Origin of the sequence: Massilia sp. Root418, from assembly GCF_001425265.1 — a bacterium.
Classification (GTDB): Bacteria; Pseudomonadota; Gammaproteobacteria; order Burkholderiales; family Burkholderiaceae_D; genus Rugamonas.
Genome location: NZ_LMEC01000001.1, coordinates 346030 through 461372, shown reverse-complemented (window position 1 = coordinate 461372; position 115343 = coordinate 346030). Strand labels below are relative to the sequence as shown.

99 protein-coding genes and 2 pseudogenes (2 of these 101 only partly in view) are annotated in these 115343 nt (G+C 65.8%); 65 read left to right on the top strand and 36 right to left on the bottom strand.

What is annotated here, in order from left to right:
- The 3 genes from ASC94_RS01855 to ASC94_RS01845 all read left to right on the top strand — a co-directional run.
- Window positions 1–949: the 3' portion of a response regulator gene (locus ASC94_RS01855; RefSeq protein ID WP_056389907.1), read on the top strand. 578 nt of this gene lie to the left of the window's left edge; the window shows 949 of its 1527 coding nt (coding positions 579–1527); its start codon lies off the left edge, out of view; it ends in the stop codon at window positions 947–949.
- A complete protein-coding gene (locus ASC94_RS01850) occupies window positions 942–1577 on the top strand; it encodes a response regulator transcription factor (protein WP_056389904.1) in 636 nt (211 codons plus the stop codon). Before ASC94_RS01855 ends, ASC94_RS01850 begins: the two co-directional genes overlap by 8 nt.
- A gap of 115 nt (window positions 1578–1692) precedes the next feature.
- Window positions 1693–3876, top strand: coding sequence for a diguanylate cyclase domain-containing protein (locus tag ASC94_RS01845; protein ID WP_056389901.1), 2184 nt, complete (start codon window positions 1693–1695; stop codon window positions 3874–3876).
- Window positions 3877–3888: 12 nt separating this feature from the next.
- Here the strand turns inward: ASC94_RS01845 and ASC94_RS01840 are convergent, their stop codons facing one another.
- Entirely contained in the window at window positions 3889–4512 is a 624-nt protein-coding gene (locus ASC94_RS01840; protein ID WP_162251380.1) for a Crp/Fnr family transcriptional regulator, read from the bottom strand.
- Between the two features lie 352 nt (window positions 4513–4864).
- On the opposite strand from ASC94_RS01840, the gene ASC94_RS01835 reads away from it, so the two are divergent.
- The gene (locus ASC94_RS01835) at window positions 4865–6946 is read left to right on the top strand and encodes a bifunctional diguanylate cyclase/phosphodiesterase (protein WP_082616021.1); all 2082 of its coding nucleotides are present in this window, start codon (window positions 4865–4867) and stop codon (window positions 6944–6946) included.
- 27 nt (window positions 6947–6973) lie between these two features.
- Here the strand turns inward: ASC94_RS01835 and ASC94_RS01830 are convergent, their stop codons facing one another.
- Window positions 6974–7735: an OBAP family protein gene (locus ASC94_RS01830; RefSeq protein WP_056389895.1), complete on the bottom strand. Its 762-nt coding sequence runs from the start codon at window positions 7733–7735 to the stop codon at window positions 6974–6976.
- Window positions 7736–7941: 206 nt separating this feature from the next.
- Here ASC94_RS01830 and ASC94_RS01825 point away from each other — a divergent pair, with 206 nt between their 5' ends.
- The 5 genes from ASC94_RS01825 to ASC94_RS01805 all read left to right on the top strand — a co-directional run bounded on the left by ASC94_RS01825 (window position 7942) and on the right by ASC94_RS01805 (window position 12232).
- Window positions 7942–8484 (top strand): TRAP transporter small permease subunit, encoded by a 543-nt coding sequence (locus ASC94_RS01825; protein WP_056389893.1) that lies wholly within the window; start codon window positions 7942–7944, stop codon window positions 8482–8484.
- The gene (locus ASC94_RS01820) at window positions 8481–10247 is read left to right on the top strand and encodes a TRAP transporter large permease subunit (protein ID WP_056389890.1); all 1767 of its coding nucleotides are present in this window, start codon (window positions 8481–8483) and stop codon (window positions 10245–10247) included. Before ASC94_RS01825 ends, ASC94_RS01820 begins: the two co-directional genes overlap by 4 nt.
- Before the next feature lie 83 nt (window positions 10248–10330).
- Entirely contained in the window at window positions 10331–10903 is a 573-nt protein-coding gene (locus tag ASC94_RS01815) for a hypothetical protein (protein ID WP_056389887.1), read from the top strand.
- On the top strand, window positions 10900–11424 hold the full coding sequence (locus ASC94_RS01810; RefSeq protein WP_056389883.1) for a DUF4123 domain-containing protein: 525 nt from the start codon (window positions 10900–10902) through the stop codon (window positions 11422–11424). The genes ASC94_RS01815 and ASC94_RS01810 overlap by 4 nt, the downstream gene beginning before the upstream one ends.
- Window positions 11425–11497: 73 nt before the next feature.
- Complete coding sequence (locus ASC94_RS01805; RefSeq protein ID WP_056389879.1) at window positions 11498–12232, top strand: DNA-binding protein; 735 nt, start codon at window positions 11498–11500, stop codon at window positions 12230–12232.
- Here the strand turns inward: ASC94_RS01805 and ASC94_RS01800 are convergent.
- Together ASC94_RS01800 and ASC94_RS01795 are read right to left on the bottom strand one after the other, a co-directional pair.
- Window positions 12229–12915 (bottom strand): hypothetical protein, encoded by a 687-nt coding sequence (locus tag ASC94_RS01800; protein ID WP_056389876.1) that lies wholly within the window; start codon window positions 12913–12915, stop codon window positions 12229–12231. The genes ASC94_RS01805 and ASC94_RS01800 overlap by 4 nt on opposite strands.
- Before the next feature lie 90 nt (window positions 12916–13005).
- Entirely contained in the window at window positions 13006–16116 is a 3111-nt protein-coding gene (locus ASC94_RS01795) for a di-heme oxidoredictase family protein (protein WP_229417133.1), read from the bottom strand.
- A 344-nt stretch (window positions 16117–16460) separates the two neighbouring features.
- Between ASC94_RS01795 and ASC94_RS01790 the strand changes: the two genes are divergently transcribed.
- The 4 genes and pseudogenes from ASC94_RS01790 to cysC all read left to right on the top strand — a co-directional run bounded on the left by ASC94_RS01790 (window position 16461) and on the right by cysC (window position 18530).
- A complete protein-coding gene (locus ASC94_RS01790) occupies window positions 16461–16817 on the top strand; it encodes a helix-turn-helix transcriptional regulator (protein ID WP_056389870.1) in 357 nt (118 codons plus the stop codon).
- Window positions 16804–17229 (top strand): annotated as a pseudogene (locus tag ASC94_RS33425) (SRPBCC domain-containing protein); the annotation flags it as partial. The gene ASC94_RS01790 and the pseudogene ASC94_RS33425, both read left to right, overlap by 14 nt.
- Window positions 17215–17931 (top strand): glutathione S-transferase family protein, encoded by a 717-nt coding sequence (locus tag ASC94_RS33420; RefSeq protein WP_082616204.1) that lies wholly within the window; start codon window positions 17215–17217, stop codon window positions 17929–17931. The pseudogene ASC94_RS33425 and the gene ASC94_RS33420, both read left to right, overlap by 15 nt.
- A gap of 8 nt (window positions 17932–17939) precedes the next feature.
- Window positions 17940–18530, top strand: coding sequence for an adenylyl-sulfate kinase (cysC, locus tag ASC94_RS01780; RefSeq protein ID WP_056389868.1), 591 nt, complete (start codon window positions 17940–17942; stop codon window positions 18528–18530).
- Here the strand turns inward: cysC and ASC94_RS01775 are convergent.
- Genes ASC94_RS01775 through ASC94_RS01765 form a run of 3 tightly spaced genes read right to left on the bottom strand, consistent with a single transcriptional unit; the run spans window position 18527 to window position 21302 of the window.
- Window positions 18527–19348 (bottom strand): arginase family protein, encoded by an 822-nt coding sequence (locus tag ASC94_RS01775; RefSeq protein ID WP_056389865.1) that lies wholly within the window; start codon window positions 19346–19348, stop codon window positions 18527–18529. The two genes, cysC and ASC94_RS01775, sit on opposite strands and share 4 nt — an antisense overlap.
- Complete coding sequence (locus tag ASC94_RS01770) at window positions 19345–20604, bottom strand: sulfotransferase (protein WP_056389862.1); 1260 nt, start codon at window positions 20602–20604, stop codon at window positions 19345–19347. The genes ASC94_RS01775 and ASC94_RS01770 overlap by 4 nt, the downstream gene beginning before the upstream one ends.
- Before the next feature lie 5 nt (window positions 20605–20609).
- Complete coding sequence (locus ASC94_RS01765; protein ID WP_056392012.1) at window positions 20610–21302, bottom strand: methyltransferase; 693 nt, start codon at window positions 21300–21302, stop codon at window positions 20610–20612.
- A gap of 237 nt (window positions 21303–21539) precedes the next feature.
- Between ASC94_RS01765 and ASC94_RS01760 the strand changes: the two genes are divergently transcribed.
- Entirely contained in the window at window positions 21540–23690 is a 2151-nt protein-coding gene (locus ASC94_RS01760; RefSeq protein ID WP_056389860.1) for a hypothetical protein, read from the top strand.
- A gap of 95 nt (window positions 23691–23785) precedes the next feature.
- Here the strand turns inward: ASC94_RS01760 and ASC94_RS01755 are convergent, their stop codons facing one another.
- The 4 genes from ASC94_RS01755 to ASC94_RS01740 are packed head-to-tail and all read right to left on the bottom strand — an operon-like array spanning window position 23786 to window position 27509.
- Window positions 23786–24439, bottom strand: a complete 654-nt coding sequence (locus ASC94_RS01755; protein ID WP_373888097.1) for a FadR/GntR family transcriptional regulator — start codon at window positions 24437–24439, stop codon at window positions 23786–23788.
- Window positions 24440–24480: 41 nt separating this feature from the next.
- The gene (locus ASC94_RS01750; protein ID WP_200955525.1) at window positions 24481–25350 is read right to left on the bottom strand and encodes an amidohydrolase; all 870 of its coding nucleotides are present in this window, start codon (window positions 25348–25350) and stop codon (window positions 24481–24483) included.
- 5 nt (window positions 25351–25355) lie between these two features.
- Window positions 25356–26498, bottom strand: coding sequence for a D-mannonate oxidoreductase (locus tag ASC94_RS01745; protein ID WP_056389849.1), 1143 nt, complete (start codon window positions 26496–26498; stop codon window positions 25356–25358).
- Window positions 26499–27509, bottom strand: coding sequence for a zinc-binding alcohol dehydrogenase family protein (locus ASC94_RS01740; RefSeq protein WP_056392007.1), 1011 nt, complete (start codon window positions 27507–27509; stop codon window positions 26499–26501).
- 184 nt (window positions 27510–27693) lie between these two features.
- Here ASC94_RS01740 and ASC94_RS01735 point away from each other — a divergent pair, with 184 nt between their 5' ends.
- From ASC94_RS01735 to ASC94_RS01710, 6 genes are read left to right on the top strand one after another with little or no spacing between them, the layout of a single operon-like run.
- Window positions 27694–28029, top strand: coding sequence for a UxaA family hydrolase (locus tag ASC94_RS01735; RefSeq protein ID WP_056389847.1), 336 nt, complete (start codon window positions 27694–27696; stop codon window positions 28027–28029).
- The gene (locus ASC94_RS01730) at window positions 28029–29249 is read left to right on the top strand and encodes a UxaA family hydrolase (RefSeq protein WP_056389843.1); all 1221 of its coding nucleotides are present in this window, start codon (window positions 28029–28031) and stop codon (window positions 29247–29249) included. Before ASC94_RS01735 ends, ASC94_RS01730 begins: the two co-directional genes overlap by 1 nt.
- A gap of 1 nt (window position 29250) precedes the next feature.
- Window positions 29251–30267: an aldo/keto reductase gene (locus tag ASC94_RS01725; protein WP_056389840.1), complete on the top strand. Its 1017-nt coding sequence runs from the start codon at window positions 29251–29253 to the stop codon at window positions 30265–30267.
- A gap of 30 nt (window positions 30268–30297) precedes the next feature.
- A complete protein-coding gene (locus tag ASC94_RS01720) occupies window positions 30298–31164 on the top strand; it encodes a fumarylacetoacetate hydrolase family protein (RefSeq protein ID WP_056389837.1) in 867 nt (288 codons plus the stop codon).
- A gap of 52 nt (window positions 31165–31216) precedes the next feature.
- Window positions 31217–32524: an L-fucose:H+ symporter permease gene (gene fucP, locus ASC94_RS01715; RefSeq protein ID WP_082616019.1), complete on the top strand. Its 1308-nt coding sequence runs from the start codon at window positions 31217–31219 to the stop codon at window positions 32522–32524.
- The gene (locus ASC94_RS01710; RefSeq protein ID WP_056389834.1) at window positions 32517–33281 is read left to right on the top strand and encodes an SDR family NAD(P)-dependent oxidoreductase; all 765 of its coding nucleotides are present in this window, start codon (window positions 32517–32519) and stop codon (window positions 33279–33281) included. Before fucP ends, ASC94_RS01710 begins: the two co-directional genes overlap by 8 nt.
- On the opposite strand, the gene ASC94_RS01705 is transcribed toward ASC94_RS01710, so the two are convergent.
- Complete coding sequence (locus ASC94_RS01705; protein WP_056389827.1) at window positions 33242–34177, bottom strand: GntR family transcriptional regulator; 936 nt, start codon at window positions 34175–34177, stop codon at window positions 33242–33244. The two genes, ASC94_RS01710 and ASC94_RS01705, sit on opposite strands and share 40 nt — an antisense overlap.
- Before the next feature lie 121 nt (window positions 34178–34298).
- On the opposite strand from ASC94_RS01705, the gene ASC94_RS01700 reads away from it, so the two are divergent.
- Complete coding sequence (locus tag ASC94_RS01700) at window positions 34299–34628, top strand: L-rhamnose mutarotase (protein ID WP_056389824.1); 330 nt, start codon at window positions 34299–34301, stop codon at window positions 34626–34628.
- 7 nt (window positions 34629–34635) lie between these two features.
- Here the strand turns inward: ASC94_RS01700 and ASC94_RS01695 are convergent, their stop codons facing one another.
- Window positions 34636–35379, bottom strand: a complete 744-nt coding sequence (locus ASC94_RS01695; protein ID WP_056389820.1) for an ABC transporter substrate-binding protein — start codon at window positions 35377–35379, stop codon at window positions 34636–34638.
- Between the two features lie 183 nt (window positions 35380–35562).
- Between ASC94_RS01695 and ASC94_RS01690 the strand changes: the two genes are divergently transcribed.
- The 14 genes from ASC94_RS01690 to ASC94_RS01625 all read left to right on the top strand — a co-directional run bounded on the left by ASC94_RS01690 (window position 35563) and on the right by ASC94_RS01625 (window position 51462).
- Window positions 35563–37200, top strand: coding sequence for a pectate lyase (locus ASC94_RS01690; RefSeq protein WP_200955524.1), 1638 nt, complete (start codon window positions 35563–35565; stop codon window positions 37198–37200).
- A 233-nt stretch (window positions 37201–37433) separates the two neighbouring features.
- Complete coding sequence (locus ASC94_RS01685) at window positions 37434–37724, top strand: hypothetical protein (protein WP_157201239.1); 291 nt, start codon at window positions 37434–37436, stop codon at window positions 37722–37724.
- A 147-nt stretch (window positions 37725–37871) separates the two neighbouring features.
- Entirely contained in the window at window positions 37872–38543 is a 672-nt protein-coding gene (locus tag ASC94_RS01680; protein WP_056389812.1) for a heavy metal response regulator transcription factor, read from the top strand.
- A complete protein-coding gene (locus ASC94_RS01675) occupies window positions 38540–39949 on the top strand; it encodes a heavy metal sensor histidine kinase (RefSeq protein WP_056389808.1) in 1410 nt (469 codons plus the stop codon). The genes ASC94_RS01680 and ASC94_RS01675 overlap by 4 nt, the downstream gene beginning before the upstream one ends.
- Before the next feature lie 123 nt (window positions 39950–40072).
- Window positions 40073–40417, top strand: coding sequence for a CzcE family metal-binding protein (locus ASC94_RS01670; RefSeq protein ID WP_056389806.1), 345 nt, complete (start codon window positions 40073–40075; stop codon window positions 40415–40417).
- Window positions 40418–40485: 68 nt separating this feature from the next.
- Complete coding sequence (locus tag ASC94_RS01665) at window positions 40486–40854, top strand: copper resistance CopC family protein (protein ID WP_056389803.1); 369 nt, start codon at window positions 40486–40488, stop codon at window positions 40852–40854.
- Window positions 40855–41754: a copper resistance D family protein gene (locus ASC94_RS01660; RefSeq protein ID WP_056389801.1), complete on the top strand. Its 900-nt coding sequence runs from the start codon at window positions 40855–40857 to the stop codon at window positions 41752–41754.
- 128 nt (window positions 41755–41882) lie between these two features.
- Complete coding sequence (locus ASC94_RS01655; RefSeq protein ID WP_056389798.1) at window positions 41883–42209, top strand: hypothetical protein; 327 nt, start codon at window positions 41883–41885, stop codon at window positions 42207–42209.
- Window positions 42210–42255: 46 nt separating this feature from the next.
- Window positions 42256–42645, top strand: a complete 390-nt coding sequence (locus ASC94_RS01650) for a hypothetical protein (protein ID WP_056389794.1) — start codon at window positions 42256–42258, stop codon at window positions 42643–42645.
- A 72-nt stretch (window positions 42646–42717) separates the two neighbouring features.
- Entirely contained in the window at window positions 42718–44040 is a 1323-nt protein-coding gene (locus ASC94_RS01645; protein ID WP_082616015.1) for a TolC family protein, read from the top strand.
- Window positions 44037–45530, top strand: a complete 1494-nt coding sequence (locus ASC94_RS01640; protein WP_056389791.1) for an efflux RND transporter periplasmic adaptor subunit — start codon at window positions 44037–44039, stop codon at window positions 45528–45530. Before ASC94_RS01645 ends, ASC94_RS01640 begins: the two co-directional genes overlap by 4 nt.
- Complete coding sequence (locus ASC94_RS01635; RefSeq protein WP_056389787.1) at window positions 45527–48721, top strand: efflux RND transporter permease subunit; 3195 nt, start codon at window positions 45527–45529, stop codon at window positions 48719–48721. The genes ASC94_RS01640 and ASC94_RS01635 overlap by 4 nt, the downstream gene beginning before the upstream one ends.
- Window positions 48722–48847: 126 nt before the next feature.
- Window positions 48848–49252: a hypothetical protein gene (locus ASC94_RS01630; protein WP_056389784.1), complete on the top strand. Its 405-nt coding sequence runs from the start codon at window positions 48848–48850 to the stop codon at window positions 49250–49252.
- A complete protein-coding gene (locus ASC94_RS01625; RefSeq protein WP_157201238.1) occupies window positions 49249–51462 on the top strand; it encodes a hypothetical protein in 2214 nt (737 codons plus the stop codon). Before ASC94_RS01630 ends, ASC94_RS01625 begins: the two co-directional genes overlap by 4 nt.
- Window positions 51463–51482: 20 nt before the next feature.
- Here the strand turns inward: ASC94_RS01625 and ASC94_RS01620 are convergent, their stop codons facing one another.
- The 3 genes from ASC94_RS01620 to ASC94_RS01610 all read right to left on the bottom strand — a co-directional run bounded on the left by ASC94_RS01620 (window position 51483) and on the right by ASC94_RS01610 (window position 57484).
- Window positions 51483–52712 carry a glycoside hydrolase family 27 protein gene (locus ASC94_RS01620; RefSeq protein WP_056389778.1) on the bottom strand — a complete coding sequence of 410 codons (1230 nt, stop codon included), beginning with the start codon at window positions 52710–52712 and terminating at the stop codon, window positions 51483–51485.
- A 190-nt stretch (window positions 52713–52902) separates the two neighbouring features.
- Window positions 52903–54087, bottom strand: a complete 1185-nt coding sequence (locus ASC94_RS01615; protein ID WP_157201237.1) for a hypothetical protein — start codon at window positions 54085–54087, stop codon at window positions 52903–52905.
- A gap of 436 nt (window positions 54088–54523) precedes the next feature.
- Window positions 54524–57484, bottom strand: coding sequence for a sensor histidine kinase (locus ASC94_RS01610; protein WP_056389770.1), 2961 nt, complete (start codon window positions 57482–57484; stop codon window positions 54524–54526).
- Between the two features lie 224 nt (window positions 57485–57708).
- On the opposite strand from ASC94_RS01610, the gene ASC94_RS01605 reads away from it, so the two are divergent.
- Complete coding sequence (locus ASC94_RS01605) at window positions 57709–58536, top strand: nidogen-like domain-containing protein (protein ID WP_056389767.1); 828 nt, start codon at window positions 57709–57711, stop codon at window positions 58534–58536.
- On the opposite strand, the gene ASC94_RS01600 is transcribed toward ASC94_RS01605, so the two are convergent.
- Window positions 58529–59680 (bottom strand): tyrosine-type recombinase/integrase, encoded by a 1152-nt coding sequence (locus ASC94_RS01600; RefSeq protein WP_056389765.1) that lies wholly within the window; start codon window positions 59678–59680, stop codon window positions 58529–58531. The two genes, ASC94_RS01605 and ASC94_RS01600, sit on opposite strands and share 8 nt — an antisense overlap.
- Before the next feature lie 140 nt (window positions 59681–59820).
- Between ASC94_RS01600 and ASC94_RS01595 the strand changes: the two genes are divergently transcribed.
- Window positions 59821–60288: a hypothetical protein gene (locus tag ASC94_RS01595; RefSeq protein ID WP_056389761.1), complete on the top strand. Its 468-nt coding sequence runs from the start codon at window positions 59821–59823 to the stop codon at window positions 60286–60288.
- Here ASC94_RS01595 and ASC94_RS01590 read toward each other — a convergent pair.
- The 9 genes from ASC94_RS01590 to ASC94_RS01550 all read right to left on the bottom strand — a co-directional run bounded on the left by ASC94_RS01590 (window position 60285) and on the right by ASC94_RS01550 (window position 74464).
- On the bottom strand, window positions 60285–61190 hold the full coding sequence (locus ASC94_RS01590; RefSeq protein ID WP_056389758.1) for a LysR family transcriptional regulator: 906 nt from the start codon (window positions 61188–61190) through the stop codon (window positions 60285–60287). The genes ASC94_RS01595 and ASC94_RS01590 overlap by 4 nt on opposite strands.
- 1 nt (window position 61191) lies before the next feature.
- Window positions 61192–63501, bottom strand: a complete 2310-nt coding sequence (locus tag ASC94_RS01585; protein ID WP_056389755.1) for an FdhF/YdeP family oxidoreductase — start codon at window positions 63499–63501, stop codon at window positions 61192–61194.
- 83 nt (window positions 63502–63584) lie between these two features.
- The gene (locus tag ASC94_RS33415; protein ID WP_056389753.1) at window positions 63585–64691 is read right to left on the bottom strand and encodes a DUF3466 family protein; all 1107 of its coding nucleotides are present in this window, start codon (window positions 64689–64691) and stop codon (window positions 63585–63587) included.
- A 177-nt stretch (window positions 64692–64868) separates the two neighbouring features.
- Window positions 64869–66050, bottom strand: a complete 1182-nt coding sequence (gene hmpA, locus ASC94_RS01575) for an NO-inducible flavohemoprotein (RefSeq protein WP_056389748.1) — start codon at window positions 66048–66050, stop codon at window positions 64869–64871.
- 42 nt (window positions 66051–66092) lie between these two features.
- Window positions 66093–66524 (bottom strand): hemerythrin domain-containing protein, encoded by a 432-nt coding sequence (locus ASC94_RS01570; protein ID WP_056389744.1) that lies wholly within the window; start codon window positions 66522–66524, stop codon window positions 66093–66095.
- Between the two features lie 114 nt (window positions 66525–66638).
- Window positions 66639–67307, bottom strand: a complete 669-nt coding sequence (locus ASC94_RS01565; protein WP_229417131.1) for an aquaporin — start codon at window positions 67305–67307, stop codon at window positions 66639–66641.
- Between the two features lie 79 nt (window positions 67308–67386).
- Complete coding sequence (locus tag ASC94_RS01560; protein WP_082616013.1) at window positions 67387–69708, bottom strand: PAS domain S-box protein; 2322 nt, start codon at window positions 69706–69708, stop codon at window positions 67387–67389.
- A 68-nt stretch (window positions 69709–69776) separates the two neighbouring features.
- Window positions 69777–72506, bottom strand: a complete 2730-nt coding sequence (locus tag ASC94_RS01555) for an FAD-dependent oxidoreductase (protein WP_056389743.1) — start codon at window positions 72504–72506, stop codon at window positions 69777–69779.
- A 173-nt stretch (window positions 72507–72679) separates the two neighbouring features.
- Window positions 72680–74464: a glycoside hydrolase family 2 protein gene (locus tag ASC94_RS01550; protein ID WP_056389742.1), complete on the bottom strand. Its 1785-nt coding sequence runs from the start codon at window positions 74462–74464 to the stop codon at window positions 72680–72682.
- Window positions 74465–74718: 254 nt separating this feature from the next.
- On the opposite strand from ASC94_RS01550, the gene ASC94_RS01545 reads away from it, so the two are divergent.
- From ASC94_RS01545 to ASC94_RS01510, 8 genes are all read left to right on the top strand, one after another.
- The gene (locus tag ASC94_RS01545) at window positions 74719–75609 is read left to right on the top strand and encodes a manganese catalase family protein (protein WP_056389739.1); all 891 of its coding nucleotides are present in this window, start codon (window positions 74719–74721) and stop codon (window positions 75607–75609) included.
- Window positions 75610–75616: 7 nt separating this feature from the next.
- On the top strand, window positions 75617–76624 hold the full coding sequence (locus ASC94_RS01540; RefSeq protein WP_056389736.1) for a ZIP family metal transporter: 1008 nt from the start codon (window positions 75617–75619) through the stop codon (window positions 76622–76624).
- Between the two features lie 102 nt (window positions 76625–76726).
- Complete coding sequence (locus tag ASC94_RS01535; RefSeq protein WP_056389732.1) at window positions 76727–77500, top strand: YdcF family protein; 774 nt, start codon at window positions 76727–76729, stop codon at window positions 77498–77500.
- Between the two features lie 35 nt (window positions 77501–77535).
- Entirely contained in the window at window positions 77536–79014 is a 1479-nt protein-coding gene (locus ASC94_RS01530; RefSeq protein ID WP_082616011.1) for a right-handed parallel beta-helix repeat-containing protein, read from the top strand.
- A 146-nt stretch (window positions 79015–79160) separates the two neighbouring features.
- On the top strand, window positions 79161–80588 hold the full coding sequence (locus tag ASC94_RS01525) for a circularly permuted type 2 ATP-grasp protein (protein ID WP_056389729.1): 1428 nt from the start codon (window positions 79161–79163) through the stop codon (window positions 80586–80588).
- Entirely contained in the window at window positions 80582–81526 is a 945-nt protein-coding gene (locus ASC94_RS01520; protein ID WP_056389726.1) for an alpha-E domain-containing protein, read from the top strand. Before ASC94_RS01525 ends, ASC94_RS01520 begins: the two co-directional genes overlap by 7 nt.
- A gap of 9 nt (window positions 81527–81535) precedes the next feature.
- Window positions 81536–82339: a transglutaminase family protein gene (locus tag ASC94_RS01515; RefSeq protein WP_056389723.1), complete on the top strand. Its 804-nt coding sequence runs from the start codon at window positions 81536–81538 to the stop codon at window positions 82337–82339.
- A gap of 62 nt (window positions 82340–82401) precedes the next feature.
- A complete protein-coding gene (locus tag ASC94_RS01510; protein ID WP_056389720.1) occupies window positions 82402–83250 on the top strand; it encodes a proteasome-type protease in 849 nt (282 codons plus the stop codon).
- Window positions 83251–83282: 32 nt separating this feature from the next.
- On the opposite strand, the gene ASC94_RS01505 is transcribed toward ASC94_RS01510, so the two are convergent.
- Complete coding sequence (locus ASC94_RS01505; RefSeq protein WP_229417130.1) at window positions 83283–85538, bottom strand: cation-translocating P-type ATPase; 2256 nt, start codon at window positions 85536–85538, stop codon at window positions 83283–83285.
- A 413-nt stretch (window positions 85539–85951) separates the two neighbouring features.
- Here ASC94_RS01505 and ASC94_RS01500 point away from each other — a divergent pair, with 413 nt between their 5' ends.
- The 6 genes from ASC94_RS01500 to ASC94_RS33410 all read left to right on the top strand — a co-directional run bounded on the left by ASC94_RS01500 (window position 85952) and on the right by ASC94_RS33410 (window position 91289).
- Window positions 85952–86359 (top strand): hypothetical protein, encoded by a 408-nt coding sequence (locus tag ASC94_RS01500; protein WP_056389717.1) that lies wholly within the window; start codon window positions 85952–85954, stop codon window positions 86357–86359.
- Between the two features lie 15 nt (window positions 86360–86374).
- Entirely contained in the window at window positions 86375–87292 is a 918-nt protein-coding gene (locus tag ASC94_RS01495) for a LysR family transcriptional regulator (protein ID WP_056389714.1), read from the top strand.
- Window positions 87293–87362: 70 nt separating this feature from the next.
- Window positions 87363–88052, top strand: coding sequence for a YoaK family protein (locus ASC94_RS01490; RefSeq protein ID WP_056389711.1), 690 nt, complete (start codon window positions 87363–87365; stop codon window positions 88050–88052).
- A 131-nt stretch (window positions 88053–88183) separates the two neighbouring features.
- Window positions 88184–88861: a response regulator transcription factor gene (locus ASC94_RS01485; protein ID WP_229417129.1), complete on the top strand. Its 678-nt coding sequence runs from the start codon at window positions 88184–88186 to the stop codon at window positions 88859–88861.
- A 9-nt stretch (window positions 88862–88870) separates the two neighbouring features.
- Window positions 88871–90313: a catalase gene (locus ASC94_RS01480; RefSeq protein WP_056389708.1), complete on the top strand. Its 1443-nt coding sequence runs from the start codon at window positions 88871–88873 to the stop codon at window positions 90311–90313.
- Window positions 90314–90425: 112 nt separating this feature from the next.
- A complete protein-coding gene (locus tag ASC94_RS33410) occupies window positions 90426–91289 on the top strand; it encodes a hypothetical protein (protein WP_229417128.1) in 864 nt (287 codons plus the stop codon).
- A 23-nt stretch (window positions 91290–91312) separates the two neighbouring features.
- On the opposite strand, the pseudogene ASC94_RS01470 reads toward ASC94_RS33410, so the two are convergent.
- A pseudogene (locus tag ASC94_RS01470) lies at window positions 91313–92488 on the bottom strand (sugar transferase); the annotation flags it as partial.
- Window positions 92489–92602: 114 nt separating this feature from the next.
- On the opposite strand from ASC94_RS01470, the gene ASC94_RS32230 reads away from it, so the two are divergent.
- On the top strand, window positions 92603–92755 hold the full coding sequence (locus tag ASC94_RS32230) for a hypothetical protein (RefSeq protein ID WP_157201236.1): 153 nt from the start codon (window positions 92603–92605) through the stop codon (window positions 92753–92755).
- 10 nt (window positions 92756–92765) lie between these two features.
- Window positions 92766–94379, top strand: coding sequence for an L-aspartate oxidase (nadB, locus tag ASC94_RS01465; RefSeq protein WP_056389703.1), 1614 nt, complete (start codon window positions 92766–92768; stop codon window positions 94377–94379).
- 75 nt (window positions 94380–94454) lie between these two features.
- Here nadB and ASC94_RS01460 read toward each other — a convergent pair whose 3' ends face one another.
- Window positions 94455–95216: an ABC transporter substrate-binding protein gene (locus tag ASC94_RS01460; protein ID WP_082616009.1), complete on the bottom strand. Its 762-nt coding sequence runs from the start codon at window positions 95214–95216 to the stop codon at window positions 94455–94457.
- Window positions 95217–95288: 72 nt separating this feature from the next.
- On the opposite strand from ASC94_RS01460, the gene ASC94_RS01455 reads away from it, so the two are divergent.
- Window positions 95289–95831: a GNAT family N-acetyltransferase gene (locus ASC94_RS01455; protein ID WP_056389700.1), complete on the top strand. Its 543-nt coding sequence runs from the start codon at window positions 95289–95291 to the stop codon at window positions 95829–95831.
- Window positions 95832–95859: 28 nt separating this feature from the next.
- Here the strand turns inward: ASC94_RS01455 and ASC94_RS01450 are convergent, their stop codons facing one another.
- A complete protein-coding gene (locus tag ASC94_RS01450; protein WP_056389696.1) occupies window positions 95860–97947 on the bottom strand; it encodes a 3-hydroxyacyl-CoA dehydrogenase NAD-binding domain-containing protein in 2088 nt (695 codons plus the stop codon).
- Window positions 97948–98306: 359 nt separating this feature from the next.
- On the opposite strand from ASC94_RS01450, the gene ASC94_RS01445 reads away from it, so the two are divergent.
- From ASC94_RS01445 to ASC94_RS01430, 4 genes are read left to right on the top strand one after another with little or no spacing between them, the layout of a single operon-like run.
- A complete protein-coding gene (locus tag ASC94_RS01445) occupies window positions 98307–100007 on the top strand; it encodes a PAS domain-containing methyl-accepting chemotaxis protein (protein WP_056389692.1) in 1701 nt (566 codons plus the stop codon).
- Between the two features lie 3 nt (window positions 100008–100010).
- Window positions 100011–100841: a protein-glutamate O-methyltransferase CheR gene (locus ASC94_RS01440; RefSeq protein WP_056389689.1), complete on the top strand. Its 831-nt coding sequence runs from the start codon at window positions 100011–100013 to the stop codon at window positions 100839–100841.
- Entirely contained in the window at window positions 100838–101404 is a 567-nt protein-coding gene (locus ASC94_RS01435; RefSeq protein WP_056389685.1) for a chemotaxis protein CheD, read from the top strand. Before ASC94_RS01440 ends, ASC94_RS01435 begins: the two co-directional genes overlap by 4 nt.
- Window positions 101391–103022, top strand: a complete 1632-nt coding sequence (locus ASC94_RS01430) for a chemotaxis protein CheW (protein WP_229417126.1) — start codon at window positions 101391–101393, stop codon at window positions 103020–103022. The genes ASC94_RS01435 and ASC94_RS01430 overlap by 14 nt, the downstream gene beginning before the upstream one ends.
- 9 nt (window positions 103023–103031) lie before the next feature.
- On the opposite strand, the gene ASC94_RS01425 is transcribed toward ASC94_RS01430, so the two are convergent.
- From ASC94_RS01425 to ASC94_RS01400, 6 genes are all read right to left on the bottom strand, one after another.
- Window positions 103032–103727: an ABC transporter ATP-binding protein gene (locus ASC94_RS01425; protein WP_056389682.1), complete on the bottom strand. Its 696-nt coding sequence runs from the start codon at window positions 103725–103727 to the stop codon at window positions 103032–103034.
- 11 nt (window positions 103728–103738) lie between these two features.
- Window positions 103739–104494, bottom strand: a complete 756-nt coding sequence (locus ASC94_RS01420; protein WP_056389680.1) for an ABC transporter ATP-binding protein — start codon at window positions 104492–104494, stop codon at window positions 103739–103741.
- A complete protein-coding gene (locus ASC94_RS01415) occupies window positions 104491–105771 on the bottom strand; it encodes a branched-chain amino acid ABC transporter permease (RefSeq protein ID WP_056389677.1) in 1281 nt (426 codons plus the stop codon). Before ASC94_RS01415 ends, ASC94_RS01420 begins: the two co-directional genes overlap by 4 nt.
- The gene (locus ASC94_RS01410; protein WP_056389674.1) at window positions 105768–106712 is read right to left on the bottom strand and encodes a branched-chain amino acid ABC transporter permease; all 945 of its coding nucleotides are present in this window, start codon (window positions 106710–106712) and stop codon (window positions 105768–105770) included. The genes ASC94_RS01415 and ASC94_RS01410 overlap by 4 nt, the downstream gene beginning before the upstream one ends.
- 151 nt (window positions 106713–106863) lie before the next feature.
- Window positions 106864–108096, bottom strand: a complete 1233-nt coding sequence (locus tag ASC94_RS01405) for a branched-chain amino acid ABC transporter substrate-binding protein (RefSeq protein WP_056389671.1) — start codon at window positions 108094–108096, stop codon at window positions 106864–106866.
- 54 nt (window positions 108097–108150) lie between these two features.
- Window positions 108151–109800 carry a 3-(methylthio)propionyl-CoA ligase gene (locus ASC94_RS01400; protein WP_056389668.1) on the bottom strand — a complete coding sequence of 550 codons (1650 nt, stop codon included), beginning with the start codon at window positions 109798–109800 and terminating at the stop codon, window positions 108151–108153.
- A 242-nt stretch (window positions 109801–110042) separates the two neighbouring features.
- Here ASC94_RS01400 and ASC94_RS01395 point away from each other — a divergent pair, with 242 nt between their 5' ends.
- The 7 genes from ASC94_RS01395 to ASC94_RS34115 all read left to right on the top strand — a co-directional run.
- A complete protein-coding gene (locus tag ASC94_RS01395; protein WP_229417171.1) occupies window positions 110043–111491 on the top strand; it encodes a YdiU family protein in 1449 nt (482 codons plus the stop codon).
- 14 nt (window positions 111492–111505) lie between these two features.
- Window positions 111506–111904, top strand: coding sequence for a peptide-methionine (R)-S-oxide reductase MsrB (gene msrB / locus ASC94_RS01390; protein WP_056389666.1), 399 nt, complete (start codon window positions 111506–111508; stop codon window positions 111902–111904).
- Between the two features lie 18 nt (window positions 111905–111922).
- Window positions 111923–112555 (top strand): septation protein A, encoded by a 633-nt coding sequence (locus ASC94_RS01385; RefSeq protein ID WP_056389662.1) that lies wholly within the window; start codon window positions 111923–111925, stop codon window positions 112553–112555.
- Complete coding sequence (locus tag ASC94_RS31475) at window positions 112552–112824, top strand: BolA family transcriptional regulator (protein ID WP_082616005.1); 273 nt, start codon at window positions 112552–112554, stop codon at window positions 112822–112824. Before ASC94_RS01385 ends, ASC94_RS31475 begins: the two co-directional genes overlap by 4 nt.
- Before the next feature lie 94 nt (window positions 112825–112918).
- A complete protein-coding gene (locus tag ASC94_RS01380; RefSeq protein WP_056389659.1) occupies window positions 112919–113698 on the top strand; it encodes a peptidyl-prolyl cis-trans isomerase in 780 nt (259 codons plus the stop codon).
- A gap of 90 nt (window positions 113699–113788) precedes the next feature.
- Window positions 113789–114565, top strand: a complete 777-nt coding sequence (locus ASC94_RS01375; protein ID WP_056389657.1) for a peptidyl-prolyl cis-trans isomerase — start codon at window positions 113789–113791, stop codon at window positions 114563–114565.
- A gap of 110 nt (window positions 114566–114675) precedes the next feature.
- Window positions 114676–115343, top strand: the beginning of a protein-coding gene (locus ASC94_RS34115) for a methyl-accepting chemotaxis protein (protein ID WP_056389654.1). 859 nt of this gene lie beyond the right edge of the window; the window shows 668 of its 1527 coding nt (coding positions 1–668); it begins with the start codon at window positions 114676–114678; its stop codon lies off the right edge, out of view.

The following is a 115343-nucleotide window of genomic DNA, read 5'->3' as shown; positions in this document are numbered from 1 at the left end:
TCTGCCGCGCGAACGCATGCACCCGGACGACCGCGAACGGGCCTGGGCGCAGGTGTGCGCCAGCCGCGCCGGCGCGCAGGCCCTGCGCGTGGAATACCGGCTGCTGCCGCGTTTCGGCGGCGCGCTGTGGGTGCGCGACCAGGCCGATCCCGTGCCCGGCAGCGCCGGCGCGGGGCCGGGCGCGGCCGTGCTGCAGGGTCTGCTGATCGATATCACCGCCAGCAAGGCAGCCGAGCAGGCCTTGCGCCAGTCCCAGGAAGAACTGCGCCGGCTGGGCGCGCACCAGGAACGCATCAAGGAAGAAGAGCGCAAGCGCATCGCGCAGGAGATCCACGACGAGCTGGGCGGCCTGCTGACCGGCATCCGCGCCTACATCCTGGTGGCCCAGGAGCGCGCGGTGGCGGCCGGACGCGCGCCCGAGCCGCTGCTGGCGGACACGGCGGACCTGGTGCAAACCGCCATCGAGACCGTGCGGCGCGTCATCACCGACCTGCGGCCCAGCGTGCTGGACCAGCTGGGGGTGTGGGCGGCGCTGGAATGGTATGCCGGCCAGGTGGCGCTGCGCGCCGGGCTGCGCTGCGTGTGCAGCATCGACGCGCGCGCGGCCGGGCTGGAACTGGACGCCGAGCGCAGCACCATGGTGTTCCGCATCGTGCAGGAAGCGCTGACCAACGTGGTGCGGCACGCCGGCGCCAGCGAGGCGCGCGTGGCGGTGGAGCGCGAGCCGGACGGCTTGCGGCTGACCGTGTCCGACAACGGCAAGGGCATCGGCGCCGAAGGGCTGCTGCGGCGCGAGTCCTGGGGCATCCTGGGCATGCACGAGCGCAGCCGCAGCTTTGGCGGCGAGCTGACCATCAACGGCGGCGCCGGCGGCACGGTGCTGACACTGTATTTGCCACTGGCGCTGCCGGTGGACCAGCCGCCACCCCTGGAGAACAATCATGACTGACGCGATCCGCGTACTGCTGGTGGACGACCACGCCATCGCCCGCAATGGCGTGCGCCTGATGCTGGGCACGGCCAGCGGTATTGAAGTGACGGGCGAGGCGGGCAACGCGGCCGAAGCCATGCAGCGCGTGGCGGAGCAGGAGTTCGACGTGGCCCTGGTGGACATCACCATGCCGGGCAAGAACGGGCTGGAACTGCTGAAGGTGCTGCGCAGCGAACGGCCGCGCATGGCGGTGCTCATGTTGAGCACCTATTCGGAAGAGATTTACGCGGTGCGCGCCTTGAAGTCGGGCGCGGCCGGCTATCTGACCAAGGACGCGCCCACGGCCACGCTGGTGGAGGCGGTGCGCAAGGCGGCTGCGGGCGGCAAGCACGTCAGCCCCGCGCTGGTGGAAAAGCTGGCCATGCTGGTGGGCGGCGGCGGCGCCGGCGACCATGAGGCGCTGTCCGACCGCGAACTGGAAGTGTTCAAGCTGATCGCCGCCGGGGAAGCCCTGGTGCGCATCGGTGAACTGTTGCACCTGAGCCCGAACACGGTTACCACCTACCGCACCCGCATCCTGGACAAGATGGGCATGGCTAGCAACGCGGAACTCACCCGCTATGCCATTGAACACGGTATGATTTAAGGGCCGCAGCGCCTGCGCTTGATCCAGGTCAAGACCCCCTGCAACTTTGGTGCCCGTCTTTGACCAGCGGGCTCGCGCCGCCGCGATAATGGTGGTAGCAAAACGGGAGGTGCAGATGCGGAATACCGGCGCAACAGAGGACGCCAAGCAGGACGGCAAGCTGCCCCCTACGCAGCCCGCTACGCAGCCCCCTACGCAGCCCCCTGGGCAGGCCTCGGATCAGACTCCGGACCAGGCTTTCGATCAGGCCCCGAACCTGGCCCCGGACCTGGCCTTGGATCAGGTCCCGAACAAGGCTTCGGACCATGCCGCGGGACAGTCCGCCGTGCTGACCGGCAAGCCAGCCGGCGCGCTGCCGGCCGCCGGCCACGGCCGCCTGGCTGCGCTGTTCGCCATCGTGCTCCTGCCTGCACTGGCGATCGGCTGCATCTTTGCCGCCACGCTCTACTTCGAACGCGAACGCCAGCTGGAAAACGGCGCCCTGCAAACGGCGCGCGCACTATCCCAGGTGGTCGACGGCTTGCTGGCCAACCGCCAGGCGCGCCTGGAAGTGCTGGCGCTGTCGCCGCAGCTGGCGGCGGGCGACCTGGCAGCGTTCCAGCGCCAGGCAAGCGCGGCGATGGGCCCCGGCGCGGGCGACAGCGCCGTCGCCCTGATCCGGGCCGACGGCCAGCAATTGATGAACACCCTGGCGCCCTGGGGCACGCCGCTGCCAAAGACTGGCGCGCTGGAGCTGGTGGCCAGCGTGGTCGCCTCCGGCCAGCCGGCCGTGTCCGGGCTGTTCACCGGCACCGTGCGCCGCCGCCCGGTGGTTGCGCTGGCCATCCCTGTCCAGCTGCCGGCGCGGCGCCACGGCGAAGGCAGCCGCGCGAACGGAGGCGGGGCCGGCGTGCTGCTGTATGGCCAGCCGGTGGCGGGCTTGCAGGAAGTCCTGGCCCGCCAGCGCCTGCCGTCCGGCTATGGCGCGGTGCTGCTGGACCGTGCCGGCACGGTGCTTGCGCACAGCGGCGCCGGGCCGGAGGCCACTGGCACGCCAGGGGAGCCGCTGATCCTGGCGGCGCTGGCCACCCGTGCCGAAGGCAAGCTGGGCGGCGACGGCCACTTGCTGGCCTACAGCCGTTCGGCCCGCTCCGGCTGGACCGTGGCCCTGCGCATCGAACGCGACGTGCTGCTGCTGGGCCTGCGGCGCGGCCTGGCCGGCGCGGCGGCAGCCGTGCTGGCCGCGCTGTGCGGCGGCGCCGCCATGGCCTGGCGCTTCAACCGCCGCACCCTGCGTTCGCTGGCCCGCTTGCGGGAAGCGGCGGGCCGCGCGGCCCAAGGCCAGCTGGGCGCCAGGGCGCCGCTGGACGGGCCGCGCGAAATTGCCACGCTGGCGCAACAGTTCAACCAGATGCTGGCTGCGCGCGAAGCAGCCGAGCGGCGCCTGCACCTGTCGGCCAGCGTGTTCAGCGCGGCGTCCGAAGGCATCATGCTGGCCAATGCCGAACTGCGCATTATCGACGTCAATCCGGCCTTCCTTGCCATGAGCGGCTATGCCCGCCACGAGCTGCTGGGGCAGTCCACCAGCGTGCTGCAGTCCGGCCGCCACGCGCCGGACTTCTATGATGCCATGTGGCACGCCATCGACACGCAAGGGCATTGGCAGGGGCAGATCTGGGACCGGCGCCGCGACGGCACGCTGTTTGCCGCCTACCTCACCATCACGCGGGTGCTGGACCGGGCCGGCGAGGTCAGCCACTATATCGCGCTGTTCACGGACATCACCGACCAGCGCCTGCAGCAGGAGGAAATCGAACGTGCAGCCCACATCGATCCGCTGACCCAGCTGCCCAACCGGCGCCTGCTGGCGGACCGCCTGCAGCAGGCGCTGGCGCGCGCGCGGCGCCAGGGCGGCCCCCTGGCCGTGTGCGCGCTGGACCTGGACGGATTCAAGGCCGTCAACGACGAGCGCGGCCATGAGGCAGGCGACGCGGTGCTGGTGGAGGTGGCGCAGCGCCTGAAGCGCGTGGTGCGCGCCAACGACACCGTGGCGCGCTTGGGCGGCGACGAATTCCTGTTGCTGCTGGCGGACCTGGACAGTCCCGGCCAGGCCGAGGAAATCGTGTTGCGGGCATTGCAGGCGGTGCGCCAGCCGGTGCCGTTGGGCGAAGGCAGCGCGCAAGTGTCGGCCAGCATCGGCCTGGCGTTCTATCCCGAACACGGACGCGACGCCGAAACGCTGCTGCGCGCCAGCGACGGCGCCATGTACGTGGCCAAGCGGCGCGGGCGCGACCAGTTCAGCCGTGCCCAGCCTGCGTAAAGGGCGCCTGGTTCAAGCCGAGTGCAACACCGGCAGGCTGGACGTGGCCGCAGGCGGCGCCGCGATCGCGCGCAGCCCCGCCGTGTCGAGCAGGGTAATGGCGCGGTTGCTTACCGCCAGCAGCCCGTTCTGCTTGAACATGGACAATAGCCGGCTCACGCTCTCCACCGTCAGCGCCAGGTAGGCGGCTAGGTCCTCGCGCGACATGCAAAGCTGGAAATCGGTCGCCGAGCCGCCGCGCTCGCTGTAGCGCCCACCCAGGTCGAGCAGCAGGCGCGCCAGCCGCTGCGGCGCGCGCGCATTGCCGAGGAAGAGCATCTGGTCCTGGCGCTGCGCCAGGCTGGCGCTCAGCAGCTGCGACAGGCGCCGCGCCAGCGCTGGCTGGTGCGCCATCAGCTGCTCCAGCGAGGCATAGGGAATGGTGCAGATCACGCACTCCGACAAGGCCACCGCGTCGTTGGCGTAGCGGCCTGTGCCGATGGCGTCCAGCCCCAGCAGGTCGCCCGGCATGGCGAAGCCCAGCACCTGCATGCCGCCGTCCGGCGCGGCGCGCTGCAACTTGAACTGGCCGCTCAATACCGCGTGCAGCTGGCCGAACGGCGCGCCGCCGATTTCCACCCGGTCGTGGCGAGCCACAGGCCGCCGCTGCGCCACTGCCCGTTCGAACTCATCCAGCGCGCCGCCAGCCAGCCCCGAGGGCAGGCACAGCGCACGCCACCGACAGTTGGCGCAGCTTGCGCAATTGGCTGCGCTGGCGCGGTTGACAGAAAACGGTGCGGGCGATTGATTCATTCTGGAAAGAAGCCTTTCATACATGAAGCCGGAGAATAGCAAGCACGCGCCGCACCGCCTTTGATCCATATCAAAAACTCAGCATTGGCATTCCTTGCGCGGTGCAGCAAAACACAGGAATTTTTGATCTAGATCAGTCTTTTTGTTTCCCAACGTCAGTATTCTCTCGAACACCCGTAGCAATCAGCGAGCATTCATGAACGACATCCAAACCCCCGTGCACGGCGTGGCGGCCAGCGCGCTGCTCGACGCCTTGCCGGACGAGATAGCCGTACTCAGCCCGGACGGCACCATCCTGGCAGTGAACCGCGCTTGGCGCCGCTTCGCTGCCAGCCACGGCGCCTGCCGGCCGGATGCCGCAGGCGCGGTGGGCAGCAACTATCTGGCGGCCTGCCGCCAGGGCCACGATGGCGCGAAGGCCCATGAAGGCATCGCCGCAGTGCTGGCGGGCCGCAGCGCGCGCTTCCAGATGGAATACGCGCTGGCGACTAGGGAAGGGGAGCGCTGGTTCGGCATGTCCGTCACGCCGCTGGACGCGGGCTGGCGCGGCGCCGTGGTGGCCCATACCGACATCACTGAGCGGCGCCGGGACGAGGCCGGCCTGCGCATTGCCGCCATCGCCTTCGATTCGCCCGAGGGCATGATGGTGACCGACGCCGACGGCATCATCCTGCAGGTGAACGCGTCCTTCACCCGCATCACGGGCTACAGCAGCGCCGAAGCGGTGGGGCGCACGCCGGGCATGCTCAGCTCGGGCCGGCACGACGCCGCCTTCTACCAGGGCATGTGGGCCGCCATCGGCGCCAACGGCCGCTGGCAGGGCGAGGTGTGGAACCGCCGCAAGAACGGAGAGGTGTATCCGGAACTGCTGAATATCGCGGCGGTGCGCGACAGCGGCGGCGCCGTCACGCACTACGTGGCATCGCTGAACGACATCACGCTGAGCAAGGCGGCCAGCGACCAGATCAAGAACCTGGCCTTCTACGATCCGCTCACGCACCTGCCGAACCGCCGCATGCTGCTGGAGCGGCTGGCCCAGGCCCTGCCGGCGGCGCTCACCAGCGGCCACCACGGCGCGCTGATGATCATCGACCTGGACGACTTCAAGACCCTCAACGAAACCCTGGGCCACAGCACCGGCGACCTGCTGCTGCAAAAAGTGGCCACCCGGCTGCACGCCTGCCTGCGCCAGGGCGACACCGTGGCGCGCCTGGGCGGCGACGAATTCGTGGTGCTGGTGGAGGGGCTGAGCGCGCAACCGCGCGAAGCCGCCACGCAGAGCGAGGCGCTGGCCGGCAAGATCCTGGCGGCGCTGAACCGCCCCTACGTGCTGGGCGAGCGCCAGTGCCACAGCACGCCCAGCATCGGCATCACGCTGTTTTGCGCAGGCATGCACTCGCAGGCCGACGAAGTGCTGATGCAGGCCGACATCGCCATGTACCAGGCCAAGCAGGCCGGCCGCAACCGCATGCGCTTCTTCGACCAGAGCATGCAGGACAGCATCAGCGACCGCGCGCGGCTGGAAAACGAGCTGCGCCACGCCATCGACACCCAGCAATTCGAACTGCATTACCAGCTGCAGGTGGATCGCCTGCAGCGCCCGCTCGGCGCCGAAGCGCTGATCCGGTGGCGCCAGCCGGACGGCAGCGCCGTCTCGCCGGCCCGCTTCATCCCGCTGGCGGAAGAGACCGGCATGATATTGCAGCTGGGGCAGTGGGTGCTGGAGAGCGCCTGCGCCCAGCTGCGCGCCTGGCGCAGCGACCCGGCCATGCGCGGCCTCACGCTGGCGGTCAACGTCAGCGCGCGCCAGTTCCACCAGAGCGATTTTTGCGGGCAGGTCAGCTCGGCGGTGCAGCGCTACGGCGTCGATCCGGCGTTGCTCAAGCTGGAACTCACCGAAGGCGTCCTGCTGGACAATATGGACGACACCATCGCCAGCATGCAGGGGCTGCGCGGCCTCGGCGTGCGCTTCTCGCTGGACGACTTCGGCACCGGCTACTCTTCGCTGCAGTACCTGAAGCGCCTGCCGCTGGACCAGCTGAAGATCGACCAGTCCTTCGTGCGCGACCTGGTCAACGACAGCAACGACCAGGCCATCGTGCTCACCATCATCGCCATGGCGCGCAGCCTGAAGCTGGACGTGATCGCCGAGGGCGTGGAAACCGACGCCCAGTGTGCCTTGCTCGGCCAGCTTGGCTGCCAGGCCTACCAGGGCTACCTGTTCGGCAAGCCCATGCCGGCGCCCGCGCTGGCGCGCCTGGTCGGCGGCGGCGTGTAGGGCGGCCCGGCGCGAGGCGGCTGGCCGCTATTTGCCGAGCACGCCCGGGATGTCCTGCACCGGCCGCTTGAACTGGCCCTTCAGCGCGTCCACCCCGGACTGCGGCCGCGCCAGCGCCTTCAGGCCGGCGCGGCTGCCGCGCTTTTTCTCGGTGCTGATCTTCATGCGCTCGTCGCGCGCAGCGACCAGGCCGGGCAGGGCCTCGCCGTCGCGGTTGAAGGACCAGGCCAGCATCGGCTCGCCCAGCGGCAGCGCGTCGTTCGGGTGGCCCTGGTGGCCGGTGTTCCACAGGTGCCAGGTCTTGCCGTAGCTGTTCATCTTGTCCTTCATCAGTGCGGTTTCGGCCGCCTCGGGTATGCCGGGCGCCACCAGCTGCCCGCTGAGGATCTCGCCGTTGTGCGGATGCCAATACTTGCGCTCCGCCTCCGGCAGCGTCTCGAACAGCTTTTCCGAGATGATGTACTCCACGCCGTGCAGGTTGGCGGCCTTGGTGTTGCCGTCGAAGAGCACGCACTGGGCGAAATCCTGGTTGCGCTGGTGGCAGTAGTGGTGGGCCTCGATCTGCTGTTCCGGCTGGTCTTTCATGGGGTGGAAACCGACCAGGTAGATGTCGAATTTGGCGGCGGGAGTGTTATCTTGCAACACTTTTGCGCCGCCTTCCAGCACCCTGGTCTTGGCGGTCTTTTCGGCGCCCGGCGGGGCCGCAGCCGGCGCCACCGGCTGTTGCGCGGCCGCCCCGGCCGCCACGCATGCCGCAGCCAGTGCGGCTCTGGAGAATGCGGTGCCCATCTGCGCCTCCCGTCGGATAGGAATGGAGGCCCAGCGTAGCCCCTCCGGCCCGCTTCCGGCCACACCTTTCCGCAGGCAAAGCCGGGCCCCGGACGGTTACCACGGGGTGAATATTGATGTACTATCCTTGCAACAATCCTTTTATATTCACAACGACCGGCTGGGGCAGCAACCCTGCACCAAAACGGCACAGGAGACATTAGTACATGCAAGGATTACTCCGCCTCTCGCACTGGCTCGACAAGATCGGCTACCGCTGCGGGCAATTGGCCAACCTCATGATTCTGGCGTCATGCGTCATCAGCGCCAGCAATGCCATGATCCGTTACGGTTTCGACTGGAGCAACAACTGGTTGCTGGAACTGCAGTGGTATCTGTTCGGCGCCGCCGTCATGCTGGGCGCCAGCTACACCTTCCAGCGCAACGAGCACGTGCGCGTGGACCTGATCTATGGCCACGTTTCCGAGCGCAAGCAGCTGTGGATCGACGTGTTCGGCATCATCTTCTTCCTGCTTCCGGCTTGCCTGCTGTTCGCCTGGCTGTCCTGGTATTCGCTGTTCATGCCCTCGTGGGACGTGCTGGAGCAGTCCAGCAATTCCGGTGGCCTGCCGCGCTACCCGATCAAGATCATCGTCCCCATCGGCTTCGCGCTGCTGTCGCTGCAAGGCGTGGCCGAACTGATTAAACGCATTGCCGCACTGGCTGGCAAGGTACACCTGGACAGCAAGTACGAAAGGCCGGTGCAATGATTCCGCTCGAAATAATGCCGCCGCTGATGTTCGGCGGCCTGGTTGTGTTTATGCTGGTCGGCTTCCCGGTGGCGTTCTCGCTGCTGGCCGTGGGCCTGTTCTTCGGCCTGATCGCCATGTGGCAGGGCTTTTTCGGCGTGTCCTTCATGCAGGCCGTGCCGCAGCGTATCTTCGGCAGCGTGCTGGCCAACGACCTGCTGCTGGCGATACCATTCTTCACCTTCATGGGCGCGGTGCTGGAAAAATGCCGCCTGGCAGAGGATATGCTGGACTCCATGGGCCAGCTGTTCGGCAAGATGCGCGGCGGCCTGGGCTACTCGGTCATCATCGTCGGCTTCATCCTGGGCGCCATCACCGGCACGGTGGCGGCGCAAGTGATCGCCATGGCCATGATTTCGCTGCCGGTGATGATGCGCTACGGCTACCACATGCGCTACGCCACCGGCGTACTGGCCGCGTCCGGCACCATCACGCAGCTGGTGCCGCCATCGCTGGTCCTGGTGGTGCTGGCAGACCAGCTGAAAACCCAGACCGCCAGCGCCGACGTGGGCAGCATGTACCTCGGCGCATGGGGCCCGTCGCTGGTGCAGATCGGCCTGTTCGCGCTGTACACCTTCGTGCTGTCGCGCGTGCGCCCGGACTGGCTGCCGGCCGCCCCGCGCGACGAGAAAACGCTGGAAGGCTGGGCCCTGTGGCGCCAGTGCCTGCGCGGCATCATCCCGGCCGCGGTGCTGATCTTCATGGTGTTGGGCACCATGATGCTGGGCATCGCCACGCCGACCGAGTCGGGCGCCATGGGCGCGCTGGGCGCGGTGATCCTCGCGGTGATCCGCCACCCTGAATTCACCGGCCGCGACAAGATCGTGTTCCGCGTGGGCATGGCCGCCATGGTGGTGGCCGGCCTGATCGGCGCCTTCTATTATGAAAAGCTGACGGGCCTGGCGCAACCCGCCAAACCCTTCGTGCAAGCCGCGCTGGCGGTGCTGTACGTGGCGGTGGCCTGGCTGATCGTGCGCGCCAGCCGCATCAAGCCGCTGCGCGAACTGATCGTGCTGAGCTACCAGTCCACCATGCGCCTGACCGCCATGGTGGTGTTCATCCTGATCGGCTCCACCTGCTTCTCGGTGGTGTTCCAGGGCGTGGACGGCGGCCTGTGGGTGGAGCATCTGTTCACCGGCATCCCCGGCGGCTGGATCGGCTTCCTGCTGGTGGTGAACCTGTTCGTGTTCTTCCTGGCCTTCTTCCTGGACTTCTTCGAGATCGCCTTCATCGTGGTACCCATGCTGGCGCCGGTGGCGCAGAAGATCCTGGCGCCGGAGCTGGAGACCATGATGGGCAGCCCGGAAGCGGCCGCCTCGGCGGCGCTGGTGTGGTTCGGCGTGATGCTGTGCGTGAACATGCAGACCTCCTTCATGCACCCGCCGTTCGGCTTTGCGCTGTTCTACCTGCGCGGCGTGGCGCCCAAGGAAGTGAAGAGCTCGGACATTTACTGGGGCGCCTTGCCCTGGGTGGGCCTGCAGATGGTGATGGTGCTGCTGGTGGCGGTGTTCCCGCAGACTGTGACCATGTTCCTGGACCGTGGCACGCCCGGCACCACCGGATCGGGTGACCTCATCATCGAACGTCCGGCCGGAGACACCGGCCAGGGCGCCGAGCCGGAGTTCCAGATCCCGCAATTCGAGGACAGCACCCCGGCAGCACCGCCCGCCGCTCCGGCACCGGCACCGGCCACCGAGCCCAAGCCGGAGCAGGACAAAAAGTAGGGCACGGCCCGGAGAGATTTGGAGAGAATTGGCCGCCATGAAAGGTGAAAGAATAGACATCTTCTTCACCTTGCATAACTGCCATGAACGTCTGCCTCTCGGACCACCCGGACCGGCTTGAACTAAGCATCTTCCGCGCGCGCGGCGCTTACGGCAGCGTGGCGCACGGCAGCGCGCAGGAGGTCTACCGCTACATCAAGGCGCGCACCAGCCGCATTGGCGCGGCCGCCGAACTGCGCGAGATGCTGGCCCGCCAGGGCGCACGCAACCTGCGCTCCGACGAAGACGTGCTGCGCGAGGCCGCCTCGCAGGTGATGCTGGGACGGCTGTTCCTGCTGCTGGGCGAGCAGCGGCCCGCCGTCAGTCCCGGCACCGGCGATCCCGATGCGCCGCCCGCGCCGCCGGAACGTCCGAAGCGGCCCGGCGTATCGCCGCCGCCACCATTGCCGCCGCCACGCAAGGCTGCCGCAACCGAGGCGCCCCCACCCGAGCCGGAAATGACAGCCGCCCTGGCGCAGGACGTGCAGGCGGCAGCATTGGAAGAAGCCGCCAGGGACGGCACGCCGTTCTGCGAGGTGTGCGAAAAGGCCAAGGCGGCGAAAGCGGCGAAGGCGGAGGAACACGCTGCTGCGGCGGACACCAGGGCGGCGGCATGAACGGCGCTGCGGATCCAGCGCCCGGTCTCGACGCGGCAATTGCGCAGCTGTGGCCGCAGGGCGACAGTCTCAGCGCGCCGCAGGTGCACATGCTGGCCGATGGCGCGCGCGACCCGGCCATCGCGCCCATGATACGGTTCGGCAAACTCGACTACGACTGCCTGTTCGCGGAACCGCTCACGCCGCGCCTGCGCGCAGCGGCGCCTTATCTCGTACACCTGGCTGCGGCATCCGCGCAATCGCGCGACATGTTGCGCCGCTGCGGCGAGGGGCATTGGGGCATCCTGGTGTCCGCGCCGTCCCACATCACCACACGCCAGTTGCGGCTGCACTTCAAGAAGCTGCTGTGGGTGCAGGACGAGCAGGGCCGCAAGCTGAACTTCCGCTTTTACGACCCGCGCGTGCTGAGCATTTACCTGCCGACCTGTACCCGGGAGGAACGCGACATTTTCTTCGGGCCGGCGGAGGCGCTGTACTGCCTGGAGGGTGAACAGCTGCGCAGGTACACGCGCCGTGCTTGATTCCCCATCCCCGCTGGTGTAATATCGCCCCATTACGTAATACGTATTACATAATACATTACAGGAGAGGTGCGTGGCCAGAACGGGACTCGACAAAGCCGACGTCAAGCGGGCGCGCGACAGCCTGGTCGCACAGTCGCAATATCCCTCCGTTGACGCTGTCCGCATCGCGCTGGGCAATACCGGCTCCAAGTCCACGATACACAAGTATTTAAAGGAACTGGAAGAAGAGCAGGGCGGCGCACCAAGGCCGCATGCCGTCAGCGATGCCTTGCAGGATCTGGTTGCGCGGCTCGCTGCGCGGCTGCACGGGGAGGCCGAAGACCGCATCGCCGCCAAGGCGCTGGAATACGAGGAGAGCCGCGCTCGCCTGGAAAGTGAGCTGGTGCAGGCGCGCGCAGAAGCCGCCGCGCATGCGAAGACCCGGGCCCAACTGCAAAGCGAGACGCTGGCGCGCCACAAGGCCGAGCAGCTGGTGGATCACCTGACCGAACGGCGCGAGCATGTGCAGGCGGAACTGCGCAAGGCGCAGCAGGCACTGGCCCTGAAGCAGGAAGAACTGGCGCGCGCCAATCAGGAAGCGGCCAAGGCGGCGGCGGAACTGGCGCATGCGCGCGTGGCCGCGTACGACGCGCAGCGCCTGGCGCGCGAACAGGAAGCCAGGCTGGCGCAGATGCGGGACATGGAACTGACGCTGGCACGGACGCGCGCGGCGGCGGAAGGCCAGGCGGGCCTGGTGGCGGAACTGCGCAGTATGCTGCAGGGCCAGCAGGCTCCCGCAGCCAAGCGTAGCAGGAAGGCCGGCTAAGGTGGCGGCTTCAGCGCGCCCGTGGACCTGAACTTGCCCTTGATTTCTTCCAGCTGCTCGTCGATGGAGTACGGCAGCGCCTTCGCAAACAGGTCCAACAGCACGAAGGCGTTGATGGCGCCGTCCGCCGTGATGGCCTGCTTGAGCCGTTTGGCCATGCCGGCGTTGACGGTCTGCAGCGCGAGGTAATTGGCCTTCAGCCCGTCCAGTTCCCAGTCGGGTATCCCCCCTTCGCGTTCGATGAAGTACTGGGCCAGCAAGTAGGTCGAGGCGGCGCGGTAAATAGTCTCTTCCTCGGAAGCGAACGGCAGGTGGAAATGCGCCATGGGACGCAGGAAATCCACGCGCGGGCAGGCACTGCTCGCCGATAGCAATCCCATCAAGGCACCTATGCCGCGCTGCACGGTCGTATCCTTGCTCACCGTGCGTTCGGGCGTTTCAACCCGGACTTCCACTGCATCGTGCGAACGCAGCGCACCCACCATGTCCACCAGCGGCACGAAGCGCACCGCCATCGGGCAGTGCGGCGTGCTGCCGGGCTGCAGCGGGCAGTTGGCGCATTGCTGGAATTCCAGCGCGGTCCAGGCGGGCAGGGCAGCGGGATCGGCGCCCGGGTCCGCATCGAGCGCGCATGAGGCGGCGTGGCCGTCGGCAAAGCGGAAGTGGTAAAGCACGTTCTGCATGGCGGTTCCTGGAGGCGCTGGCTAGCCCCCAGTGTAGCCCCCGTGCGCGGCTTTCTCAACCGCGCACGGGACGGACCCGCCGGCGCCGCGTTACAGCGACTTCAGGAATGCCAGCAAGGCGTCGCGGTCGCTCTTGCCGAGCGCTTCAAAGCGCTGGCGGGCGGCGCTGGCTTCGCCGCCGTGCCACATCACCGCTTCGGTCAGGTTGCGTGCGCGGCCGTCATGCAGGTAGCCTACCTTGGCGGCGTTGCCCATCACCTTGTCCGTGTAGCCGATACCCCACAGCGGCGCGGTGCGCCACATATTGCCCTTGGCCTGGCCTTCCACCACCTTGTCCGCCAGCCCTTCGCCCATGTCGTGCAGCAGCAGGTCCGTGTAGGGACGGATCTTCTGGTTGCGCAGTTCCGCAAACAGGTGGCCGCTGCCGGTCTTCATTTCCACCGTGTGGCAGGCGGAGCAGCGCATGGCCTGGAACAGCCTGGAGCCGGTGCTGACCTGCTGCGCGTCCACGCGGTGCTCGTCCAGCGGCGCCACGCCTTTCGGGAAGCCGCTGGGGATGCTGCGCTGCGCGGGCACGGCCACCAGCGCCAGGTAGCGCGCTATCGACTGCAGGTCCGCTTCGGTAATGCCCTTTTGCGGCGCCGCCGTGGCGCAGTTGGCGGGATCGGTGGCGCAGGAGCGGTTGGGGTAGACCGGCGAAGTCACCGCCATGTCCTGCAGCAGCGCGGCGGCCGCCTGGTGGCGCAGCGTGGCCTTGGATGCCTTCCAGCCGAAACGGCCCAGGCGCACCGCGCCGGTTTCCGGATCGTAGACCCAGTTCGGCACGCCCTTCACGCCGTCCGCGTCCGGTGTGCTGCCGGCGCGCGACAGGATGTCCACTTCCGGCACGGCTTCCAGCAGGCCGGCGCCTATCATCGGCTGTGCGGCGCGCAGCGAGTACAGTTCCGGCACCGCGCCTTCAAACGCCAGCGCGGGCTTGCGCAGTTCCACCGCCGTGCCGTCCGCCAGCTTGGCGGTGCGGGTTTCGAAGCCCGCGACACGCACGCCCGTGCCCCAGTTCTGCGGTGCCCCGCTGGCCGAGATGGCGTTCATCTGCACCGCCGCGCCGTACAGCGGATGCGGCACCTGCTGGCCGGCCGCGTTGGTGGCCGCCACGCGCACCGACATGGTGTCGAGCAGCTGGTTGGCGGCGATCGGCGCCGGGCTGCGGCCATTGTTCACGTGGCAGGCGATACACGCCGACTGGTTGAAGCGCTGGCCCTGCAGGCCCACGGCCGGCGTGTAGCGGTCGTTCCCCGGTTCGTTGTGGTCGCCGGTGGTGAAGCTGGTGTGCACCAGGCGGCGGCCTTCCACAAAGCGCTGCACGTTCTGCATGCCGATGTTGTTGTGCGGCTGCTGGAACATGAACAGGCCGTTGTCCGAATAGTTATAGGACACCGAACCGTCGCCGCCGGACAGCGTCTCGGCAGGCAGCGGCACCGAGTTCAGGCGCGGCTGCACGCCGTACCAGGGCCGCAGGCCGGTGCCGACCACGTAGATCCACTCGGCGGAGTAGTAGCGCACGCCGCCGTTGTCGCCCTTGGCCTGCATCGATTCGGCGGTGCTGAACATGGAAGGCGAGACCTCGATAACATCGCCCACCACCAGCGGACGGGCAGGGATGTTCTGGCCGTTGGGGAAACCGTTGGCGTCCAGCGCGGCCATACCCGGGTAGTTCTTCACCTGGATGGTGCAGCCGCCGTTGATGCCGTCGGCATTGGTGAGGCGGTTGTTGGCCGGGTAGGGGACCGGCTTGCAGATGTCGATGTTGTCGTTCACCAGCTGGCCGGGCGCCATCCAGCCATAGCCGGTCACGCCGGGCCGGTCGATGGCACGGAAGAACGCCACGCCGCCTTTCAGGAAGTCCACCGTGGTGTACTGGTTCACGATCAGGGTCGGCTTGGTGACGCCGGCCACGCGGCTGTTGTCGATCACCTCCACGCCCCAGGTGCGGTTCTTGAAGTACTGCGGCACGAAGGTGAGGTAGTTGCCGGGGCCCTTGTCGAGCGGCAGGCCGGTCACCGGGTCCACCGTCTCGTTCGGGCCGTAGCCGATCTCGTTCCATTCCTCGCCGCGCTCGCGGCCGTGGCGGGCCAGGCCGCGCGCGCCGAAGCGCGTGACCAGGCTGCCGTCGGCCAGCGTGAACTGCAGGGTTTCCAGCGGCTCGGCGGCGGATGGCAATGCCTGCCAGCCGGTGCCGCCGGCGGGGAATCTCAGGGCCGAGGTGGCCGAGGTGAACAGCGTGTTGTCGCTGCCCGGCGATTTGAACTCCACTTCAAACAGGGAGTAGCCGTAGTTGGTGGCGCGCGCAATGCCTTGCAGGCGGACGTAGCGCGCGCTGATGCCGAGGTTGAAGAACTCCTCGGTCCCGCCCTGGCCGTTGCCGACATAGCGCGCCTGCGACCAGGTCTGGCCGTCGTCCGACACCTGCAGCGCGTACTGCTTGCCGTACGCGTTCTCCCACACCAGCTTCATGTAGCCGACCCGGGTCTTGGCGCCGAAATCGAACTGGATCCAGGCGGCGTTGTCCGCCTTGCTGGCCCAGCGCGTGTTCGCTTTGCCGTCGATCGCCAGCGGTGCGGCCAGGCCGCCGTTTTCAGGTTCGGAGGAAGTGGCCGCAACCGGTTTGAGGACGACGCCGGGTAAAGACGTGTCGATCGTTCCAGGGTCCGGCTGCGGCTGCGGGTCCGGTTCCGGCTGCACCACGGCGCCGCCGGAAAATGCCTGGATCTCGAAGATGGAATAGCCGTAGTTGGTGGAGCGCTTCACGCCCTGCATGCGCAGGTAGCGGCCCTGGCCGGTGAGGCCGGTCCAGTCTTCCGTTCCGCCGTCGCTGCCGTCGACCGTCTTGATGGTGGTCCAGTTGCTGCCGTCTTCCGAGGTTTGCAGCAAGTATTGCGTGGCGTGCGCGTTTTCCCACTGGATGCGGACGCGATTGATCGGCACGGAGGTGCCGAAGTCCAGCGTCAGGAACTGGTCGTCCGAAAAACCGCTGCCCCAGCGGGTGCTGGCGTTGCGGTCGATGGCAGCCGCCGCGCCCAGGTCGCCGCGCTCCGCCGAGCTGGCGGTCGCGCCGGCCGGCGCCAGCTCCACTTCCGGCGCCGCCGCGCCCGTGGCCAGGCCGCGGAACGATGCGCCGCCGCCTTGCTTGCTGGCTGTCATGCTGGTGCCGGCGGAGTCGCCGCTGCCGCCGCCGCATGCGGCCAGCAGCAAAGTAAGGGCGAGAGGTAGCCCCTGGATGGACAATTTTCTGTGATACGGCGCTTCAGACATGCTACCTCCCCATTAAACATTTTCAAGTATTAATGATAACCATCATATTTACTTACTAATTAAAAGCCGCTGGTGAGGCGGCTTGCATGGTGCTCTTTTCAGTAACTAAAATATTCCCCAACTGCAACTTTTAAAACTTTCGGTAACATAACTTGTGCCTTGGACCGTGTCAAGCGATACACCTTTCAATTGTGCTCATTGACCGGGCATGCCGCCGGTGCTAAATTAACCAAATGGTTAAATACGAAAATCAGCTCGACGCGGTCTTCACCGCCCTGGCGCACCCGGCGCGGCGGGCCATGCTCGCGAGGCTATGCCGGGGCACCGCCTCGGTCGGCGAGTTGGCCGAGCCCTTCGACATGTCGCTGCCTGCCGTCACCAAGCACTTGAAAGTGCTGGAACGCGCGGAACTGATCAGCCGCAGCAAAAGTGCGCAGTGGCGCCTGTGCCGGCTGGAGCCAGCCCCCCTGAATACGGCCTCCGGCTGGATCGACGAACAACGCAAGGTGTGGGTGGCCCGCCTGGACCGGCTGGAAGATTATCTGCACGTACTCCAACAACAGAAAGGAAGAGACGATGGCGACAAGTGAACGCGAACTGGTGCTGCAGCGGCAATTGCCGTTTGCGCGTGAACTGGTATGGAAGGCCATGACGCTGCCCGAGCACGTGAATGTGTGGTGGGGGCCGGACGGCTTCCGCAACGAAAACGTGGCCATGGACTTGCGCGTCGGCGGCGCCTGGACGTTCGACATGGTGGGGCCGGACGGCACGCGCTATCCGAACCATTCGGTATTCAAGGAGATCACGCCGCCATCGCGCCTGGTGTACGACCATGGCGACGGGCAGCGGGTCCGGTTCGAGGCCACCATCACGCTGGAGGAAGCGCACGGCGGCACGCTGCTCACGCTGCGCCAGCTCTACGACAGCCAGGCCGCGCGCGACGAGGTGGTGGAGAAGTATGGCGCCGTCGAGGGGGGCAAACAGCACATGGCGAAGCTGGAACAATACCTCGAAGCGCACCAGGCGGCGCTTGGCGCGGCTGCGCCGCCGCTTGCGCTGTACGGCCATCCGTTTTCCTCCTACACGCAGAAAGTGCTGACCGCGCTGTACGAGAACGGCACGCCGTTCGAATTCCGCTGCCTCGGGCCGGATACGCCGCAGCACGCAGCGGAATGGCAGCGCCGCTGGCCGCTGCACAAGTTCCCGCTGCTGGTGGACGCCGGGCGCGACGTGGCTGAGAGCAGCATCATCATCGAATACCTGCAGATGGCGCATCCGGGGCCTGTGCGCCTGCTGCCGTCCGATGTGCAGGCCGCGCTCGACGTGCGCTTCATGGACCGCTTCTTCGACCTGCACGTCATGACGCCGATGCAGCACGCGGTGGGCGGCGCGCTGAGCGGCAACGCCACGAAGAAGGCGGAGGCCCTGGCGCACGCCAGCGCCAGGCTGGACATCGCCTACGCCTGGCTGGAGCGGCACCTGGCCGGGAAAACGTGGGCCTGCGGAGCCGAGTTCACCCTGGCCGATTGCGCGGCCGCGCCATCCCTGTTCTACGCCGACTGGACCCACAGGATTGCAGAACACTACCCGCTGCTGCGCGCCTACCGCGCGCGCCTGCTGGCACGGCCGTCCTTCGCGCGGGCCGTGGAAGAAGCGCGACAATTCCGTCCCTTGTTCCCACTCGGCGCGCCCGATCGCGACTAGAATAGGGCATGGATACAAGCAAAGGTATCGGCCGGCAGCAACGCGAAACACGGAACGGACACCGCGGCGCGGTGGTCTGGTTCACCGGCCTGTCCGGCGCCGGCAAGACCACGCTGGCCCATGCCGTGCAGGAGCGCCTGTTCGAGGCAGGCTGCCAGAGCTACGTGCTCGATGGCGACAACCTGCGCCAGGGCTTGTGTTCGGACCTGGGTTTCTCGGCGCAGGACCGCAGCGAGAACATTCGCCGCGCCGGCGAAACGGCCGGCCTGCTGGCGGACGCCGGCATCATCGTGCTGGCCGCCTTCATCTCCCCCTTCAATGCTGACCGAGACCGCGTGCGCGCGCGCTTGCCTGCCGGGGACTTCATCGAGGTCCATTGCGATTGCCCGCTGGCGGTGTGCGAACAGCGCGACGTGAAAGGCCTGTACCGCCGCGCGCGGGCCGGTGAAGTGGCGCAGTTCACGGCCATTTCCTCGCCCTACGAGGCGCCCCTGCATCCGGAGCTGTCGCTTGATACGTCCCGGCTCGGCATCGCGGACTGCGTCGAACAGGTGCTGGCCAGGCTGCGCGGGGGTGGCGTGCTTGCCCCGCCGCGCTAGCCGGGCAGCAGCACCTTGAGCAGGTCCAGGCAGGCGCGCGCCGCCGCGCCGCCGGCGTCCTGTTCCCCATGCCAGGACGAGACCGACACGGCAACCACGCGGTAGCCGCGCAGGTGGGTGAACAAGGCCGCCATCTGCTCCAGGTCCGGGCCGCCCGGCACATGGTATTTCAGCGCCGGCATGCGCTGCGACTCGTCCAGCACGTCGGTATCGAAATGCACGTACAGGGTTTCGTTCGGCGACAGGTGCCCCAGCACCTCGTCAAGCCCGCAGTGGACGATGGCCGATGCGCGCAAGGCTTCGTCTTCGCCGGGATCGAGGTCGCGCGCGTCGGACAGCACGATGCGCTGTTCCGGGTAGGGCCGGGCGCCCACGGCGGCGCGCATGGCAGCGATGCTGTCGCGCTGTTCCTGGCGCCGGTCCGGGCGGCCCACCAGCATGGCCAGCGGCATGCCGCCCAGGTACTGCGTCTGGGTGGTGGCCCAGGTGTGGAAGTCGCCGTGCGCGTCCAGCCAGAGCAGGCGCTGCGGCTCGCGGCCGGCCTGCTGCAAGCCGGCCAGCATGCCCATCGAGGACACGCAATCGCCGGAAATACTGAGCGGGATTTCGCCGCCCGCCGCCGCGTCGCGCACCTGCTGCGCCAGCAGGGCGTAAATGCGCCCCATGCTGCGCAGCTGCAAGTTCTTGTCGGCGATGGCCACGGCGTCCGCTTCCGGCGTGCTGATGACGGTCCACGGTTTGTCGTCCAGCGACGCGACGTTGAGCAGGCCGTCGCGCCGCTGCCCCATCAGGTATGGCACCAGCAGGCGCCGTATCATAGCCAGGCCTCCGGTTCGGCGCCGTAGCCCAGCTCCCGCATGGTGCGCGCCACCGCCGGCAGGCGGGCCAGCGGCTCAAGCAGCGCGCGGCGCTTGCGCCAGCGGCCCGGTGCCGGCGCCTCGGTGGCCATGGTGACCGGCAGCGCGCCCGGTCCGTGTGGCTGGTACTGCGGCGGCGGCAAGTCCAGCCAGCCGCACACGCGCTCCAGCGTGGCCGCGGGCGCGGCAAGGAAATCTTCGAAGGCCACGCGGTGCGCGGCCTCGCCGCTTTCCAGGATGTGTCGATGGCACGACAGCCACTGGTTCAGGCACACCAGTTCCAGGCTGGCGTCCGCATAGTCGCCCCAGTTGGGCGGCAGGTCGAACTTCCACCAGCGCCGCCCGAATTCGCACAAGTCGGAATAGCCCGCGATGGCCAGTTCCGCGCCGGCGCGGGCCATGTCATGGGCGAAGAAGCCGGTAGGGGAGAGCCAGCCGTCCATCAGGCCGTTCACGCTCTGCGCGTAGCCGCGCGTGAGGTGGATGTGGCGCACGTCGGCGTTGGGGAACAGCTGCCGGTACAGGCCGGGACGGTAGGCGTCCGACGGCGTCTTGAACAGCAGCAGCCTGGCCCCGGCGTCCGCTTCGGTGAAGCGCCGCCGGCGCAGGTCCGGCAGCACGAAGGGCGGTTCCTCGATCTTGACCGCCTCGTCGAAAGGGCGCCGCTCGCCGGGGCCGATGCCGCCGTCGTAGTAGTCCAGGCGCCAGGAGCCGGCGCCGAATACCCCGCCCAGTACGGCCTGGGCCAGCTCCTGCTGCGTCATGCGCGCGGCGTGTTCGCAGGCGTGCCCCAGGGACGCCGCCAGGCTGCACTGCAGGGCCGCGTAGGCATCCAGCGTGGCGAGCATCGTGGGGAACTGCAGCAGCAGGCGCCTGCTCCAGCGCTGCTGCAGCTCGGCCAGCGGGGCGATGTGCGGCGTGGCGATGGACAGGCCGTCGAAGATGTTGTCGGCCAGCGCATCCGGATTGCGCAGCCGGGCGATGGCGTCGCTGGTGCAGGCCGGGTCCTGGCCGAAACCGTTGCCGCTCAGCGTCAGATAGGGTTCGGCCTCGCCGTCCAGCGCGGCGATATCCGGGTGGCGCGCCAGCGCCGCCTTGAACAGCGTGGAACCGGAGCGTGAACTGGTGAGTATCACCGCCACCCGGCGCACCTTGGCGCGCCAGGGCGCATGGGGCACGGCGCGCAGGGCGCTGACGCTGGCGTGCAGGCTGTCCATTGCCGCTAGGCGGGGCTGGCGCGCTGGAACAGGAAGGCGTAGAACTGGCGCTCCTCGGCCTCGCCGGGCACGCTGCTTGCCAGCAGCTCGACGCTGAACCCCGCTTCCGCCGCCAGGCGCTCGACCACGTCCACGGCGCCGAAATTGGAATGCGAGAAGTAGATGCGGCCGCCCGGCTTGAGGTGCTTGCCAACCTCGCGGAAAAAGCGGGTGTTGGTCTGGAAGTCGGTGTCCCACTGCGAGCGCGCCACCACATCGGGCGCGGTCTTGTTGCGGAAGGGCAGATTGGCGGTGATGACGTCGAACTGCTCGTCGCCCACCGCCTCGAACAGGTCCGAGCGGCGCACTTCCATGATGCCGTCGAAGCCGTGCTCGTGCGCATTGCGGCTGGCGCTGCGCACGGCCGCCGGGTTGATGTCCAGCGCCAGGACGCGCCCCGCCTGGCCGTAGCACGCGAACACGGCGATCACGCCCGAGCCGGTGCCCACGTCGAGCACGCTTTCCCCCGGTACGATGCGGAAGTTGCGCACCAGCGGCTGGCTGTCGAGGAAGGGCCAGAAGGTTTCCGGATACACGTGGAACTTCTTGCCCAGATAGGTGATGGTGCGGCCTTCGTCCGGCACCGCCTTGAACGCTTTCTGCCGGCTGCGCTGCCACCGGTCGACCTTGCTTTCGCTGACAGGCTGTGCGGATTCCATGGCGAACTCCAGCGGTTTGACGTGCACCATACTACCCAGCCCGTTTGGCTGAATCAAGCGTGCACTGCACGCTGTGCGGGAAGCCCAACACTTGCAAGATGCGAGGCGGGGCGGTCGGCGCTTGCGAAAATCACCAGCGCACTGGATGATTTAGCCCAAGGGCGGCCCGGATCCGCCACAGGCGCGCCGCGCTGGTGTATGTTCAGCCTGCATAACAATTCATCCGGAGTCAAAGCAATGAAATGGATCAGCGTGGTGTTGACGAGGCTGGCGCCGTGGGCTGCCGCCATGGGCGTGGCGGCGGCGCTGCAGGCGCCCGCGGCCGCCTACACCTGGGATAACGTGGCCATGGGCGGGGGCGGCTTCGTCTCGGCCGTCATTCCCAGCAAGGCCCAGGGCGTCATCTACGCGCGCACCGACGTCGGCGGCGCATACCGCTGGGACAACGCGAATGGCCGCTGGGTGCCGCTGCTGGACTGGGTCTCGGACGAGCAGACCGGCTACCTGGGCGTGGAATCGCTGGCGGTCGATCCCAAGAACGCGGCCAATGTGTATATGTTGGCGGGCATCAGCTACCACAACGGCGGCAAGACCGCGATCCTGCGCTCGAGCAACTACGGCGCCACGTTCGCCGTGACCGATGTGAGCGGCCAGTTCAAGGCGCACGGCAACGGCATGGGCCGCCAGAACGGCGAGCGCCTGGTGGTCGATCCGGGTTCCAGCAATGTGCTGTACGCCGGCACCCGCTGGAACGGGCTGTTCAAGAGCACCGATTCGGGCGCGAGCTGGTCGCAGCTCACGTCGCTCAATGTGAGCACCACCGCCAACGAGAACGGCATCAGCCTGGTCATGGCCGACCCGGCCAGTGTGTCGGGCGGAGTGGCGCAACGCCTGTTCGTCGGCGTGTCGCGCTATGGTTCCGCCGGTGCCAACCTGTACCGGAGCGACAACGCCGGGGCGTCGTTCAGCGCGGTCCCCGGCAGCCCGCCCGGCCTGATGCCCCAGCGCGCCGCCTTCGACGGCGCCGGCAATATCTACCTCACCTATGCCAATGGCGCCGGCCCGCACGGCAACCAGTCCGGGACCGAGCCGATGAACAGCGGCCAGATCTGGCGCTACACCATCGCCAACGGCAACTGGACCAACGTCACTCCGTCCGGCGTGGCGGCCGCTTTCAGCGGCATCAGCGTGGACCCGGCCAATGCCCAGCGCCTGGTGGCTTCTTCCATCAACCTGTATGCGCCGCAGGGAGGCAATTACGGCGACCGGGTCTACCTTTCCACCAACGGCGGCGCCAGCTGGACCGACGTGGTGGCGCGCGGCTTCGCCAGGGATACCGGCGGCGTGAGCTGGACGGCCAACGCCAGCATCCACTGGGCCGGCACGGCGGTGTTCGATCCCTTCAACAGCAAGTCGGTCTGGCTCACCTCGGGCAACGGCATCTTCAAAACCAGCGATATCGACGCCGCGCCCACCACCTGGACTTTCCAGGCCAAGGGCCTGGAAGAGACGGTGCCGCTGAATATCTACAGCATTCCGGGCGGCCCGCTGCTGTCCGCGCTGGGGGACGTGGACGGCTTCCAGCACTACAACACCGCCACCTACACCAATCCGATGTACGCGCCCGCCATGGGGACCACCACCGGCCTGGCCGTGGCGGACGCCAGCACCAGCACGGTGGCGCGGGTGGGCACCAGGCTCTACACCTCCACCAACGGCGGCACCAGCTGGACGGCCGCCAGCTTGAACGGCGGCAAGGGCCAGCTTGCGCTGTCGGCCAGCGGCAGCGTGCTGCTGCATAGCCCGGAGAATTCCGCCACGAGCTACCGGTCCACCAACCTGGGCACCAGCTGGACGGCGATCAACGGCCTGGGCGTGAACAACGCGCGCCTGCTGGCGGACCCGGTCAACCCCGCCAAGTTCTACGTGCACAACCCGAGCGATGGCAGCTTCATGATCAGCACGGACGGCGGCGCGACGTTCTGGAAGTTCAACACGCTGCCGGCCGGCGGCGGCGACCTGATACGCGCCGCGCCCGGCCGCGAGGGCGATATCTGGGTGCCGCTATACGGCGGCGGGCTGGCCCGCAGCACCAGCTCCGGCTGGCAATTCAGCACCTTCGCCAATGTCAGCTATTGCGCTGCAGTCGGATTCGGCAAGGCAGCGCCGGGCGTCGGCTATCCGACCGTGTTCATCTGGGGCACGGTAGGCGGCGTGCGCGGCCTGTTCCGTTCCACCGATATCGGCCAGTCCTGGACCCGGGTGAACGACAACGCGCACCAGTACGGCGGGCCGGGCAACGGCAAGTTCGTGGCCGGCGACATGAACACCTTTGGTGTGGTCTACATGAGCACGGCGGGCAGGGGCATCGTGGCCGGCAGGCCCTGACCCAGTCGATTCGCCGGGGCAAAGCCGCCGCGCGCGGCGGACGCGCTGCGCGGCAGCGCTGGTCAGGGCGGCGAAACATCCTGTGCTGGGCGGGCTCAGCCGCCACCAGCCATGGTACGGGTCACACGGTCCAGGTGGGCGCGCATGGCCTTGCGGGCGCCGGCGGCGTCACGCCCAGCGATGGCTTCGAGAATCGCGCGGTGGTCCAGCAGCGTGGCCTTGCGCAGCTCCTCCGTGCGGTAGTGCTCCTTCAGCCGCTGCCACAGGCTGCCGCGCTGCCGCCACAGGCAGTCAATCACACCCGCCAGCGCGGTATTGCCGGTGGCGTGCGCGATGGCCAGATGGAAGTTGCGGTCCGCCAGCTCGTTGCTGGACCGGTCCTCGTGGCTGCGCTCCATTTCCAGCACGGCGGCCAGGATGGCGTCCAGCCCCGCGCTGGTGGCGTTCCGCGCGGCCAGCGCCGCCACCTCGGTTTCGATCACGCCGCGCGCGGCCAGCACCTCGAAAGGGCCCGGTCCCGCTTCCGGCACCTCGGCCGTGGCGGCCACGCTGCTGCTCACGTACACGCCGGAGCCGCCGCGCACCTCGACCACGCCGCCGAGCTCCAGCGCGATCAGTCCTTCCCGCAGCGAAGCACGGCTGACCTGCAGCGACGCCGCCAGCTCGCGCTCGGACGGCAGGCGCGCACCCGCTTCCATGCCCTGTTGCCGTATCAGTTCTTGTATGCGCTCGGCCACCACGCGGTACATGCGGGGCTCGGCGGGGCGCGGTGCGAGCGATGGAGATGCGCTCATGCGTCCCCCGCCTGCGCAATGCCGTAGAAGCGCAGCGCGTTCAGGCCGAATACGGCCTCCCGCTGTCCTGCGTCCAGGCCGGCGAGCAGCGCCTCGCTGGCGGCAAGCCACGCCGCGTAGTCGGCAGCCAGGCGCAGCACGGGCCAGTCGCTACCCCACATCACGCGCTGCGGCCCGAACGTATGCAGCACGTGGTGTGCATAGGGCGCCAGCTGCGCCACGGTCCAGCCGGGACCGGCCTCGGTGACCATGCCGGACAGCTTGCATTCCACCTGCGGTTCGGCCGCCAGGCGATCCATGTCGTTGAGCCATTGCGCGTCCGGGGCGCCGTGCATCACAGGTTTGGCCACGTGGTCGATCACGATGGGCAGGGCGGGGTAGCGGCGCGCGAAGGCCAGCAGCGGCTGCAGATGGCGCGGCAGCACCAGCGCGTCGAAGCGCAGGCCGTGGCGCAGCATGGCCTCCACGGACGGCGCCAGCGCTGGGTCGTCTATCCAGCCGTCGTCCAGGTCCTGCAGCATGGGCCGCAGGCCGCACAGCTTGGGGTGGGCGGCCATGGCGGCAATGCGGCCGGGGGCGTCGGGCGCCTTCAGGTCCACCCAGCCCACCACGCCGGCAATGAAGCTGTGGCGGTCAGCCAGGTCCAGCATGAAGCGGGTGTCCTCTTCGTTGGGCATGGATTGCACCAGCACGGTGGCGGCAACGCCGCTCTGCTGCAGCAGGCCTGCCAGGTCGTCCGGACAGAAATCGCGGTAGATGGGGGCCAGCTCGGGCGGCGGCCATGCGCCTTCGCGCGCGGCCAGGCGCCAGAAATGCTGGTGGGCGTCGACACGCATCACGGCATGGCCTCCGGCGGAATGACTCATAGCGCTCATGCCGGTTGCACGGCGCGCGCGGCCGCCAGTTTCAGCGCCGCCCGCAAGCGCGGCTGCGCCAGCGGCAGCTGCATCTCGTTGGCCAAGGCGACCACGGGCAGCATGCGCCGGCGCTTCTTTTCCTCGTGGTTCTGGGCGATGTCGGCCAGCCGGTGCGCCAGGAAGGGGTTGCAGAAGCGGTCGCGCACCTGGGCAAGGTAGGTGCGCGCTGCCTCGGCCTCTCCCAGCGCGTCGAAGACGGGCAACACTTCTTCTTCCCACAGCGCTTCCAGCTCGGCGCGCAACCTGGGGTCGGACATCGCCTGCAGCACCGTCTCGTCCTTCGCGCGGTTGCGCTGCTGCCAGTACTCGGCCAGGAAGCTGTGGCCCAGGTTGAGCAGGAACAGCTTGCGCCGTTCGTAGGGCTCCAGCGCGTCGGTGATAACGATTTGCGGATGGGTGCAGGGCAGCAGCAGCTTCCTTTGCGACTCGATCACCCAGATGGCGTAGGGCTCGGCCACCGCGCCGGCCGGCTCGATGGCCTCCGACACGATGCGGTCCACCAGCGAATTGACCCACACGCAGCCCATGCTCAGGTAGACGATGAAGCCGCCGTCCAGCCGCCACGCCAGCGCCAGCTTCCGTACCACGTCCTTCAGTACGGTGCCGTTGTTGGCCACCAGCTCGCACGGATAGAGCGTGATGGGCGCGCCGCCGCGCAGGTAGCGCCGGTACAGCAGCACCAGCAGCTTGGCGGGGAAGCTGCGCGGCGCCGTGGCCTCGTCCAGCAACGCCGGGCCATCCTGCTCCGACAGTTCATAGCCCCGGTCTCCCGTGTTCGACACGATCACCCGCACCGAGGTGGCGGCCAGTTCGCACACTGCGGACCAGTCCCGGTCCGCGTGCAGCGCCGCTTCGATGGCGGTAACGCGGTGCTCCTGCTCGACCACTGCGCCATCCTCGCGGCCGCGAATGCGCACCGGGTAGCCGCCCGGCGCGTTGAACGCCGCCACCCGCTGCGCGCTCCGGGCGCTGCCTGTGGTCTGCACCACCGTGATGCGGCCCAGCGCCTGCTGCCGCTCCAGCGCCTGGTGGATAAACAGGTCCACGTGCGCCTGCAGGAAACGGCTGGTTCCGAATTGGAGAATGGGGCTGCCCATTTATACCTCGACGATGGCTTTGATGACGCCGGCCGCCGGGTCCATCCACTGCGGCAGCACGTCCACGAATTCCGACAGGGTGGTGCGGTGCGTGTTCATCGGGCCTGTGGGCACCAGGCCAGATTTCATCGCATCCAGCACTGCGCGGAAGTCCTCGGCCGTGGCGTTGCGGCTCCCCAGCAGCGTGGTCTCACGCTTGTGGAACTCGGGATCGGCGAAGGAAATCCGGTCCAGCACAATGGACACCAGCACATAGCTGCCGCCGTGGGCCACGAATTCCAGGCCGCGTTCCATGGCCTTGACGTTGCCGGTGGCGTCGAACACCACGTCGAAGAACTCGCCGTTGGTGAGCTGCGCCAGGCGGGCCTTGTCGTTTTCGTCCACTCGCACGGCCTGCGCGATGCCCAGCGCGGTGCGGCAGAAGGCCAGGCGGTCTTCGCGCGCGTCCAGCACCGTCACGCTGGCGCCTTGCAGCTTCGCGAACAGGGCCGCGGCGATGCCGATCGGGCCGGCGCCGACCACCAGCACGTTCTGCCCGCCGTGCACGCCGCCACGGCGCACGGCATGTGCGCCGATGGCCAGGAATTCCAGCATGGCTGCGTCGTCCAGCGAGATGCCGCCGGTCTTGAACACGAAGCGTTCGGGCAGGGCCAGATATTCGGCCATGCCGCCGTCGCGGTGCACGCCCAGCACCTGGATATTGGTGCAGCAATTGGTCTTGCCCTGGCGGCAGGCGATGCAGCTTCCGCAGGAGAGATAGGGCATCACATACACCTGGTCGCCCGGCGCGAGTTCGCTGCCCTCGGGCGCACTCACCACTTCGCCGGACAGCTCGTGTCCCATGACGCGGGGATACTGCAGGAAAGGCTGGGTGCCCCGGAAAATGTGCATGTCGGTGCCGCACAGGCCGATGCGGCGCACGCGCAGCAGCACTTCGCCGGCTGCGGCCTGGGGCAGCGGACGCCGCTCCAGCCGCAGTTCGCCTGGAGACAGGCATACAACCGTATTCATCATGGAATGTCCCGTCGGAAGACTGAGTTTGCTGCAAGTGTATCCGATATATTGCGAACATCCATATGAAAATTTAGCGATCCAATTATGTTTTTGATTGATTGCTATTTTTCTTCCCAAGCAGGTGGTAGTTTGGTATATATTAAAAACACTCAGCAAATGCAGCAGACTGAAAGGATGCAACATGCCCGATGCCCCGGCGCCCGCAGCGGACCGCCTGCTATTGATGTCGCCCGAAGACAACTGCCTGATCGCCCGCACGCCGCTGGAGGCGGGGGAGGTGCTGGCGATCGATGGCGTGTCCGTCGCGCTGCCCGAGAACGTGCCGCTCGGTTACAAGGTTGCGCGCCGTGCGCTCACGGCCGGCGAAAAGGTGCTGCGCTACGGCGCCATCATCGGCACCGCCACGGCCGACGTGGCGCCCGGCGCCATGCTGCACACGCATAACCTGGTCAGCGACTACATTCCCACCTACACCCTGGCGTCGGACGCCGATTCCTTTATCGGGAGCACCCATTGATGCACACCGCCTCCTTGCCCGCCCTGGCGGGATACCTGCGCGCCGACGGCCGCAAGGGCATCCGCAACGTCGTCGCCGTGGCCTACACGGTCGAGTGCGCGCACCATGTGGCGCGCCTGATCGTGAACGCCTTCCCCGGCCAGGAAGTGCACCTGATCGGCTTCCCGGGCTGCTACCCGAACGACTATGCCGACAAGATGATGAAGCGCCTGGTCACGCACCCCAACGTGGGAGCGGCACTGATCGTTTCGCTGGGCTGCGAGAGCTTCAACCGGCGCGGCCTGGAGGAGGAGGCCGCCGCCAGCGGCCGTCCGGTGCACACCATCACCATCCAGCAGAACAGCGGCACCCGCACCAGCGTGGCGGACGGCATTGAATGGGTGCGCTGGGCGCGCGAATCGCTGGACGAGCAGCAGCGCGTGCCCATGCGACTGGACGAACTGGTGGTGGCTACCATTTGCGGGGGGTCGGACAGCACCAGCGGCATCACCGCCAATCCTGCCGTCGGCGTTGCGTTCGACCAGCTGGTGGCGGCGGGCGCGGCGTGCATTTTCGAGGAAACCGGAGAGCTGGTGGGATGCGAGTTCCACATGAAGCGGCGCGCCGCCACGCCGGAACTGGGCGAAGCCATCGTCGAGTGCGTGAACAAGGCGGCGCGCTATTACACGGTGCTCGGCCACGGCAGCTTCGCCCCCGGCAACGCGGATGGCGGCCTCACGACCCAGGAGGAAAAGTCGCTGGGCGCTTACGCCAAGAGCGGCGCCTCGCCGATCAGCGGCATCCTGAAGCCGGGCGACCAGCCGCCGGGCGGCGGCCTGTATCTGCTCGACGTGGTGCCGGACGGCGAAGTGCGCTTCGGCTTCCCGAACATTTCGGACAACGCCGAGATCGTGGAACTGATCGCCTGCGGCGCCCACGTCACGCTGTTTACCACCGGGCGCGGCTCGGTGGTGGGTTCTGCGATCGCACCGGTGATCAAGGTGTGCGCCAACCCGGCAACCTACCAGCGCCTGTCCGAAGACATGGACGTGAACGCGGGCCGCATCCTGGCCGGCGAAGCGACATTGGAGCAGGTGGGCGCCGAGATCGTCGAACTGGTGGCGCGCGTTGCCAACGGCGAGCAAAGCTGCTCGGAGGCGCTGGGGCACCAGGAATTCATCCTGACCTACAAGCAGTTCGAACCGTCCGGGCCCGGATGCTACCCCCTGAAGGCGGCGTGAGATGCAGGCGAGCGACCTGCGCCCACTGCCTCGCAGCGGGATCTCCCTGAGCTGCCTGGGCTTGGGCTGCGCCCAGCTGGGCGGCTTATACCAGGCGGTGAGCGAAGCCGACGCGCGCGCCATCGTCGATGCAGCATGGGACCTTGGCATCCGCTATTTCGACACGGCGCCGTACTACGGCTACACGCTGTCGGAGCGCCGCCTGGGCGAGGCCCTGCGCGGCCGGCCGCGCGGCAGCTACGCGGTCAGCACCAAGGTGGGCCGCGTGATGCGGGCGGATGCCGGCGTGCAGCCCGGCGAATCCGGCTGGGCCGAGCCGCTGCCGTTCCGGCCGCACTTCGACTACAGCCATGACGGCGTGCTGCGCTCGCACGAGGACAGCCTGCGGCGCCTCGGCATGGACCGCGTGGACATCCTGTACGTGCACGACATCGGCCGCGTCACCCATGGGGCGCTGCACCCGCACTACTGGGAACAGCTGACGCGCGGCGGCGGCTTCCGCGCGCTGGAACGGCTGCGCGGGGAGGGCAGCGTGGGCGCCATCGGGCTGGGCGTGAACGAATGGGAGGTGGCGGCCGACGCGCTGGAAGCCTGCGACCTCGATTGCACGCTGCTGGCCGGCCGCTACACGCTGCTGGAGCAGGCCGCGCTGGCGCCGCTGCTGGACCGCTGCGCGCAGCGCGGCGTCGGCATCGTGATCGGCGGGCCGTTCAATTCCGGCATCCTGGCCGGCACCAGGAAATTCAACTATGAAGACGCGCCGGCGGACATCGTCGCCCGCGTCGAGGCCATCGAAGCGGTGTGCCGGCAGCACGATGCGCCGCTGCAGGCGGCCGCCTTGCAATTCCCCATGGCCCACCCGGCGGTGGTGTCCTGCATTCCGGGCGCCCAAAGCCCGGCGCAGCTGCGCCAGAACGCCGCCTGGTTTGCGCGGCCGCTCCCGGCGGCGCTGTGGCAGGCGCTGGCGCAGCGCGGCCTGGTGGATGCGCGCGCGCCGCTGCCGCATGAATATGTTTAACTGACTCAGCATCTTATTGAAGGGAAGCAGATGAAATTGTTACGCTTTGGCCCTAAGGGCAACGAAAAACCCGGCATGTGCGACGCCAACGGCATGGTGCGCGATCTGTCCGGCGTGCTGCCGGACCTGACCTCGGCCCACCTGGGCCGGGCCAGCCTGGACCGCCTGGCCTCGATCGATCCCGCACAGCTGCCGCTGGTGGCCGAACCGGTGCGCTTCGCACCCATCGTGGCCGATATCGGCAAGCTGATTTGCGTGGGCTTGAACTATTCCGACCACGCTGCCGAATCCGGCATGGACGTGCCGTCCGAGCCGGTGCTGTTCACCAAGGCCACCAGCGCCATCATTGGCTGCAACGACCCGGTGGTGCTGCCGCGCGGTTCCGTGAAAAGCGACTGGGAAGTGGAACTGGGCGTGGTGATCGGCACCCGCGCACGCTACGTGGAGATCGAGGACGCGCTGGACCACGTGGCCGGCTATTGCGTGGTCAACGACTTGTCCGAGCGCGAATACCAGCTGGAACGCGGCGGCCAGTGGGACAAGGGCAAGGGCTGCGATACCTTCGGCCCGGTCGGCCCCTGGCTGGTGACGGCGGACGAAGTGCCGGACCCGCAGAACCTGGGCATGTGGCTGGACGTGAACGGCAAGCGCTACCAGACCGGCAACACGCGCACCATGGTGTTTACCGTGGCGCACCTGGTCAGCTACATCAGCCGCTTCATGACGCTCAACCCGGGCGACGTGATCAGCACCGGCACTCCGCCCGGCGTGGGCCTGGGACAGAAGCCGGAACCCGTGTACCTGCGCCCGGGCGACCGGATGGCGCTGGGCATCGACGGCCTGGGCCAGCAGAACCAGACCGTCCACGCGTGGAATCCGGAGCTGATCGACGGCTGACGACGAAGGCGCAAAAAATATAAATAAGCGCCGTACATGGAGACACCAAGCAATGACCGAGCAGACCACCCGGCAAACCTACAAGTTCGCCTTTGTGATGATCACCTCCCTGTTTTTCATGTGGGGCTTCGTCCATAACCTGGACCCGATACTGATACCGCACCTGCGCAAATCGTTCAGCCTGACCGTGCTGCAGGCGGCGCTGGTGGATTCGGCCGTCTTCATCGCCTACTTCGTGATGGCGCTGCCGGCCGGACTGCTGATCCGCAAGGCAGGCTACAAGAACGCCATGCTGTGCGGCCTGGCGCTGTTTGCCGTCGGCGCACTGCTGTTCATACCGGCCGCCGACACCCAGCGCTACGTGTACTTCCTGGGTGCGCTGTTCATCATCGCCTGCGGGCTGACCGTGCTGGAGACGGCGGCCAATCCCTATATCACGCTGCTGGGCAGGCCCGAGCACGCCACCCGGCGCCTGAACCTGGCGCAGTCCTTCAACGGCCTGGCTGCCACGCTGGCGCCTATCGCCGGGGCCCGCCTGATCCTGGTTGACGGCACCACCGAGGCGCAGCTGCAGTCCATGTCCGAGAACGCGCGCCAGGCCGTGCTGGCGGCGGAAGCGGCCAGCGTCAAGGGGCCATACCTGGCCATTGCGCTGGTAATCATGGCCATTGCGCTGGTGTTTTACTTCCTCAAGCTGCCGGCGGTTTCGGAGTCGCCCTCCCGCGCCGCCCATGCCGCCGCGGCGGCCGGGGCGATCCAGCGGGCGTTGCAACGGGCGCCGATCCGGCGCGCCGTAGTCGCGCAGTTCTTCTATGTGGGCGCGCAAGTGTGCGTGTTCAGCTTCTTCATCCTGTACGCGTCCAGGGCGGCCGGCGTATCGCAGATCGCGGCGGCGGACTACCTTGGCTGGGGCTGCGGCAGCGCGTTCGTGACCGGCCGCTTCGCCGGCACCTGGCTGATGAAATACATTGTGCCTGCGCGCCTGCTGCTGGCCTATGCGCTGGGCAGCGTGGCGCTGTGCGCGGTGGCGATGTTCGCCAGCGGGTTCGCCAGCCTGGCGGCAGTGATCGGCATTGCCTTCTTCATGTCCATCATGTTCCCCACCATATTCTCGCTCGGGATCAGCGGGGCGGGCGGCGATACCGAAATGGGCAGCAGCTTGATCATCATGTCCATCGTCGGCGGCGCGGTGCTGCCGCTGCTGTTCGGGGCCATCAGCGACGCCACCCACAATCTGCAGTACGGCTACGCCGCGCCGCTGCTGTGCTTCCTCGTGATCGCCTGGTTTGCCCGGGCCACGCTGAAGGAAGCGCTGCCGGCAGCGGCGCCGCATCCACAGGGAGCACTGAACCATGTTTGAACTGAAGGGCAAAAAGGCCGTCATCACCGGCGGCGGCAGCGGGATCGGCAGGGCCACGGCCTTGCTGTTTGCGCGCTGCGGCGCGGCCGTGCACATCCTGGACATCGGCGAGGCCGCGTGCGCGGCAGTGGCCGCCGAAATCCGGGAGCAGGGCGGCCAGGCCGCCGCCCATCCCTGCGACGTGACCCGCCAGGAGCTGGTGCATGCCAGCTTCGCTGCCATCGGCCCCATCGACATCTTGATCAACAATGCCGGCGTGGCGCATGTCGGCAAGGCGGACAACACGGCCGAAGAGGACTTCGACCGGGTGATGGCCGTGAACGTGAAGGGGGCCTACAACTGCCTGCACGCGGCCATTCCGCGTTTGCGGCACAACGGCGGCGGCGTGATCCTGAACATGGCCTCGGTGGCGGCGTGGGTGGCGGTGCCCGAGCGCTTTGCCTATTCCGCCGCAAAAGGCGCCATCATGGCCATGACCCTGTCGGTGGCGAAGGACTATCTGGAGGACCGGATACGCTGCAACTCCATCTCGCCCGGCCGCGTGCACACGCCGTTCGTGGACGGCTTCCTGGCCCGGAACTATCCGGGCCGGGAAGCGGAGATGTTCGAGCGCCTGTCGAAGACGCAGCCGATAGGCCGCATGGCGCGGCCCGAGGAGGTGGCCGCGCTTGCCTTGTACCTGTGCAGCGACGAAGCGTCCTTCATCACGGGTAGCGACTATCCGATTGACGGCGGCTTCATCACGTTGAACGCCTGATTTTCCCGCAGCCGCAGCGCGCTGAGCATGGTGGAACGGGAGGAACGCAAATGAGTGCGCATGGCTGCCAGCGCGGCCGCAATATCGCCCTTGGCCAGCGGCCGCAGGATGGCCAGGTGCTCCTGCACCGCGTACTGGTTGCGCGGAATTTCGTCGCGCTTGTCCCACTGGTAGTGGTAGTGGTAGACCATGGAGACCACGTCGTTCAGGCCTTCCGCGAAGCGGTTGTCCAGCAGCCCGATCAGGAAAGTGTGGAACTCGCGGTCCAGGGCCGGAAATTCAGCGTGGCTCTCGGCCGGCTCCCTGCCCAGCGCCTCATGGCGCGCCAGCAGGTCGCGCAGGCGGCTGAACACCGGGTCGTCCGGCGCCAGCGTGGCGATGCGTTCAATGGCTTTCAGCTCGAACATTTCGCGCACCTCGCCCAGCTCCTCGGCATATTTGGTGTCGAAGGCGCACAGGCGCCAGCCGCCGCGCGGATTTTTTTCGATCAGGCCGTTGCGCGAAAAGCCGATCAGGAATTCGCGCACGGCAATGGTGCTCACCCCGGCCGCGCGCGACAGTTCCACTTCGGTGAATTCCGCGCCCGGCGGCAGGTCGCGCTCGTAGATGCGCTCCATCAGCACCTGTTGCAGCTTTTCCGTGGCGCTGTGCAGTTCGGACACGTCGAAGTAGTCGTCCGGCCTGGGCTTGCGCAGCAGATGGCGCTCCTTCATGCCCGCGATCAGTCCGTGCTCTGCCAGGTAGGCGAGGGCGCTGCGCACGGCGGTGCGGCTGCTCTCCACGATCTCGGCCATCCGCATTTCGGTGGGCAGGGCGTCGCCAACTTGCATGTTCCTGGCGGCGTGATCCAGCAGCAGGTTGATGCTGCGCCGTGTCGTGATGGGGAGTTTGGCCATGTGTTGGTAGCGGGCCGCCGTGGCGGCAAGTTGCGGAATGGCTACAATATATCACATACATTTCGGCGGCCGCCCGCACTGGGCCGCAGCGCATTTTTTATAGACAGGAGAAGGACGGAATATGGAACGCATGGGCATGGTAATCGGCATCGAACCCGCCAGGATCGAAGAATACAAGGCCTTGCACGCCGCGGTATGGCCGCAGGTGCTGGCCACGCTGGCCGCGGCCAAGGTGCGCAACTACACCATCTTCCTGCGCGAGCCGGAGAACCTGCTGTTCGGATATTGGGAATACCACGGCAGCGACTTCGACGCGGACATGCGCAAGGTGGCGGCCGACCCGGAAACCCGGCGCTGGTGGACCTTCTGCGCGCCTTGCCAGGTCCCGCTCACCAGCCGGGCCGACGGCGAACACTGGGCCATGATGCAGCCGGTGTTCCATATGGACTGAAGCTCTTCTAGAACCACTTCTTCTGCAAGGCAGCAAAGGTTCCGTTGGCCTTGACCGCCTCCAGCCCCTTGCGGAAGCGCTCGACCAGGTGGTCGTCGGTTTTCGGGCCGAACGCCATATAGCTGCCGCCGCTGCCCAATTCGGTAAGCTGGAGCGCGCGCACCAGCACCTGGGCCGGATCGGCTCCCTCGCGCCGCACGATGTCCAGCGCCACCATCTCGCTCATGGCCCACAGGTCGATGCGGCCCAGCTTCAGCTTCTCATAAGTGGTTTTCGGCACCGCGTTGCCGTGCAGCTGAAGCCCCTTCACGAAGCCTTTCGACTCGAGGTACTGCTCGCGCGCGTCGCCATTGATGGTGCCGATCTTGTAATGGCGCGCGTCGTCCAGGTCGCCCAGTTTCAACTTGCGGTGGCGCAGGGCGAACAGATAGGAGCTGTCCGGCGGCGAGACCACGCCCACCCATTTGAACAGGTGTTCGCGCTCGGCCGTGCGCATGATGGAAAAGATCAGCACGTTTTCCGTATGCAGGGTGGTCGCGTAGGCGCGCGCCCAAGGCATGATCTGGAAGGTGGCCTGCACGTCGATTTCCTTGAGGACGGCTTCCACGACTTCGGTACTGAAGCCGGTGACCTTGCCGTTGTCCCAAAAATTGACCGGCCGGTTTTCCTCCGTGACGCAGGTGACCGTGGTGGCGGCGCTTGTGGTGGCAGCCAGGCACGCCAGCACAACGCCCAACAGCAGGCGAAGCATGTTCACTCCCCAAACCGGGCTGTATTGCCCTATACATCCCAGTGTACGAGCACAAGCGTACCGATGCAATGCCGGCGGCCGGGCACTTCCGTTTGGCTTGACCAATTATAGTTTTGGCCGGACCAGCGTGCTAGTATCGTGCCGGCACATCGAGGCCACCAACACTGAAAACAGGAGACGTTCATGCACCCGAAATTGGCGAGTCTGATCACAGGCGCGGCGCTGGCCGCGATGGTTTCTCCCGGCGCCTGCGCCGGCCCCTTCCTGCCCGATAATGGGGAAACCGCCGCCTACAGCGACACGCGCCTGCAGATCACGTTCGACGGCGCGCCATCCCTCGGCACTGCGGGCAGGATCAGGGTGTACAAGACGGACGGCACCCTGGTCGACACGGTAGACGTCAGCGACGCCGTCTCCAAGGCGGGCGGCGAGACCCAGACCCTGTACCAGGCCAGGAACACCGAGATCGACAAGCTAGGCGCTGGCGTACCCTCGCTCAACCTGTGGCGCTTCGTGTACTACCGGCCGGTGGTCATCAGCGGCAACACCGCCAGCATCAAGCTGCACGATGGCGTGCTGCAGCCGAATACCGACTACGCAGTGAACATCGACAACGGGGTCTTGAACGGCAGCGTGGGCGGCAGTGCCTTTGCGGGCGTGACCGGCACCAATGCGTGGACCTTCAGGACCAAGGCGGCGCCTGCCTCGGCCACCTCGGTAACCGTGGACGACGACGGGCCGGCCGACTTCCGCTCCGTCCAGGGTGCGCTGAACTGGATCATGCGCAACGGCTGCACCGCCTGCGCCAGCGCCGGCGCGGCCAAGTCGATCACGATCAAGAACGGCAACTACCGGGAGCTGCTATTCCTGCGCAACGTAAACAACCTCACCATCACGGGCGAGAGCCGCAGCGGCGTCATCGTCTCCTACGACAATTCGGACTCCTTCAACCCCGGCACCGGCGGCGCCACCGCGTCGGCCGGCACCAGCTTGCTGGGCGCAGGCCCGAACGCGGGCACCCGCCGCTATCTGGGCGGCGGCCGCAACGTGTTCCTGGCGGAGAGCACCGACCAGCTCAAGCTGAGCAACTTCACCTTGTCCAATGCCCATCCAAAGAAGAGCGGCTGGAACAACCAGGCGGAAGCCATGTACTTCAACAGCGCCTCGCTGAACGGCAGCCGCCTGAGCGCCACCGCGATGAACTTCACGAGCGCGCAGGACACCCTGCTGCTCAAGGGCTGGTCGTGGTTCTACAATTCCTACATCGCCGGCGACGTGGACTTCATCTGGGGTTCGCCGTACGCCGCCCTGTTCGAGCAAAGCGAGCTGCGCACCATCGCGGACGCCACCAACGCCAGCTCGGGCGGCTACATCTTCCAGTCGCGCGCGGCCTACGGCTACCCGGGCTTCGTGATCTTGAACAGTAAGCTGACGGCCGACGCCGCCGTGCCGGCGGGCAGCACATGGCTGGCCCGTTTCGGCGGCCTGGCGCCGCCCACCTACTGCACCACGAAAACCACCACGGGCAGCCTGGGCAACGCCAATGTCGGCTGCGACAATATCGCCTACATCAATACGAAGATGGGCACGCACATCCGCGCCGCCGGCTGGCAGGCCACGCCAGCGCCCACGCCATCCACTCCCTCGGCTATTTCGGGCTGGCGCGAGCGCGGCAGCATGGATATCAGTGGGGCCGCGCTGAACCTGGGCGGGCGCGACACCACCGTCTCCTCGACCGGGATCAGCCTCTCGGGCTTGGACACCCGCGCCGAGGTGTTCCAAGCCTGGAACAACGGAGCAGGGTGGAACCCGGTCCCTTGACGGCGCCACGTGGCAGGCAGTCGCGTGCTGTGTATGCCTTAGGCTTGGGGGCATTCAAAAATAGCGGGGTTACTAAGCTCTGCTACTTCCTGCTAAAACCTGCTAGAGCGCGCTAGTACTTACTAAAATTGTGATACCGCACACTGGGCGTTCCCAGAACTTTGCCGCCTTTGTTCGCTTGCGGCGTTCAGCAACGTTTAGTTCCGCTTAGCGCAAAAACCTGGGAACTATCGATGATTGCTACGTCGAGGATCGCAAACAAAAAAGGGGGGTCAAGCTTGTGTGCCATCAAACCGCTTGGCCTGAAGGGGCGGATGATCGATACGTGTTTTGCATGCCACACTACCAAGCTGCATGCGGATCCCGACTCCAATATTCCTGTGAGGTTTGTAATGCGAAAAATCCTGGTTGCGGTCATCGCCATTTTGCTGGCTGCCGTCGTAGGCTACCTGGCGCTTGATCGCCACGACAAGAATGCGTCCGCCGAACGCGCTCGGGCGTTCGACGAGAAGTTTGCAAAATAGGGGATGCAAGCAGCCGCATCTGACGGGCCGGCAGCAGATTTCTGACAAAGCTGTAATCTTTGCGCCATTCTCGCGTCACTTTGCTGCGGTACACTGACCACCGCGACGGCGGTGAGCCGCCCGGATGGGTGATTGCAAAGGAATGGTATGCGTTTGCTGGTGGTAGAGGATGAATTGAAGGCCGGGGAGTACATCCGGAAAGGCTTGACGGAGTCAGGTTTTGTTGTCGATTGGACCACGACCGGCGTGGAGGGGCTGCACGCTGCTACCAGCAACCAGTACGATCTTATCGTTCTCGACGTGATGTTGCCCGGCATGGATGGCTGGCAGCTGGTGACCGAACTTCGCAAGACGGTCGGCGTGCCCGTGCTATTCCTGACCGCACGCGACGCACTGAACGACCGCATCAAGGGACTGGAACTGGGCGCCGACGACTATCTGGTCAAGCCCTTCGCATTCGCAGAGCTGCTCATCCGGATTCGAACCTTGCTGCGCCGTGGCCCCATCAAGGAGCCGGAAATGCTGCAGATCGCCGACCTGGAGATCGACGTGCCCAAGCGCCGCGTGACCCGCGCCGGCCAGCGCATCGACCTGACGGCCAAAGAATTCGCGCTGCTACATTTGCTGTCCAGGCGTGTTGGGCAAGTGCTGTCCCGGCAGCTGATCGCATCCCAGGTCTGGGACATGAATTTCGACAGCGATACCAATGTGGTCGACGTGGCGGTGCGCCGGCTGCGCGCAAAAATCGACGATCCCTATACCGCCAAGCTGATCCACACCATCCGCAGCATGGGCTACGTGCTGGAAGACCGGGGATGACCCGGCGCAGCCACTCTCTGACCGCGCAACTGGGTGCCTTGTTCGCCGCAGTGGCCGTGATTGTGTTCTCTGCGGTCGGCCTCTATCTCTACCAGGCGCTGGCTTCCCAGCTGCAGGACCGGGACGACGCAGACCTGGTCGACCGGCTGATGCAGATCAGGCATCTGCTGGCCGAAACGCCAGACGCGGAATCGGTTCGCCGCGATCCGCACCGTTTTCTCGACGCCGTCGACATCAGCCGTGGACTGCTGCTGGTGATACAGGGCAGGGATGGTACTGTGCTGGTCCAGAATACCGCCCAGCGCACGTTCGTCCGCCCCGCCGGCGGCGCTATCCACGCCGACGCCGCCCCCAGGATCGCAGACACAGTCCCCGCCACTCTGGCAGATGGCGCCAGGCTACGTGAGCTAAGCGCCTGGGGGCGGATCGGCACCGGCAAAGAGACAGTGCACATTTCCCTGGCAAGCACCGCGCACGAGCGGTTCCAGGTACTGCAAGCCTACGGGATCAAGGTCTGGGCGGCGGTGCTTGCCGGCGCCATGCTGACTGCCGCGCTGGGCTACCTGCTCGCGCGCCAAGGCCTGTCCCGCGTGAGGGCGCTTGCCGGGCAAGCCCAGCAGGTGAGCGCGCACAACCTGGAACTGCGCCTGGGCGCCGAGGCCGCGCCGGCCGAGCTGCGGCTGTTGGCCGACTCCTTCAATGCCGTGCTGGACCGTTTGCAAAGCAGCTTCAACAATCTGTCGCAGTTCGCAGATGACCTTGCGCACGACTTGCGCACGCCGCTGAACAATTTAATGGTGCAAACCGAGGTGGCGCTTTCCCAACCGCGCGAAAGTGAGGAGTACCAGAGCTTGTTGGCCTCCAATTATGAGGAGTTCGGTCGCCTGGCCAGGATGGTCGAGAGCATGTTGTTCCTCGCACGGGCCGAGCATGACCAGATCGCCCTGAGCGCGGAGCGGCTTGATGCCCAAAGGGCGCTGGAGATGGTCTCGGAGTATTTTGAGGGTTTGGCGTCTGACGCGCAGATCGCGCTGGAGATCGACGCATCAGGCGAGGTATGGGCGGATGCCCACCTGCTGCGCCGCGCCGTCAGCAACCTGGTCGCCAACGCGGTGCGCTACACGGCCGCCGGCGGCGTGATCTTGCTGGCCGCCACGCCGGGAGACGGCGGCATGACGATATCGGTGACCAATCCGGGGCCCGGGATCGAACCGGCACATCTGCCACGCCTGTTTGACCGCTTCTACCGCTCGGACACGGCACGTTCGTCGACGTCGAGCTCGGCCGGCCTGGGACTGGCCATCGTCAAGTCCATCATGGCGCTGCACGGCGGCCACGCGAGCGTGGCCAGCGAACGGCCGGGACTAACCCGCTTTGCGCTGTTTTTCCCCGCCAGGCGGGCTTAGTTCAGGCTGAAGGCTTGTAATGTAAACGTCATTTTTCGGTCATTCGGGTGTCCGTGTTGCCTCAGTAGAATGGCTTCATCGACTTCACCCCGCGTTAAAACGCACACTCAAAAGGACCGAAATATGCGCACCATCAAGTACCAATTCGCGACAATCATCGTGACTGCAGCCATGGCGCCCTTCGCCGCCATGGCGCACCAGGCGGACACGCAGTTCAATGCCGCGCTGGGCAGCGCGGCGCCCGCGTCGGCGGCCACGCGTAAGATTGTTGTCTCGCCGTCTACCAAAGCCATCAATGTCGATAAAGGGGACGTCGTCACCATCGAGGCGGACGGCAAATCCTTTACTTGGCAGTTTGGCACACTGCGCGACGGCGAGCGCTTTGAACTGGCGGCGATTGCCCCGGCCGGCCTCGCTGCCCACGGTGTGCGGGTCTACGTGGCGCCGAGTCCGCTGTACACGAACTAACTGGTAAAGTTGGCGGGGCGCTGGCGGCCCGCCATGAGCTACCCCCATAGCAACAAGGAGAATCTGGAATGAAGCCCATGCACACCATGATAGTCGCGGCCGTTATGGCGGGAGCCACCCTGGCCAGCCCGATCGCGTCGGCGCACGCCACCCTGAAGAGCTCCACTCCGGAGGCAGGCGCAGTCCTCGAAGCGCCACCGAAGGAAGTTGCGCTGACCTTTAATGAAAAGGTGGAGCAGGCCTTCAGCTCCATTGCGGTGGCCGATAGCCAGGGGAGGGCAGTATCGGCCGGGCCGGCGCAGGTCGATGCGGCCAATCCGGCGATCCTCCGGCTGGCGGTGCCTGCGCTGGTGGCCGGCACCTACACCGTCACCTGGGCGGTTGCCGGGCGCGACGGGCACCGGCGCAAAGGCGAGTTCAAGTTCACGGTGAAATAGGTGGATGCGGTCTCGTTGCTGCAGACAGCGTCGGCCTTCTTGCTCAACGTCGGCTTCGCCTGGCTGGCCGGCTCGTGGATTGCACGCCACTGGCTACGCTCCAATGGCGCCAACGCCGGCGGCGTTGAACCCCAGCTGCGCCGCACGGACTTGGCGGCTGCCGGCATGAGCACGCTGGGCAGCGTCACCGCATTACTGGCCGCAACCGCAGTGATGGGCGATGTCGGCTTGCGCGAGGCGTGTCCGATATTCTGGATGATGTTGACCAGCACGGACTATGGACACGCCGGCAGCGTGACCATCGCCGCCATGCTGGCAATGCTCCTTATCCGAGGCCTTGGCGGCACCGGCCGCGCGACCACGATCTGCGCATCCCTGGCACTTCTGCTGTTCGTCGTCACCCGCGCGTCGATGGGACATGCCGGCGAAGAAGGCTTGCTGTCCGGCGCCCTGGCGGCCGAGGCACTTCATTATGCCGCGATCGGGCTCTGGACCGGCGCGGTGCTGGTCTCCGGATGGTTCGCCTTGCACGACGCGCGCATCGGCACCTCAGCCACCGGCGCGCACGACCGCTACCTGGAGCTGATGTCGAAAGCGGCGATGGCGGCGGTAATCGCGATCATCGCCACCGGGGCATACAGCGCCTGGCACAGAGTAGGATCGGCCGAGCATCTGCAGCACACTTTTTACGGCAAGACCTTGCTACTGAAAGTTGCGCTGGTAATGCTTGCCGTTGCGCTGGGCGGCTACAACAAGTTTATCGGGCTGCCCGCTGCGCGCCGTTCCAACCAAGGTCTGCGCCAGGTGCGCACCGCGCTGCGCCTCGAAAGCGCCGTACTTCTGGGCGCCATGCTGGCCGCCTCGGTGCTTAGCACGCAACAGCCGCCAGCCGCGATGTAGCTACTGCTTGGGAACGGTTCGCGCGGGTACTACTTCGCGGTTTTTTGATCTCGGTCAATCACTTGTTTTGACCAATCTCATAAGATAAATCGCCAATTGTGGCGTCACACTCAGGATAGGAGCACCCCATGAAAACGACTAACCAGCGTCTGTTTTCCCTTGCCGCTACCGCCATGCTTGTTTCTTTCGGCGCGTCGGCTGTCGAACAGCCGGCCGCAGCGGGTGCGGAAACGGCATCGGCCTCCACGAAGCCCCACGCTAAGCCGCACAACCACATGCGCGACGCGAAGGTCATAGGCACGGGCGAGACGCATACCGGCGCCACCGCAAAAGGCTCCGGCGCCGAACCGGCGAAGGATGCATCCGATAAGCCAGCGCAGGCTGGAAAGCAGGAAGCGCACGAGAAAAAGGGAGTCAAGCCGCACAGCCATCCACGAGACGCCAAGGGTGCGTAGCGGCCGGCGTTGATGATGACATCGAGCATGATATGATGCGCGAACAATGAAACGGTTCCGTACCCAGCGCGTCCTTGCGGCGCTCATCACTGCGCTCAGCCTGTTGTTCACCCAACTCGCTGTCGCTGCGTACGCATGTCCGGAGCTGGTGGTGCAGGCGATGGCTGCCAAAGCCATGCAGGACGCCATGCCGGGCTGCACCGGGACCGATATGCAGAAGCCGGGCCTGTGCCAGGCGCATTGTGCCAACAGCCATCAATCGCTGGATGCGCCGGCCACGCCCCATATCGGGGCGTTTATCGCTACCGGCCTGGTGGCGGTGCTGCCGGTTCGATTCGTCGCCGATGCCGAGTTGCCCACGCGTGTCAGCGCCACGCTGCTCGCGCGCTCGACCGCGCCTCCCTTGGCGATACGCCACTGCTGTTTCCGCATTTAACACCCGGACTGCCAAAGGTCATCATCGCGCCCCTGCGTGGCGCGCTGTTTCATTTCGCATTCTGGAGTTCTCATGTCCGCAATTGTTTTAATACCGGCGCCTCTGCGCGCGCCGGCGGCGCGGCGCCGCGCCCGGATCGGCCGCCTGATCGCTGCCGGCTTCTCGCTGGCCGCCTCCATCTGTGCCGCCGGCACGCCGCTGACGCTGCCCGAGGCGCAGCAACTTGCCCTGCAGCGCACACGCCAGCTGGCCGCGCTTGACCTTTCCGCCGATGCCGCACGCCAGATGGCGGTGGCAGCCGGCCAGTTGCCCGATCCTGTTTTGAAGGCGGGCATAGACAACCTCCCGGTGAGCGGTGGCGACCGCTTCAGCCTGGGCGCGGACTTTATGACCATGCGCCGCATCGGCATTTCCCAGGAACTGACCAGCGCCGACAAGCGGCGCCGCCGCGCCGAGCTGTATGGTGAGGAGGCCGGCAAGGCGCTGGTGGCGAGGCAGGCCGCAGTGGCGCGGATCGAACGGGAAACCGCACTGGCCTGGCTTGAATCCCACTTCGCCCGCAAGACGGAACAGCTGGCCGCCGGGCAGGTGGCCCAGGCCCGCAACGAGGTCGAGGCCGCGGAAGCCGCTTACCGTGGCGGGCGCGGCAGTCTCGCCGATATCGCCGCCGCGCGCGGTACGCTGGCTTCCATCCAGGATAGGGCGAGCGAGGCCGCGCAGCGCAGCCGCAGCGCGGCACTTCTGCTGGCACGCTGGACCGGTGCGGATTCCGCAGATCAGCTTGCCGAGCCGCCCGCCATGGACACTGTGCGGATCGATCCCGCGTCGCTGGAAACGGCATTGCCCCACCATCCGGACATCGCGCTGCTTACCCAGCAGGAGCGCATTGCGAAGGCCGAAGCCAACCTGGCGGAAGCGGGCAGGAAACCCGACTGGAGCGTGGAGCTGGCTTTCCAGCAGCGCGGCGGCGGCTACTCGAACATGGTGTCGGTCGGCGTTTCCGTGCCGCTCCAGTGGGACCGCGCCCGCCGCCAGGACAGGGAACTGGCCGCCAAACTGGCGCTGGCCGAATCTGCGAAGGCGGAACGCGAGGAGACCCAGCGCGGCCACCTGGCTGAAGTGCTCAGCATGCTGTCGGATTGGGAGAGCGGCCGCGAGCGCAATCGGCGCTATGCCGAGCAACTGCTGCCCCTGGCCCGGCAGCGGACGGACGCAACGCTTGCCGCCTATCGCGGAGGCAAGGCGACACTGTCGGACTTGCTGGCGTCGCGGCGCGCGGAAACCGACACGGGTGTGCAGGCCTTACAGCTGCAGGCGCAGACGGCCCGGCTTTGGGCGCAGCTCACTTACCTGTTCCCGTCGGGCGCAGGCAATTCCACGCAGGAGACCAAATGAATCGCCAACGCATCATCGCGGCGGCGGCGGCCGGCACCTTGCTCGCCGCAGCGGGAGCTTATGGCCTGTACCGCCTGGGCGTCCAGCATGGCGCGGCACCCGCACCGGCGCCCGCTGCCGCCGAAAAGAAGCCCCTGTACTGGCATGACCCGATGTATCCGGCCCAGAAATTCGACAAGCCCGGCAAGTCGCCCTTCATGGACATGCAGCTGGTCCCCGTGTTTGGTAGCGACGGCAACAGCGACGCCGGTGTGGCGGTCAGCCCCCGCATGCAGCAAAGCCTGGGCGTGCGCACGGCGGAGGTCACGCAAGGCAAACTGGCGTCCGTGCTGCGCGCCGTGGGCAGCGTCGCCTATAACGACCGCGATGTGCACCTGGTGCAGGCACGCAGCGCCGGCTTCATCGAACGCCAGTACGTGCGCGCGCCTTTGGACCCTGTTCGCCAGGGCCAGCCGCTGCTTGAACTCTACGTTCCTGACTGGATCGCGGCGCAGGAAGAGTTCCTGGCGGCGAAGCGCATGCAGGGCGAGGGGATGGCAGGCGTGGCCGATGCCGCGCGCCAGCGCATGCGCCTGGCCGGCATGTCGGAGGCGCAAGTGAAGCAGGTGGAAGCGACGGGCAAGGTCCACGCCCGCCTGACGCTCACTGCTCCCGCAAGCGGCGTGGTCGCCGAACTGGCAGCGCGCGAAGGCATGACGGTGTCGCCCGGCACCCCTCTGTACCGCATCAATGGCGTGGCGACGGTGTGGGTGCTGGCGGACATCCCCGAGGCGGCGGCCGCGCAGATCCGGCCGGGCGTTGCGGTGGAAGCCAACACGCCGGCGCTGCCCGGTTCGGTGTTCAAAGGCAAAGTCGGCGCGGTGCTGCCCCAGGTGGACGCGGACACCCGCACCCTCAAGGCACGCATCGAGCTGGCCAATCCGGCCGGGCAGCTGGTGCCGGGCATGTTCGCGACACTGGCGTTCGCGGCAGCGCCCGGCGCCGACGTGCTGCTGGTGCCGGCCGAAGCGGTGATCCGTACCGGCACGCGCAACGTAGTGATGGTCGCGCAAGCCGGCGGCAACTTCGCGGCCACCGACGTCGACATTGGTGGCGCGGCGAACGGCATGGCCGAGATCCGCAAGGGCCTGCGGCTGGGGCAGAAGGTCGTTGTCTCCGGCCAGTTCCTGATCGACTCGGAAGCGAGCCTGAAAGGCACCGCGACCCACATGGGCGACAGCCCCGCTGCGGCCCCGGCGCACCACGCTGAAGGCAGGGTAGAGCGCATCGCTGGCGGAAAGATCACCATTTCACACGGCCCGGTCGTGTCCCTGGACTGGGGGCCGATGACCATGGACTTCGACCTGCCCGCAGCCGGCTTGCCGCGCAACGTGGCCACCGGCGATACCGTGACCTTCGACTTCGTCCAGGGCAGCGGCGGCGGCTTCCGGATTTCCGCCATAGCACCCATTAGCGCAGGTCCAGGCACCAGGCAGGAGGTGAAGCAATGATCGCCCGGCTGATCCGCTGGTCGATCGTGAACCGCTTCCTCGTGCTGCTGGCAACGGTGATGCTGACCGGCTGGGGTGTCTGGTCGCTGCTGCGCACGCCGGTGGACGCGATTCCCGACCTGTCCGACGTCCAGGTCATCATCCGCACCAGCTATCCTGCCCAGGCGCCGCAGATCGTCGAGAACCAGGTCACCTATCCGCTCACCACCACCATGCTGTCGGTGCCGGGCGCGAAAACGGTGCGCGGCTACTCCTTCTTCGGCGATTCCTTCGTCTATGTGCTGTTCGACGACGGCACCGATCCGTACTGGGCGCGCTCGCGGGTGCTCGAATACCTGAACCAGGTGCAGTCGCGCCTGCCGGCGCAAGCCAAGCCCGCGCTCGGGCCGGACGCGACCGGCGTCGGCTGGATCTACGAGTACGCGCTGGTTGACCGCAGCGGCAAGATGGACTTGTCCCAGCTGCGCGCGCTGCAGGACTGGTTTCTCAAGTACGAACTGAAGGCCGTGCCCAATGTGTCCGAAGTGGCCAGCGTGGGCGGCATGGTGCGGCAGTACCAGATCGTGCTGAACCCGGACCAGCTGCGCGCCTACCGCATCCCGCACGGGAAGGTCATCGAGGCCGTCCAGCGGGCCAATCAGGAGGCCGGCGGATCGGTGCTGGAGCTGGGCGAAGCCGAGTACATGGTGCGCGCCTCCGGCTATCTGCAGTCGCTGGAGGACTTCAGGCAAATCCCGCTGACGGCCAGTAGCGCCGGCGTGCCCGTGCGGCTGGGCGATGTGGCGGACATCCAGCTCGGCCCGGAAATGCGGCGTGGCATCGCGGAACTCAACGGCGAAGGCGAAGTGGCCGGCGGCGTGATCGTGATGCGCTCCGGGAAGAACGCCCTGGAAACCATCGCGGCCGTCACGGCCAAGCTGGATGTGCTCAAGCGCAGCCTGCCCGCCGGTGTGGAGGTGGTGCCGGTGTACGACCGTTCGCACCTGATCCGCCGCGCGGTGGACAACCTGCAGCACAAGCTGATCGAAGAATTCATCGTGGTGGCCGTGGTGTGCGCGGTCTTCCTGTTCCACATCCGCTCCGCGCTGGTAGCCATCGTGTCGCTGCCGCTGGGTATCCTCGCCGCCTACATCGTCATGCATTACCAGGGCGTGAACGCCAACATCATGTCGCTGGGAGGCATTGCGATCGCGGTCGGCGCGATGGTCGACGCGGCGGTGGTGATGATTGAGAACGCGCACAAGCACATCGAGGCCTGGCACCACGCGCACCCCGGGCGCAAGCTGGAGGGCGAGGAACACTGGCGCGTGATCGGCGACGCGGCTGCGGAAGTAGGCCCGGCCCTGTTTTTCTCCCTGCTGATCATCGTGCTGTCCTTCGTTCCCGTATTTACGCTGCAAGCGCAGGAAGGGCGGCTGTTTGCGCCGCTGGCCTTTACCAAGACCTACGCAATGGCCGCCGCCGCCGGCCTGGCGGTGACGCTGATCCCGGTGCTGATGGGCTATCTGATACGCGGCCGCATTCCCGAGGAACACCGCAATCCGCTCAACCGCGCGCTGATCGCGCTGTACCGCCCGCTGCTGGAAATGGTCCTGCGCCGTCCGAAGGGCACGCTGGTGGTGGCCGCCATCGTCGCCCTGGCCACGGCCTGGCCGGTTTCGCGCCTGGGCGGCGAGTTCATGCCGCCGCTCGATGAGGGCGACCTGCTGTACATGCCGTCGGCCTTGCCCGGCATCGGCGCCGGCAAGGTGGCCCAGCTGCTGCAGCAGACCGACCGGCTGATCAAGACGGTGCCGGAGGTGCAGAGCGTGTTCGGCAAAGCAGGGCGCGCGGAATCGGCCACCGATCCGGCGCCGCTGGAGATGTTCGAGACCACCATCCAATTCAAACCGCGCGACCAATGGCGGGCCGGCATGACGCCCGACAAGCTGATCGAAGAGCTGGACCGCGTCGTCAAAGTGCCTGGCCTGTCCAATATCTGGGTGCCGCCGATACGCAACCGCATCGATATGCTGGCGACCGGCATCAAAAGCCCGGTGGGCGTTAAGGTGGCCGGAAACAATCTGCAGGAGATCGACCGCGTCACCGGCGAGATCGAGCGCGCCGTCAAGAAGGTGGCCGGCGTGTCCTCCGCGCTGGCGGAGCGCCTGAACGGTGGACGCTACATCGACGTGCAGATCGACCGCCAGGCTGCGGCCCGCTATGGCCTGAACGTGGCCGACGTGCAGAGTGTGGTGTCCAGCGCGATCGGCGGGGACAACATCGGTGAAACGGTGGAGGGCCTGCAGCGCTTCCCGATCAACGTGCGTTACCCGCGCGAGGTGCGCGATTCGGTGGAAAAGCTGCGCGAGCTGCCGGTGCAGACCGAACGCGGCGCGCAGATCCGGCTGGGCGACGTCGCCGCGATCCGCATCCAGGACGGCCCCCCCATGCTCAAGAGCGAAAACGCTCGGCTGTCGGGCTGGGTCTATGTCGACATCCGCGACCGGGACCTGAGTTCGGCGGTGCGCGACATGCAGCAGGTGGTCGCGAAGCAGGTCGTGCTGCCAGCGGGCTACTCGGTGTCCTGGTCTGGCCAGTTCGAGTACCTGGAGCGCGCCAGCGCCAGGCTCAAGGTCGTGGTGCCGGCCACGCTGCTGATCATTTTCGTCCTGCTGTACATGACCTTCAAGCGCTTCGACGAGGCGCTGCTGATCATGGGCACGCTGCCATTTGCGCTGGCGGGCGGGTTTTGGCTTCTGTGGCTGCTGGGACACCACCTGTCGGTCGCCAGCGGCGTAGGCTTCGTCGCGCTCGCCGGCGTATCGGCCGAGTTCGGCGTCATCATGCTGCTGTACCTGAAGCACGCGTGGCAGGCGCGGCAGGAAGCAGGAAAAGTCACGGAAGCGGATCTGCTAGATGCCATCCGCGACGGCGCCGTGCTGCGCGTGCGGCCCAAGGCCATGACGGTGGCGGTCATCATCGCCGGCCTTGTACCAGTGATGATAGGCGCAGGCACGGGCTCCGAAGTGATGCAGCGGATCGCCGCGCCCATGGTCGGCGGCATGATCACGGCGCCGCTGCTGTCGATGTTCGTAGTGCCGGCCGTGTACCTGCTGCTGCGCCGGCGGGAGCAACGAACGCTGGACCAAGGAAGGGCTACTGGCTACGCCAATGCAACGGACCCGGGCCACCCCGCGCTGGATTGCTGAAGCGGCGGACCCTATAGTATAGTTGCCGCGCGCCCTCGCGTTGCCTGCGTTTCCGCCTGCGCTGCCTCCTCCGCAACTGCCGCTGGCAAGAAGGCGGCGAGGCCCGAAGATGTCACTGGATTTTTTATGCTCATCATCCGAACCGACCAAATGAAGGTATTCGACGAGCAGCGGGACGTACGGCTCGCCGATCTGCTGCACGCCCATCTCGAACAGCGCTATCCGGACTGGATTGCGCCGCTATCGGAGGAGGAAATCCGGGACCGCGTGCGGCGCGCGATCCGCGTGGCGCGCCAGTATGGCCTCGATAACGTCCGTACCATCGGTGAATTCGTCGCCAGGACGTTCACAGCGGGGCCATTATTTTTCAAACAGCCGAACATCGCCGCCGCGCTGGCATCCGTCTCGTCCGATCCTGACCCGGATACCCGATTCGCCCTGCTCGATCTGATGCTCACCGCACGCGACTGGAACGAGGCCCGCCAATCCGCCGGCCCGTTTGCGGCGCCACATAAGGAGGAATTACCGTGATGGACTGCAGCGCATGCGACCTGCCGAACCAGTCCGCTTCTTCCGTGACGCACTGCCAGCTGGCAGGCCCCCTGGTGTTCAAGGATACCGGCGTCTCCAATCTTGGCACCAGGCAGATTCCGTTGCTGCATTTGGTTTATGAAATCTGCACGCAACAATATGGGCCGGAGGCGCGCGAGGGCCGGAAGACCTGGCTGGCGCAGAAGTATTCCGAGAAGACGCACAAGGCGCTTGCGCGTCCCAAGTATCAGGTGAGCGTGGCCAATGCCAAACAAGAGGTGCACCATCTGATCGGCATGCTGTTGGCACAGCGGGCGCATTTTCTGCCAATCTGGGCGCAATTAAGCAGGGCGGGGCAGATGGAGGTGGCCGGCGCGATCGCCTCGCTGCTCAAAGGGGGGGCGCTGACGACTGATCTCCTGTCGCGTGGTCAAGCCGAGATGTTCAAGGGATCGGCGCATCTGGCCATGGAAGGTGCTGCCGCGGACCTGAAACGCGGCCTGGAGAGGGCTGGCGCCCGCATCGAGAAGCTGGGGCAGGAGATCAACGTCACCCTGTCGCGCCTGGAAAAGGCCGTGCAGGCGCTGGGCGAATTCGAAGAGATGCTGCAGAAGTGCGATACCGAAATCGATTCTGTAGCCGAACAGGGCAGAACGATGGAGAACGAACAGGATCGCATTCGCCAGTTCATTCCGGACGCATTCAACACCGAGCGGACGCTCTACGGTGAGCTGGCGATCGAATTCCTGATCGACAGCTCGGAGAACGGCGACAAATGGGAGGCCGACGCCAGGGCCGCAATTGCCCGATTCCGCCAACTGGACGTGCTGAAGGCGGAGCTCGGCCTCAGACTGTCCTCGCTGCGGCAGGAACGCCAGTTCGTCGCGGAGCGGCATGACAACATCCTGAAACTGGTCCGCCCGATCGAATCGCTCTACGACAGTCTGGAACAAGCGTGGCTCGACTTCCTGATGATGCAGTTCGAGTGGTCCGGGATGAGCGCCTTCGCGGCGCACACCCGGAACGACGCGCAACGGACTTTACAAGCGGCGGCGCTGGATAACGATTATGCCCTGCAGCCGGGAAATTACATGGACCCGAAGGAGTGCGAGCAACTGACGAACGTGCTGAAAGCGCACGGTGCCGCGCGCGAAATGTTCCTGTTCATGGATCCGCGTTTGAAGTACCAGAACAGCAGCAAGGTGGCCTGCCGTATCCGCAAATTCCTCGGCGCGCCGCAGGCGCTGGAGGCTTTCCAGGCCCTCGATGACGCCAACCTGATCCAGCCGGGGCCGTACGCCAAGCTCGGCGTGTTCGTCATTAATGCGCTGACACCGGGATCGTACGACCAGCGCCACCGCGTGCTGGTGCAGCGGGAACTGGAAATGATCGTCCAGGGCATGGCGGAACACGGCATGGACCCGACCATAAGCTGTCACAGCTGCGGGAGCACCCATGCCAGCGGCAAACCGCCCACCAACGCCGCCACCGACTGGATTCGTGACCATAATCCGCCGACGGCGCTGTATCGCCTGGGGCGCACCGTCTACCACGACAAGCTCGGACTGCCCGATTACACGGGCAACGGCACGGCCAACGGCCAGATCTTGCTGCCCCAGTGCCGGGAGTGCTCGAAACGGCAGGGCGCGATCACGGCCAAGGCGGTCGGCATCCTGGAACTGCTGCCTCCCTGGCAGCTCACCAGCACCACGTTCGATTTGAGCCGGCACCTGAAGGACACGCTGGAAGCCGACGACCCGCAGGATTGGGTGGATTTCCAGCGGCTGGTCTGCAATCCCAAGGCGGGCTGGCGCACTCCCAACGACCTGTCGGGCGCGCTAACCGCCTTTAACCTCGATAACCTTGTCGTTAGAGGAGGCGCCGGCAGCTTTACCGGCATTGACGAGGCGATGCTGAAGAATCTGGGCGTCGCCGTCGGTTGCCATACCTGTACGGATGTCCCGGTCCAGAACAACCCGTATCGGAACATCTCATGGATCGCGGACCACCAGCCACCGACCGCGCTGGTCGCACGCGGCCTGATGGAATTGCCGCAGATCGTGTATCCGCACTGCTGGGATTGCAGCGAGACGCAGGCGCAGATGGTGGCCAAGCTCTGCCGGCTTTTCGAGCAATGCTTCGGCAAAGAGCATAAGAAGGAGTGGGTGGCCTTCATCAAGGACCAGGCGTGGAGCAACCTCCTGGTCTGAGCTGCGTTACCGGGCGCGCCCTAAGGTTTCGCAGGGCCGCTCAGCAGCAGCATTAGCACGCTGTGCGGCGCCAGCCGCGCTTCCAGTTTGCCGCTGGTGTCGCCCGTCTTCTTGCTCCACAGGTCGGACCAGCGATACACGGTTTGCTTGAAATCGACCGACCGCTTGCTCAGGTCATCGATCAGGACTTGCTTCTTCCAGTCGTGGCGAACGTCGGCAGGCTGGTTGGAGCGGTTCAGGAACATCAGTGCCCACTGGCCGCCGTCGAGTGGCTTGGCATACATCTCCAGCGGACCATCGGCCAGGACCCGCAGCGCCTGCACACCCAGCTTGTCCTGGTTCACCGCGATCACGCCGGGGTTGGTCAGGATGCGGCGGGTCGACTCCGACATGGAACGCAAGTCGTTGCCCAGGATGAGGGGCGAAGCCATCATGGCCCAGATCGACAGATGGGCGCGGTCTTCATCCTCGCTCATGCCGTTGCCCACTTCGAGCATGTCCATATCGTTCCAGCGGCCGGGCCCTGCGAACTTGCGCAGGCCCGCCTGCTTGTCGAGCACGCGCAGCACGCCCAGGCCTGTCGAGAAACCGGGACTGAATTCGCAGTCGAAGCAATTGTAGATATCGGGCGTGGTGCGCCACGAATGGCCGACCTGGCCGGCCCACTCCCACGGCTTGCTCATGCCCCATTCGCATATGCTGAACACCATCGGACGGCCCGCCTTGGCGATTGCGTCGCGCATCGTGGTGTAGGCGGCTTCGGCGTTCATGCCCGGGGTGTCGCACCAGTCGTACTTGACGTAATCGATGCCCCAGCTCGCGTAGGTCCGCGCATCCTGGTATTCGTGGCCGCGGCTGCCGGGACGGCCGCCGCAGGTGGTCGCCCCGGCGTCCGAGTAGATGCCCAGCTTGAGTCCCTTGCCATGCACATAGTCCGCCAGCGCCTTCATGCCGGACGGGAAGCGCGTGGGGTCGGGCTGGATGCTGCCGTTGGCGTCGCGCTGGCCTTGCCAGCAATCGTCAATGTTCACGTACTGGTAGCCGGCGTCCTTCAAGCCATGCTTGACCATGGCATCGGCGGTCTCGCGAATGAGGCGCTCGTCGATTTCGCAGGCAAATTTGTTCCAGCTGTTCCAGCCCATTTGCGGAGTGCTGGCCAGGCCCTCAACCTTTTGAGCCCAGCTATTGCCGCAGGCGGCGGCAGCCAGCAAGCCGCCTGACAGGAGCTGCGCAATGCGTTTGGTGTTCATCTTGAATCCTCTACCTTGTCAATGTCATAAAGCTTGCGTTCGTGTGGCAGGCAAGCGTACTTCATTCCAAGTCCGCGATTCAATGGTGAAAATTGTCAATGGCGGCAATGTTTTTTGAGATTCACGCACGCTGGAGCCGGGCAGGGGACTGCACCTGATGCGCCGCATTCGTTCTCGCGCGCCGTCGCGGCTACTTCGCAGAAACGATAGCGTCGATCATTTGCTGGGAATAGACGGCGCCCGTTGTTTCTGTCGCCTCCATCATGGCGCGCCAAAGCGGGACGATGCCCACGCCCAGCTTGTCGAAGCGCATCAGGCCGCAGGCATAGATGCCGTCATAGCTATCGACGGCGCCGCCGAGTTTCTCGCAGGTCGCGGCTCGCTTCGCACGGTAGGCCTTCACTGCTTCTTCGCTGAACAGGCCCGTCTGGGCCAGGGCGTCGAGGGCCATGGCCTCCGCGCCGCCCTCGTGGATCCACGGCCCCTGGTCGTCGCCTAAGCCGCCGCGGGAAACCGCCAACTGCCAGATGTGTGCCATCTCGTGCGCGACGGTTTTGGAGGTGTACTCACGCAATTTCGGATGGTCGAGCTGCACTTGCTTGCCCTCAAACAGGTAAGAAACCTGGCCCGCGCCATTGATGGCGCCGCCTTTCATCGAAAAACCCGACGATTCAACGTTGCCAATCGAGATCATGATCAGCAGCTCGTCCTTTAACTGACGCTGGTAGGCCTTTTCGTAGTACGCGGACGTTTTTGCACCGACATCAAGTATGGTTTCGCGCAGCCACTGCGGGGTCGCCGGATCGATCACGACTCTGACCGTACCAGCAAGGACAGCCTGCGCCGGTCCGAAGTAGGCATAGCCGCGCGCGCCACCGGGATTCAGCCGGTTGGCTGGCGGCGCGATGACGTTTTCCTGCGCCAGCCCAGACAGATTGAAATCGGTGCGCATGGAGACAGTCCTATTGCCTTGTTGGACGTCGCCTTGCAGGTGGCCGAGGTAGACCGACGTCCCGCCATCACTGAAACGGTTGAATGAGACATATTCCTTGGGCGACCAGCCGTCGAAAGTCCTGATCTCCACGCTGGCCGCGCTGAACGGCTTTCCCTTCGACGCAATGACATCGAAGTCCGGTCCGGATGTCATGTCCATTCCAGGCGTGAGCACCTTCCATTCCTGTTTGCGAAACGCGCCGATGGAATGCAGCTTGACCGCTGTCACGGCTTGCGCGAAACGGTAATCCACGCGCCACAGGTCTTTCGCCACATGGCGCACATCCACTGCGACGGCAAGCCCGGGCTGTTCTTCCGCATGTACGAACGGAACAGCAGACAACATCAGAAAGGCGGCGCACAGACCAAGGAATCGATGCATGGAGAGGTCCTTCAATGATTAGGAAGGGAGCTATTCTACTTATTAAATTGCAAACAACGCAATTTTCCGTGGGCGACGCCGACGTCGAATCTTAATGCTTCGGCCAGCCAGCGCAGCCTGGTAGGCAGCGCTCTGGCAATTAGGGAATAGCGAATGCAGCACCCGGGGCTCAAGTACAGGCCACGGGTGCGAGCGGTGCCCGAATCACATGAACGCGCTGACGCGCCAAATCACACACGGAGGGACAGCGTTCCTGATGGCGATCGAAAAACGTACATGGTAGGGCGGATTCCCTGGAAGCCATGCGCACGCCGCGAGCATTCAAGTCCGGCCAGAACGCCACAAATCTGCCAGCGGGGCGTACCGTGAAAAGACGGGGAATCCCGTCCAACTTCGGACTGACACGGCATTTGACATAATATAGATTATGCGAAGTTCAGCAGTAGGCTTTCTTGGCGGGCACGGTGACGGTGATTACCGTTCCGGCGCCTGGTTTGCTGTCGATTGCCAGGCTGGCGCCGATGCCGTTGGCGCGTTCGCGCATGCCGACCAAGCCCCAGTGGCCCGGCCTGTGGCCTGCCGCGCTGACGGCATCGTCCAGGCCCCGGCCGTTGTCCTGGATGCGGATAACGAACGCGCTGCGGCCGTACGCCAACTCCAGTTCGATCCTGCTGGCGTCCGCGTAGCGCGACGCATTGAACAACGCCTCCCGCGCGATGGCGTAAATCTGTTCGTGCACCTCCGCGCGCAGCTGCCGCGTGACGCCGTCCACCTTTAGCGCGAACGCATGCGGCCGGTGTTCAGCCAGGCCTTTGCCAAACTGTTCCAGCGTGAGCTCCAGTGCTTCAGGCGAGCCTGAGGCGCGCAGATCCATGATCTGGTCGCGTCCTTCCACCAGCAACTGCTCCGCCAGATTCAGCGTCTGGTCCAGGCGCAGCCGTTCTTCGGTGCCATCCTTTAGCTGCCGGCTGTGCACGTCGAACGTCATCAGCAAGGACTGCATGCTTTGCAGCATGGTGTCGTGCAAGGTCCGTGCGATGCGCGTGCGTTCAGCCAGCCGCTCCTGCAGCCGTTCCTGCATCCTGCGCGTCAGCCAGCGTATCCGCAGCGTATATGCCACATAAAACAGCGCCAGCATCAGCGCCGCCAGCAACAGCTTGAACCAGACGCTTTGCACGAACGTGGGCGGAATCTCCAGCTCCAGCGCCGCGCCTGCCGTGTTCCATACGCCGTCCTCGTTGGACGCCGTCACCTCAAAGCGATATTTCCCCGGGGAAAGATTGGTGTAGTAGGCCTGGCGCCGTCCCACTGGCTCCTGCCAGGCCTGGTCCAGCCCGGCCAGCCTGTAGCGCATGCGCATCCGCTCGGGAAGCGACAGGCTCAGCGCGGTGAAGTCGATCTGCAGGTTGCGCGTGCCTTGCGGGAGCCCGAGCACGCTGCCTTGCGGCACCGCGTAGCCCACGCCGTCCGAGGAAACGCCGGTGATTTCCACTGGCGGCGCCAGCTGGTTGCGCGGGATGTTGTCCGGGTCGATGCTGCCGACCGAGCTCGTGGTGGCGTACCACAGCACGCCGTTGCGCGCGCGCCGGAGCGACGGCACCGGCCGCAACTGCGGCGCCCGGCCCTGCATGCCATCCTGAGCGTTGAAACGCTCGAAGGCGACCGTGCCGCCGGATTTCATCCAGCCTTCCAGCGCGGCCGCGTCGATGCGGTACAGGCCGTCCGCCCCGTGCAGCCACAGTTCGCCGCTGGGCAACCGCACAATGCCGGACACGCCCCGGAAGCTTTCGTTGCGCTCGCCGCGCAGTACCGTAACCCGCCCGGTGCGCAGCAGTGCCACGCCGTTTTCGCCGCCGGCCCACATGGCATTCCCATCCGCGTACAGATGCATGATGGTCCCCAACTGCAGGCCTTGCTCCGGGCCGAGTTGGCGCACCGCGCTGCCGTCGACCACGGCAATCACGCTGCGCAAATGCCCCATCCATAGTTTTCCCTGGCTGTCCCGGGCCATGGTCGTGCTCAGCAGGCCGGGCAAGCCTTGCAGGCCCCCGGACTTGGTCCAGCGCCCATCCGCGAGCCGGTACACGCCTTTGCCGGAGGAAAACGAGACCCATAGGGCGCCGTCGCGGTCCTGCTGCATGGCGTGGACACGCAGGGTCTGCACCTCATCCGGATAGCGTATCAAGGTTTGGCGCCCGTCGGGATCGCGGCGCTGCACGCCTTCCATTCCGCCCACCCAGACCACGCCGTCCTCGCCGGTATAACTGGCGGTCAGCTGCCCCTGGACCTCGCGCGCGATACGCCCGCCGGGGCCGTAACTCCACAGGTCGCCGGAATAGTCGCCCACCCAGATCTCGCCGGATGGCCCGGCCACCAGTGCAGGGAACGCCAGTTGCTTGTCGACCGGCAGGATGCGCAGCCGGTTGGGACGCAGCCTGTCGATGCCGCGCGAGGAACCGACCCACAGATTGCCTTCGCGGTCCTGGAACATGGCGCCGAGCATGGGGCCGCTGATGCCGTTCAGGCTGGACAGGCGCTGGTCCGGTGCGCTGGGCGCCTGCGGATCGAGTTTGCGCTCCAGGCTGTCGGCATGCATCATCCACATGGTGCCGTCGCGGTCGAACCGCATGGCGGAGCCTTCCATGTCTCGCTTGGCCGGCTGGCTCCCGGCTGGCGCCGCGGGGCGGATCTTGTAATAGCTGCCCGCGAAATCGTTGCCCCAGACGGTGCCGTCCGGTGCTTCGCAGAGCGCCACCAGGGCCGTATGCGGCCAGGCCTTGCGGAATCCGGTTTCGCCCGGCCTGCGGTAATAGGCGCCGATATTGGTGCCGATCCAGGTGCTGCCGTCGCGCGTGAACAGGATCTGAAACACGCCCAAGGCTGGCAATCCGGCCTGCGGTCCCAGATAGCGAAAGCGCTTGCTCCCCGGCTCCAGCACGGCCACGCCGTCGCGCATCGCCACCCATACCGCGCCGTCCGGTGCCACCTCGATATGCATGGCGCCCACGGGCTGCAAGCCGTCGGCTTCCGTGTAGGTGTGGCCGCCATCCTTCCTGAACACTGAGACGCCGCCCACGCGGTAACCCACCCACACCGCGCCGTCGGGTGCGGTAGCCAGGCCCATGATGTTGCTGGAGTGAAGCGCTTGGCCGTACACCTTGTCGACCCGTTCGAAATGCACGCCGTCGAAGCGGTACAGGCCTGCCGGCGTGGCGATCCATAGCCAGCCGTCCGGGCCTTGCGCGAACTTGGTCACGCCTGCCGGCGCGCCGTCCACTTCGGTCCAGGCCGTATGGGTGTAGTCAGCCAGCAGCGGCCGCGCGGCGGCGGCCTGGGCGCCGGCAGGCCCGATGACCAAAAACAGAACAATCAGGGCTTTGAAAATCCGTTGGGTCATCGTTTGAGGCTGGCTTCAGGGGAAGTGTCGTAAGGCACGAAATATAGCGGATCCGGCCCGGCAGCGGGTAAATTCCTATTGGAAATGTGACATTTATTGTGTCGGAAATCTTTACAGTAAAACAATTCTAGAGCCGCCTGGTTGTTTAAAAACAAAGACTTATAAAAATGGCATGATCCTTGCTGCATGGGCTACACCTCAACTATTTAAAGTGAACCAAGCGAATGAAAATCTTGCCTAAACTTATTGCCAGCGTTGTCTTCGCTGCCACCAGCCTGGCTGCCAACGCGGCGGTCATCAATGTCTCCCAAAACGCCCTGAAAGCTTCCACCGGCTATTACACCGACGTCATCGGCGGCGGCATCGGCGATATCGTCGTGACCACCGGCGGCGGCAACGGCGCCAATATCGGCCAGGTTGACGGCCGCAATGATGACGGCTTCGCCGGCGCCATCAACCTGGGCTTCAACGTCAGCCTGTTCGGCAATACCTACAGCTCGCTGTACATCAACAACAACGGCAACGTGACGTTTGGCGACGGCCTGGCGGCCTACAACCCGGTAGGTCCGGTCAGCACGCCGGTGCCCATCATTGCGCCGTTCTTCTCGGACGTCGATACGCGCGATCCCGCCAGCGGCGTGGTGCACGTGCGCACCGACATCGCCAACCAGATCATCGTTACCTGGGACAACGTGGGCTACTACAACAGCCACGGCGACCTGACCAACAGCTTCCAGCTGATCCTGCGCGGCACCAACTATCTGACGCCTGTCGGCGAGGGCTCGATCGGCTTCTACTACGGCAATATGGCTTGGGAACGCACGCCGGACAGCGGCACCGGCCCGGCTGTGGTGGGCTTCGGCGACGGCAACACCAACGGCGTTATCCTGGACGGCTCCTTCCAGGACGGCCTGGCTGCCAACGTGGCGAACCGCCACGTCTGGTTCAACGAACGCCTGGAACCGACCACCGTGCCTGAACCAGGCTCGATCGCCTTGTTCGCATTGGGCATGGGCGCGCTGGCTTACGCGCGCCGCCGCAACGTCAAGTAATGCTTTTCCCGTTCACCGAGGCCATGATTTCGTCATGGCGCTGGTGATCGGTCTTGTGCAGATAGGCGGCCGTGGTGGCGATGCTGGCATGGCCCGCCGTATCCTGCAGCGTCTTCAGTTGCACGCCGTTGTTGGCGTGGTTGGTCAGCATGCTGTGGCGCAGCCAGTGCGCCGAGGCCTGCCGCAGGGTGGCCGCCATGTCGGCGTCGCCCCGGGCAGCCGCTTCGCCGGCAGCAGCAGCGAACACGGCTTTCAGGGCGTTCGACGCCGCTTCATCCGTCAGGCGTGCCGGCTGCCGGCTGCGGCTGGACAGCACCAGCGGCGTAGCGTCTGCGCGGCCGGTCTGCGGCAACAGGCCGTATGCCTGGCGGTAGGCGCGGTAGGCGTCCAGCAAATCGGGCGGCACCGGCACGCGGCGCGGCTTGTTTCCCTTGCCTAGCAGGTCCAGCCACCAGCGGCCGCCGCCTTCGGTGTACAGGTCGCCCATGTTGGCGCTGACGATTTCATTCAGCCGTGCGCCGGTGTGCGCATAGGCCAGCAGCAAGAACAGGTCGCGCGCGCGGCGCCGCAGTTCGGCCGGCAAGTCGGCCGGGCGGCTGGCCACGGTGGCCAGCGCCAGGCCGATCGCATCCTGGTTCAAGTAGCGCGTAATGCGGCTGGCGCCACGGGTTTTCACGTGCTTGACCAGGGCCCCGGGATCGCGCCGCAGGTAGCCGGTTTGTTCCGCAAACGCCATCAATCCCTTCACGGCAATCATGGCCTGGCGCCGGCTCGGGTCCGACAACGGCCCCGTAAATGGCCTGTAGCGCGGGTCCGTGCGCGGCCACTTGGTGGCCGATATCCAGTCCGGCGGCGGCGCGCGCAGGAATTCCTTGTAGGCGTTCAGGTCGGCCACCTGCAGCTGGCGCAGCGACTTGCCGGCTTCTTCGCGGCACCAGGTCAGGAAGCGGAACAGCTCCTTTTGTGTATTCGCGCGCGACTTGACGCTCAGTTCGCCATGGCCGATGAACTCACGCGCAATCTCGCTGTCCGTGCGGGCATCGGTCAGCACGTCTTCGGGCATCTCACGGTAGGGGTTCAGCTCGGCGCGCCTGGCCTGCCCGGTCAACGGTTCCAGGTTAATCAGGGAAAATTTACTGTTCATAAACACAGTATAACATACAGTATTTCATCCAGTATTCGTACTCGACAATATAAACAGTAATGTCGAGTTAAATCTGCTGCGCGAAAACGGCGGATTTTATGGCTATACTCAACCAGGATGGTCCGCTACCGGAGAGTTCCATGGACGTGCGCCCCGTGCCCCGTTTGTTTGCAGTCTCGTCCGAGCCGCAGGTGCTGGGATCCTGCCCGCAAGTGATCACCCTGCGCTTCCTCGCTTCCGCTCACCACCCGCCTCCCAGCCGCTTGCCCAAACTGAGCCTGGTTGGCGGCCCCTTGGCCGACGCGCCTTACCAGGCCGTGTTCCTCAACTTCGAGGACATGCTGGGCCGCGGCTTGCCGCCCGTGTTCGACATCTATCTGGGTGTTCCGCCCTGCACTTTGCCCAGTGACGGCAACCATGCCGGCGCACTGCCCTGCTCCACCTTGCACGCGGCGCTGGACATCACCGAGGTGTTCACCCGCCTGCGCACCAAGCCGGAATGGGACCAGAAGCATTTGCAGGTCCTGCTCCACCCACGCCACGCCATGCGCGCCGGCGCCGCCCTCTCGATCGGCAGGGTCAGCCTCTACACCGGGCAGCGCGGCTAGTTGGGCGCGGATTCCGCCATCAGCTCACCTATCCAGTCGATAAAGGCGCGCACGGTGGGCGACAGGTGGCGGTTTTGCGGGTACATGACCGACACCGGCACGCGCGGCGATTTGTAATCCGGCAACAGCTGCACCAGCGCGCCGGACTGCACGTGCGGGCGCACCAGGTAGGCGGCGGTGCAGATCAGGCCCAGTCCCTGCAAGCCGGCCTGCACATAGGTGCTGGTGTCGTTCGAGGACAGGCGGCTCTTCATCGGCACGCTAATGGTGGTGTTGCCGTCGTTGAAGATCCAGTCCATCGCCCTGCCCGTGCGGCCCAGCAGATAGCCCACCGCCACATGGTGCTGCAGGTCTTCCAGCGTCTGCGGCGCGCCGTGCTGCTCCAGGTAGGACGGCGCCGCGCACACCATCCAGCCGAAACTGGCGATCTGGCGCGCCACCAGCGAGGTCGAGTCTTCCGGCTGGCCGGCGCGGATCACGCAGTCTATGCCCTCCTGCACCAGGTCCACCGGCCGGTCGCTGACGGTGACGGCCATCTGCACCTCCGGATAGCGGTCCAGGAACTGGCGCACCGAGGGAATGACGAAGTTGCGCGCGAATGAAGGCGTCATGTCCACCCGCAGCTTGCCGCGCGGCTGGCCGGAGTTGCCGGGGAAGCTGGCCTCAACTTCGTCCAGCTCGTCGAGCAGGCGGCGGCAGTGGCCATAGTAGATGGTGCCGTCGGGCGTGAGGCTGAGTCGGCGCGTGGTCCGCTGCAGCAGGCGCACGCCGATGTGCGCCTCCAGCTCCTTCACCGCGCGCGTGACGGTGGACGGCGGCAGCGACATTCCTTCCGCCGCCTTGTTGAAGCTGTTCACCTCCACTACGCGCACAAACATCCGCATGGCGTCGAGGCGGTCCATATCAGGCCTTTTCGATCAGGATGGGCACTTCCTTGAACGCGGGCGTATTCGAGCCGCGCGCCGTCAGGTCCGGCGAGGACAGTGGCGTCAGCTCCGGGAAGTAGCCGAACACGTCGTCGCCCGGGATAGGATACTCCACCAGCCGGTAGCCCTGCACCACGCGCTCGATGCCGTCCAGCGAGGCAGCGCGCAGGTTGGCGGTGTCGCCGTCCTTGAAGCCCAGGCGCGCCAGCGTGGCCGGGCCCACGAACAGCACCTTGCGTGTGTGATGTACGCCGCGGTAGCGGTCCACTTCTCCTTTCGGGTCGAAATACACCGTGGTGTTGTACTGGCGGTGCGCGCGCACCGTGGCCAGGCACACCACGCGCTCGCCGTGCACGGCGCGGGCGCGCTTCATGATGCTGTCCTGCGGCAGCGCGTGTGCGGCGAAGTTGGCCTTGCCGCTGTCGGTCTTCCATACACGCTGCGCGGCGGTATTCGGCAGGTGGAAGCCGCGCTTGCGGCGGATGTTGGCGTTGTACTGCTCAAAGCCGGCCACGGCGCCCTGCGCCGCCCTTTCGATCAGGTCGCGCGTGGCGTCGTAGTCGCGGCCCATGAGGGTCCAGTCGATTTTGGAATCGGGCAGCGCGTGGCGCGCCAGTTCCGTCACGATAAAGGGCTCCGAGCGCAGCTTGCCGCTGGCCGGGCGGTTGCGGCCGGTGGATGCGTGCACCATGCTGGCGGTGTCCTCCACGCTGACGAACTGCTGGCCGCCGGCCTGCTCGTCGTGCTCGGTGCGCCCCAGGCATGGCAGCAGCAAGCCGGTTTCGCCGGGGTACAGGTGGGTGCGATTGAGCTTGGTGGCGATGTGCACCGTGAGCTTGCAGCGCGACAGCGCGTCCAGCACGCGCGGGCTGTCCGGGCCGGCCACGGCAAAGTTGCCGCCCAGGCCGACGAAAGCGTGCACCGAGCCGTCCAGCAAGCCATTGATGGCGGCCACCGCGTCCAGCCCCGGCTGCGTGGGCGGCGTGAAGCCGAACACCCGCTCCAGGCCTTGCAGCCACTCGGTCCTGGGCCGGTTGGTGATGCCTACCGTACGGTCGCCCTGCACATTGGAGTGGCCGCGCACCGGCATCAGCCCGGCGCCGGGCTTGCCCACATTGCCGCGCAAGAGCATCAGGTTGGTCAGCATCTGGATGGTCTCTATGGCGTATTCGTGCTGGGTCAGGCCCATGCACCAGGTGCTGATGGTGGCATTCGACTGCGCGTAGATCTGCGTCACGTGTTCGATCTGGGCGCGTGCCAGGCCGCTGTCCCGTTCAATGTCGGCCCAGCTCTGGCTGCGCACCACCGACTGCAGCGCCTCGAAGCCCTGCGTGTGTTCGGCGATGAAGGCGCGGTCCAGCAGGCTGCCCTGCCCTGCGGCCGCGTCGTCCGCTTCCAGCAGCGCCTTGATCATGCCGGTGATGGCGGCCATGTCGCCACCCACGCGCACCTGGCAGTACTCGTCCGCGATCGGCGTGCTGGCTCCGGTCAGCAGTTCGCCGGCTGCCTGCGGGTCGGTGAACTTTTGCAGGCCGCGCTCCAGCAGCGGATTGAAGACCACGATCTTGCAGCCGCGCAGTTTGGCATGGCGCAGGTCGCCCAGCATGCGCGGATGGTTGGTGGCCGGGTTCTGGCCGAATACGAAAATGGCCTCCGCGTGCTCGAAGTCCTCGCGCGTGACGGTGGACTTGCCGACGCCGATGGACAGCCGCAGCGCATCGCCGGACGACTCGTGGCAATAGTTGGACGAGTCGGGCAGATTATTGGTGCCGAAGGCGCGCGCAAACAGCTGGTACGGGAACGCTGCTTCATTGCTGCTGCGGCCGGAGGCGTAGAACACCGCGCGGTTGGGGTTGTCCAGCGCACGCAGGGCCGCGCCGGCCAGCTGGAACGCCTGCTCCCAGGCGATTTCGCGGTAGCAGTCGCTGGCGCGGTCGTACAGCATGGGCGCTGTCAGGCGGCCAATGGCTTCCAGTTGCCATTCCTCGCTGCGGCGCAGGGCCGTCACGGTGTGCCTGGCAAAATGTTCGGGCGTGGCGCGCTTGGGCGTGGCCTCGTGCGAAATGGCCCAGGCGCCCTGCTCGCAGAAATCGACCGCCTTGTCGGTGGGGGAATCCGGATAGGCGCAGCCGGGGCAATCGATGCCCTGGGGCTGGTTCACGCGCGGCAGGGTGTTCAGGGCGGGAAAGGCGCCGTTGCCGGTCAGCGCGCTGGCTGTGCCGCGCAGGGAACCGAAACCGCCCGCAGGCTTGTCATAGGCTTGGATAGGAATGAATTTGTCGGACAAAACAGAAAACTCCAGTGACACGGCAAGCCGCGCACTTTACCACAGGGCCGCGCAGGCACAAATGCCGGCACGGCCCCATCCTGCTATTGCGCTGTGGCGCTGGCTTTGCGGCGGCGCGCCGCGTAGCCGACCAGGCCCAGGCCGGCCAGCATCATGCCGTAGGTCACCGGTTCGGGCACAGGCGAGAGCAGCACGCCGGTGCAATCGCCGAACGTATCGCAGGCCGTGCCGACGATCTGGCCGAGGTCATTGATGTCCCTGACGTCCTGGATCGTCAATCCGGAGGCTGGGTCGATCAGCGTATCCAGGTCGTGCATCGCGCCGCCGCTGTACAGCCAGCCGCCGCCGCCAGATTGCCCCACCACCGCCTGTCCGTGCTCGTTGACGGCGCGCGCGTAGCTGTTCGAACCAAGCCAGCCCAGGTCGGTCATCACCCCGTTCTGGTAGATGAACGCGTTCTGCCGGCCGCTCGCATTCACCGAACTGCCGACGATCTGGCCCGCGTTGTTGATGGCGTAGGCCGCGCTGTACGAGCCCCCCAGCGTGCCCAGGTCGGTCATCTGCCCGTTCACATAGAGGAAGGCGTGGTCGCTGCCGCTGCCGGCGGTCTCGCTCTTGCCGACGATGGCGCCTGCGTCATTCACCGATTCGGCCACGCTGTTCCTGCCGCCCAGCGTGCCGAGGTCGGTGAGGATGCCGTCCTGGTAGTGGGTGGCGTGGCGCGGCGCATCGCTGGTCCAGGTGTCGGCCTCCAGGCCGGAATCGCCCACGATGGCGCCGTTGTTGTTCAGGCCCAGCGCGCGTGCGGACGCGTAGGGTTTCAGCCTGCCCAGCGGGGTCAGCTCGCCGTTCTGGTAGCGGTAGGCGTTGCCCCAGGCGATGTCAAGGTCGCCGCGCACCATGGTGGCGGTGCCGTGCTGGTTGATCTCGGTGAAGTACTCGCCCTGCACGCCGGTCGCGGGCAGCAGGGTGAAATTGCCCTTCGACCAGATAAAGGCGCGATTGCCCATGTCCGCGTAGGAATAATAGCCGCCCACGACCGTCCCTGAATTGTTAATCGATACGGCCGAGCCGCCGTCGCCCGGCAGCGTCAGGCGCGTGACGGCGTACTGCACGTCGGCCTGGGCCAGCGCCGGCAGGGCCGCGGCCAGCGCGAGGAGAAGAGGTTGTATCTTCCTGATTAATAGCATTTTTAGTCCTTGAACGTCATTGATGGGATGCGCGCGCGAGCGCCATCCTACCGGTGCGCAAGGCGCGCACAATTGACGTTTGGACTATATTTTTAATTTATCATGATTGTGACATTGTGTGAGCCGCGCGTCCTCTGGCCCAGCTATACTGGTCGCGCGGCTCTGTGCCGGCTTAGCTTACTGCAGCGCCTCGGCCGGGCCGAAGAACTCGTAGTAGGTCTGCGCTTCCGGCACGCCCAGCTCGCGCAGGTGCGTCTTCATGGCCTTCATGAACGGCGTCGGGCCGAGGAAGTAGGCTTCCACGTCGCGCGAAGCCGGCAGCCAGTCGGCCAGGTGGCCCTTGCCGATGTAGCCAGTGGCATCGGCCTTGGCGGCGCCCGCCTGCTCCTGCTCATACACGTAGTAGCGCGACAGCTGCGGGTGCTGCTCGGCCAGCTGGTCGATATGGCTGCGGAAAGCGTGCACGCCGGCGTGGCGCGCGGCGTGGATGAAGTGCACCGGGCGGCGCGTGCGCAGCGCGGCGCTCAGCATGGCCAGGGTCGGGGTGATGCCGACGCCGCCGCTGATGAGCACCAGCGGCTTGTCGCTGTCCGCCAGCGTGAAGGCGCCCGCAGGCGGGAACAGGGTGATGCTGTCGCCCGGGTTCAGCTTGTCGTGCAGGTGATTGGACACTTTGCCGTCCGGCTCGCGCTTGACGCTGATGCGGTAGGTGGCGCCGTTGCTCTCGGCCGACAGCGAATACTGGCGCCGCATTTCCTGGCCATTGACTGTGACCAGCACGGTGATGTACTGGCCGGGCAGGAAGGCCACCACTTTGCCGCCGTCCGCCGGCACGAACACGAAGGACGTGATCTCGTCGCTCTCCACGGTCTTGGCGGCCACCTTGAACTCGCGCGCGCCGCGCCAGCCGCCTTCGGCTTCTTCATTGGCCTGATAGATCTGCTCTTCGGCGCCGGCCAGGATGTCGGCCAGCTGGCCGTAGGCCGAGGCCCAGGCTTCGATCACCGCGTCCGTCGCCACGTCGGCGCCCAGCACCTCGCGGATCGCGCCCAGCAGCGCGGCGCCCACTTTGGGATAGTGCTCCGGCAGGATCTGCAGCGCAGCGTGCTTGTTGATGATGGTCTTGACCAGCGGGCCCAGTTCCTCCAGCCGCTCGATGTTGGACGCGTACATCAGGATGGAATTGGCCAGGGCCCGCTGCTGGGTGCCGCCGTGCTGGTGAGTTTGATTGAAGAATGGCTTCACTTCCGGGAAGTCATTGAACAGCTTAAGGTAAAAGTGGCGCGTCAGCGTTTCGCCGCCCTCTTTCAGGATAGGCACGGTTGCGGTGATGATGGCGCGGTGTTCCGGGGTCAGCATGATGTGTCAGCCTTTTTTGGTAGTGGATTGATGTGAGGAGAATCAGGCGGCCAGGCGCTCTGCGGCGAGCGCTTCGGCGGCGGGATAGAATTCGTGGTCTTCCTTCTTGATGCGCTCGTACACCCTGCGCAGCACGCCGTTGGCTTCGGCGCGGAATTTCTCGGGTGCTGCCAACAGGCGGGCGGCGGAATTCCAGGCGGTGGCGAACGCCATGTAGGCCGCCACGATGCCGTTCATTTCAAGCTGGTACAGATGGCTCATGCGCGCCAGGGCGGTGTCGCCGCAGCCGGCCAGCGTGGGATAGAGCACTTTGTCTTCCACCGCCAGGTGCAGCTTGATGTTGCCGCTCATGCCGACAATGCGGGCAGCGATGCGCTCTGCGTTGGACTCGGTACCGCTGTGCACCAGCTCGCGCAGCGCGGTGATGTCCGCGAGGATGTCTTCATGCTGGTGCTTGAATTTGTCGATGTTCATGACTTCGTTCCCTGTCTTCGCTATCAATGTGGCTCAACTATAGCGGATTTTTCGTAAACATGCAAAGCATCTACATGTTTAAAGGCAGGGTGTGCCGCGGGGCGGCTCGGTGTCCTAGGCGGTCTTGCGGGCGGCGCCGCCGTGCAGCCAGATGAACAAGGCGGTGGCTGCCGCGGCGCCGGCCAGTTGTGAAAGGATGTAGGCCGGCGCGTCGGCCAGGCGGATGCCGCCGCTGCCGAACACACGCGCCAGCGTCATGGCGGGGTTCATGAAGGCGGCCGAGGGACTGAAGCAGCAGGCCGCCATCACATACGCCGCCACGGCGAACGGCGCCGCTACCGGGCGGCTGCGCCCGCAGCCGATGAAGACCGCCAGCAGGCCGAAGCTGCAGACGAATTCGCCCAGCCAGTGCGCGGCGCCGATGCGGACCTGGGTGGACGCCACCAGCCAGGGCACGTCGAACATGGCGTGCGCCGCAGCCGCGCCAATGAAGGCGCCCGCCATCTGCGCTGCCGCGTAAGGCAGGGCCGCCTCCAGCGGCAGGCTGCCGCGCCAGGCCTGGCACAGGGTCAGCAGCGGATTGAACAAGCCGCCAGACACCGGGCCGAAGGCCAGTATCAGCACCGCCAGGCCGACGCTGGACACGCCGGCGCCCAGCATCAGCGCCAGCGCCGCGTCCCCGCCCGCCAGCCGCGCGGCGGCGAAACCGGCGCCGCACGCTATCGCCAGCAGCAAGGCCGTCCCCACGCATTCCGCCGCCACGCGTTTCCCGATATTCTCCACCGCACTCCCCCATCATGCCGAACGACCCTCCACTGTAGGGAGTGCCGGCGGCGGCGGGATCAGCGCGCGGCTATATCTGCTATGGCACCTGCGCCTTGCCGTTGCTGCGCGCCAGGGCGAGTGCGGCGTCCAGCGCGTCGTTCAGGGCGGCCACGTCGATGGGCTTGGTGATGTAGCGGAAGAAGCCGGCGTCCAGCGCGGCGTCGATATCGTTGCGCATGGCGTTGGCGGAAATGGCCAGCACCGGCACGGCGGCCATGTCCGGCTGCTCGCGCAGCCGCCGCTGGATTTCGCGCCCGTTCAGGCCGGGCAGGTTCATGTCCAGCAAAATGATGTCGGGCCGGTGCTTGCGCGCCAGTGCCAGGCCAGCCAGGCCGTCGGTGGCGGTGATCAGGGTCAGGTCGGTGCGGAAGCCCAGCACTTCCTGCACCAGCCGCAGATTGGTGGGGTTGTCTTCCACGTAGAGCAGCAAGGGCAGGCCGCCGCGCGCGGGCAGCGCTACCGGCGCCGCGGCGGGCGAGGCCGAGGCCGCGGCGATGACAGCGCGCGCGCTTTCCGGCGCGGCGGTCAACGGCAATTCGATCCAGAACACGCTGCCCGTGCCCGCCGTGCTGTGCACGCCGATGGCGCCGCCCATCAGCTCGACCAGCCGCTTGGTCACCACCAGGCCTATGCCGCTGCCCTCCTCGCTGCCGCCTTCCTGCCCCAGGCGGTTGAACGGCTGGAACAGCGCGTCCACCTGGTCGGGCTTGAGGCCGGGGCCGGTGTCCTGGACCGATACCCGCACCTTGTCCGCGCCGGACACGGCGCAGTCCACCACCACCACGCCCGTTTCCCGGTTGTACTTGATGGCGTTGGACAGCAGATTGAGCACGATCTGTTTCAGGCGCGTGCGGTCGGCCTGCACGTGCAGTTCACCCACCGGCGACATGATGATGCGGATACCGCGCTTGTTGGCCGCCACCTCCACCATGCGGTTGGCTTCCTGCAGCAGCTCGTCCAGGCCCACCGGCTCCATCGAGAACATGACCGTGCCCGATTCGATCTTGGCCAGGTCGAGGATTTCGTTGATCAGCGTGAGCAGGTGTTCGCCCGCCTTCAGGATGTGGCTCATGAAGGTCTTGCGTTGCTCGCCCGTGATGGGCAGCGTGTCGTTGTTGAGCAGCTGAGTAAATCCAAGGATGGCGTTGAGCGGGGTGCGCAGTTCGTGCGACATGCTGGCCAGGAACAGGTCCTTGGCCTTGCCGGCCCGCTCCAGCTCCAGCTTCTGCTCGTGCAGCGTGCGTTCAATGCGCTTGCGCTCGCTGATGTCGCGGATGGCGCTCGACACCAGCACTTCGCCTTCCGTTTCGAGCGGACTCAGGCTGATCTCGACGGGGAATTCGGTGCCGTCGCGGCGCAGGCCGTACAGCTCCAGCCCGGCGCCCATGGAACGCGGGCGCGGCGCGTCGAAAAAGCTGTTGCGCAGCTGCGGGTGGCCGGCGGCGTAGCGCTGCGGGATCAGCACTTCCATGCGCTTGCCCAGCAGCTCGCGCCTGTCGTAGCCGAACAGCTGCTCGGTCTGCGAATTGACCAGCACGATCTCGCCCTGCCGGTTGACGATGACGATGGCGTCCGGCGCCGATTCCAGCAGCCCGCGGAACTTCTGTTCGGCGGTGCGCCGCTCGCTGATGTCGCGCACCGCGCTCATCACCAGCGTGCCTTCCTCGGTGCTGATGGGGCTCAGGCTGATCTCGACCGGGAATTCCACCTGGTCCTTGCGCAGCCCGTACAGCTCCAGGCCGGCGCCCATGGTGCGCGGGCGCGGCTGGACGAAATAATTGGCGCGGTGCGCCACGTGGCCGCCGCGGTAGCGCGCCGGCAGCAGCACCTCCACCGGCAGGCCGCGCAGCTCGCCCGGCTGGTAGCCGAACAGGCGTTCGGCCTGGGTATTGGCCAGCACGATGAGGCCGGTGGAATTGGCCATGATGATGCCGTCCGGCGTAGACTCCAGCACGTCGCGGAACTTGGCCTCCACGTGCTTGGCGTCGCGCAGCGCCTTCTGGCGGGTGATGTCCTTCTTCGAGCACAGGATGTACTCGACGCGGTCGCCGGCCGGCGTCACCTCGTGCACGATCTTGCTGGCCACGTCCACGAACAGCGGCGAACCGTCCTTGCGCCGCCGCAGGCACTCATAGCCGTAGATGCCGCCGCTGCGGCCCAGTTCATCGAGGAAGCCGGTCCACTCCTGGCCCGGCAAGCCGATCAGCTCGTACAGCGGGCGGCCCACGGCTTCCCGCGCGGCATAGCCGAAAATCTGCTCCGCGCCCGCAGTCCAATGCACTACCTGGCCCATGCGGTTGGCCACCACCACACCGCCTGGAGTCTGCTCCAGCACCAGCCGGTCGAAATCCGTCGTCATCCTGTCGCCTCGCGCAGCACGTGATGTGCTTTGCGAGTATAGGTCCGGTAGCGCTGGGAAACAAGCACTCAGCCTTCGCCGCCGGAACTACCAGCTTGCAAGCCGCCCGCCCTTGCCGCCTTGGCCTGCACCGGCGCCTCCAGCGCCGCAGCCGCCAGCTCGGCGGCGCGCTTGCCGGCCATGAAGGCGTGGTCCGAGTTGTAGTACTCCCACTCGCTGTAGCGGCCAGCCAGCAGGATGCCCTGCGATTCCATCCAGGTGCGCACCGTGGCCACGTTGGCGGCGCGGGCATGGTCGTACACCACGTAGGCGTACGGCATGTCGACCAGGCTGGCGGTCAGCACCTGGTCGCCCGGCTGCATGATGCCGACCTTGACGCAGTCGGCGATGCAGCGCGCCACCAGCGCGTCGCCATCGACCGGTAGCGGCTTGGTCGGCGAGTACGTGATCTCGCAGGTGAAGCCGAAGCCGCCGGGCGGATTGCATTCGGGGCTGGCGTTGCCCTGAACAAAGATGCGGTGGAAGATGGTGTCTTCCGGGTAGTAGATCCAGTGCTTGTCGGTGACATCGGTACGGGCGATGCCGATGTTCACGCAGCGCACCGACACGTGGCGCAGCCCGCGCGCGGCGGCGCGTACTTCCGGCGGCGCCTCGGCGCCCACCAGCCGCACCAGCTCCGGCAGCGGCATGGTGCTGATCAGGCGCTGATACTGGAAGCGGCGGCCATCGGCCAGCGCCACGGTGCGCTCGCTCGGCAGCAGCTGCACCACGTCCGCGTTCAGCTCAATCTTGCCACGGATGTGCGGCAGGAAGCCGTCCATCAGGGCCTGGAAGCCGCCCCGGCGCGGGTAGCCGAAGCGCGCGTTCGGTCCCATCGGCCGCGCCACGGGCTTGAGTGCGCCGTCGATGATTTCGCCCAGGTCGGGCAGCGGCACGCGCCCGCCCAGCCACGAGGTTTCCATCTCGCTCAGGGGCACGGTCCACAGCTTGCGGTTGTAGGGAATGGCGAAGTGGCGCGCGATGCCGGCGCCCCACACCTGGTGGATGAACTCTTCGAAACTGCGGCCGCGCGGCGGCGCGGCGTCCTGCTTCTGCTGGCCGCCATCCTGCGCCGCGCTGCCGTTGAAGGCGTCCGCCGTGCCGTCCGCGCAGCAGTCTTCCACGGCCTCGGTCTTGCAGGCTGGTGCGGCGCTGGCTTCGCCCTCGCCGGCGGCCTTGCCGTAGCGCGCCTCGATGGCGCCCATGATGCATTCCTTGATCACGTCCGGCGGCAGGCCGTGCAGTGCGCCCTGGAAGGGGTAGCGCGTAAACACCTGCTTGCTGTAGATCCACGCCTCGCGCATCTGCCAGTGCTGGTTGTCGCCCAGCAGCGTGTCGTACAGTTTCAGCACGTAGGGGTCATTGGAAAACATGATGTGGCCGGCATGGTCGAAGGTGAAGCCGTTTTGCCGAATCGAGCGGCACCATCCGCCCACCGTGGCGCCGCGCTCGAGCAGTAAAGCGTCCGCGTCCAGGTGATAGGCAGCCGACAGCCCGGTGGGCCCGGCACCGATGATGACGGTGCCGAATTGTTGCGCCGGCGTTTGCGCGCGCAGCGGGTTGACCTTGGCCGGCTCCTGCGCGGCGGCTGCGGGGGCTTGCGCATCCCGGGCGGCGCCCGCATCGGCGGGGCCCGCCGCGTCCGCGTCCGCCGCCGCAGCTGTACCGGGCGGGGCCGAGCCGATCAGCGCGCGCATGGCATCCGCCGTGGCGTCCCACGAAGTGCGCTCAACAATCGCGCGCATATTCGCCGCCATGGCGCTGCGCTGCTGCGGCGTCTGCGCCAGGGCCGCCTCGCAGTGGGTGATGAATTCGGCGTGGCTGTAGCCGATGGCCACCGTGCCGCCATAGGGCTTGACCACGTCGGCGATGGCGGTGCTGACGATGGGCAGCTCGGCGGCCATGTACTCCAGCACCTTGGTCGGGCTGATGTAACGCGTGGCCTCGTTCAGCGCGAACGGCATCAGGCACACATCCCAGCCGGCCAGGAACTGCGGCAGCGCCTCGTAAGACTGCTGGCCCAGGTAATGCACGTTCGGACGCTGCGGCAGCGTCTCGGGCGCAATCTTGACGACCGGCCCCACCAGCACGATCTGCCATTCGGGATGCGCGTCGGCCAGCGCGCCGATCAGCTCCGTGTCCAGGCGCTCATCGAGCACGCCGTAGAAACCCAGCCGGGGCCGGGCAATCTGCTGCTGCAGCGGATGGCTGTTGCCGCGGTCCAGCGCATGCTCGAAATGCACCACGTCCACGCTGCTGGGCAGGCAGTGCACGTTCGGATGGCGGGTGCGCTTGGCTTCGTAGAGGCTGGGGCCGCCGGTGAACACCACGTCGGCCCGGTTCAGCAGCGCGGTCTCGCGCTGCAGCAGCTGGCGCGGCGGATTCTTGAAGGCCGACAGTTCGTCCATGCAGTCGTACACCACGCGCGACGGGTGCAGCTTGGCCAGCAGCGGCAAGGCCATCGGGGTATAGAACCACACGATGGGCTGCTCGCCGTCCGGCACCAATCCTTCGAGCAGCGGCTGCAGCAGCGGAATCTGGTCGTCGTGGAAGCCGGCGGCGCGCGACGGCGTGTGCGGCTGGCACACGGTGACATTGGACGCTGGCTGGTAGGTCGTCATCCGGGCCTGACCGTCATCGTGCAGCGGCTCCTCCACGAACAGCACCTTGAAGTGCTGCGCGAGCCGGGTCAGCAGTTGCTGGGGGCGTTGATAGACGAAGTCCCAGCGCAGATGACTAAAGACGATGATGGTTTCCATGGTGTTCTCCTTGGTTGATGTAGTGGTTGATGGCAGGCGCGTGGCCTGTTCCAGCGCGGCCGTGTACCCCGGCACGGGCGCGCGGTCCGGCGGGCCGGGGTCCTTCCGGTCCCGGTTCTCCTGCCGGCTGTGGCGCCGATGCGCCTTGTTTTCCAGGTCCGGAGCGAGCGCCGCTACGTGTCGCTGTCATCTTGGCCTCGCAGCGGAACGTTGCGGGTGGCCGCATCGATCAGTTCAATCGGGATCTTGGGACTGCGGTCTGCGTTCAGCAGGCCGTTGGTTTCCTGGAAGGTGTCGGCGAACTGCGTGTAGCAGAAGCCGCTAAACATGGGTAATTCGTTGACCACCTTCAGCAGCTCGCGGTAGGCCTCCTCGAAAGCCTCGGGCGTATTGGCGCGCGAGTAGCCCCAGGTGTGGTGGGCCGGCGCGCGCGGATCGAAGGCAATGCCGCCGAACTCGGTGAGGATGATGGGCTGGCCGCGGTGCGGAAAGCCGTCCAGCGTGAGGATGCGGCCGCCGGGGCGGCGCCGGTCGAACAAGGTGGCGACCGGGTCGGTCAGCTCGTAGCGCGCGGCAATGCGCTGCGGGTCGGCGTCGTAGTCGTGGATGCCCAGCAGGTCGGTGGCGGACGCTTCCCAGCCGTCGTTGCCGATCACGGGGCGGGTGGCATCCAGCACGCGCGTCATGTGGTACAGCGCTTCGACCGCGTTGCGGTGGGCCTGCATGGCGGTCAGGTTGGGCACGCCCCACGACTCGTTGAACGCCACCCAGACGATGATGCAGGGATGGCTGTAATCGCGTTCGATAGCTTCGGTCCATTCGCGCACCATGCGCGTGACCGCCAGCGGACTGAAGGCGTAGCAGGACGGCATCTCTTCCCATACCAGCAGGCCGAGCTTGTCGGCCCAGTACAGGTAGCGCGGATTTTCGATCTTCTGGTGCTTGCGCACGCCGTTGAAGCCCATGGCCTTGGCCAGTTCCACGTCGCGCCGCAACGCATCGTCGGACGGCGCGGCCAGCATGGTGTCCGGCCAGTAGCCCTGGTCCAGCACCAGCCGCAGGTGGTAGGGCCGGCCGTTGAGCATGAAGCGGTCGCGGTTAACCGACACCGAGCGCAGCGCCGTGTAGGAGCGTACCCGGTCCAGCTCCACGTCGCCGCAGCGCAAAGTCAGTTCCGCGTCCAGCAGGATGGGCCGCTCGGGGCTCCACAGCAGCTCGTTGCGCGAATCGTCGATGCCGGGGTCGGACAGGGCGATCTTGCGGTTGGCTTCCTGGCCCACCAGCAGGTAGACGTCGTCGGCCAGCAGCTTCCCGCCGTGCAGCAGCTTGACCTCCACCGTCAGGCCCGAGGTCTGGTCGCCGGCCGCCAGGATCTGGCAGCCGATCTCGAAGCCCTCGAAGATCGGCGTCCAGCGCAAGGACTTGATGTAGGTGGCGCCCACCGGTTCCAGCCACACCGTCTGCCAGATGCCGGTGGTGCGCGGATACCAGATCGAGTGCGGCTCCAGCTGCCAGTCCTGCTTGCCGCGCGGCTTGGCCAGGTCGGCCGGGTCGTCCTCGGCGCGCACCACGATCACCTGTTCCTCGCCGGGCAGCAGCGCCGAGGTGATATCGGCGTAGAACGGCGTGTGCCCGCCCTCGTGCTGGGCCACCAGTTCGCCGTTCACCCACACCTTGGCCGCGTAGTCCACCGCGCCGAAATGCAGCAGGGTGCGCGGCCCGCGCGTGGACAGGCTGATGACCTTGCGGTACCAGCATACGGGATGAAAGCCGGTGTCGCCGATGCCGCTCGCGACCGACTCCGGCGGGAACGGCACGTTGATAGCAGCATGCCAGTCGATCTCGTCCTGGGGGCCCCGAAGGCGCCGTTCGTCGTCGTAGGAAAAGTCCCAACGTCCGTTCAGGCAGATCCAGTCTGGGCGCACCAGCTGCGGCCTGGGGTAGGCAAAGTCGTCCATTTCATCTCCACCGGTTTGTTCAATCCGGAGAAAATCTTAACAACGTTCTCCGCCTTGCGCCGCGCCAATTCCGCTCTGAAATTTTTTTCGTGAAAGCGCGTGGCGGCTTTAGCTGCGGTATCTCAGCCGTATCGGCCACGGCTGAGCGGCGCGGGAACGACTCCTACAAATCGTTGCGCCGGCTTCCTATCGCGATGTCCTTCGCCAGCGCAGAAGATGGGCAGTGCGAACACCACGACAACGAAGGAGGAATCATGTTTGCACACAACAAACGGCTGCAATACACGGTGCGCGTCAGCGAATCGAATCCCGGTCTGGCCAACCTGATGCTGGAACAGTTCGGCGGTCCGCAAGGCGAGCTGGCCGCCGCAATTCGCTACTTCACGCAGGCGCTGGCCGAAGATGATCCGGGCCGCAAGGACATGCTGCTCGATATCGCCACCGAGGAGCTGAGCCACCTGGAAGTGATCGGCAACATCGTGGCCATGCTGAACAAGGGCGCCAAGGGCCGCCTTGCGGAAGGCGTGGACCAGGAGGCGGAGATCTACCGTTCGATTACCGGCGCCGGCAACGACAGCCACCTGACGCAGGTGCTGTATGGCGGCGGCACGCCGCTGACCAATTCAGCCGGCGTGCCCTGGACTGCGGCCTACATCGACACCATCGGCGAGCCGACCGCTGACCTGCGCTCCAATATTGCCGCCGAGGCGCGCGCCAAGATCGTCTACGAGCGCCTGATCAACCTCACCACGGACCCCGGCGTGAAGGAAGCGCTGGGCTTCCTGATGACGCGCGAGATCGCGCACCAGATGTCGTTCGAGAAGGCGCTGTACGCCATCCAGCCCAACTTCCCTCCGGGGAAACTGGCCGGGCGGCCGGAATTCACCCACGTCTACTACGATATGTCGCACGGAGGCCCCGTAGTCCGCGGCCCGTGGAACACCGACAGCAAGTGGCAGGTGGTCAGCGACCGTGCCCAGCAGCAAGGCGTGGACGGCGGCGACGGCAGCGCTTCGGTGGTGGTGAGCAGCGAGGAGGAAGCGCTGCTGAACCAGATGGCGGCACGCACCATGTCCGATCCCGCTGCCGACCCGCTGACCGGCGCCGAGCTGGGCATGGGAGCGGCGGACGGCGCCGCGCGCTGACCGCGCCATGGGCACCGTGCGTTCCGGCGCCGCCGCCGGCGCCAGCCTCAGGCACTGGCTGAAAACCGCGCTGGGCGCGCTGGTGTGTGCCGTCGGCCTGCTGTTGCTGACGCGCGACCTGATGGACGCGCTGGCGGCGGCATCGCCCGCCGTGCGGGGCGCGCTGGGCGGCGGCATGATGGCCGCGCTCGCCACGGCGGCGGGCACGTTGCCGGTGCTGCTGGCGCAAGGCGTTTCACAGCGCCTGTATGACGCCGCCCTGGGCTTGGGCGCCGGCATCATGCTGGCCGCCACCGCGTTCTCGCTGGTGTTGCCCGCCATCGCCGCCAGCAAGGCAGCCGGCGCGACGGCCTTTGGCGCCAGCGCCGTCGTCGGCGGCGGCATCGCCATCGGCATGGCGGCCGTGCTGCTGCTGGAGCGCATCGCCGACCACCGTCTGCCCGACGCCGGACCGGCTGCCGGCCTCGCCACCGGCCCCTCAGCCGGCACGGGCAACTTAGCGGGCCACTCAGCGAGCCACTCAGCCGCCCTATCAGCCGAGCAATCAGCCGGGCCGGCTTCTGCGAGGCTGCCCATGCGGCACGCCTGGCTGTTCGTGGCTGCTGTTGTTCTGCACAACATACCGGAAGGGCTGGCAATCGGCGTGGCCTACGCCGGCGTGGACGCGCTGAAGGCCCACAGCCTGGCCACCGGTATTGCCCTCCAGGACATCCCGGAGGGCCTGGTGGTGGCAATGGCCTTGCGCGCGGTGGGCTACGGCCGGGGCTTCAGCACCCTGCTGGGCGTGCTGTCCGGTGTGCCGGAACCGTGCGCTGCGGTGCTGGGCGCACTCCTGATCGGCTATTCCGCCGCGCTGTTGCCATGGGGCCTGGCTGCGGCGGCCGGCGCAATGCTGTTCGTGATCTGCCACGAGGTGGTCCCGGCCGCGCACCGCAACGGCCCGCGCGCCGGCGCCTCCTGCGCCCTGGTGGCCGGCTTCATCGTGATGATGGTGCTCGACACTGCGCTGGCCTAGCCGGCCCGGTCCGCAACCGCCCACAGCCGCCCGCTTACCCAAGCGGGCGGCAAACCTTGACCAGACCTTGACATTCGGCAGCGTAATTGCTCCAATGCCAAGATGTTTGCCTCTTACCTCTCCCAACTGGCCCACGCAGTCCTGCTGCCGCCGACGTGTCTGTTCCTCGCGATGCTGGTGGGCTTGCTGCTGCGGCGCCGCTGGCCGCGTGTTGGAACGGGCCTGGCAGGCGCAGGCCTGGCAGCGCTGGTTGCGCTGAGCACCGACGCCGGCGCGCACCTGCTGGTGCGGCCGCTGGAGGACATGACGGCGCCGCTTGCCGCCGGTGCGCCGTCCGCCGCACAAGCCATCGTGGTGCTCGCCGCTGGAAATATGGAACACGCCCCCGAATACGGCGGCAACAGCCCTGACAGCATTGCCCTTGCCCGCCTGCGTTACGGCGCAAGACTGCAGCATCAGACCGCCCTGCCGCTGCTGGTCACGGGCGGCAACGCCGATCCCGCGCGCGGCATTCCGGCCAAAGCCGTCGCCATGGCAAGCGTGCTGCGCGAGGACTTCCGCACCGAAGTGCGCTGGGTGGAGCCCAAGTCTGCAACCACGGGGGAAAATGCCCGGCTCTCAGCGCGGCTGCTCAAGACGGACGGCATCCAGACCGTGCTGCTGGTGACCGACGCCATGCACATGCCGCGCGCGCAACGCGCGTTCGAGCGCGCCGGCCTGCGCGTGGTGGCCGCGCCGACCATGTTCCGCGCGTGGGGGCCGGTCTCCGCATCGTCCTTCCTGCCGCGCGCAGACGCGCTTGCTTCTTCCTATTATGCCGCCTATGAATGGCTAGGTCTCGCCTGGTACCGCCTCCAGGAATACACTGCGGCCTAATCCGCAGCACCATCCAATCAACCTACGGACAAGCCATGCGCCGCTCGCCTTCCATCGCCCATTTCCGCGCTCCGCGCACCTGTTCCGGCAAGCTGCTGCCGCTCGCCCTTCTTGCCCTGCTGTTGCTGGGCGGCGGCGTGGCAGCCGCGCTCTATGCGGTCGCCCATGTCGGCATGGCGCCGCGCCAGGTTGGCCCCTACCTGGCGCAGCGCAGCGCGGGTCACAACGGCATGATCGAAGGCGCGGGCCGCAAGCTGGCGACCACATTGGCCGCGCTGGACGGCGGTGCCGCTGCTGCGCCCACGCTGCCAGCATGGAACGTGGGCGCGCAAGACAGCGCCCGCCCCATGGTGGCCGGCCACCCGGTATCGGTCGCCAGCGCCGGCGGGCTGATGCAAGCGCTGGCGGGCGCCCGTCCCGGCGACGTGATCACACTCCAGCCCGGCAACTACCGCTTCAGCGGGCTGCCCTTCATCGCCGCCAGCGCAGCCGGAAGCAAGGAACGGCCCATTACGGTGCGCGCCGAGCGGCCCGGCACGGCCACCATCGAGTTCAACCTCAGCGAAGGTTTTCTCGTCACCGGCCCCTACTGGACGTTCGAAAACCTGGCCATACGCGGGGCCTGCGCCGAACAGGCCGCCTGTGAGCACGCTTTCCACGTCGCTGGCCGTGCCAGCGGCTTCGTGGCGCGCAACAACACCATCACCGACTTCAATGCGCACTTCAAGATCAACGCCCAAGCCGGCAGCGCGCCGGACGACGGCCTCATCGAAGGCAACACCCTCAGCAACGGCGCAGTGCGCCAGACCAGCCAGCCTGTCACGCCCATTGACCTGGTGGCAGGCAGCCGCTGGACCATACGCGGCAACCTGATTTCGGACTTCATCAAGGCAGGCGGCGACGGCGTCAGCTACGGCGCCTACGCCAAGGGTGCGGGTTCGGCCAACCTGTTCGAGCGCAACGTGGTGCTGTGCGAGCACAAGCTGCGCGGGCACGCCGGCCAGCGGGTGGGCCTGTCGCTGGGCGGCGGCGGCACCGGTGTCGCCTACTGCCGCGACCAGCGCTGCATCACGGAGCAGGACGGCGGCACCATCCAGTCCAACCTGATCGCCTCCTGCTCGGACGAAGGCATTTACCTGAACCGGGCCGCCACCAGCAAGGTACTGCACAACACGCTGATCGACACGGCCGGCATCATGGTGCGCTACCCGGAAAGCGGCGCGCTGGTGGACGGCAATATCGTGGACGGCCGCCTGCGCGCCGAGCACGGCGCCACCGTGCAGGCGGGCGACAACCTGGACACCAGCCTCGGCCGCCTGTTCATGGGTTCGCACCCGCAGCGCGCCCTGTTCCGCGATGCGCTGGGCCTGGACCTGGCCTGGGCCGGCGCCGTTGCGCGCCGCAGCGGCTCCTCGTCCGCCGCTGCGCCCGGCACCGACCTGTGCGGCGCCAGCCGCCCGGCACAACCCGCCTATGGCGCGGTGGAAGACTTCGCGGCCTGCCTGCGGCGCTAGGCGTGGCATTACGCGTGGCACCACCTGTGGCATCACCCGCGGCGGATGCTCGCGCCAACCGTTCGCCCTGAACTGGTGCATTTCTTTGTTGCCAAGCTGGCACGCTTCTTGATACAACAAGCGTATCGCAGCCACGGAACAAGCAGATGCCTACCTTCTTCAACGAAATGCATGCGGACGGCGGAACCGAAGTGCGGGAACACTACCGCGAGTTCTGCCGCTGGCTGGCCCAGCAGCCGCCGGAAACCCTGGAGCGCAAGCGCGCCGAAGCCGACCTGATGTTCCGCCGCGTCGGCATCACCTTTGCCGTCTACGGCGACGACGCCGGCACCGAACGCCTGATCCCCTTCGACATTGTGCCGCGCATTATCCCGGCCGGCGAGTGGAGCCAGCTGCAAACCGGCCTGGTACAGCGCGTAAAAGCGCTGAACATGTTCATCCACGACATCTACCACGACCAGAACATCATCAAGGCCGGCATCATTCCAGCCGAACAGATCTACCGCAACGCCCAGTACCGCCCGGAGATGCAGGGCATCTCGGTGGCGTCCGACATCTACGCCCACATTGCCGGGGTCGATATCGTGCGCGCCGGCCAGGGCGAGTTCTATGTGCTGGAAGACAACCTGCGGGTGCCCTCCGGTGTCTCCTACATGCTGGAAGACCGCAAGATGATGATGCGGCTGTTCCCCGACCTGTTCGCCCGCAACAAGATCGCGCCGGTGGACCACTACCCCGACCTGCTGCTCGACAACCTGCGCTCGGTGGCGCCCATGGGCGTGGACGACCCCACCATCGTGGTCATGACGCCCGGCATGTACAACTCTGCCTACTTCGAGCACGCTTTCCTGGCACAGCAGATGGGCGTGGAACTGGTGGAAGGCAAAGACCTGTTCGTGGCCGACAATGCCGTGTACATGCGCACCACGCACGGCCCCAAGCGGGTGGACGTGATCTACCGCCGCCTGGACGACGACTTCCTCGACCCGCTGGCCTTCCGGCCCGACTCTTCGCTGGGCGTTCCCGGCCTGTTGTCGGTGTACCGCGCCGGGCGCGTGACGCTGGCCAACGCCATCGGCACTGGCGTGGCCGACGACAAGTCGATCTACCCCTACGTGCCGGACATGATCCGCTTCTACCTGTCCGAAGAGCCGGTGCTGAACAACGTGCCCACCTACCAGTGCAGGAAAAAGGAAGATCTCCAGTACACGCTGGCCCACCTGTCCGACCTGGTGGTGAAGGAGGTGCACGGGGCAGGCGGCTACGGCATGCTGGTGGGGCCGGCCTCCACGCGCGAGCAGATCGAGGACTTCCGGCGCCGCCTGATCGCCAGGCCGGACGGCTACATCGCCCAGCCCACCCTGGCGCTGTCGAACTGCCCCACCTTCGTGGAAAGCGGCATCGCGCCGCGCCACATCGACCTGCGGCCGTTCGTGCTGTCCGGGAAGACCATCTCCATGGTGCCGGGCGGCCTGACCCGCGTAGCCCTGCAGGAAGGCTCGCTGGTGGTGAACTCCTCGCAGGGCGGCGGCACCAAAGACACCTGGATACTGGAAAAGGATCAACCATGCTGAGCCGCACCGCCGACCACCTGTTCTGGATGGCGCGCTACACCGAGCGCGCTGAAAACACCGCCCGCATGCTGGACGTGAACGTGCAGACCTCGATGCTGCCGCAGTCCGAGCAGGACGCCGCCCAGGGCTGGCGCGCCATGCTGGGCATCTCCGAGCTGCAGCAGGCCTACGACCGCAAGCACGGCACGGTGGAGGCGCGCGCCGTGATCGACTTCATGGTGCGCGACCCGTCCAACCCCTCTTCCATCGCGGCCTGCCTGAAGGAAGCGCGCGAAAACGCCCGCGCCGTGCGCGGCACGCTGACCACCGAAGTGTGGGAAATCCAGAACCAGACCTGGCTGGACCTACAGAAGCGCCTCGATAACGGCGTACTGGAGCACGACCCCAGCCAGTTCTTCGAGTGGGTGAAGTACCGCTCCCACCTGTCGCGCGGGGTGACCCTGGGCACCATGCTGCGCGACGACGCAGTGCATTTCATCCGCCTGGGGACGTTTTTGGAGCGGGCCGACAACACGGCGCGCATCCTGGACGTGAAATTCCACGGCGCGCGCGGTGCCAGCGAAGAACAGGCCCAGCGCGACTTCTATTACTGGGCTGCGCTGCTGCGTTCCGTGTCCGGCTTTGAAATCTACCGCAAGGTCTACCGCGACATCATCACGCCGGCCCGCGTGGCCGAGCTGCTGATGCTGCGCGCCGATATGCCGCGCTCGCTGCTGGCCTGCATGGACGAGGTGGTGCAAAACCTGCAGCAGGTGCGCAACGACCTGTCGCGCGATACCGAGCGGCTGGCGGGCATGCTGCACGCCGAGCTGCAGTTCGGCCGCATCGAGGACATCCTGCAAGCCGGGCTGCACGACACGCTGACCGAGTTCTTGCAGCGGATTTACGAACTGGGCAATCGCATCAGCCGCGATTTCCTGGTGCCGCTGGCGGCTTAGGAGAATACTGTGCAACTATCGATCCGTCACGAAACCAGCTACAGCTACACCGCGCCGCAGGCCTATTCCATCCAGCAGCTGCACCTGACGCCGCGCGCCGAGGCGCACCAGCACGTGCTGAACTGGCACCTGGGCACAGTAGGCCAGATCCACGGCTACACGGACGCCTACGGCAACCTGTCGCACATGCTCACCATTAATGCCCCGCACACCGGGCTTTCCATCGTGGCCAACGGGCTGGTGGAAACTACCACGCCGGACCAGGGCCGCATCGCCAATGGCGACACGCTCTCGCCGCTGATCTACACCGTGCCGACCCGGCTGACGGCGGCCACGCCGGGCATCCTGGAGCTGGCCGCCGCCTGCCTGCCCGACGGAACGGCGCAGACGCGGCACCTGATGCGCCTGGCCGAGCACATCTTTGGTGCGGTGAAGTATCAAAGCGGTGCGACCGAAGTGACCACCACGGCCAGCGCCGCGCTGCAACTGGGCATTGGCGTGTGCCAGGACCACGCCCACATCTTCCTGGCCTGCTGCCACGCGCACGGCATCCCCGCGCGCTACGTTTCCGGCTACATCGACCCGGGCGGCAGCAGCCACGCCGCCAGCCACGCCTGGGTAGACGCCTGGGCGGAGGACCGCGGTTACAGCGGCTGGGTCAGCATCGACGTCACCCACGCGCGGCTGATGACGGACGCCTACTGCCGCCTCGCCATCGGCCGCGACTACGCCGCCGCCGCCCCGGTGCGCGGCGTACGGCGCGGCGGCGGCGAGGAAGCCATGTCTGTCCACGTCCAGATCGTGCCCCAGTGAAGGCCGGCTGGGCCGGTATGGGGTGTTAGAATTGATGCATTGAACCAATAAACTGTTATCAAATGACTTATTGTGTAGGGATGCGCCTGGACGCGGGCCTGGTATTTCTGTCGGACTCGCGCACCAATGCGGGTGTGGATCAGGTCAGCACAGCGCGCAAGCTGAACGTGTTCGAGAATCCCGGCGAGCGCATGATGGTGCTGATGACGGCGGGGAACCTGTCGATTTCGCAGTCGGTGCGGCAGCTGCTGTCCGAGCACATTGGCGCGGCCGGCTTCGGGATCTGGAATGCGCCCAATATGTACGAGGCGGCGCGCCTGGTGGGCGAAGTCGTGCGCCTGGTGCACGAGCGCGATGCCAAGTCGCTGGCCGAGTTTGGCATTGATTTCAACGTCAGCCTGATTTTCGGCGGCCAGATCAAGGGCGAGCGCTGCCGCCTGTTCCAGGTCTACTCGGCGGGCAATTTCATCGAGTCGCACAACGAGAATACCTATTTCCAGATCGGCGAGGCCAAGTACGGCAAGCCCATCATCGACCGCGTGGTCACGCCGGCCACCGCGCTGGACGAGGCCGCCAAATGCGCGCTGATCTCGATGGATTCGACGCTGCGTTCGAACGTGTCGGTGGGCCTGCCGCTGGATTTGCTGGTGTACGAGAACAACACGCTGGCCGTCACGCGCTTCACCACCATCGACGAGAAGAACCAGTACTTCCAGATGATACGCACCACCTGGGGCCAGCAGCTGAAGACCATCTTCGAAGGCATCGCGGCGCCGGTGTGGGACGCGGCGCCGGAGGTGGCGGTGAGCAAACCGGTGCGCATGCCGCTGCCGGACAACGTTGCCCCGGCCGTGCAGCCGCCAGGCCCGCTGCAGTCGTTCGCGCAGCAGTTTGGCAGCAAGCAGCAGTAAACAGCAGAGAACAGCAGAAAACAGCAGTCTGGTTAAGGCCGCCAGCGCTTGAGCAGGAGCGCGTTGCTGATCACGCTGACCGAGCTGAACGCCATGGCGGCGCCCGCCACCACGGGATTGAGCAGCCCGGCCGCCGCCAGCGGTATGCCCACCAGGTTGTAAATGAAGGCCCAGAACAGGTTCTGGCGGAGTTTGTTATAAGTGCGGCGCGAAATGTCGATGGCGTCCGCCACCAGCGCCGGCTCGCCGCGCATCAGCGTAATGCCGGCCGCGTGCATGGCGACGTCGGTGCCGGTGGACATGGCGATGCCGACGTCCGCCGCCGTGAGCGCAGGCGCGTCGTTGATGCCGTCCCCGACCATGGCCAGGGTTTCGCCAGCCGTCTTCAGGCGCTTCACTTCCTCGGCCTTGGCCTCGGGCAGCACCTCGGCGATCACATGCTGGATGCCGAGTGCGCTGCCCACGGCTTGCGCGCTGCCCTTGTTGTCCCCCGTTAGCAGCACGGTCTTGATGCCGAGCGCGTGCAGCTTGTCCACCGCTGCGCGGGCGCCGGGCTTGACCTGGTCGCCGAAGGCAATCAGCCCGAGCAAGCGCCCCGCGCCGCCCGCCGCGCCCTCTGCGACCCAGGACACCGTGTTGCCCGCCGCCTCCAGCGCCGCCGCCCGTCCTTGCAGCGGCGCCAGGTCCACGCCGGACTCGCGCATCAATCGCGTGCTGCCGAGCAGCAGCGCCCTGCCGCCGACGCTGCCGGACAAGCCTCGTCCCGGCAAGGCCTGCAGGCCGCTGGCCGGCGCAGCAGCCGCGCCGCGCTCCTGCGCCAGGGCCTGGACCGCGCTGGCCAGCGGATGCTCGCTGCCATGCTGCAGCGAGGAGGCCAGGGCCAGCAATCCCGCCTCATCGCTGCCGTCTGCGGCAACCAGCCCGGTTACCACCGGCTTGCCCACCGTGAGCGTGCCGGTCTTGTCGAACACCACGGTACTGACCCGGTGCGCAAGCTCCAGCGCCTCCGCGTCCTTGATGAGGATGCCGTGCCGCGCGCCGACGCCGGTGCCGGCCATGATGGCGGCCGGTGTGGCAAGGCCGAGCGCGCAGGGGCAGGCGATTACCAGCACCGCCACCGCGTTGATGATGGCCGTTTCAGGCGCCGCGCCCGCCAGCCACCAGCCGGCGAACGTGAGCAGCGCAATCACCAGCACCACCGGCACGAAGACGGCGCTCACCTGGTCCACCAGGCGCTGTACCGGGGCCTTTTCGGCCTGCGCGTTTTCCACCAGCCGGATGATGCGCGCCAACGTGGTCTCCGCGCCCACCGCGCCGGTGCGCACCAGCAGCAGGCCCTCGGCGTTGATGGCGCCGCCGGTTACCTTGGCGCCGGCGTGCTTGGCCACCGGCATGCTCTCGCCGGTCAGCATGGATTCGTTCACGTGGCTGGCGCCTTCGGTGACGATGCCGTCGACCGGAATGCGCTCGCCGGGCCGCACCACGACGATGTCGCCGACCCGCACGGCTGCCAGGCGCACGTCCACGTCCTGGCTGCCGCGCCGCACGCGCGCCACGTCCGGCCGCAAGGCCTGGAGCGCGCGGATCGCGTCCGCCGTTTGGCGCTTGGCGCGCGCTTCGAGCCATTTGCCCAGCAATACCAAGGTGATGACAACCGAGGCGGCCTCGAAGTAGAGGTGCGGCATGGGGCCGTGCGCCGCGAGCAGCTGGTAGGTGCTCAGGCCGAAGGCCGCGCTGGTGCCGATGGCCACCAGCAGGTCCATATTGCCGGCGCCGGCGCGCGCCGCTTTCCAGCCCGCCACGTAGAAGCGCGCGCCCAGCCAGAATTGCACCGGCGCGGCAAGGGCAAGCTGCAGCCAGCCGGGCAGCATCCAGTGCCAGCCAAACAGCTCGGCCACCATGGGCACTACCAGGGGGATGGAGAGCAGCGCGGCGAGGCCGACGCGCACGCCCTGCTGGTGCACGTTGCGCGTCTGGGGCGCGGGGGCGCTGGACGGGTCCGTGACCGCTGGCGCGCCAGCCGCTAGGTCAATGGCCTCCTCCGCCTCGGGCCTGGCCTGGTAGCCGGCCGCCTCCACCGCGTGCACCAGCTGCTGCACGTCCACGCCGCGGCCGGCCAGCACCCTGGCACGCTCAGTGGCCAGGTTGACGCTGACGCTGCCCACCCCCTCCACTTTCTTAATAGCCTTCTCCACCCGCCCCACGCAGGAAGCGCAACTCATGCCCTCGATATCGAGCGAGAATTCCTGCTGTGCGGGGTCGTTTTCCGCTATCGCCGTGTTTGTCATGACGCTGTCCTCAGTGCTTTTAGCTGATCAGGACTGCAGTGTATTCCTTCCCATGATGGGAAGGTCAAGCTCATCAGCAATCATGCACCAACCTTATTGGGGTGCCAAGAGGCAATTCATAAGGTGTATATTTCGTTCATAAATCGCTAACGATGTAGGTCTATTCCTACCGTGCGTTGACGAATCTCACAAGTAGTTACAATTGTTACCCTGTCTGGTGGGAATGTGTGCTTTTTGCGCAAAATGAGCATGCTAATATCGCTTCGCTTTGCAAGCCGCGTGCAAAGGGTGCATGATGTAATGCACTGCACCAAATAGCAAAAGCATAAAAAATTTGTTGTATTTTGGAAAGAAGTGGTATCATCCGCATCCACGTCGTCCGAAACGCGACTTGCATAGGGGCAAACTGAAAGATGGAATTATTCAACAAATCCGGCGTTTTGGTAGCAACGGTACTGGTTTCCGTTGGCGTACTGATCGGCGTACAGGCAAAGGACGATATGGTCCCGCCCGCACCGGTTATCGAAGCGACGGCCTTGCAAATGAATAAAGGCAACAATTTTGCTGCAGAGCGGCGACTGCGCGAGTGGGCCGAGCAAGGTTCTGCTGTAGCGCGCCGCGAACTGGCCCGCCAGTACCAGGCCGACAGCAACCGCCGCGACGAAGCCATCAAACTGTTTGAAGACGCTGCCCGCGCAGGCGACGCCCAAGCCGCCATTCAATTATCTGAAATGGAACGCGAGGCGCGCAACGCCGAGCTGAGCAACATCAAGGAAGCGGCCGCCACCCGCACTGCCGCCAATACCTGGAACCGCTACTAAGCGGCGCCCCGGCCGATGGATAGGCTGCGTGCGCTGGAAGTGTTCGTCGAAGTCGTCCGCAAGGAAGGCTTTGCCCGCGCTGCCGAAGCCCTGGACACCTCCCCCGCCAACGTTACCCGCTACATCAGCGACCTCGAAGCACACCTGCACACACGCCTGCTGAACCGCAGCTCGCGCCGCATGTCGCTCACCTCCAGCGGCGAAGCCCTGTTCGAGCGCGCCAAATCCATACTTGACGAAGTGGCCGAGGCCGAAGCCATCGTGTCGTCCGCCACCATGCAGCCACGCGGCCTGCTGCGCATCAACGCGCCGCTCAGTTTCGGCGTGCTGCACCTGGCGCCGCTGTGGCCGCGCTTCATGGAACGCTATCCGGAGGTGCAGCTGGAGGTGGCGCTGATCGACCGGGTGGTGGACATCGTCGAGGAAGGCTACGACATGGCGATCCGCATCTCGCGTTCCGGCTCGGCCTCGCACGTGGCGCGCAAGCTGGCCAGCTCGGTGAACGTGCTGTGCGCCGCCCCCGCTTACCTGGCCAAACACGGCGCGCCGGCTGTCCCGGCCGACCTGCTCAAGCACAGCTGCATCGGCTACAGCTATGCCGCCAGCGACGAGTGGCAGCTGCTGGATGCCGAGGGCAAGCTGCACACTGTCAAGATTCCCTTCATGATGCGCACCAATAACGGCGATACCGCGCGCGCCGTGGCGCTGGGCGGCCAGGGCCTGATCTGGCAGCCCACCTTCCTGATTGGCGCAGACCTGCGGGCGGGACGCCTGGTGCAGGTGCTGCCGGACTACCGCATGCCAGACATCGACATCCAGGCCGTCTATCCCAGCCGCCGCCACCTGAGCGCCAAGGTGCGCGTGATGATCGATTTCCTGGTCGAGCAGTTCAAGGACACGCCGCCCTGGGACCGCGCCGACGCCACCGCATAGGGCAAATGGGAGAGCGCGCCCGGGCGCGCGCTGCGTTACAGTGCCTCCATTGACACAATGGAGAGAATTCATGGCTGAAGGCAACAACGAAGTACAGGCATCCCGGCAAGCGGCGGTGCTGGGGTTTATCGGCGGTTACGTGGACACCCTGGGCTTTGTCGCCCTGTTCGGCCTGTTCACGGCCCACGTCACCGGCAACTTCGTGCTGATCGGCAGCGAGCTGGCGCGGCCCAGCGGCAATAGCGTACTGATCAAATTCCTGGCCTTCGGCGCCTTCGTGGCCGCGATTGCCTTCACCCGTCTGTACATCCTGTGGCTGGAGCGGCGCGGCGCGCCCCCGCTGCGCTCCGTGTTCGGCTTGCAATTGCTGCTGCTGACAGGCTTCATGCTGGCCGGGCTGGCCGCCGTGCCGCTGGCCTCGTCGGATACCCCGCTGGCGCTGCTGGCCGGCGCCCTGGGCGCTGCCGCCATGGGGGTGCAGAACGCGGCCGCCAAGCTGCTGCTGTCCAGCCTCACACCCACCACCGTAATGACCGGCAACGTGACGCAGCTCGTGATCGATCTGGTGGACATCGCGCGCGGCGGTGCCGACGCCGCCATCCACCGCCGCTGCGCGAAGTTCCTGTGGCCCATCCTGGCCTTCGGCGTGGGCGCCATCGGAGGCGCTTTTGCATACATTTTCGCCGGATTTTACGGCTTGCTGCCCGCTATCGCGCTGCTGGCCTGGCTCATCCATGGGGCCCGCCCGCAGCCAGCTTGAAGCAGGTAACGCATGCAAAATCCGCGTTAACCCCGATTAACATCTCTTAACTTGATCTGCCTACCTTGCCCAGCCATCATGAATGCATGAGAAGCAACAGCGTTCGCTGCTGCAGTACGTAGGAGATCACCATGCAGCTCAACACCGTCAACCTCCACATCATGCATGAAGACCCCGTCATGACGGCGGGACTGCGCGCCATCCTCGGCGAGCATGCCGATTTCACCGTGTCCACCCACGCCCTGTGTCCGCATGCGCTGAGCATGGCGCAGGTGATCGTGGCCGATTACCAGAGCGGCATTGCGGCCGCGCGCCAGATGCCGCAGGACCGCTACAGCCACGCGCCGCGGGTGCTGATCGTGACCCAGTTCGACAAGGAATGGGAAGTGCGCATGGCCATGGACAGCGGCGTGCACGGCTACCTGCTGCAAGGCTGCAGCGCCGACGAGCTGGTGAAAGCGGCGCGCCTGCTCAGCCAGGGCCTGCGCTATCTGAGCGAGTCGGTAACGCGCTGCGTGGCGGACAGCCTGAGCCGCGAATCGCTGACCGGCCGGGAAACCGACGTGCTGCGCCTACTGGCGCAAGGCTGCTGCAACAAGTCCATTGCCCGCGAGCTGGGCATCGGCGTGGGCACGGTCAAGACGCACGTGAAGGGCCTGATGAGTAAGCTGGACGCTACCGCGCGCACCCACGCCGTGGTGGTGGCCACGCAGCGCGGCCTGATCGGACCGAGCCAGCGCGCCAGCGTACCCAAGACGCTGATGCCCCGCCCGCAAACCAACGGTTTTCACAACGCAGCACTACAGTAAGGACTCTACATGAACAAGCTGACCACCGCCTTCGGTGCGCCCGTCCCCGACAACCAGAATATCCAGACCGCAGGCCCGCGCGGCCCTGCCCTGCTGCAGGATGTGTGGTTCCTGGAAAAGCTGGCCCACTTCGACCGTGAAGTGATCCCCGAGCGCCGCATGCACGCCAAGGGCGCGGGTGCCTACGGCACCTTCACGGTGACGCACGACATTACCCAATACACCAAGGCATCGCTGTTCTCGCAAATCGGCAAGCAGACCGAGCTGTTCGTGCGCTTCTCCACGGTGGCCGGCGAACGCGGCGCGGCGGACGCCGAGCGCGACATCCGCGGCTTTGCCATCAAGTTCTACACCGAGCAAGGCAACTGGGACCTGGTGGGCAACAACACGCCGGTGTTCTTCCTGCGCGACCCGCTCAAGTTTCCCGACCTGAACCACGCCATCAAGCGCGACCCGCGCAGCGGCCTGCGCAGCGCCAACAGCAACTGGGACTTCTGGACCCTGCTGCCGGAAGCGCTGCACCAGGTGACGGTGGTGATGAGCGACCGCGGCATTCCGCGCAGCTATCGCCACATGCACGGCTTCGGCAGCCACACCTTCAGCTTCATCAACGCGCAGAACGAGCGCCACTGGGTGAAGTTCACGCTCAAGACCCAGCAGGGCATCGAGAACTTCAGCGACGAGGAAGCTACCGCCCGCATCGGCGGCGACCGCGAGACCCATCTGCGCGACCTGTACGACAGCATCGAAGGCAAGGACTTCCCGAAATGGACGCTGTACGTACAAGTGATGCCTGAGAAGGAAGCGGCCACTTGCCCGTACAACCCCTTCGACCTGACCAAGGTATGGCTGCACAAGGACTACCCGCTGATCGAAGTGGGCGTGCTGGAACTGAACCGCAACCCGGAAAACCATTTCGCGGAAGTGGAACAGGCGGCCTTCAATCCCGCCAACATCGTGCCTGGCATCAGCTTCTCGCCGGACAAGATGCTGCAGGGCCGCTTGTTCTCCTACGGCGACGCGCAGCGCTACCGCCTGGGCGTGAACCACGCGTCCATCCCCGTGAATGCGCCCAAGTGCCCGTTCCACAGTTACCACCGCGACGGCCAGATGCGGGTGGACGGCAACAAGGGCGGCGCCACGCCGTACGAGCCGAACAGCTACCAGGAATGGGTGGAGCAGCCCGACTTCCGCGAGCCGCCGCTGGCGCTTGATGGCGCGGCCGACCATTGGAACCAGCGCACGGACGACGACTACTTCAGCCAGCCGCGCCTGCTGTTCCAGCTGATGACGCCCGAGAAGCAGGCACTGCTGTTCGACAACACGGCGCGCGCCATCCTGGGCGCCTCGCAGCAGGTGATCGACCGCCACATCGAAAACTGCACGCGCTGCGATCCTGCCTACGGCGCAGGCGTCGCTGCCGCTATCGCGCGCATCCACAACGCCGCGTAAGGGCACCACGCCCGAACCTGCCGCGCGCAAAAAGTTCCCCTCCTCCGCTTGACCTCCCTCAGCCCGCTGTCCGCAGCGTGGCGGATACTGGAGCCAACCGGAGGAGAGCGCCGTGGCACACCATCAGCAATTCCTGGACAGCCTGCACGCCTACACGCGGCGCCACCGCGCAGAGCCGTGGCGTGGCACCTTCAGCCAGTTCATTGAACACGTCGTGACCCGGGACGCCGGGGCCCCTGCCCTGGTGGCGCGCAACTCCCACCAGTACATCTGGGACATGCTGCGCTGGAGCCGGGCCCGCAACGATGCGGACGGCGGCCAGGACGGCGGCCGCGATTTGTTCAGCGGGGAGCTGTTCGGCCTGGACGAGGCACTGGCCCGCGTCAGCGCCTACTTCCAGGCGGCAGCTGCCGGCTCGGAGGTCGGGCGCCGCCTGCTGCTCCTGCTGGGACCGCCTTCCGGCGGCAAATCCACCCTCGTCATTCTGCTCAAGCGCGGCCTGGAAGAATACAGCCAGACAGCCGAGGGCGCGCTGTACGCCGTGGCCGGCTGCCCCGTGCACGAATCGCCGCTGCACCTGCTGCCGCACAGCATGCGTCCCGCGTTCCGCGACACCTATGGCGCCGTGGCGGAAGGCGAGCTGTGCCCTTATTGCCGGTCCTGCCTGGAGCGGCAGCACGGCGGCGACTTCCTGCAAATGCCTGTCGAACGCGTGTTCCTGTCGGAGGCGGACCGCTGCGGCGTGGGCACGTACGCGCCGCACGACCCGGCCACCGCCGACATGGCCGACCTGGTGGGCTCGGTCGACCTGGCCAAGGTCGCCGAAGTGGGCGACGAAGGCGATCCGCGCGCCTGGTCCTGGTCCGGCGCCGTGTACGCCGCCAGCCGCGGCTTGCTGGAAATGATAGAAATCCTGAAGGCCAAGCGCGAGTTCCTGCAGCGCACCGCGTCGTCCACCGAGGCGCCGTACTGGTAGCGCACCTGTGCCAGCCCCGTAATGCCCGGCTTGATGCTGTGCCGCACGTTGTAGTACGGCACCTCGTTGCCGAGCTGCTCGACAAAATACGCCCGCTCCGGGCGCGGCCCGACAAAGCTCATCTCGCCGCGGAACACATTGAGCATTTGCGGCAGTTCATCGATGCGCAGCTTGCGTATCCAGTGCCCCACCCGCGTCACGCGCGGATCGTCCTGGGCGGCCCAGCGCGGCGTGCCGTCGCCCTCGGCATCGCAGCGCATGCTGCGGAATTTCAGCACCCTGAACAAGCGCCCGTCCCGGCCCACCCGCTCCTGCTGGTAAAACACCGGCCCGCCATCCTGGGCCACGATGCACAGCGCGGTCAGCAGCATGACCGGCAGGGCCGCCAGGCAGATCGCGCCGCTGGCGGCCAGGTCGAACGTCCGTTTCACGCTTGCACGCAGAAAACTCTGGTCAAACCCGCCGCCGAAGATCAGATAGCTCGGCTGCAGCGAATCGATGCGGATCTGGCACGCCTCGCGCTCAAAGAAGGCGGCCGCGTCCACCACCCGCACCCCGCCCAGCACGCATTCCAGCAGCTGCCTCAGCGGATAGGCGCCGCCGCGCCGGTCGCCAAGCGACACCACCACCTCGCCCGCGCCGTGGGCGCGCGCCAGTTCCAGCAGCGACGGCCCGGCCGGCAGCAAACAGGACACCGCCACCCGGCGCTCCTCGCCCGGCACCGGCACGCAGCCCACCACCTGGAAACGCTGGAAGCCGTGCTTGCTTGCGGCCAGCTCCATGCATTCCTGCGCCAGCGCGCCGTCTCCCAGCAGGATCAGCCGGTGCGCCATGCGGTCCGCGCGCACGGTGGAAAACAGCAGCAAACGTGTCAGCAGCACGGCGCAGCCGCCCAGCAGGAAGGCGGCCGTGCCCAACTGGGCCGCGCGCAGGCCCGGCAGCATGCGGGACAGCGCGCTCAGCAGGCCAAACGCCAGCAGCAGCGCCGGCACGATGCGCAGCAGCGTCTGGCGCACCGCGTCGCCCGGATGCAGGCGGAAGTCGGACTGGTACATGCCCAGCGTGCCCATGCTCAGTACGATCAGCAACGCGAACAGCAGCGCGCTCCAATACACGCTGCCCGGGCGCACGGCGCGCTGCGCCTCGGCCAGCCACGCCAGCGCCAGCCCGGCCGTGGCCAACAGCAGCAGCACCTCCATCAGCAGCAGGATGAAGGCCATGCGCGGCACATAATGGTTGAAAATACGGATCACGGCTCGCTCCCGCGCCCCTCGGATGGGCGCCCGCGCCACCGCGCCTGCAGTGGTTCCGCCATGATGCCGCGCACATTTGGCAAGCGTCTTGAGCCGCAACAAGCCCGGCGCGCCGCAAACCCGCGCCAGATCAACATCTTGCGCAAAAATGACCAGCGCATGACAGCCCTGCGGCAAATCGTCTATAGTCTTGCTTCCTACTCAGCAATTTGAACAGAGAACCATGAAATTTGATGTTGCGATTGTCGGCAGCGGCCTGGCCGGCCTGTCGGTGGCCCTGCACCTCGCCGAAACGCGCAAGGTGGCCATTATTTCCAAACGCGAGCTGCTTGACGGCGCCAGCAACTGGGCCCAGGGCGGCATCGCCGCCGTGCTCGACTCGGGCGACAGCCACGACCAGCACATCGCCGACACCCTGGTGGCCGGCGGCGGCCTGTGCGACACGGACGCCACCCGCTTCATCGTGGAAAACGGCCGCGCCGCCATCGAATGGCTGATCGACCAGGGCGTGCCCTTCACGCGCGACGACAGCGCCGAGCTGGGCTTCCACCTGACACGGGAAGGCGGCCACAGCCAGCGCCGCATCATCCACGCCGCTGACGCCACCGGCCACGCCGTGCAAGTCACGCTGGAACAGAAGGTGCGCGCGCACCCCAACATCAGCCTGTTCGAGCACCACTGCGCCATCGACCTGATCACCTCCGACAAGCTGGACGGCAAGGAACAGCGCCGCAACCTGCAGCCCAAGTGCCACGGCCTGTACGTGCAGGACGTGCGCAGCGGCGAAGTGCACACGGTAGCCGCCGAGCATACCGTGCTGGCCACCGGCGGCGCCGGCAAGGTCTACTTGTATACCACCAACCCGGACACGGCCAGCGGCGACGGCATCGCCATGGCCTGGCGCGCCGGCTGCCGCGTTTCCAACATGGAATTCATCCAGTTCCATCCCACCTGCCTGTACCACCCCTACGCCAAGTCCTTCCTGATCACCGAAGCGATCCGGGGCGAAGGCGGCCTGCTCAAGCTGCCGCCCGAAGCGGGCCCGGCCGCCGGCATGCGCTTCATGCTGGCGCACGACGAGCGCGCCGAACTGGCCCCGCGCGACGTGGTGGCGCGCGCCATCGACTTTGAAATCAAGAAACGCGGCCTGGACTACGTGCACCTGGACATCAGCCACAAGCCCGCAGCCTGGCTGATCGAACACTTCCCGACCATTTACGCGCGCTGCCTGGAGCTGGGCATCGACATCACCAAGGAGCCGATCCCGATCGTACCGGCCGCGCACTACACCTGCGGCGGCGTGGTGACCGACCTGCAAGGCCGCACCGACCTGCCGGGCCTGTACGCGGTAGGCGAGACCGCCTGCACCGGCCTGCATGGCGCCAACCGGCTGGCCTCGAACTCCTTGCTCGAATGTGTGGTGATCGGCCGCGCCTGCGCGCAAGACATTGAAAGCAAGGAGCGCCTGGGAACGCCCTACCTGCCGGACTGGGACGAAAGCCGCGTGACCGACGCCGACGAAGAAGTGGTCATTGCCCACAACTGGGACGAACTGCGCCGCTTCATGTGGAATTACGTCGGCATCGTGCGCACCACCAAGCGCCTGGAGCGGGCCCAGCACCGCATCGCCCTGCTCAAGGAAGAGATCGACGAGTACTACCAGAACTTCCGCATCACCAGCGACCTGCTGGAGCTGCGCAACCTGGTGGACGTGGCCGGCCTGATCGTCAACAGCGCGCTGCAGCGGCGCGAAAGCCGGGGCCTGCACTTCAGCCGCGACTACCCCGAAACGCTGCCCAAGGCCCTGCCCAGCATCCTCACCCCCACGCGCCGCTAGCCAAGCAGCCTGAGCCGCATTCTGCCTGATTTAGGGGTCTGACCCCCAAATTAGGCAAAATGCGGCTCAGCTCGCTTATGGGATGTCGACGTCGTAGCGCAGGCTAAGTCGCTTGAGCTCGCCGCTTTCGATCAGGGCGTCGAGGGCACTGTCGAAGCCGGCGCGGATGGCGTCGTGGCTGGCGCGCCTGGGGAAGGCGAAGTAGCCGTCCTGGACTTCGATCACTTGCGGCAGCGCCACCACCTGGCGGCCCAGTTTGAGCGCCGCCAGCACCGGCTCGGTATTGCGGCGGTTGCTGGCGAACAGGGCCACATGCTTGTAGGTCAGCATCAGCAGCCCGTTTTCAACGTTGTTGGCCACGCTCACGCGCAAGCGCGGGCGCGCCGCGTCGAAACCGGCGCCGTAGGCCCAGCCGTTCATCACCACGATGGACTTGCCTTCCAGGGCCGCGTAATCGCCCTGCCAGGCCTGCCCAGCCCCGGCCAGGGCGTAGAACACCATGTCGTCGCGGTAGAAGGCCGAGCGCGAAAAAGCCATCCGTTCCAGCCGTTCGGCAGACTTGTACGGGCCTACCAGGATGTCGGCCATGCCCTGAGCCACCATGGCTTGCGCGCGGGCCCAGGGGTAGAGTTCGAACCGCACCGTGTCCTTGTTGCGGCGCGCCACCAGGCGCACGAGGTCCGGTCCCATGCCGGTGAACTCGCCGTCCGCGCGGCGCTCGAACACGCGCTCGAAATGCGCCCCGACCACCAGCAGTTCGCGCGCCCCCGCAGCTGTTCCCGCCAGCGCCGCGGCCAGCATGGCCACGCCCGCAGCAACTTTCGGTAGTCTGTGCATTGCTTCTCCTAATGCACACATCATACCCAACGGCATGGACTAGTCAAAAGAATTGCATTACCGTATGGTCTTATGACGACACCACCCATCCTCCGCCCCGCCCGCATGGAAGACGTGCCGCGCATGGAAGCGCTGATCGCCGAGTCCGGCATTGCCTTGAGCGCCGGCTTTTATACCCCGGAACAGGCGCAGGCGGTGACGCGCCACGTGTTCGGTGTCGATACTCAGCTGGTCGAGGACGGGACTTACTTCATTATTGAACGCGCCGGCCAGGCGCTGGCGTGCGGCGGCTGGAGCAAGCGCGCCACGCTGTTCGGCGCCGACCGCACCAAGGCCGGCCCGGACCGCTTGCTGGACCCGGCAACCGAACCTGGCCGCATCCGCGCCTTTTTTGTCGCGCCGTCGGCTGCACGGCAAGGGCTGGGACGCATGCTGATGGAGCACTGCCAGCGCGAGGCCGCCGCGCAGGGCTACCTGACACTGGAACTGGCAGCCACCATGCCTGGCGTGCCGCTGTACCTGGCCAGCGGTTTCGAGGTGGTCGAACCGTTCGAAATTGCCCTGCCCGGCCCGGTCAGCGTGCCGCTGGCGCGCATGCGCAAGCGGATCGGCTGACCCCGGGCCGGCGCCCGGGCCCGGCTTATCAGCCGTTAAAGCCCTTGCCCTCGGCGGCCAACTTCACCAGCAGCGGCGCCGGCGCCCATGCTTCGCCGTGGCGTCCGCGCGACAGGCGCTCGATGGTGCCCAGCACGTTGGGCAAGCCCACCGTGTCGGCATAGAACATCGGGCCGCCGCGGTGCAGCGGGAAGCCGTAGCCGGTCAGGTAGACCATGTCGATGTCGGACGCGCGCATGGCGATGCCTTCTTCCAGGATACGCGCGCCTTCGTTCACAAGCGCGTACACCAGCCGCTCGACGATTTCCTGGTCGCTGATCTTGCGGCGCACCACGCCGATGTCCTCGGAATGCTTGACGATCATGGCGTTGACCTGCTCGTTCGGGTAAGCTTTGCGGTCGCCGGCCTTGTAGTCATACCAGCCGCCGCCCGTCTTCTGGCCATAGCGGCCCATTTCGCACAGCAGGTCGGCGGTCTTCGAGTAGGTGATTTCCGGCGATTCCACGTAGCGGCGCTTGCGGATGTACCAGCCGATGTCGTTGCCGGCCAGGTCGCCCATGCGGAACGGCCCCATGGCGAAGCCGAACTTCTCCACCGCCTTGTCCACCTGTTCCGGCAGGCAGCCTTCTTCCAGCAGGAAGCCGGCCTGGCGGCTGTACTGCTCGATCATGCGGTTGCCGATAAAGCCGTCGCACACGCCCGACACCACGCCGGTCTTCTTCAGTTTCTTCGACAGCGCCAGCGTGGTGGCCAGCACGTCCTTGCCGGTTTCCTTGCCGCGCACGATTTCCAGCAGCTTCATCACGTTCGCCGGGCTGAAGAAGTGGGTACCGATCACGTCCTGCGGACGCTTGGTGAAGGAGGCGATCTTGTCCACGTCCAGGGTGGACGTGTTGGAGGCCAGGATGGCGCCCTGCTTCATCACCTCGTCCAGCTTGCGGAATACGGTTTCCTTCACGCCCATGTCTTCGAACACGGCTTCCACCACGATGTCGGCGTCGCCGATTTCCTCGTAGTTCATGGTGCCGGTGATCAGGCCCACGCGCTGGTCGAACTTTTCCTGGGTCAGCTTGCCCTTCTTCAGGGTGTTCTCATAGTTCTTGCGGATGGTGGCCAGGCCTTTTTCCAGCGCCTCGGGCTTCATTTCCAGGATGGTGACCGGGATGCCCGCGTTGGCGAAGTTCATCGCAATGCCGCCGCCCATAGTGCCGGCACCGATCACGGCTGCCTTTTTGATGGCGCGGGTCGGCGTGTCGGACGGCACGTCCGGCACCTTGCTGGCCTGGCGCTCGCTGAAGAAGGCGTGGCGCAGCGATTTCGATTCGGTGGTCTGGATCAGCGACAGGAAGCGCTCGCGCTCGAACTTCAGGCCGTCTTCGAACTTCATGGTCACCGAGGCGGCCACGCATTCCACGCATTCCAGGGGCGCCGGGAATGGGCCGGACATCGCTTTCACGGTGTTGCGGGAGAACTGCAGGAAGGCTTCGTGGTTCGGGTAGTCTACCTTGCGGTCGCGCACTTTGGGCAGCGGACGCGCATCGGCTACTTTGCCGGCGAAAGCGATCGCCGATTCCAGCAAATCGGCGTTGGCAGCGAACACTTCGTCGAAGATCGCGGTCTTGGCCAGTTTTTCGGAGAGCACCGGGGTGCCGGACACGATCATGTTCAGGGCCATTTCCAGGCCCAGCACGCGCGGCAGGCGCTGCGTGCCGCCGGCGCCGGGCAGCAAGCCCAGTTTCACTTCCGGCAAGGCGATTTGCGCGCCCGGCATGGCCACGCGGTAGTTGCAGCCCAGCGCCAGTTCCAGGCCGCCGCCCATGCAGACGGTATGGATCGCGGCCACCACCGGCTTGGTCGATTCTTCCACCGTCCGGATCAGCGAATGCAGGCTCGGTTCGGCCAGGGCCTTGGGCGAATTGAATTCCTTGATGTCAGCGCCGCCGGAGAAGGCTTTGCCGGCGCCGGTAATGACGATGGCTTTCACCGCATCGTCCGCCAGCGCCTGCTGCATGCCCTGCACCGCAGCACTGCGGGTTGCATGGCCCAGGCCGTTGACGGGCGGGTTGTTCAGCGTGATGACCGCTACGGAACCGTGAACTTGGTATTCGGCACTCATGTCTCTTCCTTCTTGTAAGTGTAAATGTCAGTGAATGTCAGTGAGGACGGGCTGCACAAACCTCACTATACCTCAAAAAAACGCACGGTCGTGTTATTTCTTGCCAAGTGCGCCAGAGCGGGCGCCGAGGTCGTGCCACCTTGCAAATCGTTTCGCATGAAACAGACACCTAACTTGATAAAACTCAATCCTTCGCTTGCGTTTATGTGATAGCGGGAAAATAATGACGAGAATCAATTTCTTGATTTCCCAGCATACGTAATTCTCACCAATTCTCACCGACTCTCGCAAATATCACATTAACCGCCGCAGTTTCTCCGCCGGCCTTTAACAAGCGAATTAACATTTAAGGAAATGCCATGGATATGCATGCCCCCAGCCAAATCCAAACGCAGGAGATGGATCTGCAAGCTATCAATACCGCGCTTAACCGTGTACAAGCCGTGATCGAATTTGATCTGGCTGGCAACATCCTGAGCGCGAACGATAACTTCCTGCGCACGCTAGGGTATACGCTGGAGGAAGTGCAAGGCAAGCATCACGCGATGTTCTGCGAACCGGAGTACGTGAAGACGGCCGAGTACCGCGACTTCTGGCTGCGCCTGGCCAAGGGTGAATTCGAGCAGGCCGACTACAAGCGCCTGGGCAAAGGCGGCAAGGAGATCTGGATCAGCGCCTCCTACAACCCCATCCTCGACGAGAGCGGCAAGCCGTACAAAGTAATCAAGTTCGCCACCGACATCACCGCCGCCCGCCAGCGCAGCGCCGAGTACGAGAGCAAGGTGACCGCCATCGGCAAGGCCCAGGCGGTGATTGAATTCGACATCCATGGCTGCGTATTGGTAGCCAATGAAAACTTCCTGGAAGTAATGGGCTATACCCTGGAAGATATTCAGGGAGAGCATCACCGCATGTTTTGCGAGCCTGACTACACCAATAGCCTGGAATACAAGAAATTCTGGCAAAAGTTAAATCGGGGTGAATTCGATTGCGGCCGATACAAACGGATCGGCAACAATGGCAAAGTAATATGGATACAGGCCACGTATAATCCCATCCTTGATTTGAACGGCAAGCCCTATAAGATTGTGAAGTTCGCCAGCGACGTCACCGAGCAGGTGGAGCTGGAGCACAGCACCAAGGTGAAGGCCGAATCCGACAGCCGCAAGGTGGACTCCCTGCTCGCCTCGGTGGCCAAGGCAGCCCAGGGCGACCTGAGCTGCAACATCGTGTCGGAAGGCGATGAGCCGCTGGACGAACTGGGCCGCGGCATCGGCAAGATGATCGCCGACCTGCGCGGCGTGATCGCCAACGTGGTGACCTCGGCCAGCGGCTTCGCGCAAGCCTCGCTGGCCATCGCCGAGCGGTCCAGCGGCGTGGCCACGGGCACCCAGGCGCTGGGCGCCACCGTGGAGGAAATGAACGCCTCCATCGACGGCCTGACCAACTCCATCAATTCGATCGCAGAAAACACCAGCAGCGCGGACAGCCTGGCCAAGGCCACCCAGCAGGAAGCCGAGGCCGGCGCCAAGGCAGTGGCCAAGTCCATCGAAGCCATGGAATTGATCAACCGTTCATCGGAAGACATAGGCGAAATCGTCAAGGTCATCAGCGAGATCGCCAACCAGACCAATATGCTGGCCTTCAACGCCGCCATCGAGGCGGCGCGCGCGGGCGAGCACGGCCTGGGCTTCTCGGTGGTGGCCGACGAGGTGCGCAAGCTGGCCGAGCGCTCGTCGCAGGCCACCAAGGAAATTTCCAAGCTGATCAACGAGTCCGTCAAGCGCGTCACGGCGGGCAGCGAGATCTCGCGCCAGGCTAGCGATGCCTTCGACAAGATCGTCAGCGGCGTATCGCGCACCACGTTGGCCATTTCCGACATTGCCAAATCGGCCAATGAGCAGCTGCTCACGGCCAAGGAAGTGAGCACGGCGATCCAGTACATTGCCGAGGAAACCGAGAAGTCGGCCGCCAACTGCGACAGCATCGCCCGTTCCACGGACAGCCTGAACCAGAGCGCCACCGGCCTCAACAAGATCGTCTCGGGCTTCGTGGTCTAAGCCATGGGCAGCGTGGCAGAACTCAGCCCCGCGACGCTGACGGCGCTCATCGCCCTGGTGCGCAAGCACACCGGCATCGCCATGAACGAGCGCAAAAGCGTGCTGCTGGAACGCCGCCTGCGCCCGCGCATGGCGGCGCTGGCGCTGGCCAGCTACCAGGCGTATATGGACCGGGTGGAGAGCGACCGCAGCGAAGTGCCCCATTTTATCGACCTGGTCACCACCAACGACACGCAGTTTTTCCGCACCCCGCAGATCTGGGATTACGTGGCAAGGCAATTCCTGCCCCGCTGGCAGCGCAGCCATCCCGGCCAGTGCCTGGAGATCTGGTCGGCTGCCGCCGCCAGTGGCGAGGAATTGTATTCGGCCGCCATGCTGTGCGAGGAGTTCAAGCTGCAGCATGGTCCGCTGTGCTACCGCATCCTCGCCAGCGATATTTCGCAACAGATGCTGGATCTGGCCGCCGCCGGCCGCTACAGCGGGCGCTCGGTGGAACGGCTGCGCGCCGCCTATCCTGCGCTGTACGCGCGCTATCTCACGGCCGACGGCGCTGATGCCCGGGTACGGGATGAGTTGAAGCGCAACATCAGCTTCACGCGCCACAATCTGCTGCAGCCGCTGCGCCCGGCCCGGCAGTTCGACCTGATCCTGCTGCGCAATGTGCTGATTTACTTCGACGCCGAGCACCAGCAGGCCGTGATCGACTGTGCCCGCCCCAGCATGAAGCCCGAAGCGCGCCTGATCCTGGGCGAGTCGGAAAGCATCCAGCGCCTGGCCTCCGGCTTCAGTTTCGAAGCGCCGATGATTTACGCACTGCGCGGGAGCCAGCCATGAGCCGCCAGCCCCTTCCCGAGTCCCTGGCCCAGGCGCAAGCGGACACGCCGGAACGGCCCAGCAGCGAGGCGCTGCAAGTCGGCATCGGCCAACTGAAGGTGGCGGGACGCGCCGGCCAGCTGCAAGCCGTGCTGGGCTCGTGCATCGGCATCGCCTTCCTGTGGGAAAAAGGCGGCCGCTGCGGCCTGGCGCACTGCCTGCTTCCCGAGCCGCCCGGCGGCTGCCCCACCGCTTCCGGTGCCTTGCATGACGCGGGCGCACGCTACGTCAGCCAGGCAGTGCCCGCATTGCTGCGCCAGATGGGTGCGCGCGAGGCCGACTATCCGGACATCACCGTCATCCTGGCCGGGGGCGCCAGCATGCTGCACTCCACGCGGCTGTGCGTGGGCAGGGAAAACGCCGCAGCCGCGCGCAAATACCTCGACCAGTGCGGCCTGCAGGTGGGTTACTGCGAACTGGGCGGCAAACACGGCCGCCAGCTGCTGATCGACTGCGCGCGGCAGAGCTACACCATCAAGGACATCACGCCATTTGGCCAGGAAGCCCGCTATGAACACCATTGAAAATTTGAGCATCCCCCTGCCCCCTCCCGGCCAGCCCAGCGGCCAGGACATGAGCCAGCTCGCCAGCGCGGCCGCCAGCGCCGCCGCCGTGGCGGCGTCCGCCGTCAAGGCGGCCTCCGCCTCGGCCGCCGCCACCGAACTGTATGGTTCCTTCTTCCTCGGGCCGGACGAATTCGCCCTGCCGGCGGTGTGCATCCGCGAAGTGGTGAACCTGCCCGCCAAGATCACCGCCCTGCCCCTGTCGCCGCCCTACCTGGAAGGCATGTTCACGCTGCGCGGCGCTGTCATTCCCATCGTCAATCTGGGGCGCGTGTTCAATCCCGCCGCCGGGCCCGCCGCGCCGGGCCATAAGGTCGCCATTATCGACCACCAGGACGTGCTGGTCGGCATGCTGTTCGACGACACCGGGGAAATCCTGCGCGTGCGCCCCGAGCAGCGCAGCGTGCTGCAGTACGCGCCGGGCGCCACGCCCGGTGTCATCGCCGGCACCATCCTGCTGGAACAGGGCAACCGGCTGCTGCAAGTGCTGGACGCCAACCAGCTGATCCGCATTGAAAACGTGCCGCAGGTGCTCTCGCTGCGGGCCAGCGGCCAACAGCGCCTGCAGCGCGCCCAGGCCCAGGGCGAACGCCGCCGCTGCGTAAGCTTCCGCTCGGCCGGCACCTGCTTTGCCTTCGAAATGGCAGCCATCCAGGAAATCGTGCGCGTGCCGGAACTGCAGCCGTCCGTACTGGCCGGCAAACTGTGCCTGGGACGCATGAACTTTCGCGGCAACCCGGTGGCCGTGGTCGACTTCGCCGCCCTGCTGAGTGCCGGCGCCGCCACTCGCAGCACGGATGCCGCCGACCCGGACCAGCGCATCATGGTGACCCGCATTGGCGAAGCCAGCATAGCCTTCCTGGTGGACTCGGTCGACAGCATTATCCACTTCTACAACGACGAACTGCTGCCCATCCCGCTGCTGAGCAAGGCGCGCGCCGGCATGTTCGGCGGCTGCCTCACGCGCCCCGAGCAAAGCGACGTCGTCCTGCTCGACCACGCCGGCATATTCTCCCACAGTGAAATAGCCGAGATGCGCCAGGGCCATGCCAACCTCTACCCACTCGACGGCCAGCACGCGGCGGCCGGCAAGGACAAGCGCCAGGGCGCGCGCCAGGTCTATCTCACCTTCCGCATGGAGCAGGCCTTCGCGGTGGAGATCAAGCAGGTGCGCGAGATCATCAATTTCTCCAACGACATTACCCGCCCGCCCGGCACGCCCGATTACCTGCGCGGCGTGCTCAAGCTGCGGCAACAGATGGTCAGCGTGATCGACCTGCGCAGCCTGTACGGCATGGCAACGCAGGAAGCGGGCGAGCAGTCGCGCATCCTGATCGTGGAACGCGGCGACGAGCGCTACGGATTACTGGTGGACGGCGTGGAAGACATCATCACCGTTGCCGACAGCCAGCGCTACGCGGCGCCGCGCCTGATGCGCAACCAGGCTGCCGGCGCCAGCCTGCAAAGCGAAGCGGCCGAAGTGATCGACATGGAAAAGGACGATGGCAGCCGCCTTTCCTTCAGCGTGTTCGACTGCGGCAGCCTGATCGACAAGCTGGCGCGCTTGCTGCCGCCCTGACAGGCGGCGTCACACCTCCAGCCACTCCTTGCGCACGGCCGCGTCCGCGCGCAAGGCGGCCGGCGTGCCTTCGAACACGATGGAACCGTGCCCCATCACGTAGACGCGCTGCGAAATCTCCATGGCTATGGCCAGTTTCTGCTCCACCAGCAGCACCGAGATGCCGCGCTCCTTCAGCGCCAGCAGATACTCCGCCACCAGCGCTACGATCTTGGGCGCCAGCCCTTCGGTCGGCTCGTCGATCATGATCAGGTCCGGATCGCCCATCAGCGTACGGCACAGCGTGAGCATCTGTTGCTCGCCGCCCGACAGCACGCCGGCCGCCACCGCGCGCCGCTCCTGCAGACGCGGGAACATGCGGTACATATCGTCCAGGCTCCAGCGGCCGGTCTTGCCGTTCTTCTTCTGTCCCAGCACCAGGTTCTGCTCCACGGTCAGGGTCGGGAACACATCGCGGTTTTCCGGCACATAGCCCAGGCCTTGGTGTGCGATCTGGTAAGCCTTCAGGCCCAGCATCTCCTGCCCCTTCAGCCTGACCGTGCCGGTGGCGCTGACCTGCCCCATGGCCGCCTTCACCAGCGTCGAACGCCCCGCGCCGTTGCGCCCCAGCAGGCTGACGATCTCGCCCGGCTTTACGTGCAGGTCCACGCCGTGCAGCACGTGGCTCTTGCCGTAGTAAGCGTGCAGATTGCGGATGTCCAGCATCGTTTCCCCTGTCATGCCGCCTCCTCCTCGTGGCCGCCCAGGTAGGCGGCCTGCACTGCGGCGTTGCCGCGTATCCGCTCCGGCGTGTCGCAGGCGATCACCTCGCCGTACACCAGCACGGCAATCTTGTCGGCCAGCCCGAACACCACGCTCATGTCATGTTCCACCATCAGCAGGGTCTTGCCGACCGTAACCTTGCGGATCAGCTCCACCGCCGCGTCCGACTCGGAACGGCTCATGCCGGCAGTCGGCTCGTCCAGCAGGATCACGTCCGCGCCGCCGGCGATGGTGATGCCAATTTCCAGCGCGCGCTGCTCGGCATAGGTCAGCACGCCGGCCAGCACATGGCGCTGGCGCTGCAAGCCGATCTGCTCCAGTACCTGCTCGGCCCGCTCGTGCGCATCGCGCAGCTTGCCCAGCCGGTGCCAGAACGAATACTTGTAGCCCAGCGACCACAGCACCGCGCAGCGCAGGTTCTCGTACACCGACAAGTTGACGAACAGATTGCTGATCTGAAAACTGCGCGACAGGCCCAGCCGGTTGATCTGGTAGGGCTTGAGCCCGCTGACGCGGCGGCCGTTCAGCCGGATTTCGCCGCTGCTCAGCGGGAAACGGCCGGAAATCAGGTTGAACAGCGTGGACTTGCCGGCGCCGTTCGGGCCGATCACCGCGCAGCGCTCGCCCTGCTCTATGCTCAGGTTGGCGCCGCGTATGATCTCCGACTTGCCGAAGCTCTTGCGCACGTCCAGTAATTCCAGTGCCTTCATCGCGCGCTCCTCGTCTGCAATGCAATCGCCGCGCAGGATTCCCCCCACGCGTCCGCAAACACCGGCTGGACCTTGCGCCAGGCCAGGATGCTGGCCAGCAGCAAGCCGGCCACCACCACCCAGGGCAGCGCGGCCTTGGTGTCCACCGCCATGCCGAACAGCTGCTTTACGCTGCCGTTGGCCGACTCCAGCGTCAGGTGGTACAGCATCTCCACACCGGCAACGAAACCGATCAGTCCGGGCAGCACCGCCAGGCAGACCCAGCCCAGCGGGCCTGCGATGCGGCCGAACTGGCCGAACTTGGCAGCGCGCAGCAGCAGCATGATCAGGCTGCCCAGTCCACCCGGCGCATAACGCACCAGCAGCACGAAAAACAGGCCCAGGTACAGCTGCCAGGCCGGCGTGAAATCCGACAGCAGCACCGAGAACAGGATGCCGACGATGGCGCCCAGCAGCGGTCCGAAGAAAAAGCCGATGCCGCCGATGAAGGTGAACAGCAGGATGCTGCCCGAACGGATGGCGCTGACGTTCTCCGCGCTGACGATCTCGAAGTTGATGGCCGACAGCCCGCCCGATATCCCGGCGAAGAAGGACGACAGGATCACCACCAGGTATCGCACCCACTGCGTGTCGTAGCCGATGAACTCCACCCGCTCCGGGTTGTCGCGCACGGCGTTGATGATGCGGCCAAGCGGCGTGTGCGTGTAGGCGTAGACCGCGGCGGTGCAGACGAACAGCCAGAACGCGATCAGGTAATACACCTGGATCTGCGGTCCGTAGGTGATGCCCAGCACGGCCCCGCCGATCACGCGGTTGGTGGTCACGCCGCCCTCGCCGCCGAAAAAGCCGGGGAACATCAGGGAGCTGGCGAACACCAGTTCCACCAGCCCCAGCGTGATCATGGCGAAGGTGGTGCCTGCCTTGCGCGTGGTGACGTAGCCGAACAGCAGGCCGAAACCCACGCCCGCCAGGCCGCCCACCAGCGGAATCAGGCTGGTGGGAACCGGCAGCTGGCCAGCGCCAGCCATATTCATGGCGTGGATGGCGAAAAAGGCGCCCAGGCCGGAATACACGGCATGGCCGAAGGACAGCATGCCCCCCTGCCCCAACAGCATATTGTAGGACAGGCCGAAAATCATCACCGTGCCCATCTGCGACAGCAGGGTCAGCCCGCCGCCCTTGCTGAACACCAGCGGCGCGGCCAGCAGGATCAGGGCATAGCCGCACCAGATCAGCCAGCGGCCCAGGTTCAGCGGCGTGTAGCGCAATTCTTTCATTCGCGGGTCCCCATCAAGCCCTTCGGGCGGAAGATCAAGATCAGCACCAGCAGCAGATACGGCAGGATGGCCGCGCTCTGTGCAACGGTGACGTTCAGCAGCGCATGGGCCGGCGTGGCGGGCGTGACAGCCACGCCGACCTTGCCCAGCAGGTGAGCCAGCGAGTAGTCCAGGGCGACGGCCGTAGTCTGCATGATGCCGATCAGCAGCGACGCCACGAAGGCGCCCGCCAGCGAGCCCATGCCGCCCACCACCACCACCACGAAAATGATGCTGCCCACCGTGGCCGCCATGGCCGGTTCGGTGACAAAGGCGTTTCCGCCGATCACGCCGGCCAGCCCCGCCAGTGCGCTGCCGCCGCCAAATACCCACATGAAGATGCGCGGCACGTTGTGGCCCAGCGCCTCGGCCGCGTCCGGGTGCGTCAGCGCAGCCTGGATCACCAGGCCGACCCGGGTGCGTGTGAGCACCAGCCAGATCGCGCCCAGCATGGCCAGCGCCACCAGCATCATGAAGGCGCGGTAGATCGGGAAGCTGGTGGAGAACAGCGTGAACAGCGGGCCGTCCAGTTCCTTGGGAATGCCATACTGCACCGCCGCGCGGCCCCAGATCAGCTGCACCAGCTCCACGATCAGGAAAGACAGGCCGAAGGTGAACAGCAGCTCGGGGATATGGCCGAACTTGTGCAGCGGCCGCAGGCCGTAGCGCTCCACCAGCGCCCCCAGCAAGCCCACCGCGACCGGCGCCAGCAGCAATGCCGGCCAGAAGCCGACCAGGCTGCTGATGGTATAGGCGATGTAGGCGCCCAGCATGTAAAAGCTGGCATGGGCGAAGTTCAGCACGCCCATCATGCTGAAAATCAGCGTCAGCCCGGACGACAGCATGAACAGCAGCAGTCCATAACTGATGCCGTTAAGCATAGTAAAGAGGGTAAATTCCATGGGGTTTCCGTGTAGTTCGTGGCGGATCGTGGCGGGTTACGCTTCGCTAACCCGCCCTCCGGGTCCAAAACAACTGCCCGTAGGGCGGGTCAGGCGCGGCGCGCCGTAACCCGCCAGGCGTTGCCGCGGCTCGCCGTGCTGTACGCGCTCTTTACGCGCCCGGCCGTTTCATCTGGCAGGAGGTCGGCTGGCCGGCCACGTAGGCGTCGATCTTCTTGTCCATCTTCCAGCCGTAGCCGGTGTTTTCCTGGTCATACTTGACGTCCTTGCCGTTGACCTTGGTCCAGGTGCCGATGTAGAGCGGCTGCTGCAGCTGGTGGTCCTGCTTCTGCATCATCACGCCCCCGTTCAGCGACTGCGCCTTCATGCCTTCCAGCGCGAACGCCACTTTCACCGGATCGGCCGTCTTCGCCGCCTTGATGGCCTGCGACAGCATGGTGATGATGACGTGGGTCTGCGCGGCGTAGTAGTCGTCGTTGTACTTGGCCTTGAACGCTTCCACCACTTCCTTGCCGTTGAAGGTTTCGTTGTTGATCATCCAGTTGCCGATGATCTTGGTGCGCTCGGCGCCGGCCGCGCCCATGGCGGTCGGCACGCCGGTGGTGATGCCGTAGTAGGTGTAGAAGTTGGCCTTCAGGTCCGCGTCCTTGGCGGCACGCACCAGCAGGGCCAGGTCGGCGCCCCAGTTGCCGGTGATGACGGAGTCCGCGCCGGAAGCCTTGATCTTGGCGATATAGGGCGAGAAGTCCTTCACCTGCCCGATCGGGTGCAGGTCGTCGCCGGCGATCTTGATGTCGGGACGCTTGCGCGCCAGGTATTCCTTGGCGGCCCGGCTGACCGCCTGCCCGAAGGCATAGTTCTGGCCGATGATGTAGACCGACTTGATGTTCTTGTCCGGCGCCATGTAGCTGGTGAGCGCCTCCATCTTCATGTCGGAGTTGGCATCGAAGCGGAAGTGCCAGAAGCTGCACTTGCTATTGGTCATGTCCGGGTCGATGGCCGCGTAATTCAGGTAGACGATTTCCTTGCCCGGATTGCGCTCGTTGTGCTTGTTCACCGCGTCCAGCAGCGCCAGGCCCACGCCGGAACCATTGCCCTGCGTGATATAGCGGTAGCCCTGGTCGATCACGGCCTTCAGCTGGGTCAGCGATTCCTGCGGGCTGCCCTTGTTGTCGAAGCCGTTCACTTCAATCTTGTTCTCGCCCGCCCACTTGCCCTTGGTGGCCATGTCGGCTATCAGCTGGAAGCTCTTGAGCTGGTTTTGCCCGACCGGCGCAAAGGGGCCGGAGAGCGGGTCGATGAAGGCGATTTTCACGGTCTCGGCCAGCGCGGCCGAGGACAACAGGGTAAGGCTGACAGCAACAGCGAGCGTACGGTAAGTCATAGTCTCCATCCTTTTTTAGTTGTGATTGCCCATCTTACAACTCTTGCCTAGAGTTCACGCCGTCGGCAGCTTGTACTCCTTATACTGCTCGCGCAATTTGTTCTTCTGCACCTTACCGGTGCCGCCCAGCGGCAGCGCGTCGGTGAAGACCACGTCGTCCGGCAGCCACCATTTGGCGATCTTGCCTTCGTAGAAGGCCAGCAGCTCTTCGCGGCTCACGTCCATGCCGGGCCGGCGCACGATCACCAGCAGCGGCCGCTCGTCCCATTTCGGGTGGGCGATGCCGATGCAGGCGGCCTGCATCACGGCCGGGTGCGACACGGCGATGTTCTCCAGGTCGATGGTGCCGATCCACTCGCCGCCGGACTTGATCACGTCCTTGCTGCGGTCGGTAATCTGCATATAGCCGTCCGGGTCGATGGTGGCCACGTCGCCGGTCGGGAACCAGCCGCCTTGCAGCGGGTCGCCGCCCTCGTCCTTGTAGTAGGCCGAAATCACCCACGGCCCCTTCACCAGCAGGTGGCCATAGCTGCTGCCGTCCCACGGCAGCTCCTTGCCGTCGTCGTCGACTATCTTCATGTCCACCCCGTACACGGCATGGCCCTGCTTGAGCAGGATCTTGCGCTGCTCGTCCTGCGGCAGGTCGCGGTGCTTGCTCAGCAACACGCCGGCCGTGCCCAGCGGCGACATTTCCGTCATGCCCCAGGCGTGGATCACTTCCACGCCGAACTGGTCGATGAGCGTATTCATCATGGCTGGCGAGCAGGCCGAGCCGCCTATCACCGTGCGCCGGAAGCTGCTGAACTTGAGCTGGTTCTGCAGCATGAAATTGATCAGGCCCAGCCAGACTGTCGGCACGCCCGCCGAGAACGTCACTTGCTCGGCTTCAAACAGCTCGTACAGCGATTTGCCGTCCAGCGCGGCGCCCGGGAAGACCATCTTGGCGCCGCTGAGCGGCACCGAGTACGGCAAGCCCCAGGCGTTCACGTGGAACATGGGCACCACGGGCAGCACCACGTCGCGCGAGGTGACGTTGAGCGCGTTCGGCAGCGCCGAGCCGTAGGCGTGCAGCACGGTGGAGCGGTGCGAATACAGCGCGCCCTTGGGATTGCCGGTCGTGCCAGAGGTATAGCACAGGGTGCAGGCCGAGTTCTCGTCGAACTGCGGCCAGGTGTAGTCGTCCGAATGGGTGGCGATCAAGTCCTCGTAGCACACCAGGTTGGGGATCCTGGTCTCGGCCGGCATGCGGTCGCGGTCGGCCATCAGCACGTAATGCTTGACCTGCTTGCACATCTGCGCCATGGCTTCCACGGCGGGCAGGAAGGTCAGGTCGAACAACAGCACCTGGTCTTCCGCATGGTTGATGATGTAGGCGATCTGCTCCGGGTGGAGGCGCGGATTGATGGTGTGCAGCACGGCGCCCGAGCCGGACACGGCGTAATACGCCTCCAGGTGGCGGTAGCCATTCCAGGCCAGCGTGGCCACGCGGTCGCCCAGCGCCACGCCCATGCCGTGCAGCGCATTGGCCAGCCGGCGCGCGCGCTGGTGGGAGTCGCGGTAAGTGTAGCGGTGGATATCGCCCTCAACACGGCGCGACACGATCATGCTGTCGCCGAAGTGGCGGGCGGCAAATTCTAGGATGCCGGATACAAGCAGGGGCTGGTTCATCATCTGCCCCATCAGCGGGCTCTGCGGAAGCGACATTCGGTCTCCTGTAACTTTGTTTTTTATATCACTGAACCCATATTCGTACGCGCGTGCTATTTTCGTCAAACTGTTTCCATGCTGCGATGCAGCAAACACCACACAAGGGCAGCGTAACGGGCCCCCGAACGCGCGTTACCAAGTGTAACGGCAATGGTAATGCCCAGGCTACCGCCTAGAATCCCCTCTGTGCGTTAAAATTTGGACTTGACCCTATCGCCACTGGAACTGCCATCAATAAGCTGCCCTTGGAGAACTCGTTCGCGAGCCTCCCGCCCTCGTTCTACACCCGCCTGATGCCGACGCCGCTGCCTGCCCCCTACATGGTGGCGGTAAGCCCGCCGGCAGCGGCGCTGATCGGCCTGGACGCCGCGGCGCTGGCGGAACAGCAAGCCATCGACATCCTGGCCGGCAATGCCGTGCCCGAGCGCGCCCAACCGCTGTCGGCCGTGTACTCGGGCCACCAGTTCGGCGTCTGGGCCGGCCAACTGGGCGACGGCCGCGCCATCCTGCTGGGCGACGTGGCCACGGCCAATGGGCCCACGGAACTCCAGCTGAAAGGGGCCGGCCTCACGCCCTACTCCCGCATGGGCGACGGCCGCGCGGTGCTGCGCTCGTCCATCCGCGAATTCCTGTGCTCCGAAGCCATGGCCGCCCTGGGCATTCCCACTTCCCGTGCGCTGTCGGTCACCGGTTCGGATCAGGGCGTCGTGCGCGAAACCGTAGAAACCTCGGCGGTCGTGCTGCGTATGGCGCCCACCTTCATCCGTTTCGGCTCCTTCGAGCACTGGTCCAGCCGCCAGAAGCCGGGCGAGCTGAAAATACTGGCAGATTACGTCATCGACCGTTTTTATCCGCAATTACGGGCCGAAGAGAACGTGTACGCCGCTTTCCTGGCCGAAGTCACACGCCGTACGGCCGAACTGATGGCGCAGTGGCAGGCGGTCGGCTTCATGCATGGCGTGATGAATACCGACAATATGTCCATCCTGGGCGAAACCCTGGATTATGGGCCCTTCGGCTTCATGGAGGCCTTCGACAGCAACCACATCTGCAATCACAGCGATCACCAGGGCCGCTACGCCTACGGCATGCAGCCGCAGATCGGCCATTGGAACTGTTACGCGCTGGGCCAGGCGCTGCTGCCGCTGATAAACGAGGTGCCCGCCGCCCAGGCCGCGCTGGATGTCTACCAGCCAGCCTTCGCGGCCAGGATGGACGCGCTGCTGCGCGCCAAGCTGGGCCTGCGCACCGCGCAGGACGGCGACCGCGAGCTGATGGACGCCATGTTCGCGCTCCTGCAGGAAAATCACGCCGATTTCACGCAGTTCTTCCGCACGCTGAGCGATCTCAAGACCGATACGGACGAGGCGGATCATGATCTGCGGGATGCCTTCATCCAGCGCGAAGCCTTCGACGCCTGGGCCGGCCGCTACCGCGCGCGCCTGCGCGCGGAAAGCAGCGACGATGCGGCGCGAAAAGTTGCCATGGACGCGGTGAACCCCAAATACGTGCTGCGCAATTATCTGGCGCAGATAGCAATTGAAAAGGCGCAAAATAAAGACTTTACTGAAGTGGAGCGTTTACTGTCAGTTTTGCTGCGCCCATTCGACGAACAGCCAGAGAATGAAAAATACGCGGCTTTGCCACCGGACTGGGCCAGCCATTTGGAAGTCAGCTGTTCTTCTTAAGAGAGATTTAAATCATGAACGATAAGGTACTGAAATCCGACGCGGAATGGCGCGCTCAGCTGGACCCGATGGAATACCAGGTAACGCGCCACGCGGCCACCGAGCGCGCTTTCACCGGCAAGTTCTGGGACCACCACGAGCACGGCATTTACACCTGCGTGTGCTGCAACACGCCGCTGTTCGCGTCCGACACCAAGTTCGATTCCGGCTGCGGCTGGCCCAGCTATTTTGAGCCGCTCAACCCGGCCAACGTAACCGAGGTGGCGGACCGCTCCCATGGTATGCTGCGTACGGAGATTATTTGCGCTGTCTGCGACGCCCACCTGGGCCACGTCTTCCCGGACGGCCCGCCACCCACCGGTTTGCGCTACTGCATCAATTCCGCCTCCTTGCGCTTCGATCCACAAGACTAAAAACAAAACGGCCTCACCATGAAAATCCTGTTCGACTTCCTCCCGCTGCTGGTCTTCTTCGCCTGCTACAAGCTGGGCGGCATGCACGCGGAGGCGGCGCAAGCCTTCGTCAACTCCTATATGAGCGGCATGCTGTCGGGCGGCTCCGTCACGGCCGACCAGGCGCCCATGGTGATTGCCACGCTGGCCGGCATCCTGGCCAACGCGGCCCAAATCGTCTACCTGAAGGCGCGCGGCCGCAAGGTCGACTTCATGCTGTGGCTCTCGCTGTTCCTGTTCGTGGTGTTCGGCGGCCTGACGATCTACTTCCACGACGAGATCTTCATCAAGTGGAAGCCAACCATGATCTATTGGTGCTTCGCGATAGGCCTGCTGGCGGCGCGCTACTGGTTCAAGAACAACCTGATCCGCAAAGCCATGGGCTCGCAGCTGACCCTGCCGGACGACGTCTGGGAGAAACTGAACCTGTCGTGGACCGCCTTCTTCGCCGCGCTCGGCTTTATCAACCTGTTCGTGGCCTTCGTGCTGTTCAAGTCCGATACCGCTTCCTGGGTCAGCTTCAAAGCCTTTGGCACCACAGGTTTGACTTTCGCCTTCATTATCGTCCAGACTATTTACCTCGCTAAATACCTGAAGGACGAAGAAGTATGACGGACCCGCGCATTGCCAAGATAGAAGAGCGCCTGCGCGCCGCCCTTCAGCCCGCTGAACTGGTGCTGGAAGACGAATCGGCGCTGCATGCCGGACATGCTGGCGCTGCCTCCGGCGGCGGCCATTACCAGCTACGGATCGTTTCGGATAAATTCGAAGGTCTTAAACTCGTCACAAGACATCGACTCGTGTATGATTCCGTGCACGATATGATGCGTGGGGAGATACACGCATTGGCCATTACCGCACTGGCACCGTCTGAAGTATGATATGCGCGGAGATTTGGAAACAATGAGAGACAAAGCGGTCACACAAAATCCGGCTCTCCGCAATTAAGAACTTTACCCCTTAGGATTTGAAATAATGAATTTGAAGCCAGCCCGTCTGCTGATCGCACTTATCGCTGTTGTCGCGGCACCCGCTATTGCCCAGAACCTGGCCGTCGTCAACGGCAAGGCTATCCCGTCGTCGCGCGTGGATGCAGTCGTCAAGCAAGTTGTTGCCCAAGGTCAGCAACCGGATTCCCCTCAACTGCGTGAAGCCATCAAGAAAGAAATGATCGGCCGCGAAGTGCTGATGCAGGAAGCCGAGAAGCAAGGTTACTCCAAGAATGCCGACGTCAAGGCGCAGCTGGAAAACGCGCGCCAGGCCATCTTCATCAACGCCCTGGTTGGCGAATACGTGAAGAAAAACCCGGTCAAGGACGACGAGATCAAGGCTGAGTACGACAAATTCGTTGCGCAAACCGGCAACAAGGAATACCACGTGCGCCACATCCTGGTGGAAACCGAAGCTGAAGCGAACGCTGTGATCGCCAAGCTGAAGGGCGGCGCCAAGTTTGAAGAACTGGCCAAGACCTCGAAAGACACCGGCTCCGCAGCCAACGGCGGCGACCTGGACTGGGCCACCCCATCGTCTTTCCCTAAAGTATTCTCGGACGCCTTCGTGGCCCTGCAAAAAGGCCAGGTTACCGAGAAAGCCGTGCAGACCCCGAACGGCTTCCACGTGATCAAAGTGGACGACGTCCGCGAAGCCAAGCTGCCGACCCTGGACGAAGTGAAGCCGCAAATCGCGGACGCGCTGACCCAGAAGAAGCTGCAGGCTTACCAGGAAGAACTGGTAAAGAAAGCGAAAGTACAGTAATTAGTCAGCAGTAAGGAACGGCGCCCTTGTGGCGCCGCTATTATTTGGGCTATGCGCACTGCGCTCCCGTGTTTTTTATAGGATGTGATAATGATTTTGAAGCCAGCCCGCCTGTTGTTAGCCCTGACCGCTGTCGTCGCCGTACCGGCCTTCGCGCAAAACGTTGCTACCGTGAATGGCAAAGCCATTCCAGCATCGAAAGTCGAAGCCATCGTCAAGCAAGTCGTCGCCCAAGGCAAACAAGCTGATTCGCCGCAACTGCGCGAAGCCATCAAGAAAGACCTGATCGGCCGCGAAGTGCTGATCCAGGAAGCCGACAAGCAAGGCGTGGGCACCCGCGCCGAAGTCAAAGCGGCTCTGGAAAACACCCGTCAAAGCATCATCATCAACGCCATGCTGGCAGACTACGTGAAGAAGAACCCTGTCACCGACGCTGAAATCAAGGCTGAGTACGACAAATACAAGTCGCAAGTGGGCGACAAGGAATACCACGCGCGCCACATCCTGGTGGAAACCGAGCAGCAAGCCAAGGACATCATCGCCAAGCTGAAAGCCGGCGGCAAGTTCGAAGAGCTGGCCAAGCAGTCGAAAGACGGCTCCGCCAACAACGGTGGCGACCTGGACTGGGCAGCCCCATCGTCCTACGTCAAGCCATTCTCGGACGCCATGGTGGCCCTGAAGGACGGCCAGATCACCGAGACCCCGGTGAAGTCGCAGTTCGGCTACCACGTCATCAAGCTGGAAGGCTCGCGCGCCGCCAAGCTCCCGTCGCTGGACGAAGTCAAAGGCCAGGTTGCAGAAGCCCTGACCCAGAAAAAGGTTGCCGCCTTCCGCGAAGACCTGATCAAAAAAGCAAAGATCCAGTAAGTTTCGCTTAAAAGCTGTATCGAAAATGGCACTTGCACCAAAGTGCCATTTTTTATTGGGGCGCCCGGGTTTAGTATTGATGGATAGCAATACTAACCTGGGGAGACTCCGTGAATCTGAAATCCAAAATGACGCTGTGCATGGGCCTGGTGTGCCTGTTTTTCGTCTGCGCGCTCGGCGTCGCCCTGCAAGGCATGCAGGCCGCAAAAAACCAGTTCCAAGGCTTCCTGGAGCAAGACCAGGCGCTGCTGATGACCGCCACCAATATGTACGCCCAAGGCCTGCAGATGGGCCAGGCGCTGCGCAACGTGGTGCTCGACCCGGCCAACAAGACCGGCCACAAGAACCTGGAAGACGCGGGCACGGCCTTCAAGGAGCACAGCACCGCCGCGCTTGAGCTGGCGCGCGGCAATCCCGCCATCCTGCCCATGTTCGAAAAAGTGGCCGAGCTGCGCAACAAGCAAGCCACACTGCAAGCCAAAGTCGCCACCCTGGCCAAGGAAGACCAGGCCGCCGCCATCACCACGCTCAACAAGGAAGAAACGCCGGTATGGCGCGAGATGCGCACTCCGCTGCTGGAGTTCATCAAGCAAAAGAACGCCGAGGTCAAGGAAACCAAGGTGGCGGTGGTCGAATCCACGCACCGCATGCTGCTGATCAGCATTTCGCTGGGCGTGTTCGCGGTCCTGGTCGGCGGCGGCATCGCCATCTGGCTGGCACGCAACGTCATGCACCAGCTTGGCGGCGAACCCGACTACGCGGCCAAGACTGCGCACCG

Excerpts from the sequence above, each read along its gene's own strand:
- ASC94_RS01610 (WP_056389770.1), bottom strand. The coding sequence starts at position 57,484 with ATGACCCAACGGATTTTCAAAGCCCTGATTGTTCTGTTTTTGGTCATC.
- ASC94_RS01755 (WP_373888097.1), bottom strand. The coding sequence starts at position 24,439 with ATGTACCGCGTGGTGGCCGAGCGCATACAAGAACTGATACGGCAACAG.
- ASC94_RS31475 (WP_082616005.1), top strand. The coding sequence starts at position 112,552 with ATGACGGACCCGCGCATTGCCAAGATAGAAGAGCGCCTGCGCGCCGCC.
- ASC94_RS01730 (WP_056389843.1), top strand. The coding sequence starts at position 28,029 with ATGCACACCGCCTCCTTGCCCGCCCTGGCGGGATACCTGCGCGCCGAC.
- ASC94_RS01815 (WP_056389887.1), top strand. The coding sequence starts at position 10,331 with ATGAACGTCTGCCTCTCGGACCACCCGGACCGGCTTGAACTAAGCATC.
- ASC94_RS01440 (WP_056389689.1), top strand. The coding sequence starts at position 100,011 with ATGGGCAGCGTGGCAGAACTCAGCCCCGCGACGCTGACGGCGCTCATC.
- ASC94_RS01595 (WP_056389761.1), top strand. The coding sequence starts at position 59,821 with ATGGACGTGCGCCCCGTGCCCCGTTTGTTTGCAGTCTCGTCCGAGCCG.
- ASC94_RS01545 (WP_056389739.1), top strand. The coding sequence starts at position 74,719 with ATGTTTGCACACAACAAACGGCTGCAATACACGGTGCGCGTCAGCGAA.
- ASC94_RS01605 (WP_056389767.1), top strand. The coding sequence starts at position 57,709 with ATGAAAATCTTGCCTAAACTTATTGCCAGCGTTGTCTTCGCTGCCACC.
- ASC94_RS01740 (WP_056392007.1), bottom strand. The coding sequence starts at position 27,509 with ATGAATACGGTTGTATGCCTGTCTCCAGGCGAACTGCGGCTGGAGCGG.
- ASC94_RS01505 (WP_229417130.1), bottom strand. The coding sequence starts at position 85,538 with ATGACAAACACGGCGATAGCGGAAAACGACCCCGCACAGCAGGAATTC.
- ASC94_RS01800 (WP_056389876.1), bottom strand. The coding sequence starts at position 12,915 with ATGCAGAACGTGCTTTACCACTTCCGCTTTGCCGACGGCCACGCCGCC.
- ASC94_RS01745 (WP_056389849.1), bottom strand. The coding sequence starts at position 26,498 with ATGGGCAGCCCCATTCTCCAATTCGGAACCAGCCGTTTCCTGCAGGCG.
- ASC94_RS01400 (WP_056389668.1), bottom strand. The coding sequence starts at position 109,800 with ATGTCGCTTCCGCAGAGCCCGCTGATGGGGCAGATGATGAACCAGCCC.
- cysC (WP_056389868.1), top strand. The coding sequence starts at position 17,940 with ATGGATACAAGCAAAGGTATCGGCCGGCAGCAACGCGAAACACGGAAC.
- ASC94_RS01420 (WP_056389680.1), bottom strand. The coding sequence starts at position 104,494 with ATGAAGGCACTGGAATTACTGGACGTGCGCAAGAGCTTCGGCAAGTCG.
- ASC94_RS01720 (WP_056389837.1), top strand. The coding sequence starts at position 30,298 with ATGAAATTGTTACGCTTTGGCCCTAAGGGCAACGAAAAACCCGGCATG.
- ASC94_RS33420 (WP_082616204.1), top strand. The coding sequence starts at position 17,215 with ATGGCGAAGCTGGAACAATACCTCGAAGCGCACCAGGCGGCGCTTGGC.
- ASC94_RS01690 (WP_200955524.1), top strand. The coding sequence starts at position 35,563 with ATGCACCCGAAATTGGCGAGTCTGATCACAGGCGCGGCGCTGGCCGCG.
- msrB (WP_056389666.1), top strand. The coding sequence starts at position 111,506 with ATGAACGATAAGGTACTGAAATCCGACGCGGAATGGCGCGCTCAGCTG.
- fucP (WP_082616019.1), top strand. The coding sequence starts at position 31,217 with ATGACCGAGCAGACCACCCGGCAAACCTACAAGTTCGCCTTTGTGATG.
- ASC94_RS01380 (WP_056389659.1), top strand. The coding sequence starts at position 112,919 with ATGAATTTGAAGCCAGCCCGTCTGCTGATCGCACTTATCGCTGTTGTC.
- ASC94_RS01450 (WP_056389696.1), bottom strand. The coding sequence starts at position 97,947 with ATGAGTGCCGAATACCAAGTTCACGGTTCCGTAGCGGTCATCACGCTG.
- ASC94_RS01615 (WP_157201237.1), bottom strand. The coding sequence starts at position 54,087 with ATGCATCGATTCCTTGGTCTGTGCGCCGCCTTTCTGATGTTGTCTGCT.
- ASC94_RS01430 (WP_229417126.1), top strand. The coding sequence starts at position 101,391 with ATGAACACCATTGAAAATTTGAGCATCCCCCTGCCCCCTCCCGGCCAG.
- ASC94_RS01385 (WP_056389662.1), top strand. The coding sequence starts at position 111,923 with ATGAAAATCCTGTTCGACTTCCTCCCGCTGCTGGTCTTCTTCGCCTGC.
- ASC94_RS01760 (WP_056389860.1), top strand. The coding sequence starts at position 21,540 with ATGAAATGGATCAGCGTGGTGTTGACGAGGCTGGCGCCGTGGGCTGCC.
- ASC94_RS01845 (WP_056389901.1), top strand. The coding sequence starts at position 1,693 with ATGCGGAATACCGGCGCAACAGAGGACGCCAAGCAGGACGGCAAGCTG.
- ASC94_RS01525 (WP_056389729.1), top strand. The coding sequence starts at position 79,161 with ATGCCTACCTTCTTCAACGAAATGCATGCGGACGGCGGAACCGAAGTG.
- ASC94_RS01535 (WP_056389732.1), top strand. The coding sequence starts at position 76,727 with ATGTTTGCCTCTTACCTCTCCCAACTGGCCCACGCAGTCCTGCTGCCG.
- ASC94_RS01485 (WP_229417129.1), top strand. The coding sequence starts at position 88,184 with ATGCAGCTCAACACCGTCAACCTCCACATCATGCATGAAGACCCCGTC.
- ASC94_RS01750 (WP_200955525.1), bottom strand. The coding sequence starts at position 25,350 with ATGAGTCATTCCGCCGGAGGCCATGCCGTGATGCGTGTCGACGCCCAC.
- ASC94_RS33415 (WP_056389753.1), bottom strand. The coding sequence starts at position 64,691 with ATGCTATTAATCAGGAAGATACAACCTCTTCTCCTCGCGCTGGCCGCG.
- ASC94_RS01835 (WP_082616021.1), top strand. The coding sequence starts at position 4,865 with ATGAACGACATCCAAACCCCCGTGCACGGCGTGGCGGCCAGCGCGCTG.
- ASC94_RS01825 (WP_056389893.1), top strand. The coding sequence starts at position 7,942 with ATGCAAGGATTACTCCGCCTCTCGCACTGGCTCGACAAGATCGGCTAC.
- ASC94_RS01695 (WP_056389820.1), bottom strand. The coding sequence starts at position 35,379 with ATGCTTCGCCTGCTGTTGGGCGTTGTGCTGGCGTGCCTGGCTGCCACC.
- ASC94_RS01650 (WP_056389794.1), top strand. The coding sequence starts at position 42,256 with ATGAAACGGTTCCGTACCCAGCGCGTCCTTGCGGCGCTCATCACTGCG.
- ASC94_RS01405 (WP_056389671.1), bottom strand. The coding sequence starts at position 108,096 with ATGACTTACCGTACGCTCGCTGTTGCTGTCAGCCTTACCCTGTTGTCC.
- ASC94_RS01735 (WP_056389847.1), top strand. The coding sequence starts at position 27,694 with ATGCCCGATGCCCCGGCGCCCGCAGCGGACCGCCTGCTATTGATGTCG.
- ASC94_RS01795 (WP_229417133.1), bottom strand. The coding sequence starts at position 16,116 with ATGACAGCCAGCAAGCAAGGCGGCGGCGCATCGTTCCGCGGCCTGGCC.
- ASC94_RS01770 (WP_056389862.1), bottom strand. The coding sequence starts at position 20,604 with ATGGACAGCCTGCACGCCAGCGTCAGCGCCCTGCGCGCCGTGCCCCAT.
- ASC94_RS01540 (WP_056389736.1), top strand. The coding sequence starts at position 75,617 with ATGGGCACCGTGCGTTCCGGCGCCGCCGCCGGCGCCAGCCTCAGGCAC.
- ASC94_RS01435 (WP_056389685.1), top strand. The coding sequence starts at position 100,838 with ATGAGCCGCCAGCCCCTTCCCGAGTCCCTGGCCCAGGCGCAAGCGGAC.
- ASC94_RS01495 (WP_056389714.1), top strand. The coding sequence starts at position 86,375 with ATGGATAGGCTGCGTGCGCTGGAAGTGTTCGTCGAAGTCGTCCGCAAG.
- ASC94_RS01500 (WP_056389717.1), top strand. The coding sequence starts at position 85,952 with ATGGAATTATTCAACAAATCCGGCGTTTTGGTAGCAACGGTACTGGTT.
- ASC94_RS01550 (WP_056389742.1), bottom strand. The coding sequence starts at position 74,464 with ATGGACGACTTTGCCTACCCCAGGCCGCAGCTGGTGCGCCCAGACTGG.
- ASC94_RS01460 (WP_082616009.1), bottom strand. The coding sequence starts at position 95,216 with ATGCACAGACTACCGAAAGTTGCTGCGGGCGTGGCCATGCTGGCCGCG.
- ASC94_RS01560 (WP_082616013.1), bottom strand. The coding sequence starts at position 69,708 with ATGACGACGGATTTCGACCGGCTGGTGCTGGAGCAGACTCCAGGCGGT.
- ASC94_RS01665 (WP_056389803.1), top strand. The coding sequence starts at position 40,486 with ATGAAGCCCATGCACACCATGATAGTCGCGGCCGTTATGGCGGGAGCC.
- ASC94_RS01685 (WP_157201239.1), top strand. The coding sequence starts at position 37,434 with ATGATTGCTACGTCGAGGATCGCAAACAAAAAAGGGGGGTCAAGCTTG.
- ASC94_RS32230 (WP_157201236.1), top strand. The coding sequence starts at position 92,603 with ATGATGCCGCGCACATTTGGCAAGCGTCTTGAGCCGCAACAAGCCCGG.
- nadB (WP_056389703.1), top strand. The coding sequence starts at position 92,766 with ATGAAATTTGATGTTGCGATTGTCGGCAGCGGCCTGGCCGGCCTGTCG.
- ASC94_RS01645 (WP_082616015.1), top strand. The coding sequence starts at position 42,718 with ATGTCCGCAATTGTTTTAATACCGGCGCCTCTGCGCGCGCCGGCGGCG.
- ASC94_RS01830 (WP_056389895.1), bottom strand. The coding sequence starts at position 7,735 with ATGGGCACCGCATTCTCCAGAGCCGCACTGGCTGCGGCATGCGTGGCG.
- ASC94_RS01555 (WP_056389743.1), bottom strand. The coding sequence starts at position 72,506 with ATGGAAACCATCATCGTCTTTAGTCATCTGCGCTGGGACTTCGTCTAT.
- ASC94_RS01820 (WP_056389890.1), top strand. The coding sequence starts at position 8,481 with ATGATTCCGCTCGAAATAATGCCGCCGCTGATGTTCGGCGGCCTGGTT.
- ASC94_RS01675 (WP_056389808.1), top strand. The coding sequence starts at position 38,540 with ATGACCCGGCGCAGCCACTCTCTGACCGCGCAACTGGGTGCCTTGTTC.
- ASC94_RS01600 (WP_056389765.1), bottom strand. The coding sequence starts at position 59,680 with ATGAACAGTAAATTTTCCCTGATTAACCTGGAACCGTTGACCGGGCAG.
- ASC94_RS01670 (WP_056389806.1), top strand. The coding sequence starts at position 40,073 with ATGCGCACCATCAAGTACCAATTCGCGACAATCATCGTGACTGCAGCC.
- ASC94_RS01530 (WP_082616011.1), top strand. The coding sequence starts at position 77,536 with ATGCGCCGCTCGCCTTCCATCGCCCATTTCCGCGCTCCGCGCACCTGT.
- ASC94_RS01490 (WP_056389711.1), top strand. The coding sequence starts at position 87,363 with ATGGCTGAAGGCAACAACGAAGTACAGGCATCCCGGCAAGCGGCGGTG.
- ASC94_RS01710 (WP_056389834.1), top strand. The coding sequence starts at position 32,517 with ATGTTTGAACTGAAGGGCAAAAAGGCCGTCATCACCGGCGGCGGCAGC.
- ASC94_RS01790 (WP_056389870.1), top strand. The coding sequence starts at position 16,461 with ATGGTTAAATACGAAAATCAGCTCGACGCGGTCTTCACCGCCCTGGCG.
- ASC94_RS01445 (WP_056389692.1), top strand. The coding sequence starts at position 98,307 with ATGGATATGCATGCCCCCAGCCAAATCCAAACGCAGGAGATGGATCTG.
- ASC94_RS01520 (WP_056389726.1), top strand. The coding sequence starts at position 80,582 with ATGCTGAGCCGCACCGCCGACCACCTGTTCTGGATGGCGCGCTACACC.
- ASC94_RS01410 (WP_056389674.1), bottom strand. The coding sequence starts at position 106,712 with ATGGAATTTACCCTCTTTACTATGCTTAACGGCATCAGTTATGGACTG.
- ASC94_RS01620 (WP_056389778.1), bottom strand. The coding sequence starts at position 52,712 with ATGAACACCAAACGCATTGCGCAGCTCCTGTCAGGCGGCTTGCTGGCT.
- ASC94_RS01510 (WP_056389720.1), top strand. The coding sequence starts at position 82,402 with ATGACTTATTGTGTAGGGATGCGCCTGGACGCGGGCCTGGTATTTCTG.
- ASC94_RS01425 (WP_056389682.1), bottom strand. The coding sequence starts at position 103,727 with ATGCTGGACATCCGCAATCTGCACGCTTACTACGGCAAGAGCCACGTG.
- ASC94_RS01705 (WP_056389827.1), bottom strand. The coding sequence starts at position 34,177 with ATGGCCAAACTCCCCATCACGACACGGCGCAGCATCAACCTGCTGCTG.
- ASC94_RS01680 (WP_056389812.1), top strand. The coding sequence starts at position 37,872 with ATGCGTTTGCTGGTGGTAGAGGATGAATTGAAGGCCGGGGAGTACATC.
- ASC94_RS01725 (WP_056389840.1), top strand. The coding sequence starts at position 29,251 with ATGCAGGCGAGCGACCTGCGCCCACTGCCTCGCAGCGGGATCTCCCTG.
- ASC94_RS01640 (WP_056389791.1), top strand. The coding sequence starts at position 44,037 with ATGAATCGCCAACGCATCATCGCGGCGGCGGCGGCCGGCACCTTGCTC.
- ASC94_RS01635 (WP_056389787.1), top strand. The coding sequence starts at position 45,527 with ATGATCGCCCGGCTGATCCGCTGGTCGATCGTGAACCGCTTCCTCGTG.
- ASC94_RS01850 (WP_056389904.1), top strand. The coding sequence starts at position 942 with ATGACTGACGCGATCCGCGTACTGCTGGTGGACGACCACGCCATCGCC.
- ASC94_RS01810 (WP_056389883.1), top strand. The coding sequence starts at position 10,900 with ATGAACGGCGCTGCGGATCCAGCGCCCGGTCTCGACGCGGCAATTGCG.
- ASC94_RS01630 (WP_056389784.1), top strand. The coding sequence starts at position 48,848 with ATGCTCATCATCCGAACCGACCAAATGAAGGTATTCGACGAGCAGCGG.
- ASC94_RS01655 (WP_056389798.1), top strand. The coding sequence starts at position 41,883 with ATGAAAACGACTAACCAGCGTCTGTTTTCCCTTGCCGCTACCGCCATG.
- ASC94_RS01480 (WP_056389708.1), top strand. The coding sequence starts at position 88,871 with ATGAACAAGCTGACCACCGCCTTCGGTGCGCCCGTCCCCGACAACCAG.
- ASC94_RS01700 (WP_056389824.1), top strand. The coding sequence starts at position 34,299 with ATGGAACGCATGGGCATGGTAATCGGCATCGAACCCGCCAGGATCGAA.
- ASC94_RS01590 (WP_056389758.1), bottom strand. The coding sequence starts at position 61,190 with ATGGACCGCCTCGACGCCATGCGGATGTTTGTGCGCGTAGTGGAGGTG.
- ASC94_RS01765 (WP_056392012.1), bottom strand. The coding sequence starts at position 21,302 with ATGGAATCCGCACAGCCTGTCAGCGAAAGCAAGGTCGACCGGTGGCAG.
- ASC94_RS01415 (WP_056389677.1), bottom strand. The coding sequence starts at position 105,771 with ATGAAAGAATTGCGCTACACGCCGCTGAACCTGGGCCGCTGGCTGATC.
- hmpA (WP_056389748.1), bottom strand. The coding sequence starts at position 66,050 with ATGCTGACCCCGGAACACCGCGCCATCATCACCGCAACCGTGCCTATC.
- ASC94_RS01455 (WP_056389700.1), top strand. The coding sequence starts at position 95,289 with ATGACGACACCACCCATCCTCCGCCCCGCCCGCATGGAAGACGTGCCG.
- ASC94_RS01570 (WP_056389744.1), bottom strand. The coding sequence starts at position 66,524 with ATGAACATCGACAAATTCAAGCACCAGCATGAAGACATCCTCGCGGAC.
- ASC94_RS01375 (WP_056389657.1), top strand. The coding sequence starts at position 113,789 with ATGATTTTGAAGCCAGCCCGCCTGTTGTTAGCCCTGACCGCTGTCGTC.
- ASC94_RS01775 (WP_056389865.1), bottom strand. The coding sequence starts at position 19,348 with ATGATACGGCGCCTGCTGGTGCCATACCTGATGGGGCAGCGGCGCGAC.